Annotated in this window: 91 protein-coding genes, 1 pseudogene and 1 riboswitch (2 of these 93 only partly in view); of the genes and pseudogenes, 61 read left to right on the forward strand and 31 right to left on the reverse strand. The window is 71.7% G+C overall.

All coding sequences use genetic code 11. The features are described from left to right. Both IE264_RS15660 and IE264_RS15665 read left to right on the forward strand, forming a co-directional pair. Positions 1-303: the 3' portion of an SDR family NAD(P)-dependent oxidoreductase gene (locus IE264_RS15660; RefSeq protein ID WP_032754092.1), read on the forward strand. 492 nt of this gene lie to the left of the window's left edge; 303 of the gene's 795 nt are visible here — the last part of the coding sequence; its start codon lies beyond the left edge, outside the window; it ends in the stop codon at positions 301-303. A gap of 95 nt (positions 304-398) precedes the next feature. Further along, a complete protein-coding gene (locus IE264_RS15665) occupies positions 399-1,112 on the forward strand; it encodes a ribonuclease H family protein (protein WP_032754094.1) in 714 nt (237 codons plus the stop codon). Positions 1,113-1,189: 77 nt separating this feature from the next. Here IE264_RS15665 and IE264_RS15670 read toward each other — a convergent pair whose 3' ends face one another. After that, on the reverse strand, positions 1,190-1,600 hold the full coding sequence (locus IE264_RS15670; protein WP_078618629.1) for an ATP-binding protein: 411 nt from the start codon (positions 1,598-1,600) through the stop codon (positions 1,190-1,192). Between the two features lie 168 nt (positions 1,601-1,768). Here IE264_RS15670 and IE264_RS15675 point away from each other — a divergent pair, with 168 nt between their 5' ends. The 4 genes from IE264_RS15675 (at position 1,769) to IE264_RS15690 (ending at position 4,635) form a co-directional block, all read left to right on the forward strand. Next, positions 1,769-2,602 (forward strand): Scr1 family TA system antitoxin-like transcriptional regulator, encoded by an 834-nt coding sequence (locus IE264_RS15675; RefSeq protein ID WP_032754099.1) that lies wholly within the window; start codon positions 1,769-1,771, stop codon positions 2,600-2,602. A 69-nt stretch (positions 2,603-2,671) separates the two neighbouring features. Next, entirely contained in the window at positions 2,672-3,796 is a 1,125-nt protein-coding gene (locus tag IE264_RS15680) for a PP2C family protein-serine/threonine phosphatase (protein WP_032754102.1), read from the forward strand. A gap of 81 nt (positions 3,797-3,877) precedes the next feature. Beyond that, positions 3,878-4,135: a WhiB family transcriptional regulator gene (locus IE264_RS15685; RefSeq protein WP_015606923.1), complete on the forward strand. Its 258-nt coding sequence runs from the start codon at positions 3,878-3,880 to the stop codon at positions 4,133-4,135. Between the two features lie 116 nt (positions 4,136-4,251). Beyond that, positions 4,252-4,635, forward strand: a complete 384-nt coding sequence (locus tag IE264_RS15690) for a YkvA family protein (RefSeq protein ID WP_032754105.1) — start codon at positions 4,252-4,254, stop codon at positions 4,633-4,635. A 15-nt stretch (positions 4,636-4,650) separates the two neighbouring features. On the opposite strand, the gene IE264_RS15695 is transcribed toward IE264_RS15690, so the two are convergent. Continuing rightward, positions 4,651-5,988: a DUF6777 domain-containing protein gene (locus tag IE264_RS15695; protein ID WP_078657347.1), complete on the reverse strand. Its 1,338-nt coding sequence runs from the start codon at positions 5,986-5,988 to the stop codon at positions 4,651-4,653. A gap of 178 nt (positions 5,989-6,166) precedes the next feature. Here IE264_RS15695 and IE264_RS15700 point away from each other — a divergent pair, with 178 nt between their 5' ends. Beyond that, positions 6,167-7,495 carry a streptophobe family protein gene (locus IE264_RS15700; RefSeq protein ID WP_015606920.1) on the forward strand — a complete coding sequence of 443 codons (1,329 nt, stop codon included), beginning with the start codon at positions 6,167-6,169 and terminating at the stop codon, positions 7,493-7,495. 3 nt (positions 7,496-7,498) lie between these two features. On the opposite strand, the gene IE264_RS15705 is transcribed toward IE264_RS15700, so the two are convergent. From IE264_RS15705 to IE264_RS15725, 5 genes are all read right to left on the reverse strand, one after another. Beyond that, complete coding sequence (locus IE264_RS15705) at positions 7,499-8,524, reverse strand: serine/threonine-protein kinase (protein ID WP_015606919.1); 1,026 nt, start codon at positions 8,522-8,524, stop codon at positions 7,499-7,501. A 6-nt stretch (positions 8,525-8,530) separates the two neighbouring features. After that, entirely contained in the window at positions 8,531-9,346 is an 816-nt protein-coding gene (locus IE264_RS15710) for an SH3 domain-containing protein (protein ID WP_032754110.1), read from the reverse strand. 9 nt (positions 9,347-9,355) lie between these two features. Beyond that, positions 9,356-11,722, reverse strand: coding sequence for an FHA domain-containing protein (locus IE264_RS15715; RefSeq protein ID WP_032754112.1), 2,367 nt, complete (start codon positions 11,720-11,722; stop codon positions 9,356-9,358). A gap of 117 nt (positions 11,723-11,839) precedes the next feature. Continuing rightward, positions 11,840-12,256, reverse strand: a complete 417-nt coding sequence (locus IE264_RS15720; protein ID WP_015606916.1) for an ATP-binding protein — start codon at positions 12,254-12,256, stop codon at positions 11,840-11,842. A gap of 129 nt (positions 12,257-12,385) precedes the next feature. Continuing rightward, positions 12,386-13,042, reverse strand: coding sequence for a sigma-70 RNA polymerase sigma factor region 4 domain-containing protein (locus IE264_RS15725; RefSeq protein ID WP_229887550.1), 657 nt, complete (start codon positions 13,040-13,042; stop codon positions 12,386-12,388). 67 nt (positions 13,043-13,109) lie between these two features. Between IE264_RS15725 and IE264_RS15730 the strand changes: the two genes are divergently transcribed. Both IE264_RS15730 and IE264_RS15735 read left to right on the forward strand, forming a co-directional pair. Continuing rightward, positions 13,110-13,949, forward strand: coding sequence for an alpha/beta fold hydrolase (locus IE264_RS15730; protein ID WP_078657348.1), 840 nt, complete (start codon positions 13,110-13,112; stop codon positions 13,947-13,949). A gap of 66 nt (positions 13,950-14,015) precedes the next feature. Then, positions 14,016-17,378 (forward strand): glycoside hydrolase family 2, encoded by a 3,363-nt coding sequence (locus tag IE264_RS15735; RefSeq protein WP_032754119.1) that lies wholly within the window; start codon positions 14,016-14,018, stop codon positions 17,376-17,378. Positions 17,379-17,563: 185 nt separating this feature from the next. Here IE264_RS15735 and IE264_RS15740 read toward each other — a convergent pair whose 3' ends face one another. Both IE264_RS15740 and IE264_RS15745 read right to left on the reverse strand, forming a co-directional pair. Beyond that, a complete protein-coding gene (locus IE264_RS15740) occupies positions 17,564-19,915 on the reverse strand; it encodes a glycoside hydrolase family 2 (protein ID WP_032754122.1) in 2,352 nt (783 codons plus the stop codon). A gap of 72 nt (positions 19,916-19,987) precedes the next feature. Further along, on the reverse strand, positions 19,988-22,432 hold the full coding sequence (locus IE264_RS15745; protein ID WP_032754124.1) for an RICIN domain-containing protein: 2,445 nt from the start codon (positions 22,430-22,432) through the stop codon (positions 19,988-19,990). Between the two features lie 579 nt (positions 22,433-23,011). Between IE264_RS15745 and IE264_RS15750 the strand changes: the two genes are divergently transcribed. The 7 genes from IE264_RS15750 to IE264_RS15780 all read left to right on the forward strand — a co-directional run bounded on the left by IE264_RS15750 (position 23,012) and on the right by IE264_RS15780 (position 32,268). After that, the gene (locus tag IE264_RS15750) at positions 23,012-24,097 is read left to right on the forward strand and encodes an ABC transporter substrate-binding protein (RefSeq protein WP_015606910.1); all 1,086 of its coding nucleotides are present in this window, start codon (positions 23,012-23,014) and stop codon (positions 24,095-24,097) included. A 94-nt stretch (positions 24,098-24,191) separates the two neighbouring features. Then, positions 24,192-25,823 (forward strand): sugar ABC transporter ATP-binding protein, encoded by a 1,632-nt coding sequence (locus IE264_RS15755; RefSeq protein WP_032754127.1) that lies wholly within the window; start codon positions 24,192-24,194, stop codon positions 25,821-25,823. Continuing rightward, on the forward strand, positions 25,820-26,794 hold the full coding sequence (locus tag IE264_RS15760; protein WP_015606908.1) for an ABC transporter permease: 975 nt from the start codon (positions 25,820-25,822) through the stop codon (positions 26,792-26,794). Before IE264_RS15755 ends, IE264_RS15760 begins: the two co-directional genes overlap by 4 nt. Then, positions 26,791-27,837, forward strand: a complete 1,047-nt coding sequence (locus IE264_RS15765) for an ABC transporter permease (protein ID WP_015606907.1) — start codon at positions 26,791-26,793, stop codon at positions 27,835-27,837. The genes IE264_RS15760 and IE264_RS15765 overlap by 4 nt, the downstream gene beginning before the upstream one ends. A gap of 44 nt (positions 27,838-27,881) precedes the next feature. After that, positions 27,882-28,913: a LacI family DNA-binding transcriptional regulator gene (locus IE264_RS15770; protein ID WP_015606906.1), complete on the forward strand. Its 1,032-nt coding sequence runs from the start codon at positions 27,882-27,884 to the stop codon at positions 28,911-28,913. A 147-nt stretch (positions 28,914-29,060) separates the two neighbouring features. Beyond that, positions 29,061-30,131, forward strand: coding sequence for an aldose epimerase family protein (locus tag IE264_RS15775; protein ID WP_032754130.1), 1,071 nt, complete (start codon positions 29,061-29,063; stop codon positions 30,129-30,131). 133 nt (positions 30,132-30,264) lie between these two features. Next, positions 30,265-32,268 (forward strand): elongation factor G, encoded by a 2,004-nt coding sequence (locus IE264_RS15780; RefSeq protein WP_032754132.1) that lies wholly within the window; start codon positions 30,265-30,267, stop codon positions 32,266-32,268. 8 nt (positions 32,269-32,276) lie between these two features. Here IE264_RS15780 and IE264_RS15785 read toward each other — a convergent pair whose 3' ends face one another. Beyond that, positions 32,277-35,303: a carbohydrate binding domain-containing protein gene (locus IE264_RS15785; RefSeq protein WP_032754133.1), complete on the reverse strand. Its 3,027-nt coding sequence runs from the start codon at positions 35,301-35,303 to the stop codon at positions 32,277-32,279. Positions 35,304-35,544: 241 nt separating this feature from the next. Between IE264_RS15785 and IE264_RS15790 the strand changes: the two genes are divergently transcribed. Continuing rightward, positions 35,545-35,961, forward strand: a complete 417-nt coding sequence (locus IE264_RS15790) for an acyl-CoA thioesterase (protein WP_032754135.1) — start codon at positions 35,545-35,547, stop codon at positions 35,959-35,961. Positions 35,962-36,114: 153 nt separating this feature from the next. Beyond that, a complete protein-coding gene (locus IE264_RS15795; protein WP_032754138.1) occupies positions 36,115-37,908 on the forward strand; it encodes an acyl-CoA dehydrogenase family protein in 1,794 nt (597 codons plus the stop codon). 64 nt (positions 37,909-37,972) lie between these two features. Here the strand turns inward: IE264_RS15795 and IE264_RS15800 are convergent, their stop codons facing one another. The 4 genes from IE264_RS15800 to IE264_RS15815 all read right to left on the reverse strand — a co-directional run bounded on the left by IE264_RS15800 (position 37,973) and on the right by IE264_RS15815 (position 41,427). Next, positions 37,973-38,608, reverse strand: a complete 636-nt coding sequence (locus IE264_RS15800) for a hypothetical protein (RefSeq protein ID WP_032754141.1) — start codon at positions 38,606-38,608, stop codon at positions 37,973-37,975. Further along, the gene (locus tag IE264_RS15805; RefSeq protein WP_032754144.1) at positions 38,608-39,375 is read right to left on the reverse strand and encodes an MmyB family transcriptional regulator; all 768 of its coding nucleotides are present in this window, start codon (positions 39,373-39,375) and stop codon (positions 38,608-38,610) included. Before IE264_RS15805 ends, IE264_RS15800 begins: the two co-directional genes overlap by 1 nt. A gap of 307 nt (positions 39,376-39,682) precedes the next feature. Further along, a complete protein-coding gene (locus tag IE264_RS15810) occupies positions 39,683-40,324 on the reverse strand; it encodes a TetR family transcriptional regulator (protein WP_229887552.1) in 642 nt (213 codons plus the stop codon). A 569-nt stretch (positions 40,325-40,893) separates the two neighbouring features. Next, the gene (locus IE264_RS15815) at positions 40,894-41,427 is read right to left on the reverse strand and encodes an EF-hand domain-containing protein (RefSeq protein WP_031126842.1); all 534 of its coding nucleotides are present in this window, start codon (positions 41,425-41,427) and stop codon (positions 40,894-40,896) included. 335 nt (positions 41,428-41,762) lie between these two features. Here IE264_RS15815 and IE264_RS15820 point away from each other — a divergent pair, with 335 nt between their 5' ends. The 12 genes from IE264_RS15820 (at position 41,763) to IE264_RS15875 (ending at position 57,814) form a co-directional block, all read left to right on the forward strand. After that, positions 41,763-42,536: a helix-turn-helix domain-containing protein gene (locus IE264_RS15820; protein WP_032754150.1), complete on the forward strand. Its 774-nt coding sequence runs from the start codon at positions 41,763-41,765 to the stop codon at positions 42,534-42,536. A gap of 213 nt (positions 42,537-42,749) precedes the next feature. Next, positions 42,750-43,790 (forward strand): iron-siderophore ABC transporter substrate-binding protein, encoded by a 1,041-nt coding sequence (locus tag IE264_RS15825; RefSeq protein ID WP_032754153.1) that lies wholly within the window; start codon positions 42,750-42,752, stop codon positions 43,788-43,790. Then, a complete protein-coding gene (locus IE264_RS15830) occupies positions 43,787-44,830 on the forward strand; it encodes a FecCD family ABC transporter permease (RefSeq protein ID WP_015606894.1) in 1,044 nt (347 codons plus the stop codon). The genes IE264_RS15825 and IE264_RS15830 overlap by 4 nt, the downstream gene beginning before the upstream one ends. Further along, complete coding sequence (locus tag IE264_RS15835; RefSeq protein WP_032754156.1) at positions 44,827-45,900, forward strand: FecCD family ABC transporter permease; 1,074 nt, start codon at positions 44,827-44,829, stop codon at positions 45,898-45,900. Before IE264_RS15830 ends, IE264_RS15835 begins: the two co-directional genes overlap by 4 nt. Then, positions 45,897-46,742, forward strand: coding sequence for an ABC transporter ATP-binding protein (locus tag IE264_RS15840; RefSeq protein WP_032754160.1), 846 nt, complete (start codon positions 45,897-45,899; stop codon positions 46,740-46,742). The genes IE264_RS15835 and IE264_RS15840 overlap by 4 nt, the downstream gene beginning before the upstream one ends. A 124-nt stretch (positions 46,743-46,866) precedes the next feature. Beyond that, complete coding sequence (locus IE264_RS15845; RefSeq protein WP_015606891.1) at positions 46,867-48,102, forward strand: cytochrome P450; 1,236 nt, start codon at positions 46,867-46,869, stop codon at positions 48,100-48,102. A 34-nt stretch (positions 48,103-48,136) separates the two neighbouring features. Next, positions 48,137-49,255, forward strand: a complete 1,119-nt coding sequence (locus tag IE264_RS15850; protein WP_032754163.1) for a type III polyketide synthase — start codon at positions 48,137-48,139, stop codon at positions 49,253-49,255. 104 nt (positions 49,256-49,359) lie between these two features. Continuing rightward, a complete protein-coding gene (locus IE264_RS15855) occupies positions 49,360-50,553 on the forward strand; it encodes a S8 family peptidase (RefSeq protein ID WP_032754164.1) in 1,194 nt (397 codons plus the stop codon). 230 nt (positions 50,554-50,783) lie between these two features. Further along, positions 50,784-55,073 carry a discoidin domain-containing protein gene (locus IE264_RS15860; RefSeq protein ID WP_032754167.1) on the forward strand — a complete coding sequence of 1,430 codons (4,290 nt, stop codon included), beginning with the start codon at positions 50,784-50,786 and terminating at the stop codon, positions 55,071-55,073. A gap of 121 nt (positions 55,074-55,194) precedes the next feature. Further along, the gene (locus tag IE264_RS15865; RefSeq protein WP_015606887.1) at positions 55,195-56,202 is read left to right on the forward strand and encodes a LacI family DNA-binding transcriptional regulator; all 1,008 of its coding nucleotides are present in this window, start codon (positions 55,195-55,197) and stop codon (positions 56,200-56,202) included. 169 nt (positions 56,203-56,371) lie between these two features. Further along, on the forward strand, positions 56,372-56,689 hold the full coding sequence (locus IE264_RS15870) for a cupin domain-containing protein (RefSeq protein WP_015606886.1): 318 nt from the start codon (positions 56,372-56,374) through the stop codon (positions 56,687-56,689). Between the two features lie 198 nt (positions 56,690-56,887). Beyond that, entirely contained in the window at positions 56,888-57,814 is a 927-nt protein-coding gene (locus IE264_RS15875; protein WP_015606885.1) for a YihY/virulence factor BrkB family protein, read from the forward strand. Here IE264_RS15875 and IE264_RS15880 read toward each other — a convergent pair. Together IE264_RS15880 and IE264_RS15885 are read right to left on the reverse strand one after the other, a co-directional pair. Next, on the reverse strand, positions 57,798-58,808 hold the full coding sequence (locus tag IE264_RS15880; protein ID WP_032754169.1) for a zinc-binding dehydrogenase: 1,011 nt from the start codon (positions 58,806-58,808) through the stop codon (positions 57,798-57,800). The two genes, IE264_RS15875 and IE264_RS15880, sit on opposite strands and share 17 nt — an antisense overlap. A gap of 64 nt (positions 58,809-58,872) precedes the next feature. Next, the gene (locus IE264_RS15885; protein WP_032754171.1) at positions 58,873-59,712 is read right to left on the reverse strand and encodes a M12 family metallo-peptidase; all 840 of its coding nucleotides are present in this window, start codon (positions 59,710-59,712) and stop codon (positions 58,873-58,875) included. Between the two features lie 226 nt (positions 59,713-59,938). Between IE264_RS15885 and IE264_RS15890 the strand changes: the two genes are divergently transcribed. Further along, positions 59,939-60,808 carry a substrate-binding domain-containing protein gene (locus IE264_RS15890; RefSeq protein ID WP_032754174.1) on the forward strand — a complete coding sequence of 290 codons (870 nt, stop codon included), beginning with the start codon at positions 59,939-59,941 and terminating at the stop codon, positions 60,806-60,808. Positions 60,809-60,814: 6 nt separating this feature from the next. On the opposite strand, the gene IE264_RS15895 is transcribed toward IE264_RS15890, so the two are convergent. Continuing rightward, entirely contained in the window at positions 60,815-61,240 is a 426-nt protein-coding gene (locus tag IE264_RS15895; protein ID WP_015606881.1) for a nuclear transport factor 2 family protein, read from the reverse strand. Between the two features lie 126 nt (positions 61,241-61,366). On the opposite strand from IE264_RS15895, the gene IE264_RS15900 reads away from it, so the two are divergent. The 12 genes from IE264_RS15900 (at position 61,367) to IE264_RS15955 (ending at position 74,699) form a co-directional block, all read left to right on the forward strand. Further along, positions 61,367-61,924 carry a PadR family transcriptional regulator gene (locus tag IE264_RS15900; RefSeq protein ID WP_015606880.1) on the forward strand — a complete coding sequence of 186 codons (558 nt, stop codon included), beginning with the start codon at positions 61,367-61,369 and terminating at the stop codon, positions 61,922-61,924. Positions 61,925-62,002: 78 nt separating this feature from the next. Next, a complete protein-coding gene (locus tag IE264_RS15905) occupies positions 62,003-62,674 on the forward strand; it encodes an ArsR/SmtB family transcription factor (protein ID WP_032754176.1) in 672 nt (223 codons plus the stop codon). Next, entirely contained in the window at positions 62,671-64,092 is a 1,422-nt protein-coding gene (locus IE264_RS15910) for an MFS transporter (protein WP_032754178.1), read from the forward strand. Before IE264_RS15905 ends, IE264_RS15910 begins: the two co-directional genes overlap by 4 nt. Before the next feature lie 119 nt (positions 64,093-64,211). After that, a complete protein-coding gene (locus tag IE264_RS15915; RefSeq protein ID WP_032754180.1) occupies positions 64,212-65,183 on the forward strand; it encodes a carbohydrate kinase family protein in 972 nt (323 codons plus the stop codon). 247 nt (positions 65,184-65,430) lie between these two features. Next, positions 65,431-66,471, forward strand: coding sequence for a beta-ketoacyl-ACP synthase 3 (locus IE264_RS15920; protein WP_032754182.1), 1,041 nt, complete (start codon positions 65,431-65,433; stop codon positions 66,469-66,471). Further along, positions 66,455-67,711 carry a beta-ketoacyl-[acyl-carrier-protein] synthase family protein gene (locus tag IE264_RS15925; RefSeq protein WP_032754184.1) on the forward strand — a complete coding sequence of 419 codons (1,257 nt, stop codon included), beginning with the start codon at positions 66,455-66,457 and terminating at the stop codon, positions 67,709-67,711. Before IE264_RS15920 ends, IE264_RS15925 begins: the two co-directional genes overlap by 17 nt. Positions 67,712-67,785: 74 nt before the next feature. Continuing rightward, positions 67,786-69,798, forward strand: a complete 2,013-nt coding sequence (locus IE264_RS15930) for an acyl-CoA dehydrogenase family protein (protein WP_190167661.1) — start codon at positions 67,786-67,788, stop codon at positions 69,796-69,798. A 131-nt stretch (positions 69,799-69,929) separates the two neighbouring features. Further along, entirely contained in the window at positions 69,930-70,211 is a 282-nt protein-coding gene (locus tag IE264_RS15935; protein WP_229887555.1) for an acyl carrier protein, read from the forward strand. Further along, on the forward strand, positions 70,208-71,431 hold the full coding sequence (locus IE264_RS15940; protein WP_032754190.1) for a beta-ketoacyl-[acyl-carrier-protein] synthase family protein: 1,224 nt from the start codon (positions 70,208-70,210) through the stop codon (positions 71,429-71,431). Before IE264_RS15935 ends, IE264_RS15940 begins: the two co-directional genes overlap by 4 nt. Before the next feature lie 96 nt (positions 71,432-71,527). Then, positions 71,528-71,714: riboswitch (cobalamin riboswitch) on the forward strand. A 62-nt stretch (positions 71,715-71,776) separates the two neighbouring features. Further along, on the forward strand, positions 71,777-72,826 hold the full coding sequence (locus IE264_RS15945; RefSeq protein WP_032754192.1) for an ABC transporter substrate-binding protein: 1,050 nt from the start codon (positions 71,777-71,779) through the stop codon (positions 72,824-72,826). Between the two features lie 53 nt (positions 72,827-72,879). Further along, on the forward strand, positions 72,880-73,923 hold the full coding sequence (locus tag IE264_RS15950) for a FecCD family ABC transporter permease (protein WP_043974111.1): 1,044 nt from the start codon (positions 72,880-72,882) through the stop codon (positions 73,921-73,923). After that, positions 73,920-74,699, forward strand: coding sequence for an ABC transporter ATP-binding protein (locus IE264_RS15955; protein ID WP_015606869.1), 780 nt, complete (start codon positions 73,920-73,922; stop codon positions 74,697-74,699). Before IE264_RS15950 ends, IE264_RS15955 begins: the two co-directional genes overlap by 4 nt. Positions 74,700-74,840: 141 nt before the next feature. Here IE264_RS15955 and IE264_RS15960 read toward each other — a convergent pair whose 3' ends face one another. Beyond that, positions 74,841-75,836: a PRC and DUF2382 domain-containing protein gene (locus IE264_RS15960; protein ID WP_032754195.1), complete on the reverse strand. Its 996-nt coding sequence runs from the start codon at positions 75,834-75,836 to the stop codon at positions 74,841-74,843. Positions 75,837-76,054: 218 nt separating this feature from the next. On the opposite strand from IE264_RS15960, the gene IE264_RS15965 reads away from it, so the two are divergent. Beyond that, positions 76,055-76,819 carry an adenosylcobinamide amidohydrolase gene (locus tag IE264_RS15965; RefSeq protein ID WP_051821693.1) on the forward strand — a complete coding sequence of 255 codons (765 nt, stop codon included), beginning with the start codon at positions 76,055-76,057 and terminating at the stop codon, positions 76,817-76,819. 6 nt (positions 76,820-76,825) lie between these two features. Here the strand turns inward: IE264_RS15965 and IE264_RS15970 are convergent, their stop codons facing one another. The 4 genes from IE264_RS15970 to IE264_RS15985 all read right to left on the reverse strand — a co-directional run bounded on the left by IE264_RS15970 (position 76,826) and on the right by IE264_RS15985 (position 81,799). Then, positions 76,826-78,100: a sulfite oxidase gene (locus IE264_RS15970; protein WP_032754198.1), complete on the reverse strand. Its 1,275-nt coding sequence runs from the start codon at positions 78,098-78,100 to the stop codon at positions 76,826-76,828. Then, on the reverse strand, positions 78,097-79,296 hold the full coding sequence (gene metX / locus IE264_RS15975) for a homoserine O-acetyltransferase MetX (RefSeq protein WP_051821694.1): 1,200 nt from the start codon (positions 79,294-79,296) through the stop codon (positions 78,097-78,099). Before metX ends, IE264_RS15970 begins: the two co-directional genes overlap by 4 nt. Before the next feature lie 3 nt (positions 79,297-79,299). Further along, positions 79,300-80,661, reverse strand: coding sequence for a bifunctional o-acetylhomoserine/o-acetylserine sulfhydrylase (locus IE264_RS15980; RefSeq protein WP_078657349.1), 1,362 nt, complete (start codon positions 80,659-80,661; stop codon positions 79,300-79,302). A 262-nt stretch (positions 80,662-80,923) separates the two neighbouring features. Further along, positions 80,924-81,799 carry an RNA polymerase sigma factor SigF gene (locus tag IE264_RS15985; protein WP_015606863.1) on the reverse strand — a complete coding sequence of 292 codons (876 nt, stop codon included), beginning with the start codon at positions 81,797-81,799 and terminating at the stop codon, positions 80,924-80,926. 606 nt (positions 81,800-82,405) lie between these two features. Here IE264_RS15985 and IE264_RS15990 point away from each other — a divergent pair. The 6 genes from IE264_RS15990 to abc-f all read left to right on the forward strand — a co-directional run bounded on the left by IE264_RS15990 (position 82,406) and on the right by abc-f (position 89,440). After that, the gene (locus IE264_RS15990; protein WP_373301918.1) at positions 82,406-83,185 is read left to right on the forward strand and encodes a GNAT family N-acetyltransferase; all 780 of its coding nucleotides are present in this window, start codon (positions 82,406-82,408) and stop codon (positions 83,183-83,185) included. Between the two features lie 249 nt (positions 83,186-83,434). Further along, positions 83,435-84,643: a PP2C family protein-serine/threonine phosphatase gene (locus tag IE264_RS15995; protein WP_032754202.1), complete on the forward strand. Its 1,209-nt coding sequence runs from the start codon at positions 83,435-83,437 to the stop codon at positions 84,641-84,643. A gap of 77 nt (positions 84,644-84,720) precedes the next feature. Further along, positions 84,721-85,413, forward strand: coding sequence for a TetR family transcriptional regulator (locus IE264_RS16000; protein WP_032754204.1), 693 nt, complete (start codon positions 84,721-84,723; stop codon positions 85,411-85,413). Between the two features lie 90 nt (positions 85,414-85,503). Beyond that, the gene (locus IE264_RS16005; protein ID WP_015606859.1) at positions 85,504-86,289 is read left to right on the forward strand and encodes an SDR family NAD(P)-dependent oxidoreductase; all 786 of its coding nucleotides are present in this window, start codon (positions 85,504-85,506) and stop codon (positions 86,287-86,289) included. A gap of 100 nt (positions 86,290-86,389) precedes the next feature. Next, complete coding sequence (locus IE264_RS16010) at positions 86,390-87,430, forward strand: NAD(P)-dependent alcohol dehydrogenase (protein ID WP_032754207.1); 1,041 nt, start codon at positions 86,390-86,392, stop codon at positions 87,428-87,430. 330 nt (positions 87,431-87,760) lie between these two features. Further along, the gene (abc-f, locus tag IE264_RS16015; RefSeq protein WP_032754208.1) at positions 87,761-89,440 is read left to right on the forward strand and encodes a ribosomal protection-like ABC-F family protein; all 1,680 of its coding nucleotides are present in this window, start codon (positions 87,761-87,763) and stop codon (positions 89,438-89,440) included. Here abc-f and IE264_RS16020 read toward each other — a convergent pair. The 4 genes from IE264_RS16020 to dhaK all read right to left on the reverse strand — a co-directional run bounded on the left by IE264_RS16020 (position 89,404) and on the right by dhaK (position 92,113). Beyond that, positions 89,404-89,907 carry an NUDIX hydrolase gene (locus IE264_RS16020; RefSeq protein WP_032754211.1) on the reverse strand — a complete coding sequence of 168 codons (504 nt, stop codon included), beginning with the start codon at positions 89,905-89,907 and terminating at the stop codon, positions 89,404-89,406. The genes abc-f and IE264_RS16020 overlap by 37 nt on opposite strands. A 111-nt stretch (positions 89,908-90,018) precedes the next feature. Continuing rightward, on the reverse strand, positions 90,019-90,429 hold the full coding sequence (locus IE264_RS16025; RefSeq protein WP_015606855.1) for a PTS-dependent dihydroxyacetone kinase phosphotransferase subunit DhaM: 411 nt from the start codon (positions 90,427-90,429) through the stop codon (positions 90,019-90,021). Next, positions 90,426-91,040, reverse strand: coding sequence for a dihydroxyacetone kinase subunit DhaL (gene dhaL, locus IE264_RS16030; protein WP_032754214.1), 615 nt, complete (start codon positions 91,038-91,040; stop codon positions 90,426-90,428). The genes IE264_RS16025 and dhaL overlap by 4 nt, the downstream gene beginning before the upstream one ends. A gap of 80 nt (positions 91,041-91,120) precedes the next feature. Next, positions 91,121-92,113 (reverse strand): dihydroxyacetone kinase subunit DhaK, encoded by a 993-nt coding sequence (gene dhaK, locus IE264_RS16035; RefSeq protein WP_032754217.1) that lies wholly within the window; start codon positions 92,111-92,113, stop codon positions 91,121-91,123. Positions 92,114-92,534: 421 nt separating this feature from the next. Here dhaK and IE264_RS16040 point away from each other — a divergent pair, with 421 nt between their 5' ends. Continuing rightward, positions 92,535-93,242, forward strand: coding sequence for a hypothetical protein (locus IE264_RS16040; protein WP_032754218.1), 708 nt, complete (start codon positions 92,535-92,537; stop codon positions 93,240-93,242). A 75-nt stretch (positions 93,243-93,317) separates the two neighbouring features. Here IE264_RS16040 and IE264_RS16045 read toward each other — a convergent pair whose 3' ends face one another. Next, entirely contained in the window at positions 93,318-93,740 is a 423-nt protein-coding gene (locus tag IE264_RS16045; protein WP_032754221.1) for an arsenate reductase ArsC, read from the reverse strand. An 89-nt stretch (positions 93,741-93,829) separates the two neighbouring features. Between IE264_RS16045 and IE264_RS16050 the strand changes: the two genes are divergently transcribed. The 3 genes from IE264_RS16050 to IE264_RS16060 all read left to right on the forward strand — a co-directional run bounded on the left by IE264_RS16050 (position 93,830) and on the right by IE264_RS16060 (position 96,352). After that, positions 93,830-94,138, forward strand: coding sequence for an ArsR/SmtB family transcription factor (locus IE264_RS16050; RefSeq protein ID WP_015606850.1), 309 nt, complete (start codon positions 93,830-93,832; stop codon positions 94,136-94,138). Then, positions 94,135-95,223, forward strand: coding sequence for an ACR3 family arsenite efflux transporter (gene arsB, locus IE264_RS16055; RefSeq protein ID WP_015606849.1), 1,089 nt, complete (start codon positions 94,135-94,137; stop codon positions 95,221-95,223). Before IE264_RS16050 ends, arsB begins: the two co-directional genes overlap by 4 nt. 67 nt (positions 95,224-95,290) lie before the next feature. After that, positions 95,291-96,352 carry an ArsO family NAD(P)H-dependent flavin-containing monooxygenase gene (locus tag IE264_RS16060; RefSeq protein WP_032754224.1) on the forward strand — a complete coding sequence of 354 codons (1,062 nt, stop codon included), beginning with the start codon at positions 95,291-95,293 and terminating at the stop codon, positions 96,350-96,352. 100 nt (positions 96,353-96,452) lie between these two features. Here IE264_RS16060 and IE264_RS16065 read toward each other — a convergent pair. Both IE264_RS16065 and IE264_RS16070 read right to left on the reverse strand, forming a co-directional pair. Next, positions 96,453-96,653, reverse strand: a pseudogene (locus IE264_RS16065) (MFS transporter); the annotation flags it as partial. Beyond that, positions 96,650-98,050 (reverse strand): NAD(P)-binding domain-containing protein, encoded by a 1,401-nt coding sequence (locus IE264_RS16070; protein ID WP_032754231.1) that lies wholly within the window; start codon positions 98,048-98,050, stop codon positions 96,650-96,652. The pseudogene IE264_RS16065 and the gene IE264_RS16070, both read right to left, overlap by 4 nt. Positions 98,051-98,153: 103 nt before the next feature. On the opposite strand from IE264_RS16070, the gene IE264_RS16075 reads away from it, so the two are divergent. The 7 genes from IE264_RS16075 to IE264_RS16105 all read left to right on the forward strand — a co-directional run bounded on the left by IE264_RS16075 (position 98,154) and on the right by IE264_RS16105 (position 114,435). Then, positions 98,154-98,534, forward strand: coding sequence for an ArsR/SmtB family transcription factor (locus IE264_RS16075; protein WP_032754233.1), 381 nt, complete (start codon positions 98,154-98,156; stop codon positions 98,532-98,534). A gap of 220 nt (positions 98,535-98,754) precedes the next feature. Then, on the forward strand, positions 98,755-100,011 hold the full coding sequence (locus IE264_RS16080; protein WP_032754236.1) for an MFS transporter: 1,257 nt from the start codon (positions 98,755-98,757) through the stop codon (positions 100,009-100,011). Continuing rightward, positions 100,011-103,286, forward strand: coding sequence for a type I polyketide synthase (locus IE264_RS16085; protein WP_032754239.1), 3,276 nt, complete (start codon positions 100,011-100,013; stop codon positions 103,284-103,286). Before IE264_RS16080 ends, IE264_RS16085 begins: the two co-directional genes overlap by 1 nt. Further along, complete coding sequence (locus IE264_RS16090) at positions 103,283-110,560, forward strand: non-ribosomal peptide synthetase (RefSeq protein WP_032754242.1); 7,278 nt, start codon at positions 103,283-103,285, stop codon at positions 110,558-110,560. The genes IE264_RS16085 and IE264_RS16090 overlap by 4 nt, the downstream gene beginning before the upstream one ends. A gap of 555 nt (positions 110,561-111,115) precedes the next feature. Beyond that, positions 111,116-111,943, forward strand: coding sequence for a phosphate ABC transporter substrate-binding protein (locus IE264_RS16095; RefSeq protein WP_051821711.1), 828 nt, complete (start codon positions 111,116-111,118; stop codon positions 111,941-111,943). A gap of 3 nt (positions 111,944-111,946) precedes the next feature. Next, on the forward strand, positions 111,947-113,758 hold the full coding sequence (gene pstC, locus IE264_RS16100) for a phosphate ABC transporter permease subunit PstC (protein WP_106973066.1): 1,812 nt from the start codon (positions 111,947-111,949) through the stop codon (positions 113,756-113,758). Then, entirely contained in the window at positions 113,746-114,435 is a 690-nt protein-coding gene (locus tag IE264_RS16105) for a phosphate ABC transporter ATP-binding protein (protein ID WP_015606839.1), read from the forward strand. The genes pstC and IE264_RS16105 overlap by 13 nt, the downstream gene beginning before the upstream one ends. Positions 114,436-114,510: 75 nt before the next feature. On the opposite strand, the gene IE264_RS16110 is transcribed toward IE264_RS16105, so the two are convergent. Then, on the reverse strand, positions 114,511-114,822 hold the full coding sequence (locus tag IE264_RS16110) for an ArsR/SmtB family transcription factor (protein ID WP_015606838.1): 312 nt from the start codon (positions 114,820-114,822) through the stop codon (positions 114,511-114,513). A gap of 41 nt (positions 114,823-114,863) precedes the next feature. After that, positions 114,864-115,343 carry the 3' portion of a CopD family protein gene (locus tag IE264_RS16115; RefSeq protein WP_158706488.1) on the reverse strand. Its footprint extends 129 nt past the window's final position, so 480 of the gene's 609 nt are visible here — the last part of the coding sequence; the start codon falls outside the window, past its right edge — the gene reads right to left on this strand; the stop codon is at positions 114,864-114,866.

The following is a 115,343-nucleotide window of genomic DNA, read 5'->3' on the forward strand; positions in this document are numbered from 1 at the left end:
TCCCGCGGCTTCGCCAAGGAGGCCGCCGGTACCGGCGTGACGGTGAACTCGGTGATCGCCGGGCCCACGCACACCGGCGGGGTGGAGGACTTCGTCTACGAACTGGTCGACAAAGCGCTTCCCTGGGAGGAGGCGCAGCGCGAGTTCATGCGGCTGCACCGCCCGCAGTCGCTGCTCCAGCGGCTCATCGAGCCCGAGGAGATCGCCAACCTGGTGGTCTACCTGAGCTCCGCGCAGGCCTCGGCGACGACCGGTGCCGCGGTGCGGGTCGACGGCGGATACATCGACTCGATCGTGCCCTGAGCGACGCGACGGCTGCCCCGGGCCCGGTGTCCGGGGCGCGTCGGGCGCCTCGGCCGCCGGTCGGGACGATCATGCGGGGCTGGCATGATCGAGGGATGAACCAGAGCATCATCGCCGCGTGTGACGGGGCGTCCAAGGGAAATCCCGGACCGGCCGCCTGGGCCTGGGTCGTCGCCGACGCGCAGGGCAGCCCCGTGCGCTGGGAGGCGGGCCCGCTGGGCACCGCGACGAACAACGTCGCCGAGCTCACCGCACTGGCCGAGCTGCTGGAGTCCACCGATCCGGCGGTCCGCGTCGAGGTCCGGATGGACTCGCAGTACGCCATGAACGCCGTGACCAAGTGGCTGCCGGGGTGGAAGCGCAACGGCTGGAAGACCTCGGCGGGCAAGCCGGTCGCCAACCGTGAGCTGGTCACCCGCATCGACGCCCTGCTCGGCGCCCGCGCGGTGACGTTCCGCTACGTGCCCGCCCACCAGGTGGACGGCGACCCGCTCAACGCGCTCGCCGACCAGGCCGCCAGCGAGGCGGCCGTGGCGCAGCGGGCGGCCGGTACGGCGCACGGCGCGACCGCCCTGCCCGTTCCCGCCCAGGCCCGTTCCACGAAGGGGCGTACGGAGGCGGGCGGCAGCGCGGGTGAGGCGACGGCGAAGGGTACGGCGGGCGCGACCCGGACCGGGCGGTCGGGGGCCACGATCAAGGCGCGGTTCGCAGGGCGGTGCCACTGCGGAAAGCCGTATGCGGCCAAGGAGCCGATCGCGAAGAACCCGAACGGCTGGGGTCACCCGGAGTGCCGGACCGCTCCCGCCTGATCACACGCGGAGCAGCCGGAACGGGCCCGGTCGTGCGGGGTCGTGCAAGGTCGTGCGGAGTCGTGCGCGGGGAGTCGTCAGACGTCGGCCCAGACGAGCCGGCCGGCCAGCGCGGCGCGCGTACCCCAGCGGGCCGCCAGGGCCTCCACGAGCAGGAGCCCTCTGCCGTCCTCGGCCAGACAGTCGAGCGAATCGTCGCCGTCGGGGCCGCCCGCCGCCGGAGCGGCCTCGACGGGCAGGCCCGCCGAATCCGCCGGGGTCGCCGGTGCCGGGATACGGGCCCGGCCGCGGTTCCACACACAGATCCGCACCCCGTCCGCCGAGCGGAGAAGCCGACAGCGGATCCGACGGGTACTGGTGTGCTGCACGGCATTGGTGACCAGTTCGGTCACTATCAGAGCCGCCGCCTCGATGCGTTCCGCGGGTTCTCCCCATGCGCGCATCGCCTCCTGCACCCGGTGACGGGCCTCGGGAACGCCCCCGGGCAACCGGGGGACCCACCAGCTGTGTGCACCTCTGACTCCTCCGCTGTCCGGAGCGCGTTCCGCACTAATGGCTATTTCCGACATGTATGTACTCTCTGCGCAAAGTGCATACTTTGCAAGCGACAGAGTGTCCAAAGCTCCGCCCCGGGGCTCGACGAACGAGGTACGAGCATGCGACCCCGCTCCGGTCCCACGGTGCAGCACCGCGTCCTGGCGGCCCGGCTGCGGATACTGCGGGAACAGGCCGGCGTCACCCTCCGGGCCGCCGCCGACGCCCTGGACGCGCACCCCGCGACCGTACGGCGGATCGAGCGGGCCGAGACCGGCCTCGACGCCCGGCAGGTCGCCGAACTCCTCCGCTGCTACGGGGCCCCGCCGGCCGTCGCCGAGCCGATCCTGGCCGGGCTCGGGGCCGCGAACCTGCCCGGCTGGTGGCACCACTGGCGGGACGCGATGGAGGGCTGGCAGCAGGACGTCATCGGGGTCGAGTCCTCGGCCAGCCTGGTCCGCACCTGGCACCCCGCCCTCGTGCCCGAGCTGCTGCGCACCCCCGCCTACGCCGCCGGCCTGTACCGGATGCGGTACCCCGACGACAGCCCCGGCCGCCTGGAGCGCCGCGTGGAGCTGCTGCGGGAGAGGCGGCGTCGGCTGAGCGAGCGCGGTACGGCCCTGTGGGCCCTGCTCCCGGCCGCCGCCCTGCTCACCCGGGTCGGGGACCCGGAGACCATGGCCGGTCAGCGCAAGGCACTGGCCGAGGAGATGGAGCAGCAGCACATCACCGTCCAGGTGGTGCCGCTGGACCACCCGCCGCACGCCATGACCGCCATGCCGCCCCTGCACCTGCTGCGCGTCCCCGCCCCGGAGATCGGCGACCAGGCCGTCCTGGAGACCCCCGGGGTACGCGTCGACCTCATCGACGACCCGGACGCCGTGATGGCCCACCGCATCCGGCTCGACGCCGCGTGCGCCGCCGCCCCGCCGCCCGGCACCCCGCTGCCGCTCTGAGGCCCGTCCGGGGGCCCGGACCCGCGCTGCCGGGATGCGGAGCGTGCCCGGGCCGTACAGCGTGGGGGAGTGGTGCAGCAGCGCAGGGCCCAGTGGATCCCGGTGGGGGTCATCGTGCTGGCCGTCGTGATCGATCTGGCGACCCCGACGGATGTGTCCTCCGCGCCCCTGCTGATGGCCGCACCCGTCGCTGCCGGGCCCCTGCTGAGCCTGCCGGGCATCATCGCGACCGGTGGCCTCTCGATGGCCGTCCACGCCGTCCTCGCCTGGGTCGACGGCACCTTCGGCTGGAAACAGGGGGTCGCCAACCAGCTCACCCTTCTGGCCGTAACCGTCCTCGCCGTCCTCATCCACCGCACCCTGGAGGGCCAGAGCGCCCGGACCCGGCGCGCCCGCCAGGTCGCCGCCGTGGCCCAGGCCGCCGTACTGCCCAGACCCCCGTCACGGCTGGGCGACCTCCGGATCGCCGCCCGCTACATCCCCGCCGAGGACGAGGCCATGATCGGCGGCGACCTCTACGTCGTGCAGGAGACCCCGCACGGGGTGCGTGTGATGGTCGGGGACGTCCGGGGCAAGGGGCTGGGCGCTGTCAGCGCGGTCTGCGCGGACCTGGGGGCCTTCCGGTACGCAGCGGACGAGGCGGAGGACCTGCCCCGCCTGGTGACCGCGCTGGAGGGGGCCCTGCTGCGCGAGGGCGGGCGGCGGGGCGGCCAGGAGCAGGACGAGGGGTTCACCACCGCGCTGATCGTCGAGTTCGCCGCCGGTCTCGGCGCCGTACGGATCGTCAACCGCGGCCATCCGCCCCCGGTACTGCTGGACGCCCGGGGCACGGCCACCGTCCTCGAACCGTCCCAGGAGGCGCCCCCGCTCGGCATGGCGGCGCTGGGCACCTGGTCGTTCCCGGTCGACACGTATCCCTTCCCGCCCGGCTCCACGCTGCTGTGCTACACGGACGGTGTCACCGAGGCCCGCGACGAGACCGGCGTCTTCTACGACGCGGCCGTACGGCTCCCGCACCTCCTGCGCCACCGCTCGCTCGTCGGCGACCCGCCGACCCCCGGGCAGATCCTCCAGCTGCTGATCGAGGACGTCGGACGCCACACCGGCGGCCGGGTCCAGGACGACCAGGCCCTCCTCGCCCTGCACCGCCCCGCCCCGAAAGCCGAGCAGCTTTCCCGGCGCCCGCGTGTTTGAGGCGCCGATCGTCGGTCACCCGCACGGTACGGCCGTACGGCGAGCGCCTGCGGCACACATCCGACACCGGGAGTGAGCAGCATGGACAACTGGCGTACACACGCGGCGTGCCGCGACGAGGACCCGGACCTGTTCTTCCCCATCGGGAGCTCCGGCCCCGCCGTCGTCCAGGCCGCGGAGGCCAAGGCGGTCTGCCGGGGCTGCCCCGTCCAGGCCCAGTGCCTGGAATGGGCCCTGGAGAACGGCCAGGACTCCGGCGTCTGGGGAGGCCTCGCGGAGGACGAACGACGCGCGCTGAAGCGCCGCAGCCGCAGGCGCGCCAAGAACACCGCCGGCTGACCCCGGGACCGGTCCCCGGGCCGCCGGCCGGGCTCCGGAGCGGCTTCGGAGCGGCGGACCGCCGACACCGCGCCCGCACTCTCGTCAACGGCGGCCGAGTGGGTAGACGATGAGCCATGGACACCACCGTTTGGCTCGTTGTCGCCGCCGTCGCCGCACTGATCATGCTGGCCCTGGCCGCCGTACTGCTGGTGCGCGTCTTCAAGGCCAGGAAGCTCCTCGTCGACGCCGGGATTCCGCTGCGCAACAAGGCGCTCGTCTGGGCAGCCGTCGTCTACACCGTCTCCCCGGTCGACCTGCTGCCGGACCCCGTCTACCTCGACGACATCGGATTCCTGCTGCTGGCGCTGCGCTCCCTGCACGCCGCCGCCGCGTCGGCCGGGCTGGGACGGGCCAAGGGGAAGGGCGCCCCGGCCGAGATCCCGAAGCCGGAGAAGACGTCGCTCGGGAAGACGGCACTCGGGAAGACGGGCGAGCCCCGGCCGGACGCGGTGCGTTAGGCGTTCGCGCGTGCGCTAGGTGCCGGACTGCTGTTCCTGCGGCTGCTGCTCTTCCGGCTGCTGGGGTTCCTGCGGCGGCGCGGGCTGGGAGTCGGGCGAGTCGCCGGGCGGGTTGTCGGGGGGCGGAGGGTCGCTCGCGGGCGGACTGTCCGGCGGCGGTGTCACCCCGTCGTCGGCCGGGGGCGGGGAGTCGCCGGGCGGCGGGGATTCGCCGTCGGGCGGGGATTCGCCCTCGCTCGGAGCGCAGGAGCGGTCGTCGGATCCCGGCGGGCAGGGCGACTCCGACCCGTCCTTCTTCTTGTCCTTGGGCGGATCGGTCTTCTTGTCCTTGCCGCCGGTGTCTCCCGCCGGGCGGGTGAACCAGTCACCGCTCGACGGATCGACCATCTTGAACTCGTCCACCGGCTTGGACGACGGCTGCACCACGACCACGTCCGACGCCCGGTACCCCGGCCAGGCCTTCCCCGTCTGCTTCGGGGTGCTCTCCTGGGCCACGGGCGGCAGCAGCGGGTTGCCGCAGGCGCAGCGCACCCGGGGCACCCCGCGGTCGTCGACGAGGACGGCCGTACCGGCCTGGAGCACCGCCTGATAGGCCGTCGCCTTCCCGTCCCGGAAGCCGTGGTTGGTGACGCGGGTGTCCATGCGCAGCTGTACGGGGGTGAGGGAGCGGAGATAGTCCGGTACGGCCGACGGCTCGATGTCCTGGACCGAGGCGAACGCCCGGTTCTTGTCCGGAGCCGCCTGCAAGGTGCTGATCTGCTTCTCCACATCGCAGCTGGCGACCTTGCGGGTGCCCCCGTAGAGGCCGGGGGCCGCGCCGTCCACCCCGCGCGTCACCTGCGACCCCGTGGCCGAGGCGCTCGGGACCGCGGACGGGGAGGCGGTCCCCGGCTTGGGGTCGCTCTTACGCGCCGTGGACTCCGTGAAGGGGTCCGGGCCGGAGGAGCCCGCCGCCTGGAGGAACACCTCTCCGCCCGCCTTCGAACCGCCGCTGTCGTCCGGGCGGGTCAGGAACACGACCAGCACCACGGCTACGACCACGGCCGTCGCGATCGCGGCGATCCGGGGGACGGACCGCCACCAGGGGCGCTCCGGACCGGACCCTGGGGCGGCGCCGGAGCCGGAGCCGCCTCCCGGACCGCTTCCCGAACCCCCTCCCGGACCGCCGGAGTCCCCGCCCCCGCCCGAGCCGCCCCCGCCCTGCGAACCGTCGTGGCCCCCGCCGCTCGGCGGACCGGGCGGGGTGCCGGACACCGTGGGGGGCGGGGGCGTGGGGCCGGACTGGGAGGGGCCCGAGAGCGGACCGGAAGGCGGTCCCGTCGGGCGGCCGGAGGACGGCGGTTGGACACTCACGGGCTCTGCTCCCCGAGGTTGGGACCGGTTCCGGACTCCCGCCCCCACTCGGGGCAAATAACGGGAATACGGGCGTTATCGCACTCATTGTGTGTACCGCCCGCACACTCCCCGCAAGCGGAGGGAGCAACCGTTTCCTCGGGGAGCGGAGCACCGGACCACTGCTTAGCGTGGCAGCGTGAACGTCCGGGCGAGCAACGACAGGAACAGCGCGAAGCGCGCGACGCACGGCTGGCGCGACGCACTCGTGGCGGTACTGGCCGGAACCCTGGCCATGGTGGTGACCGCGGTCCTCGGCCTGTGGGCCGCCGGTGCCACCGGGCTGCCCGGCGGCGCCTTCCCCCGGGTGGCCGCCGCCGTCGTCGTGATGGCGGCGGGCGGCTCCGTCGGACTCGCGGGCGACGCCGGCTCCCTGGTGGGGGCCCAGGCGGGCCTCTCGGTGCTGCCGCTCTCGGTGACCCTGGCGGGCGCGTTGCTCATCGCCCATGGGTTCCTCCGCCCCCTGCGCCACCGGGCCGTCGCCGGAGGCCGGGAACTGGCGGGCTGGGCGGGCCGCGTCGCCGTCCTGTGGGCCGTGGTGCTGGTCGTCCTCTCGCTCCTGGCCCGGTTCACGTTCACCCTCCCGGCCGAAAACCTCACGGGGGACGGAACCGGCGACGGCACCGAGGACGCCATCGGGGACGTACTGGGCGACTCGGCACGGGTCGGGTTCCGCGCCGACCTCCCGCTGACCCTGCTGTTCGGCCTGCTGTGGCTGGCCGGCGTCCTCGTGCTCGCGCTCCTCGTCTCGCGCCGGGCGCCGCTCCCGCCCCGGCTGGTGCGCTTCCAGGAGACCGTGCGCCCGGCCGCCTCCGCCATGGTGGCGCTGCTGCTGGGCTCCGTCGCCCTGGGCGTTGTCGCCGGACTCGTCGTGATGGTGGTGCGCGGGCACCCGGCCCAGACCCTCGCGGTGATCCTCCTCGGGCTGCCCAACCTGGTCTGGCTCGCGCTCACCCTGGGCCTCGGCGCCTCCTGGGAGGGCAAGGTGCAGGGCCCCTTCGGACTGCCGATGCCCCAGGTGCTCGACTCCGTCCTCCGTACGCCCGACCTCTCCACCGTCAACCTCCGCACCCTCGCCGAGCAGGACGGGCGCGTCTGGTGGCTGCTCGTCGTCACCGCCCTCCTCGTGCTCGGCGCCGCCTTCCTCATGGCGGTCCGGTCACCCGCCCGTATGCGGCCCTGGCAGCACGCCCTGCACCTGGCGGTCGCGCTCACCCTGACCGTGCTGCTCATCGGCCTGACCGCCGGGCTCTCCGCCCGCTACGGCCTCTCCCTGCTGGGCATCGGTGACCTGGGCGGCGGCCTCGGCGGGGAGGTCTCGCTGCGCCCCCGGCTGTGGACCGCCCTCGGCATCGCCTTCCTTTGGGGCCTGGTCGCCGGATTCCTGGGCGGGCTCGCCGCCACCCGGGTGCACCGGCACGGCGAGCTTCCGCCGGACGGTCCCAAGGGCCCGGCGAACGCCGGATAGCCCCTACGGCCCCGGAAACACCGGGCGGGCCCAGCGCGGCGGCCGGGGCGGCGGCTCGGGCGTCGCGGACCAGGAACCGGCCCGCGCGTCCACCCGGGTCGGCGCGTGCTGTCCGTCCGAGATCCCGGACGCGGCCGCCCGCAGCGCCGCCACGAACCGCAGACAGGTCTCGTAACGGTCGTCCGGCGACTTGGCCAGCGCCTTCGCCAGTACGCCGTCCACCGCGCCCGGCAGGCCGGGCCGCAGCCCGGACGGAGGCGGCGGCGGATCGTACTGGTGGGCCCACAACAGGGCCATGTCGTCGTCCCGCTGGAAGGGCGGCGCCCCGGTCAGGGTCTCCTGCACGACGCACGCCAGGCTGTACACATCGCACCGGCCGTCCACGGGCTTCCCCGAGATCTGCTCCGGCGCCACGTAGTCGAGCGTTCCGACGAACTGGCCGACCGTGGTGAACCCCGTCAGCGACAGCGACTTCTTCGTCAGCCCGAAGTCCGTCAGATACACATGCTCCGGATGGTCGCTGTCCGTCCCCGCCGCGACCAGGATGTTGCCCGGCTTCACATCGCGGTGCACCAGATCGTGGTCGTGGGCCGCGTCCAGCGCGGACGCGACCTGCCCGCCGATCCGGACGGCGGCGGTCAGATCGAGCGGCCCGCGCCGGTCGATCAGCACCCGCAGGTCGGCGCCCGCCACATAGCGCATGGCGATGTAGAGCAGCCCGTCCGTCTCACCTGCCTCGAACACCGGCACGATGTGGGGGTGGTCGATCGCGGCCGCCACCCGCGACTCATGGGTGAAGCGCTGACGGAAGGTGTCGTTGCGGGCCAGTTCCGGGGCGAGCAGCTTGAGTGCGACGATCCGGTCCAGCCGCAGGTCCCTGGCCCGGTAGACGACCGCCATCCCGCCGCGGCCGATCTCGGCCTCCACCAGATAGCCCGCGATCCGCTTGCCGATCAGCTCGTCGTCCCGGCCGGCCGGGAGCCCGGCGTCGTGCGACGGCGGGGGAGGGGGAGGCGGCGGGGGAGTCATGGCCCGTCACCGCCCGCCGTCCGGCGACTCGTCGGGAGTGACGACGCGGGTGGGTTCGGGCGCCACGACCCGGGTGGGTTCGGGTTCGTCGCCGGTCACGACCCGGGTGGGTTCCGGCGCGTCGCCGGTCACGACCTGCGTGGGTTCGGCGGCCGCGACCTGGGGCGGCTCGGGCCCGTCCGCGGTGACCACCCGGGTGGGCTCCGGCGGCCCGTCCGCGGTGACCACCCGTGTCGCTTCCGGCGGCCCGTCCGCGGTGACCACCCGCGTGGGCTCCGGTTCCGCAGCGCCCGCCCCCGTGGGCCCGGCACCCGCCCCCGTGAACCCCGTCCCGGATCCCGGCCCCGACTCCGCCGCGTACGTACTGAGCTGGATCCCGTCGCAGAAGACCCACCGCTCGTGCTCGGCGTCGTACAGCCACACCGACTCCCCGTCCACGACCATGCCCACCCGCAGTCCCCGGGTCCGCTGCTGGAAGCTCTCCCCGTCGCTTCGGCCCTCGGCCAGGTCCTGGGCCGCGCGCCGGTACTGGTTCAGGGCCTCCTCCGCCCGGGCCAGCAGGGGCCGCGGGTCCGCCGTGCGGGCGAGCGGCTGACCGGCGGCCGGAGGGGCCTGCGGTACGGAGACGAGGAGCCGCCCGTCGACCCAGGCCGACCAGCCGTTGGAGCAGGCGACATACGCCCAGTCCCCTTGCCGGTCCACCAGCTGCACCGGCAGCAGGGCGTCCAGCGGGTCGGTGGGCCGGGCGGCGTCGGGAGCCTCCCAGGCGGGCAGCCCGTCCGGGGGGATGACATGGGTGGGACGGAATTCCGGGGTCGCCATGGAACCGCCCTACTTCCGCATGACCGCGGGCTCATGGCGCCGCAGCAGCTTCACGACCACGAACCCGAAGACGGCGGAGAGGACGACCAGCATGCCCATGTTGAGCAGCCAGACCCCCGGGGAGTGCCCGAAGAGCGGGTCGGACGTCAGCTCGCCCGGCACGATCCGGGCCAGATCGACCGTGCCGGCCATCGCCCCCAGTGCCCACCGCGACGGGATCAGCCAGGACAGCTGCTCAAGGCCCGGAACCCCGTTCAGCTTGAGCAGGGCCCCGCAGAACACCACTTGGACGATGGCGAGGAGGACGAGCAGCGGCATCGTGACCTCCTCCTTGCGCACCAGCGCGGAGACCAGGAGGCCGAGCATCATCGCGGTGAAGGACAGCAGGGCGACGGCCAGGGTGATCTCCACGAGAGGTGGCAGGAAGACGCCTTCGCCGCCCGGCGCGTTGAGGTCGACGCCCACCAGACCCACCAGGGTCAGCACGATGGCCTGGAGGACCGTGATGGTCCCGAGCACCACGATCTTCGACATGAGGTACGCGGATCTGGAGAGGCCGACCGCCCTCTCCCGCCGGTAGATCACCCGCTCCTTGACCAGCTCCCGTACGGCGTTGGCGGCACCGGTCAGCACTCCGCCCACACACAGGATGAGCAGCGCGTTCATCGCCGTCTCCTGGGTGAGCCTGCTGCCCGCCAGGGCGCGGGCCATCGCTCCCATGACGAACGGCAGCGCGATCATGATGATCAGGAACGTCCGGTCGGCGGCGAGCGCGGAGGCGTACCGGCGGACCAGGGTGGACAACTGCGCACCCCAGTTACGGGTCTTCGGCGGCGGGGCGACGGACGCGCCGGGCGCGGCCGGGGGCAGCTGGGGCTGTGCCGAGGCGTTGACGATGTACTGCTGGTGGAAGGGCGAGTCGGCGTACGTGGCCGCCCAGTCCCGGCCCCGGTCGTTCTCGAAGGCTTCGAACGCCTCCGGCCACTCCGCAAAGCCGAAGAACGCGAGGGCGTCCTCCGGCGGGCCGTAGTAGGCGATGCGCCCACCGGGGGCGAGGACGAGCAGCCGGTCGCAGACCTCCAGGCTCAGCACGCTGTGCGTGACGACGATGACCGTACGGCCGTCGTCGGCGAGTCCGCGCAGCATGTGCATCACGGAGCGGTCCATCCCCGGGTCGAGCCCCGAGGTCGGTTCGTCGAGGAAGAGCAGCGAGGGCTTGGTCAGCAGCTCCAGGGCCACGCTCACCCGCTTGCGCTGGCCGCCGGAGAGGCTGTGGATCGGCTGGTCCACCCGTTCTTCCAGGCCGAGTTCATGGATGACCTCGGAGACCCGGGCCTGCCGTTCCGCCTTCGCGGTGTCCTGCGGGAAGCGGAGCTCGGCGGCGTACCCGAGGGCCTTACGTACGGTCAGCTGGGAGTGCAGGATGTCGTCCTGCGGTACGAGGCCGATGCGCTGGCGCAGCTCGGCGAAGTCCCGGTAGAGGTCACGGCCGTCGTAGAGGACGGTGCCGGTGTCGGCGGGGCGCAGCCCGGTGAGGGCGTTGAGCAGTGTCGACTTTCCGGCGCCGCTGGGCCCGACGACACCGAGCAGACACTTCTCGCCGACGGGGAAGGAGACCCCGTCGAGGAGGGTCTTGCCGCCCTTGCCCGCCTTGCCGACGGTGACCTCCAGGTCCTGGACGTCCAGCGACACCTCACCGGTGTCCACGAACTCCTGGAGCACATCGCCGACGAGGCTGAACGCCGAGTGGCCGATGCCGACGATGTCGCCTGCGCCGAGGACCGCCCGGGAGACGGGCTGGCCGTTGAGGAAGGTGCCGTTGTGGCTGCCGAGGTCGACGATCTCGTGACGGCCGTCGGCGAGCGCCCGGAGTTCGGCGTGGTGCCGGGAGACCACGAGGTCGTCGATGACGAGGTCGTTGCCGGCGTCGCGGCCGATGCGCACGGTCTTCGCGGGCAGGGGCCGTACGGTGGTCGGCTGCCGGAAGGTGCCGGTCGCGGCGGGCATCGAGACGGCCGATGGCCGGTCCGCGGGGGCTGCGGGGCGGGCGGGGGGCTCCCGGCCCAGCAGGACCGCGCGGGGCCCGTCGGACGGGTTGCCGAAGTGGATGATGCTGCCCGCTCCGACGCCCGACTCATGGACGCGGTGGCCGCCGGTGTACGTGCCGTTGGTGCTGTCCTCGTCCTGGAGCGTCCAGTGACCGGCCTCGGGGTGGAGCACCGCGTGGTGCCAGGAGACCCGGGCGTCGTTGATGACGATGTCGCTCTCGGGGTCGCGTCCGACATGGTAGTCCCGGCTCGGACTCATCACCGTGGAGCCGATATCGGTCTCCAGGACGAGCTCGGGCGCTGTCGGCGCTGCGGGCCGCTCTGCCATGTCCGAATTCTATCGAGACGTCACGATCGGCGCCCGTCGCCGCCGGAACCGCCCGCTCTGCGGGGGCTCCGGAGTGCTGCGGGGGCGGCGCGCCGGAGTGCCGAGGGGCTCGGGCCGTCAGCGGAGCACGGTGGCCAGGATGATCTTTCCGCCGTCCGCGGACTCGCGGACCGTGACCTCCTGGGACAGCCGCTGGATCATCGGCCAGCCGAAGCCGCCGGTGCGGCCCGTGAGGTCGGGCGTGCGGTCCTGCGGGTGCGCCGGGCTCGGATCGGTGACCCGGACATGGACGCCCGTGCGGTCCGCGGTCAGCCACAGCGCGCTGACGGCTCCCGCGTGCCGGACGGCGTTGGTGACCAGCTCGGACACGAGGAGCAGCAGGTTCTGCACCACGTGCGCGGCCGGCTTGGGGTGCAGCCGGGCGACAAAGCTGCTGACCGCGTCCCGTGCGTCGGCCGCCCTCTCGGGCCGGCAGACGTAATCGGTGCGGGTCTCCCCACTCGGTGAAAGTGTCATCAGCATGCGGTCGTTCATAGCGGTCACCCCGTCGCTCGAGCTTTCTGGCTGAACTCCGGATACCCCCGGAACGGGATTTCATGGAGAACAGCCGAGAGGGAAGCGCGACCCGACCGGTTACGACTCAGGTTCCGCCTCCAGTACGGCTCAGTTGGCGCCCCCGAGCCGATCCCGCTGGATGCGATGGGCCAAGGTGCGGCGCACCGAGGCCGACCCGGGAGCGGTCCCTGGGGCGGTCCCTTTCGCGGGGGTGTCGAGTCCGCGGCTGATCGCGTCGTACGCCGTCCGGAAACCGCCGGGCAGCTCCTCCCGGTGCAGCATCAGGTCCTCTTCGACCAGGCGGCGCAACGCGTCGACTTCCAGGGGCGTGAAGCGCTTCCGCCCCCGGCCGAGGGCGACGACGAAGCGCGAGCAGCGGGCGCTGTCGCTCAGGGCCTCGGAGATCTCCTCGGCCAGCCCCCACAGACGCCCTTCCAGCCAGGGCGTGTCGTACTGGTCGAGGGTGAGCTCCGCCAGGGGCTGCGGGCTCCCCGGGCCGTGCTTCGTCACCTGCTTGGAGACGGCGGGCTGGCTCATGCCGGTGAGCCGGGCGATCCTCTCCTGGGTCCACCCCGCCCCGGCGAACAGCGCCATCATTTCGCTGCGCAGCTGACGCATCTCCTCGCCCGCGCGGATGACCTCGTTCATCCCGGCGAACATTCTCACCGCCTGCTCCTCGCTGAGGAACGCGGGATTCCCGCTCGGAAACGCGGGATTCCCGGTTAGGAGCTCGGGGTGGCGGCGGATCTCGTCCTCGTCTGTCATAGCTCGGTTATACCCCAATGACCCGATCCTTATAACCAGGTTGTACAACCTGGTTATAAGGATCATCATGGCTGCCATGACTTCCTTCTTCACGGCACCTGACGGAACCCGGCTCGCCTATCGCGTGACCGGGGAGGGTGAACCGCTGATCTGCCTTCCGGGAGGCCCTGCCGACTCCCGCTATCTGGGTGATCTCGGGGGCCTCTCCGCGCACCGCCGCCTCGTCCTCCTCGACCTGCGCGGCACCGGCCGGTCGGCCTTCCCCGACAATGCCGCCTCCTACCGCTGCGACCGTCAGGTGGCGGACGTGGAAGCCCTGCGGGACCACCTCGGGCTCGCCCGGGTCGATGTGCTGGCTCATTCCGCCGGTGCGAACCTCGCGATGCAGTACGCCGCCCGCCATCCGGGGCGCGTCGGCAGGCTCGCCCTGGTCGGCCCCGGTCTCCGGGCGGTGGGCGTGGAGATCGACGGGCGGATGCGCCGCGCGCTCGCGCTGCGACGGAAGGGCGAGCCGTGGTTCCCGGCCGCCTTCGCCGCGCTGGAGGCGATCACCGAGGGCACCGGCTCCGACTGGGAGGCCGTCGCGCCCTTCTTCTGGGGCCGTTGGGACGCCGCCGCCCGGCTCCATCACGCAGCCGGTGAGCCCCTCAACGGCGAGGCCGTCGCCCACTTCGGGGCCGAAGGGGCTTTTGAACCCGAGGTCACCCGTGCGGCACTCGCCCGCTTCGAGAGCCCTGTGCTGCTGCTCGCCGGCGAGTTCGACCTCAACAGCCCGCCCCGGGCGGTGGCGCAGTGCGCGGAGCTGTTCCCCGGTGCCGCGTTGGTCGAGCAGCCGGGGGCGGGACACCATCCGTGGATCGACGACCCCGACCGGTTCGTCGCGACCGCATCGGCGTTCCTGGGCTAGGTGCAGTTTCTATCGTTGAAAATTCTGTGTGCACGACCGTTGTGCAGTGTTTGGTGTTGTGGCTCAATGTTCGACTATGTGCAGTGCCTCACAGGTTCGAGGTACTCCCGGCTCTTCGACGAGGACGACGCCTTGAGACGACAACACCCGCGCCCCCGTGCCCTGTTCAGGGCCCTGACCTGCGCCGCCGCGCTCCTGATACCGGTCGGTGCCACCTTGGTCCCGACGGCCGCCGCCGCGCCCGCCACCCCGGCACCGGCCACCGCCACGGCCTTCACGGCCGACGACCCGGTCACCGATGTGCACGGGCTGAAGGGCGAGTACTTCAGCATGTCCGCCCCGGGCGCCCGTGACTTCGCCGAGCTCGGCGCCACCTCCCTGGACCCCGAGATCGACTTCCCCGGCCTCACCGGGACGTTCGAGTCGGCGACCGGGAAGACCGAGCACACCACCGCCCGCTGGACCGGACAGCTCGAAGCGCCCGAGACGGGCTCGTACACCTTCTCCGCCATCGGCGACAACGGCTTCCGGCTCTTCCTCGACGGCAACGTTGTCATCGACCACTGGCAGCCGGACTGGGACAAGGAGCAGCACAGCGCGCCGATCCCCCTGAAAGCGGGCGAGAAGCACGACTTCAAGCTGGAGATGTTCCAGGACGTCGGCGGTGCCAGCATGTTCCTGCGCTGGCAGAGCGACACGCTCAAGAAGCAGATCGTGCCCGAGTCCGCCTTCACCCCGCCCGCGGACTTCGAGGTCTACCCGGTCGCCCTGAGCATCGCCAAGAACGGCAAGCGCCTCCAGGCCACCTTCAAGGACCGGGTCACGAACTACGGCAAGGTGAAGGACCACCTCAAGATCGAGGTCGACACCTCCCCGATGCCGGTGAAGTCGGTGACCCGCGCCTCGGACAACCCCCGGGCCCTGATCATCGATCTCGCCGCCCCCGTCCTCAAGGACCAGCGGGTCAAGGTCGTCCACGACGGGAAGAGCGGGCTGAAGTCGGGGACCGAGGCCGTCCCGGAGATCGGCCGCACCGCCAAGAACCTCTCCACGCACCGCCTCACCACCACCTGGGGCGACAAGCTGGACAAGAACAACCCGCTGCCCGAGTACCCGCGCCCCCAGCAGGTCCGTGAGCAGTGGAAGAACCTCAACGGCCCCTGGGAGTTCGCCGGGGCCACCGAGGGCGAGAAGCCGGTCTTCGGCAAGAAGCTCGGCGAGCGGATCATCGTGCCGTTCCCGGTCGAGTCCCAGCTCTCCGGTCTTGAGCGCGACGAGGACCACATGTTCTACCGCAAGCTCGTCACCGTGCCGAAGAGCTGGTCGGTCGGCAAAGGCAAGTCCGGCGGGTCCGGCAAGGACAAGCGGCTGAAGCTCAACTTCGACGCCGTCGACTACCGGTCCACCGTCTGGGTCAACGGCACCAAGGTCGCCGAACACACCGGCGGTTACACCGGGTTCAGCGCCGACATTACCGACGCGCTGAAGGGCAGCGGCCCCCAGGAGATCGTCGTCGCCGTCACGGACAGGACGGGCCCGAACCAGCCCAAGGGCAAGCAGTCCACCAACCCCGGCGGCATCGTCTACACCCCGTCCTCCGGCATCTGGCAGACCGTCTGGATGGAGCCGGTCGCGCCCGCCGCCATCGACTCCCTGACCACCACGCCGAACATCGACACGGGCCGCCTCGCCGTCACCGTCAACTCCGCGAAGGCGTCCGGCAACGCCCGGATCACCGCCGTCGCCCGCGACCGCAAGGGCAAGGTCGTCGGTACGGTCACCGGCCCGGCCAACCGTGAGCTGAGCCTCCAGGTCAAGAACCAGCGCCTCTGGTCGCCGGACGACCCCTACCTCTACGACCTCGACGTCTCCCTCACCGACGGCCGCTCCAAGGACAGCGTCGAAAGCTACTTCGGGATGCGCCAGCTGAAGATCGACAAGGTGGGCGGCTACCAGAAGCTCGTCCTCAACGGGAAGCCGTTCTTCTCCCTCGCCATGCTCGACCAGGGCTTCTGGCCGGACGGGCTGCACACCCAGCCCAGCGACGCGGCCCTCACCTTCGACCTGAAGGCGCAGAAGGACCTCGGCTTCAACGCCGTACGCAAGCACATCAAGGTGGAGTCGCCGCGCTGGTACTACCACGCCGACCGGCTCGGACTGCTGGTGTGGCAGGACTTCGTCTCCGCGGACATCGACAACGACAGCGGCAAGAACGCCTTCCTCACCCAGGGCAAGGAGTTGATGAAGCAGTTCCACAACTACCCCTCGATCAGCGGCTGGATCGTCTTCAACGAGGGCTGGGGCGAGTGGGACCGGACGGAGACCGGCAAGATCGCCGAGGACGTCAAGGCGCTGGACCCGTCCCGCGTGGTCAACGCGCACAGCGGGGTCAACTGCTGCTCGTCCAAGGGCGATTCCGGCAAGGGCGAGATCATCGACCACCATGACTACGTGAACAACGACCCGGCCTTCCCGGACGACCGTCGCGCCGCGATGGACGGCGAGCACGGTGGCTTCACGCTCCGGACCCCGGGACACATGTGGCCCGGTGCGCCGGCCAACATCTATTCCGGGGTGGCCGACAAGGCCGCTCTCACCGCCAAGTACGTCGACAACACCCGTACGTACTACCTCGCGGCCGCCGGCGCCGAGCTGTCCGGCTCGGTCTACACCCAGGTCAGCGACCTGGAGAACGAGCTCAACGGGCTCTGGACGTACGACCGCCGCGAGATCAAGGTCGACCCGAAGAAGGTCCGGGAGATCAACCGTCAGGTCATCGCCGCCGGTGCGAAGGCCGGTCAGCGTGATGAGCTGAAGGGCGGCGGTTCCTGGTCGCTCGACGAGAACAAGGGCACCACGGCCCGCGACAGCGGCCCCAACAAGGCCCATCTCACCCTGGAGGGCGGCACGTCCTGGGCCCCGGGCGTCACGGGCTCGGCGCTGAAGTTCAACGGCGAGGGGCAGTACGCGCAGAGCACCGGTCCCGTCGTGGACACCACGAAGGACTACACCGTCTCCGCGTGGGCCTCGCTCGACGCCCTGCCGGGCAACTACGCCACCGTCGTCAGCCAGGACGGCCGGCGCACCGAGAACCCCTTCTATCTCCAGTACGGGCAGGGCGCGTTCGCCTTCTCCACCCCGGGCGGCAAGCGCGCCCGCCTGGAGATCACGCCGGAGACCGGGAAGTGGTACCACCTGGTCGGCGTCCGGCAGGGCAACGAGGTGAAGCTGTACGTCGACGGGAAGCTCGCCGCCACCACCGAGGCCGGTCCCGCCGATGTGAGCACCGGCCCGCTCTCCGTCGGCCGGGCCCAGTACGCGGGGGCCAAGGGCGACTTCTGGAACGGGTCCGTCGACCGGGTCGGGGTGTACGACAAGGCCCTGACCGCCGATGAGGTGACCGCCCTGTACGGCAGCCGCCAGCCGTAACGGGCAGCGAATCGGTCCGCTCCCGGCACCGGGAGCGGACCTTCGCCGTCGCGGGCGAGCCACTCCTTCGGGCAGAACACCAAGCCGGCCCGGCGGCGACTGGAACACCGAGACGGCCCGGCAGCGACGGGGAGCTGCCCCGTCGCCGCCGGACCGGCCGGTCATCGTTCATCCGCTCCGCGGGATCACGGGGCCCAGGGGGCGTCCACCGCCCAGGTGGTGTCCTCGGCGAACAGGGCCGGGTTGTCGAAGGCCTTTCCGCCGCCCGGAGTCGCCAGCCACACCTCGGAGTCGATGTGCCGCAGATAGCTGCCCGGCAGGTTGGCGCTGGTGAACCGCACCCCGCCGCTCCCGGCCACCGCGCACCAGGTGGCGTCCGCCTTGAAGAGGGCGGAGTTGTCGTTGGCGTCGCGCCGGACCCGGAAGTCCCGGTGGCGGAGGAACTCACCGGGGTAGTTCCGGGACTCGAAGGAGTAGCAGTTGCCGTTGGCGAGGCCGGTGACGATCTTCCAGGTGGCGTCCGCCTTCAGTACGGCCGGACTCCCGCTGTTCACCACCTCGGTGAAGGCCTGCCCGTCGTAGTGGCGCAGGTGCTTCGTCGTGTGGCCGGGTGTGGTGACGCGCAGGGACTTGTTCTGCCCGGTGGGCAGGGTCACCGGGGGAGCGGGGTTCCGGGACGCCTGGATGAGGGCCTGGTTGGCGGCCCTGACCCGGGCGGTGTCCACCTTGACGACCTGGCGGTCGTAGGTCAGCAACCCGTTCGCCTCGTTCTCGACGTCCGTGATCTCCGTGTAGACCGACGCGGAGAGCCCGGCGGGGAGCTGGCCGACCCGGATCGCGTCCAGCAGGCCGACGAACCGGTTGTTGAGGGCCGCGACGCTCGGCTGGTCCTCGTAGCTGAACCCGCCGCCCGGGTACCACTCGTGGCCCGGCACCTTGTAGCCGAGACCGCCGAACTCGCCGAGCACGGCGGCCCGGGTGGCGGTCGGCGCGGTGTTGCCGGGGCCGACGTAGATGTGGTTGTCGACCACGTCACCGTTGCCGCCGTCGACCGAGCCGCAGCAGTTGACCCCGCTCATGTTGTTGACGAGACGTGAGGGGTCCTGCGCCTTGACCTCGTCGGCGATCCTGGCCTGGTCGTACTGGCCCCACCCTTCGTTCTGGTTGACCCACATGACGACGGAAGGCGAGCTGCGGTGCTGGTCGATGACGGCCCGGTACTCCGCCTCCCACTGGGTGCGCGCCGGCCCGTCCGGGACCTTGCCGGTGTCCATCGACGGCATGTCCTGCCAGACCAGGAGCCCCAGCCGGTCCGCCCAGTAGAACCACCGCTGCGGCTCCACCTTGATGTGCTTGCGGACCATGTTGAAGCCGAGGTCCTTGTGGGCCTGGAGGTCGTACTTCAGCGCCTCGTCGCTCGGCGCGGTGTAGATGCCGTCCGGCCAGTAGCCCTGGTCCAGCGTGCCCGTCTGGAAGACGAACTTGCCGTTGAGCACCGGCCGCAGGATGTTGTCGACCTTGGCCAGCCCCACGGACCGCATACCGGTGTAGCTGCCCACGGTGTCCGTGACGGCCGAGCCGTCGAGGAGGTCGGCCCGCACGTCGTACAGGAACGGGTCCTCGGGGCTCCACAGCCGCGGGTTCGGAACGGGTACGGAGATCTCCCCGCCCACCGGCCCGGTCGCCGAGCCCACCACCGTACCGCCGCTGGAGACGGTGATCCGGGCGCTCCTGCCCGCCGCGCCGGCCGTCTGGACCCTCACCCGGAGCGTGCCGCTGCCCAGGTTCGGTGTCATGTCGAGCCGGGTGATGTGGGCGGCGGCGACCGGTTCCAGCCAGACCGTCTGCCAGATGCCGGAGGCCGCGGTGTAGAAGATCCCGCCGCCCGGGTGCGGCTTCACATCGTTGATGCGCTGCTTGCCGACCGCCTGGCCGCCGGTCTGGCTCGGGTCGTACACGGAGACGACGACCGTGTTCGTACCGCCGTTGAGCTGCGGTGTGATGTCGTACGCGAACGAGTCGAAGCCGCCCTTGTGCGCGCCGACCTGGGTGCCGTTGACCCAGACCGTCGTCTGCCAGTCGGAGGCCCCGAAGTGGAGCTTGACCCGGCGGTTGTTCCAGTCGGCGGGGACGGTGAAGGTCCGCTTGTACCAGAGCTTGTCGTTCTCGGTGATCCGGCGCTGGATGCCGGAGAGCGCGGACTCTGCGACGAACGGGACGCGGATCTGCTCCGGGAAGGTGGCCGGCTGCCCCGCGTCACGGCCGGTGACCGCGAAGTCCCAGATGCCGTTGAGGTTCGTCCAGTCGGGGCGGGTCAGCTGCGGGCGCGGGTACTCCGGCAGCGGCTTGTCGACCGGGACCTGGTTGGTCCACGGCGTCGTCATGGGGGCCGGCTTCGGCGTCCAGGCGGCGGGCGCGGCGGCGGCCGGGGAGGCGCCGCTGCCGACGAGGGCGGTGGCCACCAGGGCGAGGAGGCCGGTGGTGGCCGTTAATCTCCGCCACCAGGTGCGGGGGCGGGGTGCGGGTGCTGGTCGCATGTCTGAACATCCCTTGCTTGTTGATACCGAAGAGCTCCCCGGGTCAGGTGGCGCGGGGAGAGGGACTGGCGCTCAGAGGAGCCGCCACAGGTGGTCGGCCGTTCCGTTGTCGTCGTACTGGACGACATGGGCGCTGTCGGCGGTGGACATCCCGTCCACGCCGAGCACCTTGTCCGAGTTCCGGTTACGGATCCGGTACCAGCCGGCCCCGTCCGGAACGAGCTGCCAGAGATGGTCGGCGGTGTCGTTGTCGTCGAACTGCACGACGTGCGCGCTGTTCGCGGTGGACATCAGGTCGACGCCCAGTACCTTGCCGGAGTGCCGGTTGCGGATGCGGTACCAGCCGTCGCCGTTGGCGACCAGCCGCCAGAGGTGGTCGGCCGTCCCCGTGTCGCCGAACTGCACGACGTGGGCGCTGTTGGCGGTCGACATCCCGTCCACGCCGAGCACCTTGCCGGAGTGGCGGTTGGAGACCCGGTACCAGCGGTCCGCCGGCCAGGGTTCCGCTTCCGGGGCGGTCGTCGGGAAGGACGTGATCCGCAGCCGCGCCGCGCCCATCGGGACGAGCGTGACCTCCTCGACCGGTTCCGTGGAGCGCGCCGGACTTGCCCGGAGCGGCGCGACCACGTGCTCGTCGTCCGCCGTCCACTCCGGGATGCGGCGGGCCCGGGCGGTCATCGTGAGCGGGGTCCCGGAATGGGTGAACGGGTTGTCGCCGGGGGCGCGGCCGGTGGAACGGTGGCGCAGGTCCGCGGTGGGCCGGGCGGGGTCCAGGACGAGGCCGTAGTTCCACGGGCTCGTCGCGTGGACGGCGTACTCCGGGAACGTGTCGCTGCCGCCGATCCGCTCGTACCGCTCCCCGATGCGCAGGGAGTACGTGAGCGGCCCGTGGTCCACGCTCACCGAGCCGTGGTTCTCCGCCCAGGTGCGTACGGCGGTCCGCTGCGGCAGCCGCAGGGTGACCCGGTCGCCGCTCGACCAGGTCCGCTCGATCCGGGTGAACGCCGGGCCGGCGGGGGCGGTGACCCGCTGCCCGTTCACCCGGATCTCCGGGTCCGCGCACCAGGCGGGGACGCGCAGCACCAGCGGGAAGCGGAGCGGCTTCGGTGCGGTGAGGGAGAGCGTGACCGTGTCCGTGAAGGGGTAGCCGGTCTCCTCGGTGAACGTCACCTCCGTGCCGTCCGCGACCTTCGCCGTCACCTCGCTCGGCGCGTACATCGCCGCCGCGAGCCCGCCGTCCGGGGTGGCGAGCCACAGCTCCTCGGTGAAGTACGGCCACCCCATCCCGTAGTTGTGCGGGCAGCAGCGGTACTGGTCGACGCCCGGCAGGTACGCCAGCATCGCGAAGGGGTTCTGGAACTGGCGGTCCCGCTTGGGCGCGTTGTCCAGGTCCACGCTGTTGGCGCAGGTGATGTAGTGGACGGCCTTTCCTGATGGATCCAGCGACGCGGGCAGCGAGTTGAACGCCAGCTCCTCGCAGCGGTCCGCCCACAGCGGGTCCCCGGTGATCCGGGTGAGCAACTGGTGGCTCGCCATGAACTCGACGATCCCGCAGGTCTCGAAGCCCTGGCGGGGGTCGCCGTGGCCGGGCCGGGCGTTCTCGTCCCCGGCGAACCCGCCGCCGGGGAACTGGCCGTAGGCGTCCATGGCCTTCGCGTACGTGCCGTAGGTGTTACGGGTGTCGGTGGCCGAACCGCTGCGCAGCGCGAACTGGGCCGGCTCGCGGAACCCCTGGGCGATGTTGACGTTGTGAGGGTTGACCAGATTGTCGCCCCAGTCCGCCCCGTACCGGTGGATCTTGTCGACGAGGTCCATGAGGAAGGCGTCGCCGGTGCGGTTGTAGAGCCACATCGCGCTGTCCAGGCCGTCGCCCCAGCGCAGGGCGATCCAGGAGGTGTCGAAGGCGCCAGGACCCTGGGCGTTCATGTAGCGGAAGAAGCGGCTGAGGAAGGGGATGATCCGGGTGTCGCCGCTGTACTCCTGCCAGGAGCGCAGCGCCTGGATCAGCGGCAGGAACGGCCAGAAGTCGGGGCCGCCGTTGAGCGAGGTCCGCAGCGCCTTCGGGCCGAAGAAGCCGTCGCTCTGCCCGGTGGCGAGAATCGCGTCGATCCAGCGGCGGGTGGTGGCCAGCGCGGCCGCGTCCCCGGTGACGATCGCGAGATCGGCGTAACCGCGCAGCCAGTACGGGACCTCCTCCCAGCCGCCCCGGTCGGGGCGGACCCAGCCGGTCGCCGCGAAGTCCAGGAAGTGCGAGAACTCCTCGTACCGGCCGCACAGCCCCTCCAGCTGGAGCCCGAGCTGACCGGCCAGCCAGCCGCGCGCCTCCACCTTGCCCGGCGGGAGCTTGAGGAAGGCCGTGGGGTGGAGGGGCGCCGCGTTGGGGGAGTAGTGGCCGCCGGGGGCCGCCGCCACCCGGTGGCGGCGGGGCGTCGCGGCGGTCGCCCACCGGCTCGCCGTGCCGGTGGCGACCGCGGTGGCCACGGCGGTGGTGATGAGCTGCCTGCGGTTCAGGGGCATGTACGGCTCCTGCTCTGAGCCGGGGGCCGCCTGAGCTGCGGTCGGCTCGGTGGGGGTGGTCGCCGCGCGGTGTGGTGCGCGGGGCTGGTGCAGGGCGTGGTGCGGGGGCCGCCCGGCCGGGGGAGCGGCGGGGCGGCCGGTCGGGCGCGGAGAAGCGGACGGGCGCATGCCGAAGATCGCCGCCGCGCGGGCGGCCCGGCTGACGGCAGCAGTGCTTGCAACGTTGGAAATATGGCGTCCGGCGGTATGACAGCACGGTGCCGGTCGGCTGTCCAGGGGGTGCGCAGGACCCGTTGCCTTGGGGCGGGCCGATTCCCGTACGTGCGCCCCGGTGAGCGGCCGACACATTTTGGAAACGCATCGACCCTGCTCTTGCCGCCCGTGCCGCACCGCCTATATAACGTTGTAAACCGAGCCGCCGACAGGCCGCGCAAGCTCTCGCGATCGCTGTTCCCGCAGTACGGAGCGGGGTCGTGAGGAATGCAGTGACATCAGCCGCCGAGCGGCCGATGCCTCGTCCCGCATGCCCGACCGCACGCCGATGCGCGTGCCGTCAACCCGCCAAGGAGCGTTCCGCGCATGAAGATCCAGCGTCGACCCCGTACCCTCGCCGTGGCCTGCCTCCTCGCCGCCACTGCCACGCTGGCCGCCGCCGGCTGCGCCAAGTCGGAGACCTCGAACAACGCGGGCGGCGACAGCAGCCAGGGCGCCCAGGAAGCCAAGTCCCCCGACTCCACCTCCGGTTCGGGCTGCTCGCTGGAGACGTACGGCGCACCGAAGCTGGACCTGAAGAACGCCGTCGTCGGCTTCTCCCAGTCGGAGAAGGAGGCCAACCCGTTCCGGATCGCCGAGACCCAGTCCATCAAGGACGAGGCGAAGAAGATCGGTGTCAAGAAGCTCCTCACCACCAACGCCCAGTCCCAACTCTCCAAGCAGATCAGCGACATCCAGGACATGCTGTCGCAGGGCGCCCAGTTCCTCATCGTCGCGCCCCTCAACTCCGACGGTCTGGAGCCCGCGTTGAAGGCGGCCGCGGCGAAGAAGGTGCCCGTCCTCACCATCGACCGCAAGGTCAACTCGACCGCCTGCAAGGACTATGTGGCCTTCCTCGGCTCCGACTTCGTCGAGCAGGGCAAGCGCGCGGCCGACGCGATGATCAAGGTCACCGGCGGCAAGGGCAAGGTCGCGATCCTGCTCGGCGCCTCCGGCAACAACGTCACCACCGACCGCACCAAGGGCTTCGTCGACCAGGTGAAGGCGCAGGCGCCCGGCCTGGAGATCGTCGCCCAGCAGACCGGCGAGTTCGCCCGCGACAAGGGCCAGCAGGTCATGGAGCAGCTCATCCAGTCCAAGCCCGACATCACCGCGGTCTACGCGGAGAACGACGAGATGGGCCTCGGCGCCCTCACCGCGATCAAGGCGGCCGGGAAGAAGCCCGGCAAGGACGTCAAGATCGTCTCGGTCGACGGCACCCGCAACGCCGTCCAGGCCCTGGTCAACGGCGAGTACAACGCGGTCATCGAGTCCAACCCGCGCTTCGGCCCGCTCGCCTTCGCCACCGCCCAGAAGTTCTACGCAGGTGAGGAGATCCCGGAGAACGTGATCATCACCGACCGCGAGTACGACGAGGCCAACGCCAAGGACTCGCTCGGCGGAGCCTACTGACCCCGACCTGACGGCCGGCCGCCGCGATGCCCCGGGTACCCCGAGGCGTACGGCGGCCCGGCCCCGTTCCCGTAACACCGGAAGGCCAGGATCCATGGCACCAACCGAAGCGACACCCCAGCACCAGGAGGCCGCCGTGGCGGCCACCGTGCTCGAAGCCCGCTCGGTCAGCAAGCGGTTCCCCGGCGTCGTCGCCCTGGACGACGTCTCCTTCTCGCTGCGCGCCGGGGAGACCCATGCGCTCGTCGGCGAGAACGGGGCCGGCAAGTCCACCCTCATCAAGGTGCTGACCGGCGTCTACCAGAGCGACGGCGGCGAGATCCGGGTGGCCGGCGAGCCCGTCCGCTTCGCCCGGCCCTTCGAGGCCCAGCAGGCCGGGATCTCCACCATCTACCAGGAGGTGAACCTCGTACCGCTGATGAGCGTGGCGCGGAACATCTTCCTGGGCCGGGAGCCGAAGAACCGTTTCGGCCTCATCGACTTCACCCGGATGAACCGCGAGACCACCGAACTCCTCGACGGCTTCGGCGTCCGCGTCGACCCCAAACGCCCCCTGCACACCCTGGGCATCGGCACCCAGCAGATGGTCGCGCTCGCCCGCGCCGTCTCCGTACAGGCCCAGGTCGTCATCATGGACGAACCCACCTCATCCCTGGAGCCCCGCGAGGTCGAGACCCTCTTCCGGGTCATCGAGAACCTCCGGAGCCAGGGCATCGCCGTCCTCTACGTCAGCCACCGCATGGACGAGCTCTACCGCATCTGCGACCGGGTCACCGTCCTGCGCGACGGCCGCCACATCCACACCGGCGACCTGGCGGACCTGGACCGGATGCGGCTCGTCTCGATGATGCTCGGCCGCGACCTCGCCGAGGTGCGCCGCGAGGGCCTCACCAGCTTCGACACCGCCGGACACGACGTGGCCCGCACCCCCGTCCTCACCGCCACCGGACTCGACCGCCGCCACCAACTGCACGGCATATCCATCGAGTTGTACGGGGGCGAGGTCCTGGGACTCGGCGGGCTGCTGGGCTCCGGGCGCAGCGAGACCGCCAAGGCGCTGACCGGCGCCCTGCCCCTGGACGGCGGCGAGATCACCGTCGACGGCAAGCGCATCGGCCGCCCCACCCCGGCCGCCGCCATCCGCGCGGGCATCAGCATGCTCCCCGAGGACCGCAAGGCCGAGGGGATCATCCCGCAGCTCTCCGTACGGGAGAACATCGTGCTCGCCGCGATGCCCCGGCTCTCCCGAGCCGGGATCGTCTCCCGCGACCGGCAGGACCGCATCGTCAGCATCTTCATGGAGCGGCTGCGCATCAAGGCCTCCAGCCCCGAGCAGAAGGTCGGCGAACTCTCCGGCGGCAACCAGCAGAAGGTGCTGCTCGCCCGCTGGCTCTGCCTGGAACCCAAGGTGCTGCTGCTCGACGAACCCACCCGGGGCATCGACGTCGGCGCCAAGGCCGAGGTGCAGAGCCTCATCGACGACCTCGCCCGCGAAGGCCTCGCCGTCCTGCTGATCTCCTCCGACATCGAGGAGCTGATCGAGGGCGCCGACCGCATCGTCGTCCTGCGCGGCGGCGCGGTCGCCGGTGAACTCGCCGGTGACGAGGTGGAGGAGAGCCGCCTCCTCGAAGTGCTCGCCGACCACACGCCCACCGCCGAGCCTGCCGACCACACGCCCGAAACCGGCCGGAAGGCCCCGGTGGCCGGCCAGGAGGACCCCCGATGACCACCCAGGCCACCCTGCCACGCCCCGCGAAGCCGCTGGCCCGGCTGCGCGACCCCGCCTGGTACCAGGAGTACGGCGTGTACGCGGCCGTCGCCGTCGTCCTGCTGTTCAACGCCCTGTTCACCGAGCACTTCATGACGGCCGACAACCTGCGCACCCAGCTCGTCCAGGTCGCCCCCATCGTGATCGTCGCCCTCGGCATGGCCCTGGTCATCGGCACCGAGGGCATCGACCTCTCCGTCGGCTCCACCATGGCGCTCGCCGCGGCCCTGCTGCCGCTCTACCTCGGTTACGGTCTGGTGCCCGCGCTCCTGATCGCGCTGCTGGCCGGAGCGGTGGTCGGCGCGATCAACGGGACGCTCGTCTCGCTCGTCGGGCTGCAACCCATCGTGGCCACCCTCGCCCTCTTCGTCGGCGGCCGGGGCCTGGCCCTGGTGATGGCGGACGGCCAGCTCAAGCAGATCGTCAACCCGGACATCCTCGCGCTGGGCACCGGCTCCTTCCTCGGCATCCCGCTGGTCGTGCTCATCGCGGGCGTGCTGGCGCTGGCCGTCGCGTTCCTGGTGCAGCGCACCACGTTCGGCCGCCAGATCGTCGCCATCGGCGGCAACCGCCCGGCCGCCGCCCTGTCCGGACTGCCCGTCAAGCGCGTCCTGATCGGCGTCTACATCCTCTGCGGCACGATGGCCGCGCTCGCCGGGATCCTCGCCACCGCCCGGCTCACCGCCAGCGACCCGTCCTCGCTCGGCACCCTCATGGAACTCTCCGCCATCACGGCCGTCGTCGTCGGCGGCACTCCGCTCAACGGCGGCTCCATCCGGGTGCTCGGTACCGTCGCGGGCGCCCTGCTGATGCAGCTGCTGCGCGCCACCCTCGTCAAGCACGACCTGCCCGACTCCACCGCACAGATCGCCCAGGCGGCCATCATCATCGCCGCCGTCTACGTCGCCCGGGAGCGTCGGTCCCGATGAAGAACACCACACCCGCCGCCCCGGCCCCCCAGGTGCCGGCGCCGCTCAAGAACGCCCCCTCGCGCCCCGAACCCCGGCCCGAGCGCTCCACCGGCTCCCGGATCGGCGAACTCCTCCAGCGCCAGGGCGTCCTCGCGGTCCTGCTGACCGTGATCCTCATCGCCTCGTTCGTCTACCCGACGTTCGCCAGTGTCGACAACGCCCGGGGCGTCACCGTCCAGGCCTCGTTCCTCGCGATCGTCGCCCTCGGCATGACGCTGGTCATCATCACGGGCGGCATCGACCTCTCCGTGGGCTCCGTCTTCGCCCTCGGGGGTGTCCTCGCCGCCTGGGCCTCCCAGTGGGGCTTCCTCGCCGCCCTGCTCGTCCCCCTCGTGGTCTGCGGCGCGATCGGGCTGGTCAACGGCCTCCTCATCGCCCGCGCGAACATGGCGCCCTTCATCGTCACGCTCGCCACCCTCCTCGCGGCGCGCGGCATGCTGCTCGCCTTCACCGACGAGGGCGCCACCACCTACCTGGTCCCCAAGGACTCCGCCTTCGCCGAACTCGGCCAGGGCAGCGTCTGGGGCTTCGGATACCCGATCCTCATCGCCCTCGTCCTCTTCGGGGCCGGCGGACTGCTGCTCCAGCGCACCTCGTTCGGGCAGACCCTGTTCGCCGTCGGCGGCAGCAGCGACGCGGCCACCCTGATGGGACTGCCCGTCGCCCGCACGAAGATCCTCGTCTACGCCCTCAGCGGCCTCCTCGCCGGACTCGCCGGAGCGCTCAACGCCGCCCGCCTCTCCTCCGGCGTCACCATCGTCGGCGTCGGCATGGAACTCGACGCGATCTCCGCCGTCGTCATCGGCGGCACCCTCCTCATCGGCGGTGCCGGCTCCATCAGCGGCACCCTCTGGGGCGTCCTGCTGCTCGCCGTGATCCAGAACCTCATCAACCAGATCGGCTCGCTCAACTCCTCGTACCAATCGGTGGTCAGCGGCGGCTTCCTTATCGTTGTCGTGGTGGCGCAGCGTTACCTCGCGCGCAGCCGGAGAACCACCTGAACCGTACGGATCGGGCCGAGTCGAACCAAGCAACAAGGAGTGCCGTGGGCGTCAGCCTCAAGGACGTAGCCCAACGGGCGGGCGTGTCCATCAAGACCGTGTCGAACGTGGTGAACAACTACCAGCACGTCACCCCCAAGATGCGCGCGAAGGTCCAGCAGGCCATCGACGAGCTCGGCTACCGGCCGAACCTCACCGCCCGCCACCTGCGCAAGGGCCGCACCGGCATCATCGCGCTGGCCGTGCCCGAATTCGGCAACCCGTACTTCGCGGAGCTCGCCGGTGAGGTCGTCGACGCGGCCGCCCGGCACGACTACACCGTCCTGGTCGACCACACCGGCGGCCTGCGCGAGAAGGAGCTGCTGGTCAGCCAGGGGTTCCGGTCCCATGTCATCGACGGCCTCATCCTCAGCCCCATCCACCTGGAGACCGAGGACCTGATGGCCCGCACCGAGACGGCACCGCTGGTGCTGCTGGGGGAGCGGGAGTACGAGGCCCCGTACGACCACATCGCCATCGACAACGTGGCCGCCGCCCGCGAGGCCGTCGCCCACCTCATCGCCCTCGGCCACCGCAGGGTCGCCTTCCTCGGCTCCCGCACCGGCCGGGAACGCCAGCCCGCCCATCTGCGGCTGCGCGGCTGGCGCGAGGAACTCGCCGCCTCCGGCATCGAACCCGACGAGTCCCTCGTCGTCGTCACCGACGGCTACGGGAGGGAGGACGGCGCCGCCGCCATGGCCTCCCTGCTCGACCGGGGGGAGCGGCCCGACGCCGTCTTCGCGTACAACGACATGATCGCGATCGGCGCGATGCGCACCATCACCGAACGCGGCCTCACCATCCCCGGCGACATCGCCGTCGTCGGCTTCGACGACATCGAGGAGAGCCGGTACGGGACCACCACCCTCACCACCATCGCGCCGGACAAGGCAGCCATCGCCCGGCTCGCCGTCGACAGCCTCGTCGAACGCCTCGCCGGCACCCCGGTCGCCGAACCCCGCCGGCCGCGCCCCGGCTACCGCCTCGCCGTCCGCGAATCCACCGCGCCCCGCGAGACCCCTGGACCGGCCCGCTAGAGGCCTCCTTCCGGAGGCGCCCCTTCCGGAGGCCTCCCGAAGCCCCGGAAGGCCCTTCCAGAGGCCGCTTCCGGAGGTCCGGAAGGCCCTTCCAGAGGCCGCTTCCGGAGGTCCGGAGGCCGCCTCCCACCCCCCAAGGAACTCCTCATGCCCACCGTGCACCGCAAACCGTTCGGCCACGCCCACGGGCAGACGGAGGTCGACCTCTGGACCCTCGACTCCGGCACCGGCGTACGGGCCGAAGTCCTCACGTACGGCGGTGTCCTGCACAGACTCACCGTGCCCGACACCGCCGGCGTCCCGGGCCCGGTCGTCCGCTCCCTGCCCGCCATCGACGACTACACCGACAAGAACCCCTACTTCGGGGCCGTCGTCGGCCGGTACGCCAACCGCATCGCCCACGGCCGGTTCACCCTCGACGGCACCACGCACCACATCCCCGCCAACGACCGCGGCCACGCCCTGCACGGCGGCCCGGACGGCTTCCACACCAAGGTCTGGGAGGCGGCCGGAGACCGTACCGGCTCCGCCGCCGTCCTCCGCCTCACCCTGCACAGCCCCCACGGCGACATGGGCTTCCCCGGAGCGCTCGACGTCACCGCCACCTACACCCTGGACGCCACCGGCACCCTCGCCCTGGAGTACACGGCCGTCACCGACCGGCCCACCGTCGTCAACCTCACCAACCACGCCTACCTCAACCTCGGCGCCGACGACATCCTCGGCCACACCCTCCAGGTCGACGCCGACCACTACCTCCCCATCGACACCGGCTCCATCCCCGAGGGCCCCCCGGCCCCCGTCGCCGGCACCCCGTTCGACCTCACCGCCCCGCAGCCGCTGGGGGACCGCCTCGCCCGGCCCCACCCCCAACTCGCCCTGGCCGGCGGCTTCGACCACTGCTGGGTGCTGCGCGGACCGGCCCCCGCCGCACTCCGCAGGGCCGCCCGCCTCACCGCCCCCGGCGACCGGCGCACCCTGGAGCTCTGGACCACCGAACCGGGGCTCCAGGTCTACACCGGCAACCAGCTCGACGGTGCGTTCACCGACGGCACCGGCCGCCGCCACGAACGCCACGGATCGCTCTGCCTGGAGACCCAGCACCTGCCCGACTCACCCAACCGCCCCGCCCACCCCAGCACGGTGCTGCGCCCCGGCGAAACCCTCCGCAGCCGCACCGAATGGCGCTTTCCGCACCTGCGCGCGGAAGAAAATTAGGTTGCGGTCCCCGACAGCTCTTTGATCTACTCCCCGCACCAGCAGGCAGTACGACCCAGGAGTCCGATCATGCGCGGAGCTTTCGTGTCCACCCCGACAGAAATTCACCTTTCTCTCAAGGACATGAAGCTTCGTGCACACGTTGAATCTGGGAATTCTGGCGCATGTCGACGCCGGTAAGACAAGCCTGACCGAGCGGCTCCTCCACACCGCCGGTGTCATCGACACCATCGGCAGCGTCGATCACGGCAGTACGCGGACCGACTCCCTCGCGCTGGAGCGCCGACGCGGCATCACCATCAAGTCCGCCGTCGTCTCCTTCACCCTCGGCACCACCACGGTCAACCTGATCGACACCCCCGGCCACCCGGACTTCATCGCCGAGGTGGAGCGGGTCCTCGGCGTGCTCGACGGAGCCGTCCTGGTGATCTCCGCGGTGGAGGGCGTCCAGGCCCAGACCCGCGTACTCCTGCGCACCCTGCGCCGGTTGCGCATCCCGACGGTGCTGTTCGTCAACAAGACCGACCGGCCCGGCGCACGGTACGGCCCGCTGCTGGAGAGCATCACCGAACGGCTCTCCCCGGACATCGTCGCGATGGGCTCGGCCCGGCACCTCGGCACCCGGGACGCCACCAGCACGCCGTTCACCGGGGCCGACCCCGGCTTCACCGGCGCGCTCACCGACCTGCTCACCCGCCACGACGACGAGCTGCTCGCCGCGTACGTCGACGACCCGGCGGCCCTCACCCACGCCCGGCTGCTCGCGGCGCTGGCCGAACAGACCGGCCGGTGCCTCGTGCACCCGGTCTTCTTCGGCTCCGCCGCCACCGGCGCGGGCATCGACGCCCTGGTGGAGGGCATCACCGGACTGCTGCCCGCCGCCACGGGCGACGCGGACGCACCGGCCCGGGGCACGGTGTTCAAGGTCGACCGGACCGCCGGCGGCGAGCGGACCGCGTACGTCCGCATGGTCGAAGGGACCGTGCACGCCCGCGAGGTGCTGCGCTTCCGCAGCCCGGACGGCCGGGAGGGAGAGGGCAAGGTCTCGGCGGTCAGCGTCTTCGAGGACGGCGGCGAAGTGCCGGTGCCCGGCGTGGGCGCCGGCCGGATCGCCAGGCTGAAAGGGCTGGCGGACATCCGGATCGGCGACAGCGTCGGCGCGGCCCGGGCGGAGGCCGGGCGCCGCCACTTCGCCCCGCCGACCCTGGAGACGGTGGTCGTCCCCCGCCGCCCGGAGGACCGCGGCGCCCTGCATCTCGCGCTCGGCCGCCTCGCCGAACAGGACCCGCTGATCGCCGTCCGCCGCGACGAACTCCGCCGGGAGGTGTCCCTCTCGCTCTACGGGGAGGTGCAGAAGGAGGTCATCCAGGCGACCCTGGCCGACGAGTTCGGGGTGGACGTCACCTTCCGCGAGACCACGACCATCTGCCTGGAGCGACCGGCCGGGACCGGCGCGGCCGTCGAGTTCATCGACACCGACCCCAACCCCTTCCTCGCTACCGTCGGACTGCGGGTCGACCCGGCCCCGTACGGCAGCGGAGTGGAATTCCGCCGCGAAGTGGAACTCGGCTCGATGCCCTATTCCTTGATGCGGGCGGTCGAGGAAACCGTGCATTCCACCCTGTGTCAGGGAATTCATGGCTGGCAGGTCACCGATTGCGTCGTCACCCAGACGCATTCCGGGTACTGGCCCCGGCAGAGCCATTCCCACGGCACGTTCGACAAGAGCATGTCGAGCACGGCGGGCGATTTCCGCAACCTGACGCCCCTGGTCCTGATGGACGCGCTGCGCCGGGCCGGAACCCAGGTGTACGAGCCGATGCACCGCTTCCGTCTGGAGCTGCCCGCCGACGCCTTCGGCGCACTGGGGCCGGTCCTCGCCCGGCTCCGCGCGGTGCCCGGGCCGCCCGAGACGCACGGAACGCTCTGCACCCTGGAGGGCGAGGTCCCGGCGGCCCGGGTCCATGAACTCCAGCAGCTGCTGCCGGGGTTGACCCGGGGCGAAGGGGTGCTGGAGTCCGCCTTCGACGGCCACCGCCCGGTGACCGGCCCGGCCCCGGACCGCCCGCGCACCGACCACGACCCGCTGCACCGCAAGGAGTACCTGCTGCGCACGGTGCGGCGGGTCGCCGGCTGACTTCTCCCCTACTTCAGATACGGGCCCGCCGTGCCGATCCTCCCGGGCGCGGCGTTCTTCCCGCCGAGGTCCAGGACGTACACGCGGAGGTTGCCCTTCCCGGGAGCCGGTACGGCGAGCGCGCCGCCGGTGACGACCTTCGTGTCACCCGTCACCGCGTCCTGGTACGTGCCGTTCGGGATGCCGCTGTACGTGGCACTCCCGGAGACCGCCACCAGGGCGAAGCTGTCGGTGCCGCTCGCCGCGTCGGTGTAGCGCCGCTTGTACGCCATGGAGCCGCTGATGCCCTCCGTGGAGTACTGCCCCATCTGCAGGGCGGGCACGGCGCGCCGGATCTCGTTCAGCCGCTGGAGGTGCCGGGCCAGGGGTGCGGCCAGGGTGTCCGCGACCTTGCCGGTGGCCGAGGACACCTTGCCGAAGTCCGATGCCGTCACCTCACCGGCCAGCTGGTCCCCGAAGTAGGCCCGCCCGGTCGAGGCCAGCGGGCACGACGGCCCGCAGTCGATCTTCTTCCCCTTCTGGAACTCGGTCTCGGAGCCGTAGTACAGCGTCGGGATCCCCCGGAAGGTCCACATCAGCGACATGTTCTCCGCCCATGCGTCCGTGCCGCCCGTGTACCGCTCGCTGCTCTTGTTGGGCCCGTAGTCATGGCTGTCGACGTAGACCACGTTGTAGGTGGCGTCGTGGTAACTGTCGTCGGAGTCCTTGCCGTTGTGGAACGCGTTGTCCGCGTCACCGAAGTTCATGTGCATCCGCATGTCGATGACGTTCATCCCGGAGAACCGGCTCCGGTCCGGTGCGTGGTAGGCGTTGCCCTTCAGGAAGGCGTTGTCGGAGACGGGCTGGGACGCCGTGCCCTGCTGCTGCTCGTACTCGTACATCTCCAGGGCGGCCTTCTCGTCGTCCGCGCTGTACTCCTTGCGCTCCTTCCAGGTGAAGAACTGCGCGGAGTGGTTGACCGAGCCGCGGTTCCACTTGTCGTTGACGAAGGCGGCGACCTCCCCGAAGACGAAGAAGTTCTTCGCCGCCTCGGCCCCGAACCGCTGGGTGACCCGTTCCTGGATCGCGGGCAGGAAGCGGCGGTTCCAGGTGGTGCGGGGGATGTGCACCGCCGTGTCGAGCCGGAAGCCGTCGACGCCCATGTCGATGTACTTGTTGTACGCGCCGATCAGGTAGTTCTGCACCTGGGCGTTCTCGGTGTTGAAGTCGGCGAGGTCGTCGTGCAGCCAGCAGGAGCGGGAGTCCTCGCCCTCCCAGTTGCCGATCCAGCAGTTGTGGTAGAGCGCCTTCGGGAACATGCCCGAAGTGGGGTTCGGCCACTGGCAGTTGTAGATCCGGTAACCCTCCGGTGAGGTGTGACCGGTGGGCGTACCCCAGTTGAGGCAGGTGTTGCCGGAGGGCTCGGCCGTGGACCACAGGTCGCCGTTGTAGTACGACTTCCCCGACTTGGGCTCGACGGTGAGGCCGTCGTACGTGAAGCCGTCGTTCCTCTCGTCGTAGAACCAGCTCCACTGCGTGTCGCGCACCCCGTACGCCTTCGGGGTGAACAGGCCCTTGGCGCCCCAGCGCGAGGAGTGGTTGTGGACGACGTCCTGGTAGATCTTCATCCCCTTGGCGTGGGCCGCGTCGATGAGGTCCTGGTAGGAGGCCCCGGCGGACTCCAGGCGCGGGTCGACCCTGTAGAAGTCGTAGCCGTGGTAGCCGTGGTAGTCGTAGTCCGAGCGGTTGAGGACGACCGGGGTGACCCAGATCGCGGAGAAGCCGAGCCCCTTGATGTAGTCGAGCTTCTGCACCAGACCCTTGAAGTCCCCCCGGAACATGGGGTCGTCGTTGGCCGCGTTGCCGGACTTCTCGTGCTGGCTGCCGCCCCGGTTGTTGGTGGGATCGCCGTCGTTGAAGCGGGCGGTCAGCACGAAGTAGATCGGATCCTTGCGGGGATCGGTGCCCAGCGGTGTGCCCGTCGCCGGGGCGGTGGGTTTCTCGCCCGTGGTGGCGGTGGCCGGGGCGGACGGGGCCGAGAGGTTCCCGGCGGCGTCGAGCGCCCGGACGGTGTAGCGGTAGGCGGTCCTCTCTTCGAGCCCGGTGTCCGCGAACACGGTGGAGCCGACGTCGGTGACCAGGGTGCCCTTCGTGCCGCCTGTCCGGGTGACCTGATACTTGGTCACCCCCCGGTCGTCGGTGGCGGGTTCCCAGCTGACCAGGACCGATACCCCGTCGGCCGCGGCCTTCACCGCCGTGGGCACGGAGGGTGCCTGGGTGTCCGGCTCCTCGGCGGCGCACGGGTCCTTCGCCGACGCGGTGACCTTGCGGTCCTTCACCGTGGTGAGCCCGGCCGGGAGGGTGTAGTCGGCGCCGTTGTTGTTGTCCCAGACCCCGTTGCCGTTGTTGAACGTCGCCTGAAGGCCCGTGGCAACGCCCAGGTCCACCGTCCGCCTCACCCAGCCGGTGCAGGCCGCCTCCATGCCGATGCCGGGCACCGTCGTCCACGTTCCGCCGGTCGGGCGGTAGTGCAGGTTGACGGTGGACCAGCCGACGGTCGACGTCGCGTAGTAGACCGAGGCGGTGTTCGGTCCTCCGGGGTCCGGCTCCTCGGGACCCGCGCCCGCGCACGGGTCGCTGTGCGCCACGACCCCGTCCTTGACCGTGATGTTCCCGGTGCCCAGGTCGTAGTTCCTGCCCGCGTTGTTGTCCCAGGTGCCCGAGCCGTTGTTGAAGGTCGCCTTGAGCCCGCTCGCACCGCCCAGGGGGACGGTCAGCTTGACCCAGTCGGTGCAGGCGGAGGTCATACGGGTGCCGGGGACGGTGGTCCAGGAACCGCCGTCGGGGGCGTAATGCAGCTGGTACGCCGACCAGTTCCGGGTCTTCGTGGAGTAGAAGACGGTGGCCGTGGCGTCGGCGGCGGCCGAGGCGGCGACGGGTCCGGTGGCCGGGGCGGGAGCGGCTTGCGGTACGGAGGTGAGGAGTCCCAGCAGCCCGGCCGCCGCAACGGCCGCCGCGAGCGGGCGGCCGAGCAACCGGTGAGGGGTGCGTCTCATGTGTGTCTCCAGGGGAGGGGCCGCGGGTGGGTGGTCCCGTCGGCTGCCGATGGCGGTCCCGCCGGAGAACCCGGACGCGCCTCTGGGTTCGGCGAGTGAAACGGTCCGACAGAAAGACCTGCCGGAATATTGCTGCAAGCTCTTGCGAGGTGGAAGTTACCGGTGCATGACAGGCCCGTAAAGGGATCCGGCAGGACCGGCCGACCGGAATGGATCACTGGGCGCGGACGTTCGCACGGTCATGACCTTCTCCGTTGATGTGACCGTGCGCGGCTACGAGCTCGACACCCAGGGCCATCTGAACCAGGCCGTCTACCTCCAGTACGCGGAACACGCCCGCTGGGAGCTGCTGCGGGCCGCCGGACTGCCACAGGAGAAGCTGCTCGCGGACGGCATCGGCCCGGTGCAACTGGAGGTCACCGTCAAGTACCGCCGTGAACTCCGCGGCGGCGAGCGGGTGCGGGTCACCTGCCGGTTCGACTACGGCACGGGCAAGACGTTCACCCTGGAGCAGCAGGTCATCAAGAAGGACGGCACGGTGGCCGCCGAGATCACCGGAGTGGCCGGCGTCCTCGACCTGACCGAACGCCGGCTCGTCCCGGACCCGCAGGGCCGCCTGGCCTCGCTGGCGGGCAATCCGGACCTTCTGACCGGCTGACCAGGAGTACGCGCGCGGCACGACCTCCGCAGTGCCTGCCTCCGAGCAGGTGCAAGTGAGTGAGGAAGCGGGCACCTACCGTGTTTTCGCCCAGCTCAATCGTGTTGATCCTCACTGCGTCAGACGTGATCGATCAGGCTAGTTTTCCTGGGTGTGACTGACTCTCAGATTCCGGATTCCGCATCCGTCTCCGCCGCCCCCGTCTCCGCCGCTCTCGCCGACGTCCTGTTCGCCGGTCACCTGGACACGACTCACGAACGATGGCGGCGCCTTTTCAGCTCCGCCCCGTTCCGTTTCGAGGAGGGGCTGACCCACCGAGAACGCATAGACCTGAGCTACGACCGGCTCCGGCTCGTCAACGAGACCGTAGAGGCTCCACAGGCCCTCGCGAGCGATCCGGTCGAACTCACCGCCATCCACGAGTGGGCCGGTGTGGTGGACCCGGGCATGGCCACCATCGTCTCCATCCACTACAACCTCTTCTTCGGGAGCCTGGTCGACCACGAGGCGGCCGGGCGCGACCTGGGCGAGTACGTCCGCGTCGACCGCATAGGAACGTTTCTCTGCACCGAGGTTGCCCATGGCAATGACGCCGTACATATGGAGACCACAGCGACGTTCGACCGGGCGGCGCGCGGGTTCGTGCTGAACACCCCCACGGCCGGCGCGGCGAAGTTCATGCCCAACACCGGCCCGGCCGGGGGAGCGAAGGGTGCCGTCGTCGCGGCCCGCCTGATCGTCGACGGCACCGACCACGGCGTCTTCCTGTTCCTGACGCCGCTCAGCGACAGCGACGGCAGCCCGTTGCCGGGTGTGGAGGTGCGGCCGCTGCCCCAGACGGCCAGCAGCCCCGTCGACCACTGCGCCACGACGTTCCACGGTGTCCGCCTCCCCTTCAGCGCCCTCCTCCAGGGCGACCACGGCCGCCTCACCCCGGACGGCGAGTTCACCAGTGCGCTCGGCAGCCCCCGCCGGCGGTTCCTCCAGTCCATCGGACGCGTCACGATGGGCAAGCTGTGCATGACCGCCCACAGCCTCGGCGTCATGCGGCACGCTCTAGATGTCGCCATGCGCTACGCCTACACCCGGGTCACCTCGGGCATGACCAACGGACAGCGTGTGCCGCTGATCGCCCACCGCGGCCACCACACGCCCCTGCTCGACGCCGTGGCGACGACCTACGCCGCCACGCTGCTCCAGCGGTCGGTCGTGCGGCAGTGGGACCGGGCGACCGGCGAGGACCGCGAGGCGTACGAGCGGCTGACGGCGATCAGCAAGGCGTGGATCACCTGGCGGGCCCGGGCGGTCATGACCGAGTGCCGCGAGCGGTGCGGCGCCCAGGGCCTGATCCAGGCGAACGGCATAGCGTTGCAGCTCGCCTCCATCGAGGGCACGATCACGGCCGAGGGCGACAACGCGGTGATCCTGCAGAAGGCCGGGGGCGAGATGCTGCTCGGCGGCGTCGACCTCAAGCCGGAGAGCGAGATCGCGCCCGCGGACCGGGAGCTGACCGACCCCCAGTTCCTCCAGGACCTCCTGGCCGACATCGAGCGCATCTCCCACGCCCGTGCGAAGGCCCGGCTCCGGCAGCGCGCCGCATCCCCGCTGGCCCGCTGGAACGCGACGGTGACGCCCGCCGTGGCGCTGGCCGACGCCCACGTCCACCGGCTCGCCGCCGAGTCCCTGCTGACCGCCGCCGGCCAGGTCCCCTCCGGGCTGCCGGCGGACCTGCTGCGCGGGCTGCACGCCCTGTTCACCCTGCGCCGGGTCGCCGCGCACAGCGGAGACCTGCTGGCACGGCGACGGTTGACGGCCGAACAGGTCGAGCACCTGCCCGACGCGGTCGACGCGGTCCTCGGCTTCCTGGAGCCCCACGCGCTGACCCTCACCCGCGCCTTCGGTGTGTCCGAGACGCTGCTGGAGACGCACCCGATGCTCAGCGCCTGACCAGCACCACGGGGGAGACGGGCTCCCCGGCCGCCGGACGGGGGGCGGCGGCCGGAGTGACGGATCAGAGGTACAGGGACCGGTGCATCGTGTACGTGAACCAGTCGCCGGAGCTCAGGGCGTGGCAGAACTGAACGCCGTAGGTCGCATACTCGGCGTGCTGCGCGGCGTCGAGGGAGACCTCCTGCACCGGCCCGGCCGGTGCCGCATCCCGCAGCGACGCGAGCAGGGCGGGGGGCGCCGGTATCTGCAACGCCCGCACGACCCGGCGGAAGTTGTCGACCAGATCCCGCTCCCGTGGCTTCCTGATCTCCTCGAGCGCGCCGGCCAGCGCTCCACCCATTTCCCTCTCGGCCGCTTCGAGCAGCGAGAGGCAGGCCGCCAGGCAGCCGATGCTCCCGACGCTCGCCTCCACCGCGTACAGGCTGATCAGTTGCTCGCCGTCGGGGCTGTGGAGGCGATAGCCCTCCGACTCCCGGCGTGGCACAGCGAGTTCGAATGCGGTCGGCGTGTGCCAGCTCAGGAATTTGGGCATTGCCGCCTGGATGTCGCTCCAGCCCTCGTAGGCACGGCGGATCGTCTCGGCCTGCTCCCGCGGCAGGTGGCCGAGGTGGAGGTGGTACAGGGAGTGGAGGAGGGGCTCCTCCATCTCCAGGAACCGCGTCATGAACACCGGGTCCTCCGGCACGAGAATCTGCATCACAGCTCCTGATCGCCAGGTTCGAAGATGAAGGTCAGGATGCTCGCGCCGGCCGTCCGCGCGGTGAGCAGGTGCACGGTCCCGTCGCCGAGCGTTGTGTGGTGCAGCGGCAGGGACGCGCCGCCGAGCCCGCTGCCACTCTCCTCGATCGCCCGCAGCCGGGCGTCGTCGGCGATCTCCGACAGGAGACGGAGAGCCGCGCTGTCCTGCTGCGCGCGCCGGCACATCACCTTGATCTCGGTCAGCAGGCGCGGGGCCCATGCCGGTTCCCAGTCCAGCAGGAGCCTCTCCGCGTCGGGGCTGAACAGCGCCCAGCGCCACAGGTTGGCCGGCGGCTCGCCTCCGGGGAACAGAGCCGCGAAAGCCGGGTTGGCGGCCAACAGGCGGCCGTCGGGCGTGATCGCGCACGCCATCTCGCGCTGACCGTCGATCAGACGCCCCAGGAACGGCGAGGGGGGCGCGGGGGGCAGCACCGGCTCGGTCCGGAAGAGCTCCAGGTGGCCGATGACGGTGTCCTCGGGAGTGAAACCCAGCAGCTGCGCCAGACGCATGTAGAGGTCCGGTGAGGGACGCAACCGGCCCGCACGGATCTTCTGATAGGTGCCCGCGCCCCCTTGGAGCGCGGTGTCGACGTCGACCTGCCGGACGCGCTCGGAACGGCGGCCGCTCCGGCCGAAGGGCAGGGATTCGAGCCCGATCTCCTTCCGGGTCCGTCGGCGCCGGTAGCGCTCCATCAGCCGCTGGTACTCGCGCTCCGCTCCCGGCACCGCTCTCCCCCTCCGCGCGCAACCCGGCGGCCGTACGCACGGAATGTGCGCACAGTCAGGGGTTGTTGCTCTCTCGCCACCCGGCCTGAACGATAGAGATCAAACCATGCGCATGGTTTGGTTTGGAACCCAGCAGTGCCCTGCGCTTCACGCAGAGCAACCCGCAACCCCGTGATCCGGCTCTTTCGACGGGCGCTCGCCGTCGACTTCTCGGGGTCGCGGACCCACCTTCGTGATAACTCTGTGTGACGAGTGCGGGGAGGTCGGGATGCGAGGAACTTCTCTCGCGGCCCCGTTGTCCTTGCGGTCAGGTCGGGCTGCCGACCGACGCCGCGGCTTCGAGGCCCTCGATGTACTCCTTGGCCCAACGGGACTGCCGTACCAGAAGGTCGCCGCGCTGAACCGACATGTCCAGTTTGAGGGCCGTTTCCGGAGTGACGATGCCACGCACGATCACCGCATTCGCCTGCGCGATCTTCTGCGGCAGCCGGCGGTAGTCCAGGCGGGCGTGCTGATCGGTCCCCGAGTAGAGCATGACCCATGCCTCCGCCGTGACAGCCGGATCCACGCCCGGCTGGAGCTCGCCGAACTCCTTGGCCTGCTGGATCAGTTGAGTGACCTGGGGGATGTACAACCGGACCAGGTGGCCGTAGAAGTCGGGGTGGTCCTGCTCGGTGGCGAGCCGTGCGGCGGCTTTGACGACCGGAACCACGGGGGTGAGCGTCGCGAGGGCGATCGAGGCGTCCACCACGCTCTGGATGCGCGGCAGCATCGGCACCGCCGCGTCCATCGTGAAGCCCTCCGTCACCACTGCCGTGGCAACGTCGGATTTGCCCTTGTTGAAGTAGTGGTAGAAGGCGCCGCGGCCGACCCCGGCCAGCGTCGTGATGTCCTCGATCGTGGTCCGGTAGTAGCCCTTCTCGGCGAAGACCCGTGCGGCAGCGGCCACCAGCTCTTGCCGCTTGTCTATGGATCGCCGCTGGACCGGTTGCCGCACTGTCGTCTCCTGTTTCGGCTGCGCTGCGGCAGCGGTCTGCGTCCCGAACCCCCGGCCGCGTCCGGCCACCGGAGCGGTCATTACCTTTAGTTGCCACGGGGCAGGTGAAACTCTAACCCCGAACGATAGTCGCACTAGAAGTGCGCGCACCATCTTCTCCGTTGATCTATCACCTGCCGGCTGGAAGAGTTGCCGCCGAACCAGTCACAGCGTTTGGTCGGCCGGCCAGTACGGGGGGACGGGGGCAGGGGAAGCGCGGAAACCAGGTCGTCATCGAACTGGGTGTCTGGTCTGTGCCGTCTCGCTGACGGGACAACGGGGGACTTCTTCCTGCGCCTGCCGCTTGTGACGACGTTCGGCTCCAGCCCGAGCCGGCGTTCTGTGGCGGTGCCGGCTTCAGGGTCGGCACCGCCACAGAACGCACGGACCGGGCTGGAGCACTTTTACGACGCCCGGAGCAGTGGGCGCCCCCGCCTACCGGGCAGGGGCGCCCACCCCGGCTGTCGTCTCCGGGGCCCCGGTCAGACGGGGGTGCCGACGACCAGGTGGTCGCCGGGGATACCGGCCTTGCCGGGCGCGTAGTAGTCCTTGATCCCGGCAACCCAGGTCTCCACCCGGATCCGGTCCCCGTCGGTGGGCTCGAAGGCGTCGAAGAGCGCGTCGATGTTCGCGGGCTCGAACCCGATCGCCGTCATCAGCGCCATGAACAGGGGGCGCTCGATCAGGCCGTCGCCGTCCGGGTCGCCGAGCGCGGCGAGCGCCTCGGCGAACACGCCGATGGTCTCGTCGAACCGCTCCGGCGACAGCACACAGGCGGTGAACTCCTCGAAGCTGATCTCACCGTCCCCGTTGGCGTCGAGCTCGGTGAGCAGGGTCGTCCAGTACCGCCGGAAAGCCGCACGCATCGCGTCCTTCGCCGCTTGGTCCGACGCATGCGCCTCATGGACGACGCGGTCGGCCATGAGGTCGAAATCGTCCGACTCCAGGACCCCGTTGGCGTTGGCATCGAACAGGGAGAAGACGAGCGCGACCCGCCGGGTGGCCTCAGTGGTCATGAATCCGTCACCTTTCACCGTACGGTCCCGCCGACCGGAACCCCGGTCGGCCCACCCACTGTCCGGCCGGAGGGCGCCGGGCACGGCGAAAGCCCCGGCCCTTCACCTGAAGGACGTAACCACCCCCGCCCAAACATCGAGTTGAGGCAGACAGCGGAGCCCGGTGCCCCCGCACGCCCCGGTACGGGCCGTGGACGACCGCGTCGTACCGGGGGAGCGGGGGAACCGGGCTCCGGGGCGACCTTCTAGGCTGGGCGGATGCGAGTGACATCCGCCGTCGGCGGCCACCGTGCGACCGGGGTCGGCGCCCCATGACCAGGGAGGCCGGACCGTCCATGACCAGGGAGACCCGGTCGCTGCCCGCGCACGCGCCCGGATCGGTCGACACCCCCTTCGTCATCAAGGGTTACGACGAGGTCGTCGCCCACGACACCCTCTGGGACGCCCACTCCCACCCCTTCCACGAACTGCTCTGGAACGAGCGGGGCGCCTCCTCCGCGGTGGTCGGCGAACGCATCTGGACGATCACCCCAGCCCTTGGCCTGTGGATGCCCGCCGGGACCCTGCACTCCGGATCGGCGACGGCGGGAACCTGGTTCCGGGCAAGCTTCTTCGGCTTCCGTACGACGTCGTCGATCTCCGACACCCCGGTCGCCGTCGAGATCACACCCCTGCTGCGCCTCCTGCTGGAACGGCTCGGCGAACCCGGCCTCGCCCCGTCCTCCCGGGCCGCGACCGAGGCACTGGTCCTGGACGTCCTCGCCCCCTCACCCCGCGAACTGCTCGTGCAGATCCCCATCTCCGACCTTCTGCGCCCCGTCGCGGACGCGGTGCGCGAGGATCCGGGCGACCAGCGGACGCTGGCGGACTGGGCGGCCGAGCTCAAGGTGAGCACCCGTACGGTCGCACGCGCGTTCAGCACCGAGACGGGCACGAGCTTCGTGCGCTGGGTCGCCGCGGTCCGCGCCCAGCACGCGATCGACCTGCTGACCCGGGGCTGGGACGTCGAGTCGGTGGCCGAACAGGTCGGCTACCGCTCGGCGAGCGCCTTCGGCGTGGCCTTCCGGCGGACCACCGGGCTGACGCCGGGGGCCTTCCGGCCGGGGTGAGCCGCCGGGCTCGGGGGACTTGCGGATGTCCCTATCGCTACAACTGCTGTCTCAAACGGTTGATTGCGACACCGGCCCCGACTCTCATAAAGTGCGAAGGCAAGCCTTACCTAAGCCGCTCTGCCTCCGCAGTGCACCCCTCCACGACGGCAGCCCACGCCCGGACGTGCGGGAAGCGGCACCCCGACCCTCCGGAAAGCCGGGTACTCACCCATGTCCTCACACCGCCTCCGTCTGCTCGCCGTGGCAGCCGCCCTCGTCTCCGTCGCCGCCTGCGGCGCGAACGGGAGCGGTGACGCCGAGAACCAGAAGGGCGAGGGGAGTGCCGCCGGCGGCTTCCCGCTGACGGTCGAGCACGCCCTGGGCAAGACCACCATCCCCGCAAAGCCGAAGCGCGTCGCCACCGTCAACTGGGCCAACCACGAAGTCCCGCTGGCGCTCGGTGTCGTGCCCGTCGGCATGGCCGCCGCCAACTTCGGTGACGACGACGGCGACGGGGTGCTGCCCTGGGTCGAGGAGCGGCTGGACGAGCTCAAGGCCAAGACGCCGGTGCTCTTCGACGAGACCGACGGGATCGACTTCGAGGCCGTGGCCGACACGAAGCCGGACGTCATCCTGGCCGCGTACTCCGGACTGACCAAGAAGGACTACGACACCCTCAGCGAGATCGCCCCCGTCGTCGCCTACCCGGACGCCGCCTGGGCGACCCCGTGGCGCGAGATCATCCGCACCAACAGCGAGGCGATCGGCCTCGCCGACGAGGGCGAGAAGCTGATCACGAAGCTCGACGGGGACATAGCGAAGACCGCCGCCAAGTACCCGCAGCTCAAGGGCAAGTCGGCGATGTTCATGACGCACGTCGACCCCAACGACGTCAGCGAGATCGGCTTCTACACCACGCACGACACCCGGACGCAGTTCTTCCAGGACCTGGGCATGAAGATCCCGGGCAGCATCGCGAAGGCGTCCGAGGGCACGGACAAGTTCGCCCTCACCAAGAGCGCCGAGCAGATCGACGCGTTCGACGACGTCGACATCATCACCGGGTACGGGGACGACACGGGCGAGCTGCTGAAGGCCATCAGCAAGGACCCGCTGCTCTCCAAGATCCCCGCTGTCGAGCGCGGCTCCACCTACCTCCTGCCCGGCAGCTCGCCGCTGGCCACCGCCGCCAACCCGACGCCCCTGTCGATCAGTTACGTGCTGGACGACTACGCCGCCGCCCTCGCCAAGGCCGCGGACAAGGTCAAGTGACCGCTTCCACCGACCGGCGCCCGCCGGACGCCACCGTGGCCCGGCGTCCGGCGGGCGTCCGCACGCTCTGGCTCCTCGCCGCCCTCCTGGCGCTGGCCGCCGTCATGGTGGCGTCCGTCGCCTTCGGCTCGCGCGACGTTCCCTGGGCCGACATCCAGGCGGCGCTCGGCGGTGCCGACGAGACCCTGGGGCAGGCGGCGGCCACGAAGCGGATCCCCCGTACGGTCCTCGCGGTCGTCATCGGCGCCGCGCTCGGCCTCGCCGGAGGGGTGATGCAGGGCGTGACCCGTAACCCGCTGGCCGACCCGGGGATCCTCGGCGTCAACATGGGCGCCTCGCTCGCCGTCGTCACCGCCGTCGCGTTCTTCGGGCTCTCCTCGCCGACCGGCTACATCTGGGTCGCCATCGCGGGCGCCGCCCTCTCCGCCCTGTTCGTCTACACCGTCGGAACCCTCGGGCGGGGCGGGGCCACCCCGCTCAAGCTGGCGCTCGCCGGGGCCGCCACATCGGCGGCCTTCGCCTCGCTCGTCAGCGCGGTCATCCTGCCTCGCAACGACATCGCCGGAAGCTTCAAGCTCTGGCAGATCGGCGGCGTCGGCGGGGCCTCCTTCGAGCGCATCGGCCAGGTCGCCCCGTTCCTCGCGGTCGGCTTCGTCATCTGCCTGCTCTCCGCGCGCGCCCTCAACTCACTCGCTCTGGGCGATGAGTTGGCGGCCGGACTCGGTGAACGTGTCGCCGTCGCACGGGCGGTGGCCGCGCTCGGCGCCGTCACCCTGTGCGGAGCGGCGACCGCCGTCGCCGGGCCCATCGGCTTCGTCGGCCTCGTCGTCCCGCACACCTGCCGGCTGCTCGTCGGCGTCGACCACCGCTGGCTGCTGCCGCTCTCGGCGCTGCTCGGCGCGGTTCTCCTCACCGCCGCCGACGTGGCCGGGCGGATCGTCGCGCGCCCGGCGGAGATCGACGTGGGCATCGTGACCGCGCTGATCGGCGCCCCCTTCTTCATCTACATCGTCCGCCGACAGAAGGTGCGTGCCCTGTGAGCGCCCCCGCCCTCACCCGGCCGGCCCCCAAGGAGGCGTCGCCCGCGTCCGTCGCGGCCGCCACCCGCCGCCGTACCCGCGGCGCCTCGCGCAGGCGCCTGGTGATCCTCGTCCTGGCCGTCCTCGTCGTCGCCGCGTTCGCCGCGACCCTGATGGCGGGCCGCACGTTCTACCCGCCCGGCGACGTGCTCCGGGTGATCCTCGGGGAACAGGTGCCGGGGGCGTCGTTCACCGTCGGCCGGCTCCGGCTGCCGCGCGCGGCCCTGGCCCTGGTGGCCGGATTCAGCTTCGGCCTGGCCGGGGTCACCTTCCAGACGATGCTCCGCAACCCGCTCGCCAGCCCCGACATCATCGGCATCAGCTCCGGGGCGAGCGCCGCCGCGGCCATCGCGATCGTCACGCTCTCCCTCGGCGAGGTGCAGGTCTCCGTCCTCGCCATCGCCGCCGGTCTCGGCGTCGCCCTGCTCGTCTACTCCCTGGCGTTCCGGGGCGGAGTCGTCGGCACCCGGCTCATCCTCATCGGCATCGGCATCTCCGCGATGCTCGACAGCATCACCTCCTACGTCCTGTCCCAGGCCGCCGAATGGGACCTCCAGGAGGCGATGCGCTGGCTGACCGGCAGCCTCAACGGCGCCACCTGGGACCAGACCGTCCCCGCCCTGGTCGCCGCCGCCGTCCTCACCCCGCTCCTTCTCGGCCAGGCCCGCAACCTCTCCGCGATGCAGCTCGGCGACGACACCGCCTCCGCCCTCGGCGTACGGGTCGAACGCACCCGGATCACGGTGATCGTGGCCGCCGTCGGGCTCATCGCCTTCGCCACGGCGGCCGCCGGACCCATCGCGTTCGTGGCGTTCCTCGCCGGCCCCATCGCGGCCCGGATCGTCGGCGTCGGCGGTTCCCTGCTGGTGCCCGCCGGGCTCGTCGGCTCGTTGCTGGTCCTCGTCGCCGACTTCACCGGCCAGTTCGCCTTCGGCGAGCGCTACCCGGTGGGCGTCGTCACCGGCGTCCTCGGCGCCCCCTACCTCATCTATCTGATCATCCGCACCAACCGGGCGGGAGGCTCGCTATGACCACCGACCACCAACTGACCGCCGAACGCCTCACCCTCGGCTACGGCGACCGCACCGTCGTCTCCTCGCTCGACCTGGTCGTGCCGCCCGGCGCGATCACGGTCGTCGTCGGCGCCAACGCCTGCGGCAAGTCGACCCTGCTGCGCTCGATGTCCCGCCTGCTCGCACCCCGCGAGGGCCGCGTCGTCCTGGACGGCAAGGAGGTCCACCGCCGCCCCGCCAAGGAACTGGCCCGTACGCTCGGCCTGCTGCCGCAGTCCCCGGTGGCGCCCGAGGGCATCACCGTCTCCGACCTCGTGGGCCGGGGCCGCCACCCCCACCAGTCCATGTTCTCCCGCTGGAACGAGAAGGACGACGCCGCCGTCGCTTCCGCCCTGGAGGCGACGGCCACGGAACCGCTCGCCGACCGCGCGGTGGACGAGCTCTCCGGTGGCCAGCGCCAGCGCGTCTGGATCGCCATGGCCCTGGCCCAGCAGACGGACCTGCTCCTGCTCGACGAGCCCACCACGTTCCTCGACGCCAGCCACCAGATCGAGGTCCTCGACCTGCTCACCGACCTCAACCGCTCGCGCGGCACCACCATCGTGATGGTGCTCCACGACCTCAACCTCGCCGCCCGGTACGCGGACCACCTCATCGCCCTCGCCGACGGCACGCTGCACGCCTTCGGCCCCCCGGCCGAGGTACTGACCGAGGAGACCGTACGCGCGGTGTTCGGCCTGGAGAGCCGCGTCATCGAGGACCCCGTGTCCGGCAGGCCCCTGATGCTCCCGATCGGCCGCCACCACGTCCTGGACCGGGCGGACACCACACCGGCAGGGGGGAGCGTGCGCCCCCTCTGATCGGCTGACTGCGGAGCGTAAGTGACATGTTTCGCAGCGTGACGGGGGATGCAGGGGGGGTCTGTTCCCGGGCCCGGAGCCGGCACGCCCTGAAACCCCCGAACCGGTCATTGGGAGAACCTCGGTGGAGAACACCTCGGTGCAGAACGCCTCGGTGCACGACAAGGAAACCGTACGGAGCTGTCCCTTCGACTTCGCACAGCAACTGGAGTTCGACCCCCAGCTCAAGGAACTGCTGACCGAGGAGCCCGTCTCCCGCATCCGTATGGCGTACGGAGAGGGCGAGGCGTGGCTCGTCACCCGTTACGAGGACGTCCGGACGGTCACCACCGACCGGCGCTTCAGCCGCAGCGCCGTACTCGGCCGGGACTTTCCCCGGATGACCCCGGAGCCGATCGTCCAGGCCGAGTCCATCAACCTCATGGACCCGCCCGCCAGCAGCCGGCTCCGCAGCCTGGTGGCCAAGAGCTTCACCCCGCGCCGCGTCGACCAGATGCGGGAGGGGACCCAGCGCATCGTCGACCGGCTGCTCGACGCCATGGAGGACGAGGGGGCCCCGGCCGACTTCGTGGCCCGCCTCTCCTCACCGCTGCCGCTGATCACGATCTGCGAGGCGCTCGACATCCCCGAGGCCGACCGCCCGTGGCTCCGCGCCCACGCCCTGACGATGATGAACGTCGGGGCCGCCGGCAAGGAGGACGCGGTACGGGCCAAGGCCGAACTGCGCGGCTACTTCACCGAGCTGACCGCCGACCGCCGACGCTCCCCGGGCGACGACCTCATCAGCACCCTGGCCGCCGCCCGCGACGGCGCCGAACTGCTGGACGACAAAGAACTGGCCGTCATGGCGATGGTCCTGCTCATCACCGGCCAGGACACCACGACCTACCAGCTCGGCAACATCGCCTACACCCTGCTCACCCGGCCCGAGCTGCTCAAGACGGTGCAGGCCGAACCGGAGCGGCTGCCCCGCACGATCGAGGAACTGCTGCGGTACATCCCCTTCCGCAAGGGCGTCGGCATCCCCCGCATCGCCACCGAGGACGTGGAACTCGGCGGCGTCGCCATCAAGGCGGGCGACGTGGTTCATGTGTCGTACCTGACGGCCAACCGTGACGCCGGCAAGTTCGACCGCCCCGACGAGCTGGACCCCGACCGGCCGTCCATCCCGCACATGACGTTCGGCTGGGGCGCACACCACTGTCTGGGTGCGCCGCTCGCCACCATGGAACTCGAAGTGGCCTTCTCCACGCTGCTGGCCCGCTTCCCGGCCCTGCGTCTCGACGCGGAGCCCGAGGACATCCGGTGGAACACGACGTCCATCTGGCGTTACCCGCTCGCCCTGCCCGTCACGTGGTGACGAGAGCCTCCGCTCCCAGATACGAGGAGAACCCATGGCGACCCTGTGCCGACCGGCCATCGCTGTGCCCGAACACGTCATCACGATGCAGCAGACCCTGGACCTGGCCCGGGAGACCCACGCCGGCCATCCCCAGCGCGACCTCGTCCTGAGACTCATCCAGAACACCGGTGTCCAGACCCGGCACCTGGTGCAGCCGATCGAGGAGACCCTCAAGCACCCCGGCTTCGAGGTCCGCAACCGGGTGTACGAGGCCGAGGCCAAGACCCGGGTCCCCGAAGTGGTGCGGCAGGCCCTCGTCAACGCCGAGACCGACCCGGCCGACATCGACCTGATCGTCTACGTCTCCTGCACGGGCTTCATGATGCCCTCGCTCACCGCGTGGATCATCAACACCATGGGGTTCAGACCCGAGACCAGACAGCTGCCGATCGCCCAGCTCGGCTGCGCCGCGGGAGGCGCCGCGATCAACCGGGCGCACGACTTCTGCCTGGCCTACCCGGACTCCAACGTCCTCATCGTCTCCTGCGAGTTCTGCTCGCTCTGCTACCAGCCCACCGACATCGGCGTCGGCTCCCTGCTCTCCAACGGCCTGTTCGGGGACGCCATCTCCGCCGCCGTCGTCCGGGGCCAGGGCGGCACCGGCATGCGCCTGGAGCGCAACGGCTCCCACCTCGTGCCCGACACCGAGGACTGGATCTCCTACGCCGTCCGCGACACCGGATTCCACTTCCTGCTCGACAAGCGGGTGCCCGGCACCATGGAGATGCTCGCGCCGGTCCTGAAGGACCTGGTCGACCTGCACGGCTGGTCGGTGCCCGACATGGACTTCTTCATCGTCCACGCGGGCGGCCCGCGCATCCTCGACGACCTCTGCCACTTCCTCGACCTGCCGCCGGAGATGTTCCGCTACAGCCGGGCCACTCTCACCGAACGCGGCAACATCGCCAGCTCCGTCGTCTTCGACGCCCTCGCGCGCCTCTTCGACGACGGGGGCGCGGCCGAATCCGCCCAGGGCCTGATCGCCGGATTCGGGCCCGGCATCACCGCCGAGGTGGCGGTCGGCAGCTGGGCGAACCACGACCCCGGGGCCGACCCCGACCGGGAACTGGCCGAGCTGGAGCTCCGGACGGGCGTTGCGCTGTCCGGCTGAACCCGTGTTAAGGCGCCGTACGGGCAGGGGACGAAGGACCGGGTATTCGCGCTTCGCGGCTGCGCACTCGCACCGCGAACCAACCCCCACCCGAGGAGACACGTATGCGCCTGCGCGCCCGCTGGGCCCCGGCCACCCTGCTGCTGATCGCCCCGCTGATCGGCACCACCACCCCGGCCACCGCCGACACCGGACCGGAAGGGGTCCCGGTGGAGCGGTCCGCACGGGCCGTCCCCGGGCAGTACATCGTCACCCTGGAGCCCGAACTCTCTCCGGACACCGTCCTGAAGGAGTTCGGGCTCCGCCCCATGTTCACGTACGGGAATGTCCTGCACGGGTTCGCCGTCACGCTCACCGCCACCGAACTGGAGGCGGTCCGGACCGTCCCAGGGGTGCTCGCCGTCGAGGAGAACGCCGAGGTGGCCGTGGACGCGCCCGGGGCGGGGAGCCTCTTCCGGGCCCCCGCGGCCACCTGGGGCACCGACCGGATCGACCAGCGCGCCCTGCCGCTGGACGACACCTACACCACCACCGCCACCGGCGAAGGGGTGAAGGTGTACGTCGTCGACACCGGGATCGACGCCGCCCACAGCGAGTTCGGCGACCGGGTCGTCAAGGGCTACGACTCGGTCGGGGACGGCCGCGACGGGCAGGACTGCAACGGCCACGGCACCCATGTCGCCGGCACGGTCGGCGGCTCCGCCTCCGGGGTGGCGAAGGACGCGTCCCTGGTCGGCGTGCGGGTCCTGAACTGCCAGGGGCGCGGCACCTGGGCCGGCGTCATCGCCGGGTTCGACTGGGTGGCCAAGGACGCTGCGGCGGCCGGCTCCACCCCCGCCGTCCTGAACGCCTCGCTCGGCGGGGCCCGTTCCCGTGCGGTCGACGCGGCCGTCGAAGCCGTCGCCGACGCGGGCGTCCTGCCGGTGGTCGCGGCGGGCAACGACGACAGCGACGCGTGCGACGGCTCTCCGGCGGCCGCCGACGGTGTGGTCACCGTGGGAGCCAGCGACCGCCAGGACCGGGAGACCTCGTTCAGCAACTGGGGCTCCTGCGTCTCGCTCTACGCCCCGGGCGCCGACATCGTCTCCGCGAAGCTCGGCGGCGGGACAGTTGCCCTGAACGGCACCTCCATGGCCAGTCCCCATGTCGTCGGAGTCGCCGCCCTGTACAAGCAGGAGAACCCCTCGGCCACGCCCGCCGCCGTCGCGAGCTGGCTGACCGACACCGCCACGCCGGACGTGCTCTCCGCTCTCGGCCAGGGCTCGCCCGATCTTCTGCTGCACACCGGCGGCCTCTGACGCACCGCCAGGTGGGGCCGGTGAGCGGCCACCGTCGTATGCGATCCGCTCACCGGCCCGCACCATCCGGCTGTTGCCGGAACAGTGGACGGTCTCTCATTTCTCTGCAACTCTCTGACCGCACAACGCAAAACAAAGCCGTAGTGCGTGCAGAATCGCGTGTTTCCTGACTACGGATCCAGAGCCGCGCCCTCGACGCGCCCTGCGCCGAGGCCGAAGATCGGGGAGCTATGAGAGCCCAACGCTGGAGATGGCGGGCGATATCCGCCTTGGTCGCGACCAGTCTTCTGATGATCGGCGTGCCGTCGCTCACCGCCTCGGCGGCCGACGGCCCCAACCTCGCCGCGGGCCGGGCCGCGGCCGCCAGCAGTGCGCATGCCGAGTACCCCGCCCCCAACACCACCGACGGCAACGCATCGACGTACTGGGAGAGCGCCGGGGGCGGACTGCCCCAGTGGGTGCAGACCGACCTCGGCACGGCCGCCCGGGTCGACGAGGTGACCCTGAAGCTCCCGCCGTCCTGGGAGAGCCGCACGCAGACGCTGTCCCTCCAGGGCAGCGCGGACGGCACCAGCTTCGCGACCCTGAAGAGTTCGGCGGCGTACTCCTTCACCCCGGGAGCCGCCAACGCGGTGAAGGTCACCTTCCCCGCCACGCTGACCCGCTTCGTCCGGGTGAACATCACCGCCAACACCGGCTGGCAGGCCGCCCAGCTCTCCGAGCTGGAGGTCCGGGCGGCAGCCGCCTCCTCCGGCAACCTCGCCGCCGGAAAGGCCCTCAGGGCCAGTAGCAGCAACGGTGCCTTCGTCGCGTCCAACGCCAACGACGGCAACCGGGCCAGCTACTGGGCGAGCCGGGAGAACGAGCTCCCGCAGTGGATCGAGGCCGACCTCGGATCGTCGGTCGGCGTGGACCGGGTCGTCCTGCGGCTGCCCGACGGCTGGGCCGCGCGCAGCCAGACGCTGAAGCTCCAAGGCAGCACCAACGGCACGGAGTTCACCGACCTCACCGCCTCCAAGGACTACCGCTTCGACGCGGCGGGCGGGCAGTCGGCGACGATCTCCTTCGACGCCACGACCACCCGGTACGTCCGCGTCCTGGTCACCGCCAACTCCGGCAGCCCCTCTGCCCAGTTGGCCGAGCTGGAGGTCTACGGTCCCGCGACCGGCGACACCCAGGCCCCGAGCGCACCGGCCGACCTGGCGTTCACCGAGCCCGCCACCGGCCAGATCCGGCTGACCTGGAAGGCGTCCACGGACAACACGGGCGTCACCGGCTACGACGTCTACGCGAACAACACCCTGCTGGCCTCCGTCGCGGGCGGCGTCACCACGTACACCGACACCCGCCCGGCCGGGCAGACCGTCGTGTACCACGTGCGCGCCAAGGACGCGGCGGGCAACGTCTCCGCCAACAGCAACACCGTCACCCGAGCCGGTGACACGGGCGACACCCAGGCACCCACCGCACCCGGCGCCCTGGCCTTCACCGAGCCGTCCACCGGCCAGATCCGGCTCACCTGGCAGGCATCCACCGACAACACGGGCGTCACCGGCTACGACATCTACGCCAACAACGTGCTGCGCGGAACCGTTGCGGGCAACGTCCTGACCTACACCGACACCCAGTCGGCCAGCACCACGGTCAGCTACTTCGTCCGGGCCAAGGACGCGGCGGGCAACGCCTCCGGCAACAGCAACACCGTGACCCGCAACGGCTCCACGGGCACCGCCTCCAACCTCGCCGTCAACAAGCCGATCACGGCCTCCTCGGTGGTGCACACCTTCGTCGCCGCCAACGCCAACGACAACAGCACCACCACCTACTGGGAGGGCGCGGGCGGCAGTTACCCCAACACGCTCACCGTCCAGCTCGGCTCCAACGCCGAGACCCAGAGCGTCGTCGTCAAGCTCAACCCGGACAGCAGCTGGGGGCCGCGCACCCAGCGGATCGAGGTCCTGGGCCGGGAGCAGAGCTCCTCGTCCTTCAATTCCCTCGCTGCTGCCAAGGACTACGCCTTCAGCCCGGCGAGCGGCAACACGGTGACCATCCCGGTCGCCGCCCGTGTCGCCGACGTCCAGCTGAAGTTCACCGCCAACAGCGGCTCGGGAGCCGGCCAGGTCGCGGAGTTCCAGGTGCTGGGCGCCCCGGCGGCCAACCCCGACCTCCAGGTCACCGGCATCACCGCAGCGCCCGCCGCCCCGGTGGAGTCCGACACCATCACCCTGACCGCCACCGTCCGCAACGCCGGCGCGCTCGCCGCCCCGGCGAGCAAGGTCGAGTTCCGGCTCGGCGGCTCCAAGGTCGCCACCGGCAACGTCGGCGCCCTGGCCGTCGGCGCCTCCACCCAGGTCAGCGCGGCCATCGGCGCCCGGGACGCGGGCAGTTACGTCCTGAGCGCGGTCGCCGACCCGGAGAACGAGGTCATCGAGCAGAACGAGACCAACAACACCTACACCGGCTCCTCCCCGCTGGTCGTGCAGCCGGTCGCCAGCTCCGACCTGGTCGCGACGGCGATCACCACCTCGCCCTCGGCCCCGGCCGCGGGCGACACGGTCACGCTCTCCGTCGCCATCAGGAACCAGGGCACCGTGGCCTCCGCGGGCGGCAGCCACGGCATCACCGTGACCCTGCTCAACTCCCAGGGCGCCACGGTGAAGACCTTCACCGGCGCGCACAGCGGGGCCATCGCCGCGGGCGCCACCACCGCCCCGGTCTCCCTCGGCACGTGGACCGCCGCCAACGGCTCGTACACCCTGCGCACGGTCCTCGCGGCCGACGCCAACGAGCTCCCGGTCAAGCGCGAGAACAACACCTCCACCGAGTCCCTCTTCGTCGGCCGCGGCGCCAACATGCCGTACGACACCTACGAGGCGGAGGACGGCACCACGGGCGGCGGCGCCCAGGTCGTCGGCCCGAACCGCACGGTCGGCGACATCGTGGGCGAGGCCTCGGGACGCAAGGCCGTCACCCTCAACAACAACGGCAACTACGTCGAGTTCACCACGAAGAAGGCCACCAACACCCTGGTCACCCGGTTCTCCATCCCGGACTCCGCGGGCGGCGGCGGGATCAACTCGACGCTGAACGTCTACGTCGACGGAACCTTCCTCAAGGCGATCGACCTCACCTCCAAGTACGCCTGGCTGTACGGGAACGAGGCCGCACCCGGCAACTCCCCGGGCTCCGGAGCGCCCCGCCACATCTATGACGAGGCCAACGTCATGCTGGGGAGGACCGTCCCGGCCGGGGCCAAGATCCGGCTCCAGAAGGACGCCGCCAACTCCTCAACGTACGCGATCGACTTCGTCAGCCTGGAGCAGGTCGCCCCGGTCGCCAACCCGAACCCGGCGACGTACACCGTGCCGGCCGGGTTCACCCACCAGGACGTCCAGAACGCCCTGGACAAGGTCCGCATGGACACCACCGGCACGCTGACCGGCGTCTACCTCCCGGCGGGGGAGTACAGCACCGCCAGCAAGTTCCAGGTGTACGGCAAGGCCGTCAAGGTGGTCGGCGCCGGGCCCTGGTACACCCGGTTCAACGCCCCCACCACGCAGGACAACACCGACATCGGCTTCCGGGCCGAGGCCAGTGCCAAGGGGTCGTCGTTCGCGAACTTCGCCTACTTCGGCAACTACACCTCCCGCATCGACGGGCCGGGCAAGGTGTTCGACTTCTCCAACGTGTCGGACATCGTGATCGACAACATCTGGAACGAGCACATGGTGTGCCTCTACTGGGGCGCCAACACCGACAACATCACCATCAAGAACTCCCGGATCCGCAACATGTTCGCCGACGGCATCAACATGACCAACGGATCCACCGACAACCTGGTGACCAACAACGAGGCCCGCGCCACCGGTGACGACAGCTTCGCGCTCTTCTCGGCGATCGACGCCGGGGGAGCGGACATGAAGAACAACGTCTACGAGAACCTGACCTCGATCCTCACCTGGCGCGCGGCGGGCGTGGCCGTCTACGGCGGCTACGACAACACCTTCCGCAACATCCACATCGCCGACACTCTGGTGTACTCCGGGATCACGGTCAGCTCGCTGGACTTCGGCTACCCGATGAACGGCTTCGGGACCCAGCCGACGAAGATCGAGAACGTCTCGATCGTCAGGTCCGGCGGGCACTTCTGGGGATCGCAGACCTTCCCCGGAATCTGGCTCTTCTCGGCCTCCAAGGTGTTCCAGGGCATCCGGATCTCGGATGTCGACATCGTCGATCCGACGTACAGCGGCATCATGTTCCAGACGAACTACGTCGGCGGGCAGCCGCAGTTCCCGATCAAGGACACCGTGCTCACCGACATCTCGATCTCGGGTGCGCGCAAGAGCGGTGACGCCTTCGACGCCAAGTCCGGCTTCGGGCTCTGGGCCAACGAGATGCCGGAGGCGGGGCAGGGGCCCGCGGTCGGCGAGGTCACCTTCAACGGTCTGAGGCTCAGCAACAACGCCCAGGACATCAAGAACACCAGCCCCAACTTCAAGATCAACATCAACCCGTAGTGAGGGGATAGCGGATCGTGGGTGAGGGGCGCTTCCCGTTGGCCGGGAGGCGCCCCCTTCCGCGTACATTCCTTGCATCGGGAAGTCGGAGACTTGCATTGCTTACGTTAGCCTTGCGGTCATGACGCGACGACTTGCTCAGGTTGCCAAGAAGGTTGGGGTCAGCGAGGCCACGGTGAGCCGGGTGCTCAACGGCAAGCCCGGGGTGTCCCGCACCACCCGGCAGTCCGTGCTGACCGCCCTGGACGTCCTCGGCTACGAGCGGCCCACCCAACTGCGGGGTGAGCGGGCCCGGTTGGTCGGCCTCGTCCTGCCCGAGCTGCAGAACCCGATCTTCCCGGCCTTCGCCGAGGTGATCGGCGGCGCCCTCGCCCAGCAGGGGCTCACCCCGGTGCTCTGCACCCAGACCAAGGGCGGGGTCTCGGAGGCGGACTACGTGGACCTCCTGCTCCAGCAGCAGGTCTCCGGGGTGGTCTTCGCCGGCGGGCTCTTCGCTCAGGCCGACGAGGCCCACGAGCACTACCACCGGCTCGCCGAGCGGCGCATCCCCGTCGTGCTGATCAACGCCCCCATAGAAGGGCTCGACTTCCCCTGCGTCTCCTGCGACGACGCGGTCGCCATCGAGCGCGCCTGGCGCCACCTGGCCTCACTCGGCCACGAGCGCATCGGCGTGGTGATCGGCCCCTCCGACCACGTCCCCTCGCGCCGCAAGCTGGCGGCGGCGCGCTCGGTGGCCGAGGCCACCGGCGGGCAGCTGGCGGAGGAGAACATCGAGCGCTCGATGTTCTCCCTGGAGGGCGGCCAGGCGGCCGCCTCCCGCCTGCTGGAGCGGGGCGTCACCGGCATCATCTGCGCCAGTGACCCGCTCGCGCTCGGTGCCGTCCGGGCGGCCCGCAGGCGCGGCCTCGGGGTGCCGTCGGACGTCTCGGTCGTGGGCTTCGACGACTCGGCCTTCATGAGCTGCACCGAACCCCCGCTCACCACGATCCGGCAGCCGATCGAGGCCATGGGCCGGGCCGCCGTCGAGCTGCTCTGCGCGGGCATCCAGGGTGGCGCGGTGCCGCCGGGGGAGCTGCTGTTCGAGCCGGAGCTGGTGGTGCGCGGCTCGACGGCGAAGGCTCCCCGCTGACCTGTCCCGCCCGGATCGCGGACTTGTGCGTCCAGCTGTCGACCAATTGCGAAACATCGGGGAAATCCTGCGGTCATCTGGTGGCCCCGCTCCAGGCCCTGCGATCCGCCCTGCCGCCCCGTGTCCGGCAGGATCGCGGGGCGGCAGGGGCTGCGGCAGAGTGGGCACCATGGATGACCTCAACGCACTCGCCGAGGAGCACCTGACCGCCGCCAAGACCTCCGCGCACGGCCGGAGCGCGCACCTCCTGATCCAGGAGCCGCCCCTGCGCCAGACGGTGATCGCGCTCACCTCCGGCTCGGCGCTCGACGAGCACAACGCGCCGCCCGCCGCCTCCCTCCTGGTGCTCCGCGGTACGGTCCGCCTCACCGCCGACTCCGGCGACACGGACCTCCCGGCCGGAACGCTCCACCCGATCCCGCAGGAGCGGCACGGGCTGCTGGCACTCCAGGACGCGGTGGTCCTGCTCACGGCCGTCAACGACTGACCGCCGGGCCGCGCACTCACGACGTGCCGGGCCTGCGTCCGGGCCGCACTCCCAGGACCTCCGAGGGCCGCGACACCCGGTGGGCCCGGACAGGTGTGTCCGGGCGCCGACGTGGCAGGAGAGGATCGAGGGAAGCCGGGGCGTCCGTCGGACGAGCACCCCGCCCGCCGCGTCCGACCACGTCCCCGGAGAACCAGCTTGCCCACCCAGACCGCCGCAGCCGCGGAACGCACCGCCCCCGCCGCCGGACACCCCCGCACGCCGCGCCACTGGCTCAGCGCCCTGCGCCGCACCCCGGTCTCGCTGTGGAACGACGACATCACCGACTGGGCCGCGGCCCTCACGTACTACGCCATCCTCGCGCTGCTCCCGGCCCTCCTCGTCACCGTCTCCGTGATCGGCCTCGCCAACCCCGACGCGACCACCGCCCTCATCGCCGACATCACCGCCTTCGCCCCCGCCGAGTCCGGTGAGGCGCTCCGCCGCCCGCTGGAGGCGGCGACCGAGCAGCGCTCCGCCGTCTGGCTGCTCGTCGCGACCGGGTCCGTGAGCGCCGTGTGGTCCGCGTGCAGCTACCTCGCGGTCTTCCGCCGCGCGATGCACGCCATGCACGGCGTCCGGGACAACCGCCCGCCCCTGCGGCAGGCGCACATCATCGTCGTCTCGGCGATCGGCCTGCTCGTCCTCCTGATGACCAGCGCCTTCGCCCTCGTCCTGACCGGCCCCCTGGCCCGCTGGCTCGGCCGCCGCGTCGGCCTGCCCCACGAGGGCGAGACCCTGTGGGCGGGCCTGAAGTGGCCGGTGCTGCTCTGCCTCGTCGCCTGCCTGATCATGGTCCTCTTCAGCACCGGCCCCCGCTCCGCGCGCGGCATCCGCCGGGGCCTGCCCGGCGGGGTGCTCGCCGCGTTCCTCTGGCTCACCGCATCGGCGCTCTTCGCCCTCTACGCGACCCAGGTCGGCAGCTACAGCAGGCTCTACGGCTCCCTCGCCGGCCTGGTGGTCTTCCTGATCTGGGTCTGGTTCGCCAACCTCTCCCTGCTCGCCGGCGCCCAGTTCAACGTGGAGCTGGACCGCCCGGAGCCGGAGCGGAAGCCGGAGAAGGAGCCCACTACGGCCGCAGGATGAGGCGGACCGGGTCGCCCTCCTTGGTCTCCATCCGCCGCACCGCCGTCGCCACCTCTTCCAGGGGCAGTACGTCGGTGACCGACCGGGAGAAGTCCAGCCGCCCGCCCTCGGCGAGCCGGACGAGCTGCGCCACATGGTGCTCCTCGGAGCCGTAATGCCCCAGGATCCGGTGCTGGAGGTAGCTGAACCGGGTGGAGTGGGCGAGTGTCAGCGGCTGGTCGCTCAACCCCACCAGCACCAGGCGCCCCTTCGGTGCCAGCACGCTCAGCGCCTGCTCACGGACGGAGGGCACCCCCGCGAAGTCGAAGGCCGCCTCCAGGCCCGCGCCGCCCGTTGCCCCGAGCACCCGCTCGTGCAGCAGCGGGTCGCCGGAGTCCAGCGCCAGATCGGCCCCGAAGTGCAGGGCCCGGTCGCGGGCCGCGGAGGCCGGGTCCACCGCGATCACCGGGTACGCGCCCACGGCCCGCAGCAGCTGTACGGCGTGCGCCCCGAGCCCGCCCGCGCCCCACACCCCGACGGCCTGCGCCGGGCGTACGTCACCGGTGCCGGTCACCGCCGCCCAGGGGGTGGAGACCGCGTCGGGGATGATCGCGGCCTGGTCGAGGGGGAGCGAGGCGGGCAGGGCGACGAGGGTGGTGGCCGTGGCGAGGGCGTACTCGGCCCAGCCGCCGTCGTAGTCGACACCCCGCGTATGGGTACGGCCGCCGCGCCGCTCGCCCGCTTGGAGGACCACCCGCTGACCGGCCGTCCAGCCGTCGACACCGGGCCCGAGCGTGTCGACGGTCCCGGCGACCTCATGGCCCAGCGTGACGTAGTCGCCCTCCAGGTACAGCGGTGTGAGCGTGCCGTCCACGAGATGCACATCGGAGAGACAGACCCCGGCGGCGCCCACCTTCACCAGCACCTCGCCGGGTCCCGGCACGGGCTTCGCCACCTCCTGGACGGAGAGGGTGCGCGTGGGCAGGTGCAGGCGCGCGGCGCGCATGCGGTCCATGGCGGGGTCCTTGTCGTGGCGGCGTGACGATTCGGCCCGGTCGCGGGCGACGGGGCCCGGCCGGTCAGGCCTTCGAACGGTATCCGGCGACGATCGGCATCGTCTCGCGCAGCACCCGCACACTGTCGTTCGATGCGTCCCCGAGCCGGTGCCCCTTCCAGCTCCCCTCCGCACTGGAGAACCGGCTGATCCGCTTGCAGTGGGCACCGCACGAGGCGCGGTACGCCATGAGGGTGTAGTGCCGCCCGTCCTCGGTGATCCAGCCGGTGTTGTACGGGCGGGTGCGGCTCACGTTCATCGAACCGCCGCCGTCCGTCGCCAGCGTCGTACGGTCGTGGGCGAGGCCCAGGTTGTGCCCGATCTCGTGGCTCGCCGAGTCCAGCTCGATGCCGTCGACCTCGACGACCGCGTACGCGTACTCGTGCGTGGAGCTGTCGAGGGCGGAGGTGTAGTCAGCGGTGCCGCCGCCCCGCTCGGACCGCTCCACGACGAGCGTCACCAGATCGGCGCCGTACCGTTCGCGCTGCTCGTGCACCTGCCGCCCGAGCCCCGAGGTGTGGTCCTTCAGCACGGCGTACGCGGCGCGGAACTCCTCCGAACCGTCGTAGCTCCGGGCCGTGTAGGGGTGGACGACCCTGATGATGCCGCAGAGCCCGTCCGCCGCCAGCGAGCGGTTCATCCGGGTCGCGATCCGCTGGGCCGACGCCGGAACCCGGTGCTCGCCACCGAGCCGCTCCGCCGCCTTGGGCGTGTAGACCGCCAGCACATCGACGACGGGGCAGCGCACCGCTCCCGCCGCCGGGGCGGCCGGGGCGCTCGCCGACCTCCCGACGAAGAACGGGGCGGAACAGAGCGAGGCGGCGAGGCTGACGGCCAGAGCCACTTTCAAAAGGGGTGCGCGCATGGGGAGTTGTCTCCATCCGGAGAGGGCGGGCGGAGGGGGCTGCCCGGATCGCCGAGCGTGCCTCCTTTCTAACACTCGGTGAACACGGCCGCCCGTCGCGTCGGATACCGGGTGGTACGAAGGTTGGGGCCGGGCCGAGGGGTGTGGCGGGGAAGAGGTGGGCAGGTACACCTGTACGAACTCGCGCAAGCGGTACGGCAGTCGGTGGCAGAGGGGCGTGTGTGGCGTGACGGAACAGAGCGAATGGCGTTTCTCCGACGACCGGGGTCAGCTGTCGACGGCCCCCCGGCGCCCCGAGCGGGTGCTCGCCTATGTCCAGGCCGGGGCGACCCTCTGGGGCCTCGGGATCCGACCGCAGGGGATCTTCGGTTCGGACCACGACGGCCCCGGCCCCGACCGCGCCAAGACCGGGACGCTCCCGCTGGACGAGGTCGCGTACGCCGGGGCCGGCAGTGCGCTGGACGTGGAGCGGCTGCTGAGCGGCCGGCCGGATCTGGTGGTCGCCGTGAGCTACGGCGGCGGCCATGTCTACGGGCTGGCGCCGGAGACCGCCAAGCCGCTGGAGGAGCGGGTTCCGGTCGTCGTCATCGACGTGAGCCAGGCCCGTACGTTCGAGGAGATCGGTGACCGGTTCGCCGAACTGGCCCGCTCGCTCGGCGCCGGGCACCGCGCGGACGCGGACGCCGATCTCGACGCCGCCCGGGAGCGGCTGCGTACCCTCGCCGCCGGCCCGGCCGGCGCGCCCCGCGTGGTCGCCCTCTCCCCGGCCGGACCGGACCAGGCCCACGTCGCCCGCCCCGGGATGTGGCCCGAGCTGCGCGTCCTCACCGAACTCGGCGTCCACCTCGTGGAACCGGCCCCCGGCCCCGGGGCCAACTGGTCCACGCTCGGCCGCACCGAGACCTTCGCGCTGCGCCCCGACGTGATCCTCACCGACATCCGCGCCCACGCCGCCCCGCTCGACGAGCTGCGCGGAGGCGAGGACGGATCGGCGCCGGTCGTGCCGTGGAACCCGGAGCCGCTGTACGGTCCCCGCGACCACGCCCGGTTCCTCGGCCTGGTCGCGGACGCGCTGGAGGCGGCCGCGGCGCGGTAGCCGCCGCTACGGGGCGGGGACCAGTCCGTCGGCGACCAGCCCGGCGAGGACCGCCTCGCCGAGCGCGTGCACGGCGGACTGGGGCCGGACCATCACGGTGAACTCCTTGATCCGCCCGTCCTCGGCGAGGTGGACCAGGTCGATGCCGTGGATCTCCTTGCCGTTCACGGTCGCCCGGAAGAGCAGGACCGCGGCCGGGGCCTCGGCTCCGTCGGCGCTGGTCTGCGCCGTGCCGGCGAACTCTCCGACGTAACGGAAGTCCTCGAAGGTCCGCAGGAGGACCCCGAAGAGTCCGAGCACCATCGGCCGGCCCTCGAACGGGGTGAACTTCACCGGGCTGTAGAGCCGGATGTCCTCGGTGAACAGATCGTCCAGGGCGGCGAGGTCGCGGGTGTCGACGGCGGTGCGGAAGCGGTCCACTGCGGTGGTCATGGCGTCTCCTCGAAGGCTGGTGCCCAGATAGGTGACTACTCATGAATATGAGTAGTCACCTATCTGACTATCATGGGTCGCGTGCTCCTGGACAGGGGCAGGTGGACAGGAGAGGGAGGCGGTCCGATGGCCCTGCGCCATGCCGTGCTGGCGGCGCTGCTCGACGAGGAGCTGAGCGGCTACCAACTGGCCAAGGCGTTCGACATGGGCGTCGCCAACTTCTGGCACGCGCTGCCCCAGCAGCTGTACGCGGAGCTCACCAGGCTGGAGAAGGAAGGTCTGGTCGCCGGGCGCGAGGTCGTCCAGGACACCCGGCCCAACAAGCGGCTGTTCCGGGTCACCGGCGGCGGTCTCGCCGAGCTGGAGCGGTTCGCCGCGGAAGCTGCCAAGCCCTCGTTCATCCGGGACGACCTGCTCGTCAAGGTCCAGGCGGCCGACCACCTCGACCCCGGCGACCTGATCGCCCGGCTCGCCGAGCGGGCCGCCTTCTCCGAGGCCAAGGCCGAGCAGTTCGAGGCGCTGCTGGAGAAGATGCGCGGAGACCGGGCGGAGGGGGAGTTCCTGCTCCACGGCGAGCGGATCGGCCCCTATCTCACCTGCCGCCGCGGGCTGGACTTCGAGCGCGCCAACCGGGACTGGTGCCGGGAGGTCATCGCGGTCCTGCGAGCCCGGTCCGCCGTCTGACGGGGTCCGGCACACTCTCCCAAAAATATTCTGCAAAAATACTTTGGGAAAGTGGGCGGGCCGTCCTACGCTGCTGCCATGGACAGCGAACCGAGCCGCCGCGTACTCGATCCCGACCGCGACGGAGCCGCGCTCAAGGCCCTCACCCACCCCCTGCGGATCGAGCTGCTCGGGCTGCTGCGGCAGCACGGACCGGCCACCGCCAGCGAGCTGGCCGCGCGGACGGGGGAGTCGTCGGCCTCCACCAGCTACCACCTGCGGGTGCTCGCCAAGTACGGGTTCGTCGCCGAGGCCGCCCACCGCGACAGCCGCGAACGCCGCTGGAAGTCCGTGCACGCCGTCACCTCGTGGAGCAACGAGGCCATGCACCGCGCCCCCGGCGGTCGGGCCGCGCTCAGCGCTCTGCGCCGCCGCCAGCTCGAACACCTGGAGCGCTCGCTGGCCCGGCACGAGGCCGACCTGGAGAGCGGGCGGCTCGACAGCGCCTGGCAGGAGCCGGCGGGCCTGGGCGACACCCTGCCCCGGCTGACCCCTCAGTCGCTGACCGAGCTGTGGGAGGCGGTCGAGGCGAAGACGGCCGAACTGGCCGCCCGCGACGAGGGGGACCCCCGAGCCGAGCAGGTCGTGCTGTTCACGGCCGGGCTACCACTGGCCCCGGAACCCTCCGCCCCTTCCGATGCCTCGTCCGCCCCCGGCGGCCCGTCCGCCGCCGCCGACCCGGACGCCGACGCCGAGGGGAGCGCCCCGTGAGCGGCAGAACCGGGACCCCGGAGTCCGCCGCGGAGGCAGCGGCGATACCGCACCCGCCCGCACCCGCCGGGCGGGGCCTGGACCCCCTGACCGCTCGCCGCCGGTTCGTCGCGGTCTCGTTCCTCTTCTGGCTCCCCATCGGCATGTCCATCGCGACCGGGGTGCTCCTCTTCACCGAGCGGGGCATGGGCCTCGCCGCCATCGCCGGATTCTTCGCCGTGCACTCCCTCACCGCCGCCGCGATGGAGCTGCCCACCGGGGGCCTGTCCGACGTCATCGGCCGCCGTACCGTCCTGGCCGCCGCCGGGCTCCTCAACTGCACCGCCTTCACCCTCTTCGGCCTCGCCGGGGCGGCCTGGGCCATCGCGCTCGGCATGGCCCTGATGGGCTGCGCCCGCGCCCTGTCCAGCGGGCCCGCCGAGGCCTGGTACGTCGACACCGTCCACGCCCACGCGGGCCCCGACGCCGACCTCCGTACGGGCCTGGCGCGCGGCAGCGCCGCCATGTCGGCCGCCCTCGCACTCGGCACCCTGCTCGGCGGCGGACTGCCCTGGCTGCTGGGCCTCGGCCCCGGCGCGGGGGAGTGGCTGAACGGCGCGACCGGCGGGCTCGTCATCCCGCTCTCCGTGCCCGCCCTCCTCGGCGCGCTGGTCGAAGTCGTCTTCGTCCTCTACGTGCTGAGCGCCCTGCCCGAACCGCCCCGTCCCCGGGCCACCCTGCGCGGGGTGGTGGGAGGCGTCCCCGCCGCCATCGCCGCCGGGCTCCGGCTCGGCGCCAGGGACGGCTTGATCCGGCGCGTCCTGCTGACCGCGAGCGCCGCCGGGGCCGCACTGGCAGCCGTCGAACTGCTCACCCCGGGCCGGGCCGCGGCCCTCATGGGGACGGCCGAATCGGGGGCCGTGCTCTTCGCCGGGCTCGCCTGCGCCGGGTTCCTGTGCTCCGCCCTCGGCAGCCAACTCGCGCCACTGGCGGCCAGGTTGACCCACAGCAGTGAGCGTGCGGTGCTGTCCGGCGGAGGGGTCGTGGCACTGGGGCTCACCCTGCTCGGCATCAGCACCGGCTCGACGACTCCGCTCGCCACGACGGCCGCCGTCACCGGCTACGGACTGGTGTACCTGGGGCTCGGGATCGCGAGCCCCAATGCGAACGACCTGCTGCACCGCCGGGTCGACGCCTCGGGCCGCGCCACCGCTCTCTCCATCCAGTCGCTCGCCCTGCAACTGGTGGCCGCCGGTGCCGGACTGGCCGCCGGGACCCTGCCGCCGGGCCCGCTGCCCTGGCTGCTGGCCGCCGCCGTCGTGCTGGCCGGAGCCCTCTGCTGGGTCCGCCGGGCCGCCCCCGCGAAGCCGTACCCGAAGGGCGCGGCAGACCTGGCGCAGGCGCCGGTCGATGCCCGTTTCGGCCGTACCGACGTCTGATCGGTGACCGGCCGGTGCCCGACGCCCCGGGTGGCTTCCGTCCACGGGGCAGGATCGGGCTGAATGGGTGCGGAGGATGCAGGACACCCACGTCACAGCAGTTGAGGAGATCCACCCCCATGCTCGACCACACCGAACTGCTGGTCGTCGGCGAGTGCGTCGCCGACATCGTCCGGCTGCCGGACCAGGAGGACCGCGTCCATCCCGGCGGCAGCCCCGCCAACGTCGCCTACGGCCTGGCCCGGCTCGGCCACCGCCCCACCCTCCTCACCCAGCTCGGCCCCGACCCGAACGGGCGGCTCATCCGGGACCACCTGGCCTCCGCCGGAGTCACCCTCCGCACCGACGGCGCGCCCGCCCCCACCCCGTCGGCCGCCGTCACCCTGGACGGGGCCGGGCAGGCCTCGTACGCGTTCGACATCGCCTGGACCCTCGCCCCGGTCGCCGTGGAACCCGCGCCGGGCCATGTGCACACCGGGTCGATCGGCGCGGTGGTGGAGCCGGGCGCGGCCACGGTCCTCGACATCGTGCGCATCGTCCGCGCCACCGCGACCGTCAGCTACGACCCCAATGTGCGGCCCGCCCTCATGGGCGACCACGCGGCCGCCGTGCGCCGGGTCGAGGAGTGCGTCGCGCTGAGCGACCTGGTCAAGGCGAGCGACGAGGACCTGGCGTGGCTGTATCCGGGGGAGGAGCCGGAGGAGGTCGCCGCCCGCTGGCTGGAGCGCGGGCCCGCCGTCGTGCTCGTGACCCGGGGCGGCGACGGGGCCCTGGCCGTGCTGCCCGGCGGCCGGATCACCGTGGAGGCCGCCGCGGTCGACGTCGTGGACACCGTGGGCGCGGGCGACGCGTTCATGTCCGGCACGCTCCACGCCCTGGCCGGGCGGGGCCTCCTCGGCACCGGGGCCCGGGACCGGCTGCACGCCGTGGACCGGGACACCGTCGCCGGCGTACTGCGCCACGCGGTGGCCTCCGCCGCCGTCACCGTCTCCCGGGCGGGCGCCAACCCACCGGACGCGGCGGAACTCCACGAGGCGCTCTCCCAGGGCGTGTCCGGCGTATCTCGGCCTGGTCCGCCGGACACGCCATAGGATGTGCGTTCGAATCAGGCCGGGGCCCGCGAGTCCCGGCTTAAACCCATATGCCACGACTGACAGTCCGTCATGACCCGTTCGGCCCAGTCGAACGCATCCTCGCCAGGCGTCCCACCGTTCGTCAACCGGCCGCAGTATGACAACGGGATCGGGGCAGCGGGTGGCGAACAGACGGACAGCGGGCAGCGGGACGGGGCCGCAGGCGCAGGAGCGCGCCTTAGCGGGCGGGCGCGGGCGCGCGGCGGTGCTGGAGAGCGTGGCGGGCTGGGTGCCGGGCGAGCCGGTCGGCAACGAGGGGCTCCCCGTCGACTGGGGCGTCGACGACGCCTGGGTCCGCCGCCGCACCGGCATCGGCAGCCGGCACCGCGCCGGACCCGGGGTCGCCACCGGGGACCTCGCCTACGCGGCGGCCTCCCGGCTGCTCGCGGGCTCCACGGCGTCCCCGTCGTCCCCGGTGGACGCGGTGGTCCTCGCCACCGCGACCCCCGACCACCTCTGCCCCGGCACCGCGCCCGCCCTCGCGGCCCGGCTCGGCCTCGGCACCGTACCGGCGCTGGACATCGCCGCCGTGTGCAGCGGCTTCGTCTACGGGCTAGCCCTCTGCCACGGGCTGATCGCCTCGGGGCTCTACGGGCGGATCCTGCTGGTCGGCGCCGACGTCTACTCGACCTGGCTCGACCCCGACGACCGCTCCGCCGGTGTCGTCTTCGGCGACGGGGCGGGCGCGGCCCTGGTGGCGGCCGGGCACACCGGCGACCCCGGTGAGCTGCTCGCGTTCGACCTGGGCAGCGACGGCACCGGCTACGACCTGATCACCGTCCCCGGCGGCGGGGCCCGCGCCCGGGCGGACGGGAAGCCACCGGCGCCGCAGGACGCGTACTTCCGCATGCAGGGCGGCACCGTCTACCAGCACGCCGTCGAGCGGATGACCGGCTCGTGCCGGACGCTGCTGGAGCGGGTGGGCTGGGAACCGGCCGAGGTCGACCACTTCGTGCCGCACCAGGCCAACGCCCGGATCCTGCGCGCCGTCGCGGACCGGGTCGGCATCGGGCCGCAGCGGTGCGTCACCCATCTGGACCGGGTCGGCAACACCGGCGCCGCCTCCATCCCCCTCGCCCTGGCCGACGCGGCGGGGCGCGGTGTGCTGCACCGCGGGGACCGGGTGCTGCTCACCGCGTTCGGGGGCGGATTGACCTGGGGTTCGGCGGCACTTCGCTGGCCGGGGACCCCGCAGACCATTTCCACGGATTCTACGGAAGGAACACAGCATGTCGCAGTCCGCTGATCAGGGCACCGGAGCCGGCGCCGGCACCGCCATCGCGGTGACGGGGGTCGGCCTGGTGACACCCGCAGGGGCTGACGAGCACAGCTTCTGGGAGGGGCTGTGCTCCGGGCACTCCACCGCCCGGCACTGCGAGGAACTGGCCGGTCTCCCGGTCGACTTCGCCTGCCCGGTCGACTCCATCGACCTGGACGAGGCGGTCGGCGGCCGCTCGGTGTGGCGGATGGCCCGGTTCGTGAAACTGGCCGTCGTCGCGGCCCGGCAGGCCGTCGCCGACGCCGGTCTCGACCCGGCGGTATGGGACGGCGGCCGGGTCGGCGTGGTGCTCGGCGTCGGTGTCGGGGGCGTCTCCGTCCTCGTGGACAACGCCGCCAGGATGGCGGCCTCGGGCCCCGAGGCCGTCTCCCCGCTGCTCGTCCCGATGATGATCCCCAACGCGGCGGCGGGCGAGGTCGCCATCGCCCTGAAGGCGGGCGGCCCGAGCCTCGCGCCCGCCACCGCCTGCGCCTCCGGGGCCACCGCCGTCGCCGTCGCCCGCGATCTGCTGCTCGGCGGCAGTTGTGACGTGGTGGTGGCCGGGGGCGCCGAGTCGGTGCTGACCCCGCTGGTGGTGACCGCCTTCGCCCGGATGGGCGCGCTCTCCACCCGTACCGCCGATCCGGCGGGCGCGTCCCGGCCGTTCGCCGCCGACCGGGACGGCTTCGTGATCGGCGAGGGCGCCGCCATGCTCGTCCTGGAGCGCGAGGAGACGGCCCGCGCCCGGGGCGGCCGGGCCCGCGCCCTGCTCACCGGAGCCGGGTCCAGCACGGACGCCCACCACCCCACCGCCCCGGCCCCCGACGGGCGCGGCGCCCAGCGCGCGGTGCAGTCGGCCCTCGACCAGGCGGGCTGGGTGCCGGTCGATGTCGACCACATCAACGCCCACGGCACCTCCACCCCCCTCAACGACGCCATGGAGACCACCCTCATCTCCCGGCTCTTCCCGCACCGTCCGTCGGTCACCGCACCCAAGGGCGTCATCGGCCACACCCTCGCGGCGGCGGGCGCGATCGAGGCGGTCGCCACCGTCCTGACCCTGGAACGTTCCCTTGTCCCACCGATCGCCAATCTGGACTCCCTCCCCGACGCCTTCCCGCTCGACTGCGTGGTGAAGGAACCCCGCCACCAGCGGGTCGAGCGGGCGGTGAGCCACTCCTTCGGCTTCGGCGGGCACAACGTGGCGCTCGCCTTCCAACGCACCTGACCCGGCAGGGCCGTTCGGAACGGCGAGGGGTGTCCTCGCCGTTCCTTGATCGTTACTCTGTCGTGACCGTATCCATGCATGAACCGGCCCAGCCGTCCACCAGTGATCAGCTCACCCGAGTCCTCTACGGCGACAACTTCCTCCAGGAGCACGGATTCTGGCGGCGGCTGCTCACAACAGAACCGTTTCGGCGCTCCGGTGGCGGTACGCCCGACGAGCGGCTCGCCCTCTCCTACCACCGCCTGCGCATCCTCAACGACACGCTCGACAGCGGCGCGAGGCTGGCCGCGGACCCCCGCGCGCTGGCCGCCCTGCACGAATGGCTCGGCCCCGTCGACCCGGCACTGACCACCGTCGCGGGCATCCACTACAACCTCTTCCTCGGCTCCCTCCTCGACCACGACCCCGGTACACCGCGCGACCTCTCGGACTTCCTGGAGCTGCGGTCCATCGGCACCTTCCTCTGTACGGAGGTGGCGCACGGCAACGACGCGGCGGCCGTCGAGACGACCGCGACGTACGACCGCGAACGCGACGGCTTCGTCCTGCACACCCCGCACGCCGGGGCCCAGAAGTTCATGCCCAACACCAGCCCCGCCGGGGGCCCCAAGACCGGCGTGGTGGCCGCCCGGCTCCTCGCCGACGGAACCGACCACGGGGTCTTCCTCTTCCTCGCCCCGCTCACCGACGACCTCGACGCCCTGCCCGGCGTACGGGTACGGCGGCTGCCCGCCCGCATGGGCTCCCCGGTCGACCACTGCCTCACCTCCTTCGACCGGTACTTCGTCCCGCGCGAGGCCCTGCTCGCCGGGGAGCAGGGGCGGATCGGCGAGGACGGGCGGTTCACCAGCGAACTGGCCAACCGCAGAAGGCGGTTCCTCCTCTCCATCGGGCGCGTCACCCCCGGCAAGCTCTCCATGAGCGCCTGCGCGGTCGGCTCCGCCCGGGTCACCCTCGCCATCGCCGTGCGGTACGCCGGACACCGGCTGGTCTCCGGATCGCGGGGCGCGCAGCGGGTGCCGGTCTACGCCCACCGCACCCACCACGGCCCGCTGGCCGGGGCGATGGCCACCGTCTTCGCGATGAGCCTCCTCCACCGCAGGGCCCTGGACCGCTGGGAGTCCGCCCCCGCACCCGACCGGGACGAGGCCGAGCGGCTGGTCGCCGTAGCCAAGGGGTGGATCACCTGGCGGGCGCGGGAGGTCATCGTCGAGTGCCGGGAGCGGTGCGGGGCGCAGGGGCTGCTGGAGAACAACGGCATGACCGAGCTGTTCACCGGCATCGAGGGCGCGATCACCGCCGAGGGCGACAACCTCGCCGTCCACGCCAAGGCCGCCGCCGAGATGCTGTTCAGCGTCACGGTCCGGGACGAGGACGAGGAGGAGGGGCCCGGCGAGCTGGACGACCCGCGCTTCCTCGGCCGACTGCTCGCGGCGGTGGAGGACATCTGGTTCGACCGCGCCCGGGATCGGATCAGCGCCGCCCCGGCCGGTGACCCGCTCGGCCGGTGGAACGCCGCATCGGGTCCTGCGCTGCGCGGGGTGGAGGCGTACGGCTACCGGCAGGCGAGCGAGGCGTACGCGCAGGCCGCGACCGCCCTGCCCGGGGGGCCGGCCCGTGAGCGGCTGACCGAACTGCACCGGCTCTTCGCCCTCCAGTGGGTCGCCCGCAACAGCGGTGACCTGCTGGCCGCCGGACGGCTGACCGCCGAACAGGTGTCCTCGCTGCCCGACGCGGTGGAGCGGCTCATCGCGACCGTCGCCCGGCACGCCCCCGCGCTGGTGAAGTCGTTCGCGCTGCCGGAACGCCTGATGTCGGACTGGCCGATCGCCGGACCCGGTTACGCGGACGCCTACGACGATCCGGAGGGGTCCTGGCACCGGCACCGCAGGGCCGGGGTCGGGGGCCGCACGGTGGACTTCCGGCGGCCCGTCTGTGGCAGCAAACGGCGTCCGCTGCGCGAGAAGGTGGCGGCGCTCGGTACCCGCGGAGTGCTGCTGGCGTACTGGGGAACCACGTCCGTGCTCTCCCGGTGGTTCGAGAAGTCGCAGGTGAGCGTAGACGAATCGGTTCGCCCCAGGGCGTAACCGGAAGATCGTCATCCAGTTACATCGGGCGGTGGGGTTGCGTTCAACTACCCGCCGTTCGTGAAGCTGCCGACGAGCCGCCGATGCGCTGCCGACGAGCAGTCGATGAGCTGTCGATGAGAGGAAACACCGTGAAGACCCAGACCATCCACCCGAAGATCACCGAGGTGCTGACCGAGACGTTCAAGGTGCCCGCAGCCGAAATCCTGCCGGAGTCCACGATGGACAGCCTGGAGATGGACTCCCTGGCGGTCGCCGAGTTCGCCGTCATCATCAAGGAGACCCTGGGCGTCGCCGCCGACTCCGAGAAGCTCTACAAGGACGCCACGCTCGCCGACATCTCCGCGTTCATCGACGTGGCCGTCGGCGGCGAGGCGGCAGGCAGTGCGGTGCCGGTGAGCAACACCCGATGAACCGACCCGCCATCGCCGTCACCGGCCTGGGGATGATCACCCCGGCCGGCCACACCACCGACACCACCTGGGACGGGATCTGCCGCGGCGAGTCCTTCGCGCGCACCGTCCCCGAACTGCACGGCTGCGCCGTCGACTTCGCCTGTACGGTCACCGGCATCGACCTGGACGGGGCGGTCGGCGGCCGCACCGCCTTCCGCATGGGCCGGTACGTCAAGTTCGCCGTCCTCGCCGCCCGGGAGGCGGTGACCGATGCCGGGCTCGACCCCGCCCACTGGGACGGCGCCCGCGTCGCCGTCGTCGTCGGCACCAGCAGCGGGGGATCCGCCGGACTCACCGAACAGGCCGTCGCCCTGGAGCGGCGCGGCCCCGAGGCCACCTCGCCCTCGGGCATCCTGCTCACCATCCCGAGCATGCCCGCGGCCGAGATCGCCATCCAGATGAAGGCCACGGGCCCCAGCCTGGCACCGTGCACCGCCTGTTCCTCCGGGGTGACCGCCCTCTCGGTGGCCCGCGACATGCTGGCGCTCGGGCAGTGCGACATCGCGATCGCCGGAGCCACCGAGTCGATCGTCTTCCCGGTCGCCATGACCGGCTTCGCCCGCTCGGGCGCGGCGGCGCTGCGGGACGGGGACCCCGCCCGTCTCTGCCGTCCCTTCGCCGCCGACCGGGCCGGGCTCGTCATGGGCGAAGGCGCCGCGATCATGGTCCTGGAGCGGGTCGACGACGCCCGCGCCAGGGGAGCGGTCCCCCGGGCGCTGCTGGCCGGCACCGGCGCCACGACCGACGCCCACCACCCCACCAGTCCGCACCCCTCCGGGGCGGTCGCCCAGGCCGCCGTGGACGCGGCACTGGCCGACGCGGGCTGGCGGGCCGAGGACGTCGACCACGTCAACGCGCACGGGACCTCGACCCCTCTTAACGACGCGACGGAAGCCGCTCTCATCGGCCGGGCCTACCCGCACCGGCCGCCCGTCACCGCCCCCAAGGGCGTCCTGGGCCACTGCATGGGGGCGGCCGGTGCCATCGAGGCGGGGCTGACCGTCCTGACGCTCCAGCACGGCATCGTCCCGCCGATCGCGAACCTGGACGCCCCTGACCCCGGGTTCGCCATCGACTGCGTCACCAAGATCCCGCGTGAGCTGCCCGTACGACGGGCCGTCAGCCACTCCTTCGGGTTCGGCGGACAGAACGCGGTGATCGCCCTGCAGGCTCCGTAAAAGGGGCGGCCGGGCCGGTGCGGCGGGACGATCCCGCGCCGCACCGGCCCGGCAGGGACCGGTACACGCACTGGCTCTGAGCTGCGCGAAGGCCCGTGATAGCTTGCCGGGGCCAGTCGAACCCCAGCGACGGGGTCAGGGAATCCGGTGCGAGACCGGAACTGACGCGCAGCGGTGAGGGGGACGGGCGGGGCCACGGCCACTGGAGCACACACGTGCTCCGGGAAGGCGTCCCGCCCGGACGAACCCGAGTCCGAAGACCTGCTGGCACCCGCGCCCCGCACCGGGGGCACGGGAACCGTACGACGGGCTCCGCGGCTGGGCCCAGAGACACCGAGGTCCTCCGTGCTGTCCAAGGCCACCCCTGCCCCGATACGCCCCGCCGCCCTGCTCGTGGCGGGACTCGTCCTGCTCACGGCCTGCGGCGGCGGATCCACCGCCCCGTCCGCCGACGGCGGCGACAAGGCCGACGGCTTTCCGCTCACCCTCAAGAACTGCGGGCGCACCGTCACCGTGAAGGCGCCGCCCCAGCGGGCCGTCTCGGTCGACCAGGGCTCGACGGAGATCCTGCTCTCCCTCGGCCTCGCCGACCGGATCGCGGCCACCGCCACCTGGAGCGACCCGGTCATGAAGGGCCTGGAGAAGGCCAATGCGGGCGTCGAGCGCATCTCCGACAACCGGCCCTCCTCGGAGAAGGTCCTCGACAAGGAGCCCGACTTCCTCAGCGCCTCCTTCGCCTCCACCCTCGCCAAGGGCGGTGTCGCCCCCCGCGAACAGTTCGAGAAGCTGGGCGTCCCCACCTACATCTCGCCCGCCGACTGCATCGGCAAGGACAACAGCGGTGGCGGCGACGGAGCCCGTACCGAGCCCCTCACCATGGACAGCGTCTACACCGAAGTCCGCGAACTGGCCCAGGTGTTCGGCGTCCCCGAGCGCGGCGACGCCCTGGTGGAGAAGCTCCGGGCCCGGGTGGCGAAGGCCACCGACGGCATCGACGCCTCGAACGCCTCCCTCCTCTACTGGTTCTCCGACTCCAAGGCCCCCTACCTCGCGGGCTGCTGCGGCGCCCCCGGCGTCATCACCCGGGAGCTCGGCGCGAAGAACGTCTTCGACGACACCCACGACGAATGGCCCCAGATCAGCTGGGAGACCGTCGCCGACCGCAACCCCGACGTCCTGGTCATCGGCGACCTGAGCCGCACGATCCAGACCGCCGAGAGCGCCGAGAAGAAGATCGAGTTCCTGGAGTCCAACCCGGTCACGAAGACCATGGACGCCGTGAAGAACCGCCGGTACGTGCTGCTCAGCGGCCAGGCCATGAACCCCACGATCCGGACCGTCGAGGGACTGGAGCGCGTCGCCGCCGGGCTGCGCGACTTCGGGCTCACGGGGTGAGCGGCGGGCATCCGACGGTGAAGGCTCGCGAGGTGAGCGGCGGCAGCCCGACGGTGGAGCGGCCCACTGAGGTACGGCGGGTCGGCGCGCCGGTCCAGGCGCTGATCTGGACCGGCGGACTCCTGCTCCTGCTGCTCTCCGTCGCCGTCGCCGTCACGATCGGGCCCGCCCGGATCTCCGTCCCCGACGTCTGGTCCGCCGTCGCCTCCCACCTCGGCTTCGGCGCATCGGAGCTGAGCCCGATCCGGGACGGCATCATCTGGAACCTGCGCATGCCCCGCACCCTGCTCGCCGCCGTGTGCGGCGCGGGACTCGCGGTGTGCGGCACGGTGATGCAGTCCCTGCTGCGCAACCCGCTCGCCGACCCCTTCGTCCTCGGCGTCTCCTCCGGGGCCTCCACGGGGGCGGTCGTGGTGGTCGTCCTCGGCGTCGGCGGGGGAGCGGTGTCGCTGTCGGCCGGGGCCTTCGCCGGGGCCATCTGCTCGTTCGCCCTGGTCATGCTCCTCAGCCACACCCTCGGCGCCACCACCGACCGGGTGGTGCTCTCCGGGGTCGCCGCGATGCAGCTCTTCTCCGCCCTGACCTCCTTCGTCGTCATGACCTCCGCCGACGCCGAGCAGACCCGCGGGGTGCTGTTCTGGCTCCTCGGCTCGCTCAGCGGCGTCGGCTGGAGCGAGGTCGCCCTCTGCACCGCCGTCCTCGCCGGCTGCCTGGTGGTCTGCCTGGCCCACGCCCGTACGCTCGACGCCTTCGCCTTCGGGCAGGACGCCGCCGCCGCGCTCGGCGTCAATGTAGCCCGCACCCGGATCGTGCTGCTGTGCACCACCGCCCTGCTGACCGCGGCCCTCGTCAGCTCGGCCGGGGCGATCGGCTTCGTCGGCCTGGTGCTCCCGCACGCGGCCCGCGCCCTCACCGGCTCCGGGCACCGGCGGCTGCTGCCGGTCACCGCACTCGCCGGGGCCGTCTTCCTGGTCTGGGTCGACACCCTCGCCCGCACGGTCCTGGACCCGCAGGAGGTGCCCGTCGGCGTGGTCACCGCGCTGATCGGCGTCCCCGCGTTCGTCCTCGTCCTGTACCGCACCCGGAGTACGTCATGAGCGCTTCCACGGGCCTGCGCGCCGAGCGGGTCGGCCGGGCGGCCGGCGGCCGGCTCATCCTCGACGGGGTGGACATCACCCCGCCGCCCGGCGCCACCGTCGGACTGCTCGGCCCCAACGGCTCGGGCAAATCGACCCTGTTGAGGATCCTCGCGGGCCTCCTCGCCCCCGACACCGGCGTCGTCACCCTCGACGGCGACCCCCTCGCCGGTCTCGGCCGCCGCACCGTGGCCCGCCGGATCGCCGTGGTCGACCAGCACGCCGTCACCCAGGTCGACCTCAGCGTCCTGGACGTCGTACGCCTCGGCCGCATCCCGCACCGCCGCGCCTGGTCCGCCCCGGACCGCGCGGACGAGGAGGCCGTCACCGACGCCCTGCGGCGCACCGGCCTCGCGGACCGGGCCGCCCAGTCCTGGCACACCCTGTCCGGCGGCGAACGCCAGCGCGTCCAGATCGCCCGCGCACTGGCCCAGCAGCCCCGCGAACTCCTCCTGGACGAGCCGACGAACCACCTGGACATCCAGCACCAGCTGGAACTGCTCGCCCTGGTCGCCGAACTGCCCCTCACCAGCGTCATCGCCCTGCACGACCTCAACCTCGCCGCGATGTTCTGCGACCGGATCACCGTGATGAAGGCGGGCCGGGTGGTCGCGGGCGGCACCCCGGCCGAGGTCATCACCGAGGAACTCATCGAGGACGTCTACGGGGTCCGGGCGGTCGTCACCCCGGACGGGCCGGACGGACGTCCCTCGGTACGGTTCCTGCCGCGCCGCTGACCGCGAGGCCAGGGCCGCGCCGCTGACCGCCGGCGACCCGGCCCCGCCCCGCACAGCCCTCCGGGCGGACCCGTTCGCACGGGCCCGCCCGGAGGCCGAGGACATGGGAGCGGCCTTCCGGCCGCCGAAGGGGGTACGCCGTCAGCGACGGCGTCCCTGGCCGAACTCGCCACCGGTGTCCTTGCCGGTGTCCATGTCCTTGCCGTCGCCGTAGTCGATCTTCTCCTTGCGGATCTCGGCGGAGACTTCCTTCTGCTCGGTGACCTTGTTGGTCTCCAGGCGGACCCGCTCCACCGGGACGGCCTCCTTGCGGACGGTGGCGCGCTCCGCGTGCAGGGTGACCTCCACGTCCTGCTCGCCGAAGTCCGTGGTGCCGGTCACCTTCTCGCCGGGCCGCAGCGGCTCGCGGACCACCCGCACCTCCTCGTGGGAGACCGGCACGGACCGGGTGACCTCCTCGGTCACCACGTACTTGTGCAGCCTCGCCCGGCCGCTCTCGTACTCCTCCGTACCGACGTGCAGCTGCTCCTCGGAGCGGATCATCTCCTCCTTGCCGCTCAGGTCGGCGGCCCGGGACGTCCCCGCTCCGGCGCCCGCCAGCGGACGGGACGTGGCGGACATGTCCGTGTCGCGGTGCTTGCCCGTACCGGCCATGCCTGCTGCTCCGGTCGCCTTGGCGTTTGGCGGCGTGCCCGTGCCACGGGCCGCACCTGCCGCACCCGCACCGGCCGCGCCCATGGCGCCCGTTCCGGCGACTGTCCGGGCGTCGGCACCGGTGCCGGTGCCCTTGCCGGTGTCACCGAGGTTGCCGGACTTCCTGGTCAGGCCGTAGTGCCGGTAGAGCTCCTCCTCCTCGGCGACGGAGAGGTGCGCGTCCGCGTCCACGCGGGGCGCCTCCTTGACCGTGTCCTTGGAGTGCGAGACGTGCAGGTCGGAGCCCACTCGACGGGCCCCGGCGAGCGGTACGAAGCTCTCCTTCATGCCGAACATGCCGGTCTTGACCGTGACCCAGTCGGGCTTGCCGGTGTCGTCGTCGACGTACACCCGGCCCACACTGCCGACCTTCTCGCCCTCGTTGTCGTACACGGTCAGACCGTCGAGCTCTCCGGAATCCGTGAAACCGTCAGCGGCTCCCATAACCGAACCCTCCTCGCTGGGCGCGCCCTGTGGGTGGCTCCACCAGATGTGGCACGTCCGGCTTCCATCGCGCCTCACCCGGTTGGACGCTGCAACCGCCCGGCCACCCGGCCGAAGGGGCCCCGGAGGCCCGGCGGTCCCTCCTGGCCCCGTACGAGGGCGCTGGGCGGCCCCCGGATCAGTTAGGCCAATCGGGTGAGCGGATACGGGGCCCGCATATGATCGGCGGAGCACGGCAGCCCCGGGAGGACGGGCCACCGCCGGTCCCGCCGAGCCACCAGGGGTGCGCCATCCGTTCCGTACGCGTCCAGCTGCCCGCCCGGCGCAGGGAACCGGCCGGTGAACTGCGCGCGGAACTGCGCGACCGGCACGAGGACGGACACCACCTCCACCACCTCGTCTGGCGGCTGGCCCCCTCCCTGCGGGTCTGCAGCAGCGCGGTGCTCGGCGGCGGCATCGGCCCCCGCGCCTGGATCCTCAACGCCCAGGTCCCCGGCGGCTACCCACGCCTCGACCCGGACCGCCACCTCGCCGAGATCGCCGCCGCCGAGGGGCTCAGCGGCCCGGGCGCCGGGCTGATGACCGCCGCCGAGGTCGCCGCGTACACGACCGGCCACGACGGCGGTGTCACCGCGACCGTCACCACGGGCCTGGGCGTACGGGGCTGGGCGGCGGCCCCCGCGAGCGCCACCCACGCCCCGCACCGGCCGGGCACGGTCAACATCGTCGTCACGCTCCCCACCGCGCTCTCCGACGCCGCCCTGGTCAACGCCGTCGCCACCGCCACCGAGGCCAAGGTGCAGGCCCTCCTGGACGCCGGACTCGACTGCTCGGGCACCCCCACGGACGCCGTGTGCGTCGCCGCCCCCGAGCCGGGGCCCGACGGCGGCGAACCCTTCGCCGGACCCCGCTCCGCCTGGGGCGCGCGGATCGCCCGCGCCGTGCACACGGCCGTACTGGCGGGGGCCCGTACAGCGCGGTGACGGGGCTCAGACCACCGTCACGGCATGCCGCACCACCGCGTCGAACAGGTACCCCTGCGTGTTGTGCGCCGTCGCCTTCGGCTGCGTACGCCCCGACCGGTCCGTGGCCCGGGCCAGCAGCTCCGTCGCGCCCTTCTGCGTCGGCACCCAGTCCGCCGACCACCGCACCCAGCTCCCGGCCCGGGGCTCGTCGTGCAGCCGGGCCCGCCGCCAGCGCCGACCGCCGTCGGTGCTGACCTCCACCGACTTCACCGGCGCGCCGCCCGACCAGGAACGGCCGGTCAGCACCGTACGGCGAAGAGCGCGGAACGAGGCGCCCTGCGCCAGCTCGAACGCGCTCTTCAGCGTCTGCCGGGTCAGCGGGGCGCTGCCCTCCGGCGGATGTCCGGGACCGAACAGCCGGTAGAGGCCGGTGTTCCACGGGGTGAGCAGCGGCTCGGCGCTCACCTCGATGTCACCGACCCACTTGATGTTGGCGATGCCCACCCACGACGGCGCGATCACCCGGACCGGATACCCGTGGTCGGGCGGCAGCGGCTCGCCGTTCATCTCGTACGCGAGCAGCACATCGTCCAGCGCCTTCGCCACCGGCAGCGGCCGGCGCACCCGCCCCAGGTTCACGCCGTCCGTGACGACCTCGGCGTCCAGGCCGCGCGGCAGCACATCCACCGCGTGCCGTCCGATCCCGGCCCGGCGCAGCACATCCCCCAGCCGCACCCCGCGCCAGCGGGCCGTACCGATCGCCCCGAGCGTCCACGCGGTACCGCTGACCGTCTGCCCCTGCTGCGAGGCGAAGAAGCTGCGCCCGTTGCCCGCGCACTCCACGAACGCGGTACGGGTCACCGAGGGCAGCCGCAGGAGATCCGCGTAACCGAACTCCACCGGGCCGCCCTTGAGCCCGTCGCCCCAGACCGTCAGTTTCCAGGTGTCCCGGTCGATCCGCGGGGTGGCGGTGTGGTTGCGGACGAAGAACCGGTCGGCGGGGGTGAGCAGTCCGGTGCCCTTCAGCGCGGCGAAGTTCGTCTCCGCGTTGGTGCCGCGCAGCGTGAACAGCTCCGGGGGCAGCGGCTTGACGACTCCGGGCAGACCGTCGGCCGCCGGGGCGGCTGCCGCCCGTACCGGGGCGGCGACCGAGGCCAGCGGCACGGCGGCCGACGCGGCCGCGACGAGCTTCAGCAGATCGCGGCGGTCGATCCCGGCGGAGCGCGCTGCTCCGGCGGACCACTGCCGCAGCCGTATCCGGTCGTAGGCGTCCTCGGACGGTGGGGGAAGCGGGCTCATGGAAGCTCCTCGCGGAGAAGGGGGGACGGGGTGAGTGGAGATGGTGGCGGGAGCAACTCCCTTACGAAGGAGTCCACCTGGCCGGTCTCGATCAGGAAACCGTCATGGCCGTACGGGGAGTTGACGAGCCGCAGGGCATCGGAACCCGGCAGCAGTGCCGCCAACTCCCCCTGCTGGGACGGCGGGTACAGCCGGTCCGAGTCGACGCCCACGACCAGCGCGGGCATGTCCGCCCGGCGCAGCGCACGGGCGGTCCCGCCCCGGCCGCGGCCGACGTCGTGCCCGTTCATCGCCTCGGTGAGCGCCACATAGCTGCCCGCGTCGAACCGGCGCACCAGCTTCTGCGCGTGGTGGTCGAGATACGACTCCACCCGGTAGCGCCCGCCGCGTCCCGGCTCCTCGCCCGGCTGCGGCTCACCGCCGAAACGGGAGCCCAGCTCGGGCTCGCTGCGGTACGTGATGTGGGCGATGCGGCGCGCCTGGCCGAGGCCCCGGTGCGGACCGCCGCCGGGCGGGGCGCCGTGGTAGTCGCCGCCCCGCCACCCCGGGTCGGAGCGGATGGCGCCGATCTGCACCGAGCCCCAGGCGATCTGCTCGGCGGATGCGGCGGCCGGAGCGGCGAGCACCAGCAGCGAACCGGTGCGCTCCGGCCTGCTCACCGCCCACTCCAGGGCCCGCATACCGCCCATCGAGCCCCCGACCACGGCCGCCCACCGGCCGATGCCCAGCACATCGGCCAGCGCCGCCTCGGCCGCCACCTGGTCCCGTACCGTCAGATACGGGAACCGGGAGCCCCAGGGCGCTCCGTCGGGCCCCGGGGAAGAGGGGCCCGTACTGCCCTGGCAGCCGCCCAGCACGTTCGGGGCGACGACGAACCACCGGTCGGTGTCGAGCGCCCGGCCCGGCCCGACCAGCGGGTCCCACCAGCCGGGGGCGGGGTGACCGGGTCCGGCCGGCCCGGCCGCATGGCTGTCGCCCGTCAGGGCGTGCAGGACCAGTACGGCGTTGGAACCGTCCGCCGCCCGCTGCCCCCAGGTCTCGTACGCCAGGCGCACCCCCGGTAGCCGGACGCCGGACTCCAGGGGCAGCGGGTCCTCGATCGCCGCCCAACGGCGACGACCGGGCGGATCCCCCTCCCTCCGGCCGCCGGAGGCCGGAGGCCGGAGGGAGGGGAAGTGCGGTGGGCGCGGCGCCACGGTTCAGGACGCCGCCTTCGCGGCCCGGAACCCTGCTTCCAGGTCGGCCTTGAGGTCGGCCACGTTCTCCAGGCCGACCGACAGCCGCACCAGGCCCGGCGTGGCACCGGTGGCGATCAGCTGCTCCTCGGTCAGCTGGCTGTGCGTGGTGGACGCCGGGTGGATGATCAGGCTCCGTACGTCACCGATGTTGGCGAGGTGGCTGAACAGCTCGACCGCGTCCACGAACTGCTTGCCCGCCGCGGCCCCGCCCTTCAGCTCGAAGGCCAGCACCGCTCCGGTGCCGCGCGGAAGATAGCGCTGCCCCGCCTCGTACCAGCGGTTCGACGGGAGACCCGCGTAGTGCACGGTCTCCACCTCGTCGCGCTGCTCCAGCCAGCGGGCCAGCTCCAGCGCGTTGGAGGTGTGCCGCTCCAGCCGCAGGCTCAGCGTCTCGACGCCCTGGAGCAGCAGGAACGCCGAGTGCGGCGACAGCGCCGGGCCCAGGTCCCGCAGCAGCTGGACGCGGAGCTTGATGGCGAAGGCGCCCGGGCCCAGCGCCGGCCAGTACCGCAGTCCGTGGTAGCTCGGGTCGGGCTCGTGGAAGTCGGGGAACCGCTCGGCGTGCGCACCGAAGTCGAAGGTGCCGCCGTCCACGACGACCCCGCCGATGGTCGTGCCGTGCCCGCCGAGGAACTTGGTAGCGGAGTGGATGACGATGTCCGCGCCGTGCTCGATCGGCCGCAGCAGGAACGGCGTCGGCACGGTGTTGTCCACGATCAGCGGGACCCCGGCGGCGTGCGCGGCGTCGGCCACCGCACGGATGTCCAGCACGTCGCCGCGCGGGTTGCCGAGCGTCTCGGCGAAGAACGCCTTCGTGTTGGGCCGGACGGCGGCCTGCCACGCGGCCACGTCCTCCGGGTCCTCGACGAACGTCACCTCGATGCCGAACCGGGGCAGCGTGTGGCGGAAGAGGTTGTAGGTGCCGCCGTAGAGGGAGGGCGAGGAGACGATGTGGTCACCCGATCCCGCCAGTGTCAGGAGCGCCAGGGTCTCGGCCGCCTGGCCGGAGGCGAGCGCCACGGCGGCGACACCGCCCTCCAGCGCGGCGATGCGCTGCTCCAGCACGTCCTGCGTGGGGTTGTGGATACGGGTGTAGATGTTGCCGGGCTCGGCGAGGGAGAACACGTCGGCGGCGTGCTGGGTGTCGCGGAAGACGAACGACGACGTCTGGTAGATCGGCACCGCGCGGGCGCCCGTCGTCGGGTCCGGGGCGGCCCCGGAGTGGATCTGCTTGGTCTCGAACGACCAGGCGGCGCCGGGTTCCTGCCGGTTGACGTCCTCGGGGGTGTGGCCTGCGGTGACGGAGTCGAGGGGCTGGCTCATGTGGTTCCTCGCACGTGGTTCGGTCGCCGTACGGCGTACGTCCGCCGGTCGGCGGAAGCCCGGGGTGGCGACGGGCTGATTACGGACCGTAGGACGTGCCGGACCGGCCCGGAAGCGTGTCGCCCGCCTGGCCATGAACCTGCAATACGGCGGCAACGCAAAGGCCGGTCCGGGGATCCGGACCGGCCTTTGCGTTGCCGCCGTGCTTGTGTGCCGAGGGGTGATTCGACGGTGTGGGGCGAGACTCCCGGGTGAGCGGGGTTCACTCCTGGGTGAGCATCCCGCTGCGCAGCTTGCCCAGCATCCGGCTCAGCAGCCGGGAGACATGCATCTGGGAGATCCCGAGCTCCGCACCGATCTGGGCCTGCGTCAGCTCCTGGCCGAACCGCATGTCGATGATCAGGCGCTCCCGCTCGTCCAGCTCGCCCAGCAGCGGTGCGAGGGTGTGCAGGTTCTCCACGGTCTCCATGGCGGGGTCCGGCCCGCCCAGGACATCGGCGAAGGTCCGTCCGCCGGTGTTCTGAGGACCGGATTCCGCGGAGTCGGTCGGCATGTCCAGGGAGCCCGCGGTGTAGCCGTTGGAGGCGACTATGCCCTCGGTGATCTCCGCCTCCTCCATCCCCAGGTACTCGGCCAGTTCCTGGACCGTGGGGTCCCGGTCGAGGTCGCCCGCCAGGGTTTCCTTGGCCTTGGCGATGTCGACCCGCAGCTCCTGGAGGCGCCGGGGCACATGGACGGCCCAGCTGGTGTCCCGGAAGAACCGCTTGATCTCACCGACGATGTACGGGACGGCGAAGGAGGTGAACTCGACCTCCCGCGACAGGTCGAAGCGGTCGATCGCCTTGATCAGCCCGATCGTGCCGACCTGGATGATGTCCTCCATGTCGCCGCTGCCCCGGTTGCGGAAGCGGTTGGCGGCGAACCGGACCAGCGACAGGTTCATCTCGATGAGGGTGTTGCGCGCGTACTGGTACTCGTGCGTGCCCTCCTCCAGGACCTGGAGACGGTCGAAGAAGAGCCGCGACAGCCGGCGCGCGTCCATGGGGGCGACCTTGCCGGCGTCCTCGATCCACGGGAGGTCCTCCGTGGTGCTCGTCCGCTGCTCCGTACCGGTGCTCTGCGCGGTGTGCGCCGTCATCTCGTCACCCTCCCGTGGTCGTAGGCCGTGAGGTCTACTCGCCTGCCCGGCCGCCCGGACCTCATGCGTGCTGGAGGAATTTGATCTGGCCAGGTGGGGCGAGTCGGCCGAAAACAGACAGGGTTCGGCTCTGAAACGGCGTCATGGGACGGGCCGAGCCACAGGGGGCGCACAGAACCGCCCCACCGGTACGGGGGAGCCCGGTGGGGCGGTCGCCACCAGAGTGCCACAGCCGACGGGCAGTTGGGACCGGACCGGCGCGTATTGGCCGAGGGATGAGTCGAATTCGTCGCTCGCCCACGAGGGCGCACGCCGGTCCCCGCCGTGCTCCGGAACGTCTCCGTCCGGCGCCGCGGGGCCTGCCGGGCACCCCGGTTGATTGCGGCATCGTGAACAGTTCCCCGCCCCGGAATACGCCCTGCGCGCATCGGCTTTTCGCGGTTGGCGGGCGCGCGGCGCCAGGGCACCGGGGTGCCCGCCCGGAGGAACCGCGCGATGGACCGGAACGAGGGAGAGCATGCGCAAGCCGTACGCGTACGAAGAGTGCCGCGGAGGGGCGGCACGGGGCGGAGCCGAACGGCCCGATCCGATCGCCGGGGTGAGCCGGTGAGCACCCTCGACCCCATCACCCTGCAGTCGGCGGCCGACCCCGTGGCCGATCCCGGGACACCCCACCCGCTGGACAACCCCGCCCTGTCCTCGCTCACGGGCCCGCACCGCCACTTCGCCGAGCGCCGTGGCCGGATCCTGCGCTACCCCGTCGACGTCACTCCCTGGACCGCTCACTCCGACGTCCCGGACGCGCAGGACTGGGCCGATCTGGCGGCGCTCGCCGGTCCGGGCGGAACCATCAGCATGAACACGCTGCGGGTGGAGCCGCCGAAGGGCTGGGAGATCCTCCACCGGATAGCCGGTGTCCAGCTCGTCGATGTCTCGGTGGTCCCGGAGCCCGAACCGGAAGCCGTACGGCTCGGCCCGGCGGACGTGCCGGAGATGCTGGACCTGGTGGCGCGCACCCGCCCCGGCCCCTTCCTGCCGCGCACGGTGGAACTCGGCACCTATCTGGGCATCCGCCGGGGCGGGGCCCTGGTGGCGATGGCGGGGGAGCGGCTGCACCCGCCGGGGTGGACCGAGATCAGCGGGGTCTGCACTGACGAGTCCGTACGGGGGCAGGGGCTGGCGAGCCGACTGGTCCGGGCGGTCGCGTACGGGATCCGTGAGCGCGGCGAGACCCCGTTCCTGCACACCTCCGCCGCCAACACGGTGGCGATCCGGCTCTACGAATCGCTCGGCTTCCAGCTCCGCGCCCGCCCCGAGTTCCTCGCCGCCCTGGCCCCGGTGACGCTCCCGCCCGCCGACGGAACCCGCAGGCCCGCCCCGCGGTGACCCGGGCCGGCCGGCGGGTGGGGCCACCGGCTCCCGGCACCGGCTCCCGGCCCTCCGGCTCCCGCCACCTGCCCCGGGGCCGGGGCAGCCACCCCGGGTGCCGGAGGTCCCGGGCCGGACGTCCCGCCGCGGGACCTTCGGCACTGCCTCCGGGCCCTACGCCTTTTGCGCCCCGGCCCGGATCCCGGTCAACTGGAAGGGAACGTCCGAACCGCGGACGGCACCGAGCAGTGAACGGGAGGAGAGGGCGTGTCCCTGGGGAAAGGGCGCAGGGCACAAGGCCGGACAAGGGTCCTGCCGGGTACGGAGGCGGGCGCGACGGCCGCCACGGGCCGGATCAGGAGCTGGGTACTGGCCGTCGGGCTGGCACTGCTGAGCACGCTCGTCGTCCTCCTCGACCTGGCCACGGGCGACGATCTGCGGGTCATCCCCCTGCTGGTGGTCGTCCCGGCCCTGGCCTCCGTCTTCTGCACCCTCCGCCAGACGGTCTGGGTGGCGGTGTGGATCACGGTGGTCGTCGTCGGCTCCGGCCTCGGCGGCGACGGCACCTTCTGGGACTTCGTGTTCGGCATCGGCTTCACCGTGCTGGCCTGCGCCCTCGGCGTCGCCGCCTGCGCGGCCCGGATCCGGCACGCCACGGAGATGGCCCGGCTCCGCTCCGCCGCCGTCGCCCTGCAGCGCCAGATCCTGCGCCCCCTGCCCGTCGTCACCGACCAGGTCTTCGCGTACGGGCTCTACGAGCCGATCGAGGAGGACCGCTTCGTCGGCGGTGACATCTACGAGGTCGTCCAGTCGCCGTACGGCACCCGCGTGATCATCGGGGACGTCCAGGGCAAGGGGCTCCCGGCCATCGGGGCCGGGTTCGCCGCGATTGCCGCGTTCCGCGAGGCGGCGGTCCGTGAGCCGACGCTCACCGGGGTCGTGGAGGCCCTGGAGGACGCCGTCGTCCGGCACAACGTCTTCTCCGCCCAGACCGGCGAGGCGGAGCGCTTCGTGACCGCGCTCATCCTCGGGTTCGACGAGGGGGGCGATGTGCAGGCGGTGAACTGCGGCCACCTGCCGCCGCGGCTGCTGCACCAGGGCCGGTCATCGGCGGTCCCGCTCGACCGGACCTCCGTACCCCTCGGTCTCGCCGGTCTGAGCCGTGAGAGCCGTGCGGAGGAGTCGTTCGCCCTCCCGCCGGAGGCCACGCTCCTCGTCGTCACCGACGGGGTGACCGAGGCCCGTGACGCCGCCCGCGACTTCTACCCGTTCGACCAGCGGCTGGGCGACTGGGCCGGGCACGGCCCGCGCGAGCTGCTGGACGCGCTCCACGTCGACCTGGAGAAGTTCACCGGAGGCATCAGGCGCGACGACGTCGCGGCGCTGGCCCTGCGCCGGGCGCCCGGCGCAGGCAGGCCGCGGCCGACGGCCGCCGCCGAAGAAGTCCGGCCGGTCGCGGGTGCCGTGAGCGACTGAGCGGCCGCGCACGAGCCCTCGTATGTCCCCATGAGACGAATGTCGCATGGGGACATTTTCGGGTGTACGGTGCAGGTATGAGCCCGGAAGAGAAGGTCCCGGAGCGGAAGACGCCGGAGAGCGGGGCGCCGGAACGCAGGACACCGGAGCGGCGCAGCCGGAAGGCCCGCCGCACCCGCGACACGCTGGCGCAGGCCGCCTTCGAGCTGGTGCTCGACCGGGGACTGCGGTACGTCACGGTCGAGGAGATCGCCGAGGCCGCGGACGTCGACCGCCGCACGTTCAGTCGGTACTTCGCGAGCAAGGAAGCCGCCGCCCTCGACTCCCTGCGCGGCGACGGCGACCGGATCAACGAGGCGCTGCGGGCCCGCCCGGCCGAGGAGCCCCCGCTCCTCGCCTACCGGCGCGCCGTCCTCGACTGGCTCGCCGACCCCGAAGCGGAGCCCTGGCACCGCCGCCCCCGGATCTTCGACCTGCTGGTCGTCGCCGAGGAGGAGCCGACCCTCTACGCGGCCTTCCACCACATCCGGGTGGACGCCCAGGAGGACTCGGTCGCCATCGTCGCCGACCGGCTCGGGACCGACCCGCGCACCGACATCCGCCCCGCCGTGACCGTGGCGGCGGGGGCGGGCGCCCTGCTCGCGGCCCAGGCCGCCTGGGTGCGCGGGGGCCGCCCGGAGGCCCTGCCCGAGCTGGTCACCGAGGCTTTCGACGCCCTGTCGGCGGACCTGCTCACGGGGCCCGGCCGGGACCGGCGCGACAGCACCTAGGACGTGTCCGGCGGACACGCCCCAGGGCACCCCGGAGGACAGGGGACCCGCACAGCACCACAGAAGACACACAGCAGAAGAGGCACCCTCATGAGCACCACCACGCCCGCCACCCCCACCACCCCCTCGGCCGAGTTCGCCGGCCGCACCGCCCTCGTCACCGGCGGCGCCTCCGGCATCGGCCTCGCCGTCGCCCGGCTGCTCGCCACGGCCGGCGCGGCCGTCGTCGTCGCCGACCACGACGAGGAGAACGCCCGCAAGGCCGCCGCCCAGCTGGAGAGCACCGGCGCGCGGGCGGCCGCCGTAGCCATGGACGTGACCGACCCGGCCTCCGTCGAAGCCGGTGTGCGGTTCACCGTGGAGACCTTCGGCGCCCTCCACCTGGCCGTGAACAACGCCGGCATCGCCGGTCCCGCCGCGCCCACCGGCGCGTACCCCGTCGAGGACTGGGACCGCGTCGTCGCCACCAACCTCAGCGGCGTCTTCTACTCCCTGCGCCACGAGCTGCCCGCCATCGTCGCGTCGGGCGGCGGAGCCGTCGTCAACATGTCCTCCATCCTCGGCACCAACGGCTTCGCGGGCTCGCCCGCCTATGTCGCCGCCAAGCACGGGGTCGTCGGCCTCACCAAGACCGCCGCGCTCGAATACGCCGCGCAGAACGTCCGGATCAACGCGGTGGGCCCCGGCTTCATCGACACCCCGCTCCTGCGGACCGCCGATACCCAGGCCCGCGAGCACCTGATCTCCCTGCACCCGGCCGGGCGCCTCGGCACCGCGGAGGAGGTCGCCGAACTCACGGTCTTCCTCCTCTCCGACAAGGCCTCCTTCATCCACGGCAGCTACCACCTGGTGGACGGCGGCTACTCCGCCCCGTAACGGCGCCCGGGTGGCGGGCGGGGGAGCCACGGGCGACAAAGGACATGCGGGACCACGGGGGCCGACGCAAGAACAAGGCAGAGAAGAAGCGAGGAGACCCATGAAAGCCGTCCAGTACCGGGCCGTCGGTGAAGCCCCCGAGGTCGTCACCGTGCCGGACCCCGAGCCCGGCCCCGGCCAGGTCCTGCTGAAGGTCACCGCCGCCGGTGTCTGCCACTCCGACATCGCGGTGATGAGCTGGCCCGCCGACCAGATCCCCTTCCCGCTGCCCCTCACCCTCGGCCACGAGGGCGTCGGCACGGTCGCCGCCCTCGGTGACGGCGTGCACGGCCTCTCCGCGGGCGACTCCGTCGCGGTGTACGGGCCCTGGGGCTGCGGCATCTGCGTGAACTGCGCCGAGGGCAAGGAGAACTACTGCCTGCGCGCCAAGGAGCTCGGCATCATGCCGCCCGGACTCGGCGCCCCCGGAGCCATGGCCGAGTACATGATCGTCGACGACCCGCGCCACCTCGTGCCGATCGGCGACCTGGACCCGGTGAAGACGGTGTCGCTCACGGACGCCGGGCTCACCCCGTACCACGCGATCAAGCGCTCGTTGCCGAAGCTCGTGCCCGGCGCGACGGCCGTCGTCATCGGCACCGGTGGCCTCGGCCATGTCGCGATCCAGCTCCTGCGCGCCATGACGGCCGCGCGGGTCATCGCGCTCGACGTCACCGAGGAGAAGCTGGACCTGGCCAGGGCCGTCGGGGCGCACGAGGCCGTCCTCTCCGACGAGAAGGCGGCGGCCCGCGTCATGGAACTGACCGGGGGACTCGGCGCGCACGTCGTGCTGGACTTCGTCGGCGCCCCGCCCACCGTGGAGACCGCCGGTGCCGTCGCCCGGGTCGACGGCGACGTCACGATCGTCGGCATCGGCGGCGGCGCGCTCCCCGTCGGCTTCGGAACACTTCCGTACGGCACCAGCGTCAGCGCCCCCTACTGGGGCTCGCGCAAGGAGCTCGCCGAGGTCCTGGACCTGGCCCACGCGGGAGCCGTCGATGTCCACGTGGAGACGTACTCCATCGATGAGGCGCCGCTCGCCTACGAGCGGCTGCACGACGGCAAGGTCAACGGCCGCGCGGTGATCCTGCCGAACGGCTGACCTGCGGCCGCACGCCGAGGCGGGGCCGGTGAAAAATCACCGGCCCCGCCCCCGGCCCACCGTTACACTTGATGCCATGCGTTCGTACTACTACTTCCGCTGATTCCCGGCCCGGACAGCCGCCGCACGACGTCTGACGTCACCGGCTGAGGCCCACCGGCCGACCGCCGAGCACCGCCCGTGACCGCACCGGGCGGGGTTCGGGCGTATCCGCCCCCGGTGTGCCGCTGTCCCTCCGCCGTCCGGACACCCACGTGTCACGCCCCGCCCCCGCGCGTCCCCGCACGCGCCGCCGCGGGCCGACACCCAGGAATCAGGGAAAAGGCACCCATGCACCCCCAGCGCGACCGCGCCCAACTGACCATGAAGGACGTCTCCAAGGCGTACGGCGACCGCTCCGTACTCGACCAGGTGACGCTCACCGTCCGCCCCGGCGAGAAGGCCGCCGTGATCGGGGAGAACGGCTCCGGGAAGTCCACCCTGCTCCGGCTGCTGGCCGGGGCCGAGCGGCCGGACAGCGGCGAGATCACCGTCCGCTTCCCCGGCTCCACCGGCTACCTCGCCCAGACCCTCGCCCTCGATCCGGCCGACACCGTGCAGGACGCCGTCGACGCGGCCCTGGCCGAACTCCGCGCTCTGGAGGTGGCCATCCGCGAGGCGGAGGAGTCACTCTCGGCGGGCGGTGAGCCCACGGACGCGGAACTCGCCGCGTACGGAGACCTCCTCACCGCCTACGAGGAGCGCGACGGCTACCGCGCCGACGCCCGTACCGAAGCGGCCCTCCACGGCCTGGGCCTCGCCCACCTCACCCGCGACCGCGCGCTCGCCACCCTCTCCGGCGGCGAGCAGTCCCGCCTCGCCCTGGCCTGCGTACTGGCGGCCGCCCCCGAACTGCTGCTCCTGGACGAGCCGACCAACCACCTCGACGTACGGGCGGTGAACTGGCTGGAGGACCACCTGCGCGCCCACCGTGGCACCGTCGTCGCCATCACCCACGACCGGGCGTTCCTGGAGCGGGTCACCTCCGTGATCCTGGAGGTCGACCGCGACCTGCGCACGGTCACCCGGTACGGGGACGGCTGGGACGGCTACCGCACGGCGAAGGCGGCAGCCCGCCGCCGCTGGGCCCAGGAGCACCAGGAGTACCTGAGCGACCTGGCCCGCACCGAGGAACTGGTGGACGCCGCCGGGCAGCGGCTCGCGGCCACCGGGAGGGACCCGAAGCAGGGGTTCGGCAAGCACCGCCGCTCCCACGAGGCCAAACTCTCCGGCCAGGTCAGGGTGGCGCGCACCCGGCTGGAAGCGCTGCGCCGGACCCCCGTACCCGCCCCGCCCGAGCCGCTCGCCTTCACCGGCCGCCCGGCCCTCGCGGGGGAGACACCGTCCGGCTTCCTGGTGGAGTTGGAGGACGTCTCCGTGGGGGACCGGCTCCACCTCCCCGCCCTGCGCGTGGAGCCCGGGGCCCGTCTGCTGGTCACCGGGGACAACGGGGCCGGGAAGACCACCCTCCTGCGGGTCCTCGCCGGGGAGCTGGCCCCCGACACCGGGACGGTCCGCCGCCGCGCCCGGGTCGGCCACCTCCCGCAGGAGCTGCCCGCCCGGCCGACCCGGCGCACCCTGCTCGCCACCTTCGCGGCGGGGCGCCCCGGCTTCCCGGACGAGTACGCGGACGAGCTCCTCGACCTCGGCCTGTTCCGCCCCGAGGACCTCGGTGTGCCCGTCGCGTCCCTCTCCATCGGGCAGCAGCGCAGGCTCGCCCTGGCCCGGCTGGTGACGCGGCCGGCCGATCTGCTGGTGCTGGACGAGCCGACGAACCACATCGCGCCGATCCTGGTCGAGGAGGTGGAGGCGGCGCTCGCGCGGTACCCGGGAGCCGTCGTCGTCGTGTCGCACGACCGCAGCTTCCGGGCCCGCTTCACCGGTGACGTACTGGAACTAAGGGCCGGCCGCCCTGTCGCACACCCGGAACCGGCCTACGCCTCCGGGGAGGCGGCCTCCCCGCGTACCTGAGCGCGCAGCCGCTGCACGAAGACGCGCTGGCCCGCGATCAGCCGCTCGGCGGCCTGCTCCGGCGTGCACCAGGCGAACCGGTCCATCTCCGGGAACTCCTGCTGTACGCCGGAGCCGCGCGGCCACTCCATCGTGAACGTCCCCGGCACCACGGACGCCACATCGAGCTCCGCCTCCACCGCCCACACGGTCACCGTCTTGCCGCTGCGCTGGCGCGCTTCGCCGAGCGGCAGCCAGACCTCGTCCGGCACCGGCACCCCCAGCTCCTCCTCGAACTCCCGCCGCGCGGCAGCCGCCGGTTCCTCGTCGGGGCCGTACTCACCCTTCGGGACCGACCAGGCGGCGGACTCGCGCCCCGCCCAGAACGGCCCGCCCATGTGCCCGATCAGCACCTCGACATCCCGCTCACCCCCGGTGCCCGTGGTCCGGAAGAGGAGAAGCCCCGCACTGCGTTTGCCTGCCGACATGTCGCCAAGTCTGCAATCAGGGTGGGCGGTACGCCAACCGACGGGCGTTACACACGGGGAAGGGGACGGAGCCCGTGCGACTCCGTCCCCTTCCCCGTACAGCGCGACTGCCTACGTCTTGCGGTAGCCGTAAGCCTCCGAGGCCGCCGCCTCCACCGCCCCGATGTCCCCGCCCGACGACGCGGTCACCACGGCGGCGACCGCGCCCTCCACGAACGGCGCGTCGACCAGCCGCGTGTTCTCCGGCAGTTCGTCGCCCTCGGCGAGCATCGCCTTCACCGTGAGGACCGCGCTCCCCAGATCGACGAGGACCGCGACCCCGGCGCCCCGGTCCACCGATGCGGCGGCCCGGCCGATCAGCTCGGCGCTGGTGCCCAGCCCGCCGTTCGGCAGCCCTCCCGCCGCCGCGACGGGGGCCGTCACGCCCCCGGCGGCGAGGCCCCGGGCCAGCTCGGCGACCGATTCCGCGACCGGACCGCTGTGCGAGACCAGCACGATGCCCACCTGCGGCTCGTCGCTCATGCCTCAGCACCCCCGTCCTGCGCGGTCCCGGCCAGCGCCTCGACCAGCAGGGCCGCCGATGTCGCGCCCGGGTCCTGGTGCCCGATGCTGCGCTCGCCGAGATAACTGGCCCGCCCCTTGCGCGCCAGCAACGGGACCGTCGCCTCGGCGCCCGCGCGGGCCGCGTCCGCGGCCCCCCGGAACGACAGGGCCAGCGCCTCCGCCGCCGGCAGCAGCGCGTCGAGCATCGTCTTGTCCCCGGCCTGCGCCCCGCCGAGCTGCCCCACGGCGGCGACGCCCGCGGCGAACGCCTGGGCGAGCTGGTCCTGGGTCACCTCGGCGTCCTCGCCGAGCGCCTTGCCCGTCCGGCGCAGCAGCGTCCCGTACAACGGCCCGGACGCCCCGCCGACGGTGGAGATCAGCTGCCGCCCCGCCAGGGTCAGTACCGCACCCGGAGTCGCGGGCGCGTCCTTCTCCACCACGGCCGCCACCGCCGTGAAACCGCGCTGGAGGTTGCTGCCGTGATCGGCGTCCCCGATCGCCGAGTCCAGCTCGGTCAGTTGGTCCGCCTCACGGTCCACGGCGGCCGCGGTGGCCGCCATCCAGCGGCGGAAGAAGTCGGCGTCGAGCACATGATCTCCTGTTCCCCGGGCCTGTCCGGCACGGTTCGTACGAGTACGGTCGGCACGGTCCGTACAGCCTCGGCGGAGCGTCAACGGCCCCAGCGCAGCGCGGGCGTCTCCACGGGTGCGTCCCACAGCCGCAACAACTCCTCGTCGACCTGGCACAGCGTCACCGAGCAGCCTGCCATCTCGAGCGAGGTCACGTAGTTCCCCACGAGCGTACGAGCCACCGGAACACCCCGCTCGGACAGGACCCGCTGGACCTCGGCATTGAATCCGTACAGCTCCAGCAGCGGTGTCGCCCCCATCCCGTTCACCAGCGCCAGTACTGGACCGGTGGGCCGGAGGTCCTCCAGCACCGCGTGCACGGCGAAGTCCGCGATCTCGCCCGAGGTCATCATCGACCGCCGCTCCCGTCCCGGCTCGCCATGGATGCCGATGCCCAACTCCAGCTCACCGGCGGGCAGATCGAAGGTGGGGCTGCCCTTCGCCGGAGTGGTCACCGAGCTGAGGGCCACCCCGAAGCTCCGTGAGGACCCGTTCACCTGCCGGGCCACCGAGACCACCCGGTCCAGGGGCGCGCCCTCGTCCGCGGCGGCCCCGGCGATCTTCTCGACGAAGAGCGTCGCGCCCGTACCGCGCCGCCCGGCCGTGAAGGTGCTGTCGCTCACGGCCACGTCGTCGTCCACGACGACCTGGGCGACCTGGATGCCCTCGTCCTCGGCGAGTTCGGCGGCCATCTCGAAGTTCAGCACGTCACCGGTGTAGTTCTTGACGACGAACAGCACCCCGGCCCCGCTGTCCACCGCTGCCGCCGCCCGCACCATCTGGTCCGGCACCGGCGAGGTGAACACCTCCCCCGGACAGGCGGCCGACAGCATCCCGGGCCCGACGAACCCGGCGTGCAACGGCTCGTGCCCCGACCCGCCCCCCGAGACGAGCCCCACCTTCCCGGCCACCGGGGCGTCCCGGCGCACGACGACCCGGTTCTCCACATCGACGGTCAGCTCCGGGTGCGCGGCGGCCATACCCCGCAGGGCGTCGGCGACCACGGTCTCAGGGACGTTGATGAGCATTTTCACGTCTGTCTCCTAGTGATCTTGGCAAAGGGCCTCGCGACCGGCGTTTTGCCTGGTGGGACGAGGTGTGGCTAGATATTGATCTTGTCGGTCCCTGGAGCCTGGAAGCGCCCTCCGGCGGTGCTGATGCTGACTGACCTGTTGCTGAGTTCCCTGACCGGCCGTCCCCTATGCCTCGTGAGGCTTCGGTGAAGGTTGCCGGCGAGAGTCCCGACGTTACGGCTGTCGGTGCAGACATTCATCCGTAAGTCTCGACTGCCAGTAGCAGGTGAGGCGCCTCAAGTGCGTCCCTTGCGGCACTGTTGCGTGCCATCCGTCGGGCAGGCCGTTGGGGTGTCGGGTTCCGGGTGAATCCGTGGGAATCGGCTCCGGGGGCAATCCGTACTCGCTAGCGTGGCAGCGGTGTCGGAGGGAGGCCAAGCTGGTGACGACACTGGTCGTGGGGTTTCGGCTGGGCAACGACGCGAGCAGCCGGCAAGTGACGGTTCTCGTGACCGAGTCCGGAGTCCTGCACCGCGCTCATGGCACGTACGGGAGGCTGCCGAGGCTGTCCAAGCCGGAGCCGTCACGTGTGCTGTACAGCCGCACCCTCTTCGAAGGAGAGCACCCGCTGGCTCGCCCCATCGCCGGACTCCGCGAGCACCACGTCGGTTACACGAAGAAGGGTTACTCCCGGGCTCTCGTCCCACCGGCCGTCGTGCGCCTCGATGTGGAGGAGCACCCGCCCTTCCCCGAGGTGCCCCACCGAGAGTTGATCCAGGCATTCATCGGGGCCGCTCCGAACACACCTCAACCACTCGACACCGCGATCGGCGCGTTCCGCGCCACCCTCGGCCTGCCCACCCGGTCCGCGAACGTCTCATGGACTCCCCGCGCGCAGCCGCTCCCACCGCGCGTCGAAGCCATGCTCCGCACCCTCGCGCATGGCTCCGCCATCAGCTCCCCGCAGCGACTGCCGGTCGGCTGGACTGTCACGGATGAGGGAGTGCGGCTACGGGTCGGCAGTACGGGAGAGACCCTCGACCGGCACGCGGTGATCGAATTGCAGGCGGCTCTGAGCGCATGGCTGCGCTTCACCGAGAGGCCACCGGAGCGGGCCGTTGTTGAACCTCGACAAGCGAGTGAGTCCTGAGCACTGGCTCAGTTTCTGTGGCGTCGGTGTAACTTGCGGGGCCGGATCCGGTGATGACGACCTCACGGATTCGGCTCACACGGTCCGCTTCGGGTTCGTGGGTGCGATCTCCTCGATCAGGTTCTCGACCAGCTTCTTGATCTCGTCGCGGATCGGGCGTACTGCCTCGATGTCCCGGCCCGAAGGGTCCTCCAACGGCCAGTCGATGTAGCGCTTGCCGGGGAAGACCGGGCAGGTGTCGCCGCAGCCCATGGTGATGCAGACGTCGGATGCCTCGACTGCGTCGATGGTGAGGACCTTGGGCGTCTCGGCGGTGATGTCGATACCGGCCTCGCGCATGGCCATGACGGCTGCCGGGTTGACCTGGTCAGCTGGGGCGGAGCCGGCGGAGCGGACCTCGATACGGTCTCCGGCCAGGTGCGACAGCCATGCGGCGGCCATCTGTGAGCGGCCGGCGTTGTGGACGCAGACGAACAGGACGGAGGGCTTCTCGGACACGGCAGTCTCTCTTGTCTTGCGGTGAATCAGGTACGAATGACTTCAGCACCCAGTGGTGTCAGTGACCACTGATGTGACAGTATCAGCCCATGATGACGTCAGTCGACACTGAACTGATGCGGGTGCTGAGTGACCCCCTGCGCCTGCAGATCGTGACTCTGCTCGCCCGCGAGACCCTGTGCACCACCCACCTCGTCGAGGAGACCGGTGCCCGGCAGACCAATCTCTCCAACCATCTGAGAGTTCTGCGCGAGGTCGGTGTTGTGGAGACCGAGCCCTGCGGCCGCTTCACCTACTACAGGCTCCGCCCGGACGTCATCGCTCAGCTCGCCGGTCAGTTCGCCGACCTGGCCGCGTCCGCCCGTACCGCCACCGAGAACAAGAGGGCCTGTCCGTGACCCGCACTCAAGCGCCCAAGACCGCCGAGGAGCCGTCGGTCGTCGCGAAGCTGTCGACGCTCGACCGCTTCCTTGCCGCCTGGATTCTCCTGGCCATGGGCCTTGGACTGGGGCTGGGCCGGCTGATTCCCGGGCTGAACGACGCGCTCGCCCAGGTCGAGATCGGCGGCATTTCGCTGCCGATCGCCGTGGGCCTGCTGATCATGATGTATCCGGTCCTTGCCAAGGTTCGCTACGACAGCCTCGACGCCGTGACCGGCGACCGCAGGCTGATGGTCTCCTCGCTGGTCGTCAACTGGGTCCTCGGCCCGGCGCTCATGTTCGCGCTGGCCTGGATCTTCCTGCCGGATCTGCCCGAGTACCGCACCGGTTTGATCATCGTCGGCCTGGCCCGCTGCATCGCTATGGTCATCATCTGGAACGACCTGGCCTGCGGCGACCGTGAAGCCGCAGCCGTCCTGGTGGCGCTGAACTCCGTCTTCCAGGTCATCGCCTTCGGCGTCCTGGGCTGGTTCTACCTCGATCTGCTGCCCGGATGGCTCGGACTCGGTGACGGCGAGAGCCTCGACATCTCCATGTGGAAGATTGCGCTGAACGTCGTCATCTTCCTCGGAGTCCCGCTGGTCGCCGGCTTCCTGACCCGGCGCATCGGCGAGAGGAGGATGGGCCGCGAGTCCTACGAGGCGAAGTTCCTGCCGAAGATCGGCCCTTGGGCCCTCTACGGCCTGCTCTTCACGATCGTTGTCCTCTTCGCTCTCCAGGGCACCACCATCACCTCGCGGCCGCTGGACGTCGTCCGGATCGCACTCCCGCTCCTCGCGTACTTCGCGGTGATGTGGTTCGGAACGTTCTTCCTCGGCAAGGCCATCGGCCTGAACTACGACCGTACGACGACGCTCGCCTTCACGGCCGCCGGCAACAACTTCGAGCTGGCCATCGCGGTCGCCATCGCCACCTTCGGCGTCACCTCCGGCCAAGCCCTGTCCGGAGTCGTCGGCCCGCTCATCGAAGTCCCGGTGCTGGTCGCACTGGTTTACGTCTCGCTCGCTTGGCGCAAGAAGTTCACGGACGTGCGGACGGAGTAGAACGGTGTGCCACAGGCCGCCCCCACTCAACACAACGGTGAAGCCGCGTCGGAAAGGGATACCCACAATGAAACGGCACGTCGATGTGGTCGTCATCGGCGGCGGCCAGGCCGGACTCGCTGCCGGCTATCACCTGCGCCGCCGTGGCCCGGAGTTCGTCGTCCTGGACGCTCAGGCGACGCCCGGGGGCGCCTGGCAGCACATGTGGGACTCGCTCCGCCTGTTCTCTCCCGCCGCGTACTCCTCTCTGCCGGGCCGCGTCATGCCGGGGCAGCCGGGAGAGACCTATCCGGACGCACGGCACGTGGTCGACTATCTGACCGACTACGAAAAGCGCTATGAACTTCCGGTCGTCCGCCCTGTCCGGGTCGAAGCGGTCCACCGGGACGGCGCTCACCTACGAGTTGAGACCGATGCCGGGAGCTGGTGTGCCCGTGCGGTGATCAGTGCCACCGGAGCCTGGTGGCGCCCCTTCATCCCCGCGGTTCCTGGGCGTACGGAATTCTCCGGCGTGCAACTCCACACCGTCGGGTACCGCCGTCCCGCCGACCTCGCTGGGCAGAAGGTCGTGGTCGTCGGCGGCGGCAACTCCGGAGCGCAGATCGCCGCCGACCTCGTGCATGCCACCGACGTCATCTGGGCCACTCAGCGGTCTCCCAGGTTTCTGGCCGACGCCATCGACGGTCGTGCGCTCTTCGACCACGCCACCGCTCGCCGTCGCGCTTTGGACGAAGGCGGCACCGACACAGGAGGCGTCGCCTCGCTCGGCGACATCGTCGCCGTGCCTGCCGTGCGAGAGGCGCGCGACGCCGGACTCCTCAAAGCGCAGCCGATGTTCCGCCGACTCACCGCCACCGGTATCGAATGGGACGACGGCACCCACGCCGAGGCAGACACGATCATCTGGTGCACCGGCTTCCGTCCCGCGCTGTCCCACCTCGCGCCGCTCGGTCTGCGGGGATCGCGCGGGCACATCTCCACCACGGGTACCAGGGCGCTGGGGGAGCCGCGCCTACACCTCCTCGGCTACGGTGATTGGACCGGCCCGGCCTCCGCGACCCTCATCGGCGTCGGGCGTCCCGCACGCGAAGCCGCCGCAGCGATCGCGGAACTGCTCCGCCTCGCTTGACCGGTGTGCCTTGCGCCGGCGCTTTCCATCCCTCCCACCATCGCAGCAGGTGGCAGCCGGCCGAGCTGGATCTGCCGCAGCCTCAGCTCGGCCAGGTCTCGGCGGAGAACGCCGCGGTGGTTGCTCCGGTGGGCCGGCCGGTCGCCGTGGTGATCTGCGGGTTCAGGACGGGGAACGCGTAGTGGACGACGCCCCAACCGGTGATCCGCGTGACGCACAGCGCGGGCAGCGCGGCGCGGGGCCGTGGCCGGACGCCGGCTCCGGTCACGGCCCCGCGCTCAGGGGCGCCGAGGTCGGTCACGGGCCGCAGCAACCGCCCGCCGGTGCTTCGCCCTCGGGTTCGACAGCGGTCGGCCTACCGGTACCGAGCTGGACCAGGGCGGGTCCCGGCGTCGCGCAGGAGCCTTCGGCGTCGCTGGGGGCCGGGTCGTCGAAGAGCCCGGCACCGCCGCAGACTCCGGTTTCGGGCAGGGTGAGTTCGGTGCGGTCGGCTGCTTCGAGGTCGCCGGCGAGGGCGGCGGCCACGGAGCGGACCTGTTCGTAGCCGGTCATGGCGAGGAAGGTCGGTGCGCGGCCGTAGGACTTCATGCCGACCAGGTAGATCCCGGCTTCCGGGTGGGAGAGCTCGCGGTGGCCGTGGGGGTAGACGGTGCCGCAGGAGTGCTGGTTGGGGTCGATCAGCGGGGCCAGTTCGGTCGGGGCCTGGAGGCGTTCGTCCAGGCCGAGACGGAGCTCGTCGAGGAAGCTGAGGTCGGGGCGGAAGCCGGTCAGCACGATGACCTCGTCGACCGGGTCCAGGCGGCGCCCGTCCTCGCCCACCAGGATCAGACGGCCGTCCGCGTCGCGCTCGACCGCCTCGGTGCGGAACCCGGTGACCGCGTCCGCGTACCCCTCATCGACGGCGGCCTTCGCCGCCAGGCCGAGAGCGCCGCGTGCCGGGAGCTGGTCGGCGTCGCCGCCGCCGAAGGTGGATCCGGAGATTCCTCGGCGCAGGACCCACACCCCCGTCGTGCCCGTGCCGTCCTCGGACTTGGCCAGGTCGGCGAGGTAGGCGAGAGCGGTGAACGCGGAGGCGCCCGCGCCGATGACAGCGGTGCGACGGCCTGCGTACCGGGCGCGCACGGCCGGGTCCTTGAAGTCGGGGACGCGGTAGGTGATCCGGTCGGCGGCGGCCTTCTCTCCGAGGGCGGGCAGGCCGGAGGCACCGGCCGGGCCGGGGGTGGTCCAGGTGCCGGAGGCGTCGATGACGGCACGGGCGAAGACCCGCTCCTCGCGGCCGTCGGCGTAGGTGATGTGCACGACGAACGGCTGCTGATCGCGGTCCGCGTCCACGATCCGGTCGCGGCCGACGCGAGAGACGCCGGTGACGCGGGCGCCGAGGCGGACGCGGTCGCCCAGGACGTCGGCGAGTGGCTGCAGGTACTGCTCGGCCCAGTCTCCCCCGGAGGGGTAGGACGACGGAGCGGGGTGTGTCCAGCCGGTGGGGGCCAGCAGCTTTTCGGCGGCCGGGTCGACGAGCTCACCCCAGGTGGAGAAGAGGCGAACGTGCGCCCAGCCCCGTACGGCGTGGGCGGCGGCGGGCCCGGATTCCAGGACGAGCGGCAGCAGGCCGCGCTGGGTGAGATGGGCGGCGGCGGCGAGCCCGGCCGGGCCCGCTCCGATCACGACGACCGGCAGGTCCGCGGCGGTTGTGGTCATAGCGGTGATGTCCTCCGGGAGAGGCGGCAGATCCGGCCGCTGTTTCGATTACTGTCTATGTCCAGAGCTTGTCACCGGTATCGATGAGTGTCAACATAGACACATGTCGAAGTATGATGTTGCCGAGCTGCCCGTCGTGGGCCCGGAAGTGGTTGTGCCGTGCTGCCCGCCCATCACCGCCGGGGAGCTGTCCGTGCCGGACGCGAAGCGGATGGCAGCGATGTTCAAGGCGCTTTCCGACCCGGTTCGGCTGCGGCTGTTCTCCAAGGTTGCCTCGCACCCGGCAGGAGAAGCGTGCGTGTGCGACATCATGGACGTCGGCGTCTCCCAGCCGACCGTCTCCCACCACCTGAAGAAGCTCCGGGAAGCCGGGCTCCTGACCTCGGAGCGGCGGGGTACCTGGGTCTACTACCGGGTCGCACCCTCCGTCGTGGCCGCCATGGCAGCCATGCTCGACCTGCGTCCGGCCGCCGCCGGCAGCTGAACTCCAGCCCCCCACGGAGGGGGCCGCAGCCTGTGGCGCCCGAAGCTTCGGGAGCTTGGTGTGAACCCTGTGACGGGTGGGCAGAGCTTGACGGACTTGGCAGGTGCATAAGCGGCTCGTGTCCGGGAAGAGGGAGCGTCGCCCGGGGGCCGCGCGGCATCTGCGCAGGGTCCGGCGGGCGGCCGACACTGCTGCCGAGTGCGTCTCCGAAGGGTTGTGAATGAAGCACTTCCGGCTGCTCGTTCTTGGTAACGGCCTCTCCACATACGGCAGTTACCTGAACATGGTGGCGTTGAACGTCTTCGTCTACGACGTCACCGGGAGCGCCCTGGCCGCAGGGCTCTTCATGGCCGTACGGCTGGGGACGAGTGTGGCGTCGGGCTTCGTGAGCGGGCGGCTGGTCTCGGCCTATGACCGCAAACGCCTGATCATCTGTGCGGACCTCGGCCAGGCCGTGGCTCTGCTGGCTCTCCTCATGGCCCCGGAGGCCGGTCGGCTTCCCCTGCTGTACGGCCTCGCCGTGATCACCGGAGGCTGCTCGACGCTCTCGCAGGTGGCTCTGCGGAGCAGCATCCCGGAGATCGTGGGGGCCGAGCACCGGGCCCGCGCCAACGGTCTGCTGGTGACCGCCCGTTCACTGGCGATGATTGCCGGATTCTCGTCGGCGGGTGTCGTGGTGGCGCAGCTCGGATACGCGGCGGCCTTCGTGCTGGACGCGGGCACCTTCCTGGTCTCCGCCACCGTTCTCACGCTGCTGCCGATCCGCACGAGGGCGCGGTCCGGGAAACGCGAAGGCACCGGGGAGAACAAACCGAGCGCCGGACGCCGTTCCTTCCGGCTGATGTGGGCCGCGGCTCCGGTGCTGATGGCGATGATCGCCCTGCGAGCCGTGGACGGGCTGGGGTCCTCCTCGCACAACGTGGCGCTGCCGGTCTACTCCAGCCTGCTCGACCCGGACCATCCGGCCACCTTCATCAGCCAGTTCTGGGCGATCTGGGCGGTCGGCAACATCATCGCCCAGCAGGTGCTGGCCCGGTACACCCGCCGGAGCGGCCGCACCCTGGGTGAGCGGGCCTTCGCGATCGGCGCGTGCGTCATGTCGGGAGCGTTCATCATCGTGTTCAGCGGTCTGCCGACCGGGCTGACGCTCGCGACGGCACTCGTCGCCGGAGCGGCGGACGGAATCACCGAAGTCGTCTACGTGTCACGCCTCCAGGCGGTCCCCGACGAGGAGCGCGGCCGGCTGTTCGGGTTCTCCGCCTCGGTCGAGAACGCCGGGTTCGGGCTGGGCATGCTGGTCAGCGGGTTCCTCCTGGAGTCCTTCTCCCCGTTCCAGGTGGTCGCCTCCCTGCACGGCCTCGCCATCGCCGGATGCCTCGCCCTCCTGGCGTACCTCGTACTGCGCCGCCCCTCCACCGAGCCGGACGCCCGGGTACGACCACCCGGCGGTGGCGTTTTACGCAAGGAGCGAGGCTGATGGGCACCGGCGGACCGGACCCGCGCCTCGCCGTGATCGGGATGGCCTTCCGGCTCCCCGGCGCGGACACGCCGGAAGACCTGTGGCGCGTCATCCGCAACGGAGAGCGGCGCTTCACCAGGTTCAGCCGGGACGAGCTGAAGGCCGCAGGCGTGCCCGAGGAGCTGTACCGGCGCGACGACTTCATCGGAACGTCGGCCGTCCTGGACGACATCTCCGGCTTCGACGCCCGGCACTTCGGGATGAGCGCCCGTGAGGCCCGCCTCACCGACCCCCAGCACCGTCTCTTCCTGGAATGCGCGCAGCACGCACTGGAGAACGCCGGCTACCCCGACGAGCGGGACGGGAAACGGATCGGGGTCTACGCCAGCACCGGCTACCACCTTTACAACATGCAGTCCTACCTGCTCAACAACGTGCTGCCGAACGAGGACATCGGCGACTGGCTGGCCGGCATGCAGGTGATGATCGGCAACTCCACCGACTTCAACGCGACCCGGGTCGCCTACCGGCTCGGCCTCACCGGCCCCGCCGTCAATGTGCAGACGGCCTGCTCCAGTTCGCTGGTGGCCGTGCAACTGGCCGCCAACTCCCTGCTGCTCGACGATTGCGACATCGCCCTGGTGGGCGCCGGTGCCCTCCACGTCCCCCAGGTCCTCGGCTACCACCACGTCAAGGGATCGATCCTCTCCAGGACCGGCGATCTGCGGGCCTTCGACGCGGCCGCGAACGGAACCGCCGGAGGCACCGGTGTCCTGGCCGTCGTGCTCAAACGGCTGTCCCGCGCGCTCGCGGACGGAGACACCGTCCACGGCGTCATCCGCGGCTGGGGTGTGTGCAACGACGGTGCCGGCAAGAGGACGTACGCGGCTCCCAGCGCGCGAGGCCAGCAGAACGCCGTACGCCGGGCCCTGGACCACGCGGGCGTCAGCGCGGACACCATCGGCTACCTGGAGACCCACGGCACGGGGACCCTCAAGGGCGACCCCATCGAGCTGGAAGGAGCGCGGGCGGCGTACCGCCAGGACACGGACCGCACCGGTTACTGCGCTCTCGGGGCCGTCAAGAGCAACATCGGCCATCTCGACGTGGCGTCCGGCCTGGCCGGTCTCGTCAAGGCGCTGCTGGTGCTCAAGCACGGGGTGATCCCGCCGATCGCCGGCTTCTCCGAGCCCAATCCGCTGCTCGAACTGGAGACCGGTCCGTTCTACGCTCCCCGCTCCCTGCGGCCGTGGCCCGACACCGGCACCCCCCGGCGGGCAGGTGTCACGTCGCTCGGCATCGGCGGTACCAACGTCCACCTCGTCCTGGAGGAAGCCCCCGAGCCCGCCCCGCGCACCGCCGCCACAGCCCCGCCCGACGTGCTGCTGGTCTCCGCGACGAGCGGAGAAGCCCTGGCCGACAACGTACGGTCCCTGCGCGACGTGCTCCGCAGACGAACCGCTCTGCCCCTGGCGGATCTCGTCACGACCGCCGCCCTCGGGCGCTCGCACGGCCGCCACCGCATCGCGGTCCGGGGAAGTACCCCGGCCCGGCTGGCGGACGCCCTCGACACCTGGCTCTCCCGCCCCGGTCCGCCCGCTTCCCCCGGCGACCCCGTCCCACCACGCGACGCGGTCACCCGGGTGGTGTTCCAGTTCACCGGCCAGGGGTCCCTGCGTCCCGGAGCGGCTGCGGAGCTGTACGAACGGTTTCCCGTCGTACGTGAGGTGCTCGATGCCTGCGAGGCACAGCACCGCCGCCTCACCGGCGAATCGATACTGCCGCGCCTCCTCACCGAGGAGGCCGACGCCCCCGGGGCCCTCTGGCCGACCGCGACGGCGCAGCCGGCGCTCTTCGCCCTGCAGTGCGCCCTGGTCCGGCTCTGGGACGAGGCGGGCATCCGCCCCTGGGCCGTGACGGGCCACAGCGTCGGAGAGTACGCCGCGCTCTTCGCGGCCGGGGCCCTGTCGCTGGCCGACGGCCTCGAACTCACCACGAGCCGGGGCCGGCTGATGCGGGACCACTGCAAGCCGGGAGCCATGGTGGCCGTGGCACTGGAGCGGCAGACCTCGGCGGAGCTGGCGGCCTCGCACCCCGGCCTGGAGCCGGCCGTGACCAACGGGGAGCACTCCCAGGTCCTGGCCGGTCCCGACGCGGTGGTGAACCGGGTGTGCGCCGTGCTCGACGACCGGGGCATTCCGTACGAACGTCTCCCGGTGGACCGCGCCTTCCACACCGCCGCCATGGAACCGATGCTCGACGCGTTCGGGGACGTCCTGGCGAGGACCGCCTTCACCCCCGTACGGACCCGCTTCATCAGCTCGCTCGACGGCCGGACCCATGAACCCGGCTGGACGCCCGGCCCGGGCCACTTCGTGCGCCATGCCCGTATGCCCGTCCGCTACGACGCGGCGCTGCGTTCCGTCGCCGGCGAACGGCCCGACGTGCTCCTGGAGATCGGCCCGCACACCACGCTCAGCGGTCTGGCCCGCCGCTCCCTGCCGACGGTGCGGGCCCTCCCGTCGCTGTATCGCGGCACCGGACTCACAGCGCTCTTCGGCGCCGCCGCGGCACTGCACTGCGCGGGAGCGGATGTCCGTTGGGAGCCATTCCTGGCAGGCACTGCAGGGCGGCGTGTCCCGCTGCCCGGATATCGCTTCCAGCACCGCCCCTACTGGGTCGGGGACCCTCCCAGGCCCCCCGAACCCATGTCCCCGGCAAGAGAGGAACGCACTGTGACGGCAGAGACGATGGAGACCAGGCACCTCCTGGAGGGCATCCTCGGGGTGCTGTCCCGGGCCTTCGGCGAGGATCTGACCTCGGTTTCGGCCGACACCCCGTTCTTCGACCTCGGTGCGGACTCGCTGCTCATGATCAATGTGCTGCGGGAGATAGAGCAGGAACACCGGGTCAAAGTCACGATGCGAGAGCTGTTCGACGAGACGGGAACCCCTCGGCTGCTCGCCGAGCTCGTCGCGGGTCGGCTGCCCCGGGAGCACGGGACATTCCCGCGGCCCGCCAACGCGCCGGTGCCCGTACCGGAGCCACACGCGGTGGAACCCGCGGCCGCCCGGCCGTCGGCCCCGGCACCCCGGTGGCCGGCAGGTCCGGCCCCTGACCTGCCCCCGCAGGACACCGGCTTCGTCACCCGACAGGAGTACATGGAGCTGGCCAAGCGGGTCCAGGAACTGTCCCGGATCCAGCTCCAGATGCTCACCCAGCTCTCCCAGCTGCTCGCCCTGCAGACCGGTGCCCCCGCGGCACCCACGGCCGACGACCAGGTGGTCCGGTGAACGAGCAGCAGGAGATAACGGCCTCCCTCGACCGGGACCTGACCGCGATGGCCCAACTCGCCGACCGCATCACCGAGCGGATGAACGCCCGGCAAGCTGAGACCGGCGGCGGGACGGGACAGCCTCAGGTGCACGGGCCGCGGGTCGAGGTCGCCCCCGACGCCGGCATGGTGGACGCCACCTCCCCCCACTCCCAGCAGGAGCATCTCGACGACCTCGTACGCCGGTACACGGCACGGACAGCGGCCTCCAGACGGCTCGCGCAGCGCCACCGGCGCAGGCTCGCGGACAGCCGGGCGGTCGTCGGGTTCCGCAGGACGACCAAGGAGATGCTGTATCCGGTGGCGGCCCGTCGCGCGGAGGGAGCACGGATCGAGGACATCGACGGCAACAGCTACACCGACATCACGATGGGCTTCGGTGTGCTCCTCTTCGGCCACGAGCCGGACTTCGTCCGGGAGGCCGTACGCGAACACCTCTCCCGAGGCATCCGGCTCGGCCCCCGCAGTGTCGAGACGGGACAAGCAGCCGAGCTGCTGTGCGAACTGACCGGCATGGAACGGGTGGCGTTCGCCAACTCGGGTACCGAGGCCAACGCCGCGGCGATCCGTCTCGCCCGGGCCGCCACCGGCCGCGACCGGATCGTCACCTTCCAGGGCTCCTACCACGGCCACGCCGACCAGGTCCTGGGCCGGCAGGCCGGACAGGGAGAGACCGTGCCCGTCTCCCGGGGCATCCCCCGCAGCGCCGTCTCGGAGCTGACGGTCTGCGAGTACGGCAGCGAGGCGGCTCTGCACGCGATCGAACGGGACGCGCAACGGATCGCCCTGGTCATCGTCGAGCCGGTGCAGAGCAGGCACCCCTCGCTCCAGCCGGTCGAATTCGTCCGCAGGCTGAGGGAACTGACGGCGCGTTACGGCATTGTGCTGATGTTCGACGAGATGCTGACCGGGTTCCGCCCAGCCCTCCGCGGGGCGCAGGATCTCTACGGTGTCACCCCGGATCTCGCCACCTACGGCAAGCTCCTCGGCGGCGGATTCCCCATCGGCGCCGTCGCGGGCCGCTCCGACATCATGGACGGGATCGACGGCGGCTACTGGAGCTACGGGGACGACAGCGGCCCCACCGCCGACACCACCTTCTTCGGGGGCACCTACCTGCAGCACCCCGTTTCGATGACGGCGGCCCACGCCGTACTCACCCACCTCCAGGAGCACAGCCCTCGCCTGCAGGAACGGCTCAACGACCGGACGACCCAACTGGCCACCGGGCTCAACGAGTTCTTCGAGGCCGAGGAATTTCCCGTCCGGATGGGCTGGTTCGGGTCCCAGTTCCGCTTCGAGCACCGCGCCGACATGGAACTCCTCTACCACCACCTGATGTTGCGCGGCGTGCACGTATGGGAGTGGCGCAACTTCTTCCTCTCCACGGCGCACACCGACGGCGACATCGAGCATGTGGCCGAGGCCGTACGGGGGTCGCTGAGGGAGCTGCGGCAGGCGGGCTTCTTCCGCTCGGAGCCGGGCCCGTCCCGGCGGCCCGGCCACAGCCGGCCCGCCCCCACGAAGGCGTCGGCTCCCGCCTCCACGAAGGCGTCGGCTCCCGCCTCCACGAAGGCGTCGGCTCCCGCCTCCACGAAGGCGTCGGCTCCCGCCCCCACGAAGGCGCCCGCCCCCGCCTCCACGGCGCTCACGCCGGCACGCCGCGCGGACTTCAGCCTCTACTTCTTCGGTGACTACCCGCAGGACGGGCCCGGACCGCAGGAGGGCCGCTACGAACTGCTCATGGAAGCGGCCCGGTTCGCCGACCGGCACGGCTTCGAGGCGCTGTGGATGCCCGAGCGGCACTTCAACTCGTTCGGCGGCCTCTTCCCCAACCCCGCCGTCCTGGCGGCGGCCCTGGCCCGGGAGACCCGGCGCATCCGCCTCAACGCCGGGTCGGTCGTCATGCCCCTCCACGACCCGATCCGGGTGGCGGAGGAGTGGTCCATGGCGGACAACCTCTCCGGCGGACGCATCGGCCTCGGCGTGGCGAGCGGATGGAACGCCGACGACTTCGTCTTCTTCCCCGAGCGCTTCGGGCGGCACAGACAGGAGATGTACGACGGCCTGGAAGAGGTACGGAGCCTCTGGCGGGGCGAGGCGCTGCGCCGGACCACCGGGGACGGCGAGCGCGAGATCCGGCTCCACCCCCGCCCCGTACAGGCGATGCCGCCGCTCTACACCGCGGTGGTGGCCAACCCGGAATCGTACGAACGGGCCGCCGAGCACGACCTCGGCATCGTGACCAACCTGATGACCCAGGACATCGGCCAACTCCGGGAAAACATCGCCCGCTACCGCCGGGCCCGGGCACGCCACGGCCTCGACCCGGACGCCGGGCGGGTCGCCGTCCTGCTGCACACCTACCTCGGTGAGGACCACGACACCGCCCGCGCCGATGCCTTCGAGCCGATGGCCCGCTACATGCGTGCCTCCCTGTCCCTGTTCAGCGGCGTCACCAACAGCCTCGGCGTCACCACCGACCTGAAGTCGCTCAGCGAGGACGACCTGGACGTGGTCTTCCGGCGGGCCTACGGCCGGTACTGCGACCAGCGTGCCCTGATCGGCGATGTGGACTCCGTCCTGCCCGTGGCCGACGCCGTTGCCGACGCGGGCGCGGACGAGATCGTCGCACTCGTCGACTTCGGCATCGGCGCGGACCAGCTGCGCGCCGGTCTGCCCCGGCTGGACGCCCTCCGCCGCCGTCACAGGGACCGGCAACCCTCCTCCGCACCGGGAGCGCCCCTCTCACCGGGCCAGGAGCGCATCTGGTTCCTGGAACGCCTGCTCCCCGGGCGCACCGCCTACAACGAGGTGAAGGCGATCCGTCTGCGCGGCCCCCTCGACACCGAGGCGCTGCGCAACGCCGTACGACGGCTCGTCGCCCGCCACGAAGGGCTGCGCACCGTCTTCAGGGCAGCCGGGGACTCGGCCCTCCAGCTGGTACGGGACTCCTCCGAGCCCGACTTCGCCGTGGTGGACGGCACCCCCGGGGCCGAGAGCGCGGTGCGCGAAGCACTCGCACAGGAGAGCACCCGCCGCTTCGACCTGGAGAACGGACCGCTGTTCGTCACCCGGATCGTCCGGACCGCCGCCGACGAGCACGTCCTGGTCCTGTCCTTCCACCACATCGTGGTCGACGCGGCCTCGGCGACCGTCCTGTGCCGGGACCTCTCCGCCTTCTACCGCTCGGAGCTCGACGGCACGGAGGCCGCTCTGCCCGAACTGACCTGGAGCTACGCCGAGCACGCGCGCGAGCAGCGCGCTGCGGCGGACGGCCCGCGTGCCGAGCGGGACGTGGCGTACTGGCGGAGGGTGCTCGGCGGTGACCTCCCGGTCCTCGACCTGCCCACCGACCGGCCCCGTCCGGCCGAGATGACCTCCGAGGGCCGCGCGGTCTTCCGCTCCCTCGATCCAGCCCTGAGCGACCGGCTCAGACAGCTGAGCCGCGGCCACCGCGCCACGCTGTTCATGACCCTGGTGACCGGCTGGGCGGCCATGCTGCAACGGGTCACGGGGCAGGAGGACATCGTCATCGGCGTCCCCGTCTCCGACCGGCCGCAACGGGCCGAGGAGCTGATCGGCTTCTTCGTCAACACGGTGGCTCTGCGGGTCGACCTCACCGACGACCCCGGATTCACCACGCTGTTGGACCGGGTGCGGGCCGCGGCCCTCGACGCCTACGACCACGCGGCAACGCCGTTCGACGAGGTGGTGCGCGCCCTGGCTCCACCACGCGGGACGGACCGCACGCCGGTGTTCCAGGTGCTCACCGAGTTCCAGTCGGACGAGCCGTTCCGTCTCGACCTCCCGGGTGTCGAGGCGGTGGCCCTGGACGCGGGCCCCGACAAGGCGCTGACCGACCTGACGGTGTACTTCACCGACCGGCCGGAGGGCATCCGCTGCCATCTGGAGTACAACGCGCAGCTGTTCGACCAGGTCACCGTCGACCGGTTCTTCACGGTCTTCCGCGACCTGCTGACCGCCGCCGTCGAACGGCCGGGCACGCCGCTCTCCCTGATCGCACGGGTACCCGCCGAGGGCGACGAGGTCCCGGAGAGCTGGGGCAGAGGCCCCCTGCGTCCGGTCCTCGACACCACCGTCCACGACTGGGTGGCCCGGCAGGCGGCCGAGAATCCTGGCCGGTCCGCTGTGGTGTGCGGAGACGTCGCGTTGACGTACCGGGAGCTGGACGAGGGAGCGGAACGGCTCGCGGCGGCGCTCACCGAGCTCGGGGCGGCCGAGGGCCGGGCGCCCGTGGTCGCGGTCTGGCTGCCCCGCGGTGCCGAGTTCGTCACCGCCCTGCTCGCCGTCGTGCGGAGCGGCTGCGCCTATGTGCCGCTCGATCCGTCGCTCGGCGCCGTCCGCGCCTCTCAGGTCATCGCCGAGAGCGGCGCCCGGCTGGTGATCAGCGCTCAGGACGAGGGTCGGGAGCTGCGACTGCCCGCGTCGGTGAGGGTCGTCGGACCGGACGCCGTACCGACCGGAGACACCGGACCCGGCACTCGCCCGACACCTGGTGGCGGCGTCTCGTCCCCGTTCGCCGTCATCTACACCTCGGGCAGCACCGGCACGCCGAAAGGGGCCGTGCTCAGCCACCGTTCCATCGTGGACCTCTGCCAGTGGCACCACGCGCGCTTCGAGCCGACCGGCGCATTCCGCGGCGCCGTCGTGTGCAGCCAGAGCTTCGACGCCTCCCTCATGGAGATCTGGCCGGTCCTGACGGCGGGCGGCACGCTGGTGGTGGCCGACGACGAGGTCCGTCGCGATCCGCTCGCCCTGGCCCGGTGGTTCGCCGACCGGGACATCACCTTCAGCATCATGCCGACGGCCCTGGGGGAGGAGGTGCTCCGGCTGCCCGCGGCCGATCAGCCTCCGCTGCGTCATCTGCTGATAGGCGGCGAGATGCTCCGGAGCCGCCCGAGGCCCGAGGCGCCCTACGAGACGTTGAACGTCTACGGTCCGACGGAGGCGACCGTGCTCTGTGTCGTCGACACGGTCCTGCCCCCGGCCGACGACGCCGTCACGGACGAAGGGGCGGACACCATCCCGATCGGCCGTCCCGTCGAGAACGTGACCGTGCGCGTCGTGGACACCTCGGACAAGCCGGTCCCCATCGGTGCGGTGGGGGAACTCCTGGTCGGCGGTCCCGGCATGGCCGAGGGCTATCTGCACCGGCCGGATCTCACCGAGGAGAGGTTCGCGACCTGTCAGGAAGACGGAGAGGACGCCCGCTGTTACCGAACGGGTGACCTGGTCCGGTGGACGGCGGACGGACGGCTGGTGTTCGTGGGCCGTACCGACGACCAGGTGAAGATCCGCGGATTCCGGGTGGAGCCGGAGGAGGTGGCGCAGGTGCTGGGCCGCCTCGACGGCGTCCGGCAGGCGGCAGTCATCAGCCGGCGCCGGACCAACGGCGAATCGGTTCTCGCCGCTTATGTGGTGCCCACCGAGCCGGACTTGGGAGATGCGGCGGAACAAGAGCTCCGTACGGATCGATGGGCCCGCGAGCTGAGCCGCCGCCTGCCGGAGTACATGGTGCCGCGCACCTGGTGCACTCTGGCCCGGCTGCCGTTGAACAGCAGCGGCAAGCTCGACCGGACGCTGCTCCCGCCGACCGCTCCCCTCGCCCCGGCGCCCATCGATGAGGTTCACCAGCCCGAAGGCCCGCGGCCCGTGGCTGTTGCCCTCACCTCTGTGGAGAAGGGGCTGCGTGACCTCTGGGCGGCAGAGCTCGACCTCACCGATGCGGAGGTCGACCCGGATGCCTCCCTCTTCGACCTGGGCGGGCATTCCCTGACCGCGATGAGGCTGGTCAACCGGATCCGGGAGACGTGGGGCGTCGAGTACCCGTTGACACGCCTGTACCAGCAGCCCACGCTCCGCGCCCTGACGGAGTTCGTGGACGAGGGCCGGTCGGGGCGGGTGGTCCGCCGCGGTCCGGCCACCGAACAGCAGACCCGCTTCGCCACCCTGCACTCCCGCCACGCCAGGCCGCAGGTCTTCAATGTGGCTCTGAGCATCACCTTCTCCGGCCGGCTGGAACCCGGAGCCCTGCACGACGCACTGGAGAACCTGGTACGGCGTCACGAGTCCCTGCGGACACGGCTGGTACGCGAGAGCTCCGGCACCTGGCGACAGGAGGTGCTCGAGTTCCGGCCGTTCGACCTGCCCGTCGAGGACCTCACCTCGCAAGGGGAACCGGAACGGCAGGAACAGCTGCGCCGGCTCACCGAGCAGGCGACGGAGACCCCCCTCGACCCCTTCACGGGAGACGTCCTCTCCGCCCGTCTGGTGCGCACCGGTGCCGAGGCATGGGTGTTGCTGTTCGTGGCGCACCACTGCACGTGCGACGGGTGGGCCCTGACCACTCTGCTGAAGGAACTCGCCGCCCTCTACCGTGCGGCTGCCACCGGAGCCGGGCACGGTCTGCCGCCCGCTCCACCCCAGCAGGTGGAGTACGCGCATTGGCAGGCCGCCCACCAGGAGGCGACCGACCGGCGCCGCACCGACTACTGGCTCGAAGAGCTGGCCGACGCCCCCTTCACTCCGGACCTGCCCCTGGACCGGCCGAGGCCGGACGCGCTGAGCGGCCGGGGCGGAGTCATCCGATTCACGGTACCCGCCGAGGTTCGGGCCGCTGTGGAACGGCTGGCAGCCCGGCGCTCGACCACACCCTTCGTGGTGGCGGCGGCCGCGCTCGGCCGACTGCTGACGACGAAGGCCGAACAGGACGACGTGGTGATGAACATTTCCTACGCAGGCCGGGAAAGCCGTGAGTTCGAGTCCCTGGTGGGCTGCACGGCCACGGGGTTCGCCCTGCGGGTCCGCGACGCGCGCTCCGGCTCCTTCGCCGAGCTGACGGACCGGGTCACGCGCACGACCGTCCTGGGCATGGAACATGCCATGCCACCACGCCGGGTGGCCCCGGCGATGCGGCAGCGCAGGGACATCCGCATACCGGACGGCCTGGCCATCGGCCTGGCCTACGAGAGTTCGCTGGACACCGGGATCGACATACCGGGACTCACCACCACGGTGGCGGAGATCGCGCCCTCCGCTTCCCGGTCGGAGTTCATCATGGTGCTGTCCCCGGCCGGCGACGTTCTGGAGGGAGCGGTGGAGTACTCGGCGGACCTGTGGGACGCGGCGACGGTCGAGGCGTGGTCGCGCGACTACGTGCGGCTGTTGCGGGAGGGAGCGGAGGAGCCCCTCACCGACGAGGCGGGGTGACATCCGCCCCTGAATGGGCGTTCGGACGGGCCGGTATGCCGATGGCGGAACCGGACCGCCCCTGGATTCCAGGGGCGAATTTCCGCGACGCCCTTTTGGGGTCGATACGAGTTCCACCCGGTCCATGATGCGGGGGCGGGCCTGGAGGACTCCTGATTCCTCCGGCGATGCTCCGTCCATCCGGAGAAGGGTCGGCTGACCAGGTGCGCGCATCGTTCGGGGCCTCGGTGACCTCCGAGGACCGTGCTGCCGCGCTCGCCAGGGGTTCGGCCGTGGTGTACCGGACCGAAGGCGTCCGCTACTGCGCCTACCAGGCTGCAAGGTGAACTGCAAGCGAACGGAGTGTGAACAGCGTTACACTTGGGGGTAGTTGGTGATCCTTCCCGGCGCCCTGTCACCTGCTTAGACTCCCCTCAAATCAGTGCGCTGCTCTGGGGGAATCGCATGTCACGTACAGCACGTTCGCATTCGATCGATGAGGGACAAGGGGCGGCCACACGCGGGGAGTTCGCCGGGCGACGGCGCGCTCTCGTGTACCTCGCGTCGGGAGTGCTGATGGCCGGCCTGGCCACGGCATGCGCCGACGGCAAGTCAAGTGCCGGTGGGGGCGGGCTGAGGGCGAGCGGCTCGACGACCGTCGCGCCGGTCGCCGCCGACGCGGCGGAGGCCCTCAAGGCGCAGGGTATGAACATCACCATCGCCACCCAGGGAGGATCCGCCGGCGGCATCTCCCAACTCGCGGCAGGACAGATCGACATCGCGCTCAGCTCGAAGCCGATCGCCGAGGAGGACCGGACCGCCCACCCCAAGACCGACTTCGTCACCACGCAGATCGGGTCCGACGCTGTCGGGGTCATCGTCACGAAGCCGGTCGCCGACGCCGGGGTCAAGAACCTCACGGCCGATCAGGTGCGGGGCCTCTTCGAGGGCAAGATCACCAACTGGTCCGAACTCGGCGGTCCGAAGCTCGATGTCTTCGTCTATGACAAGGAGCCCGGGCGCGGTACGCGCGAGGTTCTCGACAAGTATGTGTACGGGGACGAGAAGGCCCCGCCGCCGCCGGACTCCGACAACTTCGCGATCGTCGGCGGCAACCTGGAGACCCGCAACAAGCTGGAGTCCACCCCCGGGGCGGTCGGCCCCCTGTCCACCGGCTTCGTCGAGGGGCGGAACAAGCTCGCCGTGGTGACGCTGGACGGCATCGAAGCCAGCCCGGAGAACATCGCCTCGGGGAAGTACCCGATGAACAGGCCGCTGTACCTGATCACGAACGGCGAGCCGACGGGGGATGCCGAGAAGTTCATCGACTACCTGCTCTCCGACAAGGGGCAGTCGCTGCTGGAGCCTCACGGATACCTGTCGCTCAAGCAGATCGGGAAGTGATCGGTGACGATCACGGAGGAGAAGCGACCGGCGGCAGAACCCGGGGCGCAGCCGCGTCCTCGGCGGTCGGCCTGGGTGTGGGGATGGCTCTTCACCGGAGCGTTCTCCGTCGTCGCCGTCCTGCTGGCGCTCCTCGGCTACCTCGGTGAAGGTGTCGCGGGAGGTGACGTCGACTGGGCGGGCCTGCTGACCGAATCGTCGTGGAATCCCAGCGGTTCGGTCTTCGGCGGACTGGCGATGATCTACGGCTCGGCCGTCGTGTGTGTCATCGCGCTCGTCCTGGCGGTGCCCGTCGGCTGGGGAGCGGCCGTCGCGCTCTCGGAGTACGTACCCGGACGTACGGCTCGCGCTCTGCGTATGAGTGTGGAGCTGCTGGCCGCCGTTCCCTCGATCGTGTACGGGCTGATCGGTATTCTGCTCATCCGGCCGTTCGTCGGGAGCATCGCCGATGTGCCGGGAGGGGACAGCCTGCTCGCCGCGGGCATGGTCCTGGCTGTCATGATCATGCCTACCATCGTGGCGGTGAGCGTGGACTCCCTGGCCGCGGTCCCCGACCGCGACAGGGAGGCGGCCTTCTCGCTGGGGCTGACCCGCCGCGAAGTCATCCGCTCGGCGGTTCTGCCGAAGGCGCGGGCCGGTATGCGGGCGGCCGTACTGCTCGGCCTCGCGCGGGCACTCGGTGAGGCGATCGCCGTCTTCCTGGTGGTGGGAAGGGCCGACGGACGACTTCCCGGCACGCTCGACCAGCTGCTGAACTCGCTGGTGCGCCCCGGCCAGACACTGACGACGAAGCTGGCAGGACCGGAGCCCGTTCTGGCGGGTACCTCCGGCACCTACTTCGCCTCGCTGTGCGGTCTCGGGCTCGTCCTCCTCGCCCTGGTGGCCATGGCCACGGTGTGGGGGAACCGGGGGGCGTCCCGGCCCGTGAGGGTCGCACGGTTCCGCGGCCGGCGATCGGCCGGCCGGAGCCGCGTCCAGGTGGACCGGTTCGTCGCCGCCCTGCGGTTGAGCGCGCTCGCGCTTCCCGTGCTCCTGCTCCTGGGCATGTTCGCCGTGCTGGCGACACGCGGCAGCGCGGCCTTCGACCCTTCGTTCTGGTTCACTTCCGCCACCGGCGCGGCCGGTGGGGGCGTCAGTGACCAGATCCTGGGCACGCTGCTGCTGGTCGTCACCTGCGGACTCATCGCTCTGCCCCTCGGGTTCGGCGCCGGGGTCCTGCTGGGCGTCCACGCCTCCGCCCGCACCGCGCGGGTGCTCCAGACGCTGACGGTCGTCGTGGGAGGGACACCGACCGTCCTTCTGGGCCTGGCCGGGTTCGTGATCTTCTGCAGTGCGATGGGCTGGGGGAGATCCTGGCTCGCCGGAGCCTTTGTCCTGGTTCCGGTCGTCGTGCCGATGGTCGCGTTACCGACCTGCGCGCGTGTCAGGAGTCTCTCGCCGGAGATGACGGAGAGCGCGCTGTCCCTCGGGCTGACGCGCGCCCAGTACATTCGGTCCGTCGTCGTCCCGTACACCTGGCCCGCCACGCTGACCGGACTGCTGCTGGGGCTGGCGCGCGCGGCGGGGGAGACAGCGCCGCTGCTCTTCACCGCCACGGTCTTCTTCGGTGCGCCCGCGCTGCCCGGCGGCATCGTGGAATCGCCGGTACAGGCCCTGCCCACGCACATCTTCACCCTGTCCCAGGACTCCGGCGACCCCCAGGCCGTCGCACAGGCATGGGGGAGCGCCATGGTTCTGGTGCTCATCACCGCCGTACTGCTGAGCCTGGCGGTCGCGTTGCGCAACCGTTTCGAAGGAGAACGATGGACCACGTAATCACCGTGCGGGAACTGCGTGTGCGGGATCGGAACAAGACTCTGGTCGGGCCGGTCTCCTTCGAGGTGGAACACGGCTCGACCACCGGCCTGTGCGGACCGTCGGGCGCCGGCAAATCCACGGTGCTGCGTGCCCTGGTCGACCTCCTTCCGGCCGGGCTCACCAGAGAGGGCCGGATCGAAGTGGCCGGGCGCCCGGTCGTCTCGCGCAAGGGAGACGCGGACCTCAGGGCCAAGGTGGTCCTGGTTCCCCAGACGCCAGTTGTGTTCGGCGGCAGCATCCTGGACAACGCGCTGTTCGGGCTGCGCCATGTCATGCGCGCCCCACGCCAGGTCCTGGGTGACCGCGCGGAGCAGGCGCTGAAGGAGGCGGGTCTGTGGAAGGAGGTCCGCGACCGGCTGGACTCTCCCGCTCAGACGCTGTCCGCCGGACAGCGCCAGCGCCTCTGCCTCGCGCGAGCGCTCGCCCTGGAGCCGACCGCACTGCTCCTCGACGAGCCCACCAGTGCCCTGGACGAACGGAGCAGGGACACGGTGGAGGAGTCGGTGGCCGCGCTGCGCGGGCGCCGTACCGTGCTCCTCGTGTCGCATGATCCCGCGCAGGTCGACCGGCTCTGCGACCGTACGGTCCGGCTCGAACTGCCCGGTGCGGAGAGTCTCGTCGCCGTGCCCTCCTGACCCGCCCCGGGGTGAACCGAGCCCTGCCCGTGCGGCTGTCCGGCGCCCTGTCGGCAGCCGCACGGCGCCCTCGGCTCAGCAGGGGCGCGTACGGCCGGAGTCGGCGGTCTCCTGGGCCAGTACCGACAACTGGGCCAGTTCGGCAGCCAGACCGGACAGCGCCTCCGGCTTCAGCCGGTAGTACGTCCATCTGCCGCACGGTTCGGTCTCGACCACACCCGCCTCACGCAGCACCTTCAAGTGATTGGACAAGTTCGTCTGCCGAGCCCCGGTCTCCTCCACCAGGTGAGTCGTGCACAGCGACTCCCGGGCAAGCAGGGTGACGATACGCCGGCGCAAGGGGTCCGCCAGCGCTCGTAAGGTGTCACTGTCAACTGATGTCACCATGTGCTGATGTTCTCATGTCGATTGCCGCCGGGTCCACCGGTTCACGGGATCTCGAACGATTCCCGCACGGTGGCCTGATCGAAGTCCGAGGTCCGCACGGTCAGGGACAGAGCCACGGCCGCGGATGGGGCCCGTGCCGGCTGCGTGGCCGCGAGGGCCGTGGTGGCTGCGATGACGCACAGCCCGACGACGGCCTCGGCGCTCACCCAGCGGCGGAGGGCCCGCAGTGGCGCGCGGCCCCCGTCGGCCTGCGGACGGGCGAGCCGTTTCGTCCAGCGCCATGACTGGTAGAGACCGGTCACCGCCAGGACGCACACACTGATGAACGCGATCCGGGAGAACCGCGTGACGGCCTCGGTGGGCACTGCCAAGGAGTGGGCCGACTGGGCCCAGGGCGTGAGCGCGGCGAACAGGAGGTGGAGCACGCTCTGGAGGAGGGCAAGTGCCGCAGTGCCCAGAGCGACGGACGGCCGACGTCCGGTCAGCGGGGACATCACGCCGACCGCGACCACGCCCCCGGC

It is taken from the genome of Streptomyces microflavus (genome assembly GCF_014650075.1).
Taxonomy (GTDB): domain Bacteria; phylum Actinomycetota; class Actinomycetes; order Streptomycetales; family Streptomycetaceae; genus Streptomyces; species Streptomyces microflavus.

What these genes read in the sequence shown, in the direction of transcription:
- IE264_RS15880 (WP_032754169.1), bottom strand. Translation starts at nt 58,808, where the DNA reads ATGGACCGCATGCGCGCCGCGCGCCTGCACCTGCCCACGCGCACCCTC.
- IE264_RS15925 (WP_032754184.1), top strand. Translation starts at nt 66,455, where the DNA reads ATGTCGCAGTCCGCTGATCAGGGCACCGGAGCCGGCGCCGGCACCGCC.
- IE264_RS15675 (WP_032754099.1), top strand. Translation starts at nt 1,769, where the DNA reads ATGCGACCCCGCTCCGGTCCCACGGTGCAGCACCGCGTCCTGGCGGCC.
- IE264_RS15785 (WP_032754133.1), bottom strand. Translation starts at nt 35,303, where the DNA reads ATGAGACGCACCCCTCACCGGTTGCTCGGCCGCCCGCTCGCGGCGGCC.
- IE264_RS15860 (WP_032754167.1), top strand. Translation starts at nt 50,784, where the DNA reads ATGAGAGCCCAACGCTGGAGATGGCGGGCGATATCCGCCTTGGTCGCG.
- abc-f (WP_032754208.1), top strand. Translation starts at nt 87,761, where the DNA reads ATGCACCCCCAGCGCGACCGCGCCCAACTGACCATGAAGGACGTCTCC.
- IE264_RS15775 (WP_032754130.1), top strand. Translation starts at nt 29,061, where the DNA reads ATGCCCACCGTGCACCGCAAACCGTTCGGCCACGCCCACGGGCAGACG.
- IE264_RS15665 (WP_032754094.1), top strand. Translation starts at nt 399, where the DNA reads ATGAACCAGAGCATCATCGCCGCGTGTGACGGGGCGTCCAAGGGAAAT.
- IE264_RS15955 (WP_015606869.1), top strand. Translation starts at nt 73,920, where the DNA reads ATGAGCGCTTCCACGGGCCTGCGCGCCGAGCGGGTCGGCCGGGCGGCC.
- IE264_RS15745 (WP_032754124.1), bottom strand. Translation starts at nt 22,432, where the DNA reads ATGCCCCTGAACCGCAGGCAGCTCATCACCACCGCCGTGGCCACCGCG.
- IE264_RS15705 (WP_015606919.1), bottom strand. Translation starts at nt 8,524, where the DNA reads ATGACTCCCCCGCCGCCTCCCCCTCCCCCGCCGTCGCACGACGCCGGG.
- IE264_RS15740 (WP_032754122.1), bottom strand. Translation starts at nt 19,915, where the DNA reads ATGCGACCAGCACCCGCACCCCGCCCCCGCACCTGGTGGCGGAGATTA.
- IE264_RS15690 (WP_032754105.1), top strand. Translation starts at nt 4,252, where the DNA reads ATGGACACCACCGTTTGGCTCGTTGTCGCCGCCGTCGCCGCACTGATC.
- IE264_RS15885 (WP_032754171.1), bottom strand. Translation starts at nt 59,712, where the DNA reads ATGCGCGCACCCCTTTTGAAAGTGGCTCTGGCCGTCAGCCTCGCCGCC.
- IE264_RS15960 (WP_032754195.1), bottom strand. Translation starts at nt 75,836, where the DNA reads ATGGGAGCCGCTGACGGTTTCACGGATTCCGGAGAGCTCGACGGTCTG.
- IE264_RS15930 (WP_190167661.1), top strand. Translation starts at nt 67,786, where the DNA reads ATGCATGAACCGGCCCAGCCGTCCACCAGTGATCAGCTCACCCGAGTC.
- IE264_RS16080 (WP_032754236.1), top strand. Translation starts at nt 98,755, where the DNA reads ATGAAGCACTTCCGGCTGCTCGTTCTTGGTAACGGCCTCTCCACATAC.
- IE264_RS15720 (WP_015606916.1), bottom strand. Translation starts at nt 12,256, where the DNA reads ATGAACGACCGCATGCTGATGACACTTTCACCGAGTGGGGAGACCCGC.
- IE264_RS16095 (WP_051821711.1), top strand. Translation starts at nt 111,116, where the DNA reads ATGGCCGGCCTGGCCACGGCATGCGCCGACGGCAAGTCAAGTGCCGGT.
- IE264_RS15870 (WP_015606886.1), top strand. Translation starts at nt 56,372, where the DNA reads ATGGATGACCTCAACGCACTCGCCGAGGAGCACCTGACCGCCGCCAAG.
- IE264_RS15825 (WP_032754153.1), top strand. Translation starts at nt 42,750, where the DNA reads ATGTCCTCACACCGCCTCCGTCTGCTCGCCGTGGCAGCCGCCCTCGTC.
- IE264_RS15765 (WP_015606907.1), top strand. Translation starts at nt 26,791, where the DNA reads ATGAAGAACACCACACCCGCCGCCCCGGCCCCCCAGGTGCCGGCGCCG.
- IE264_RS15725 (WP_229887550.1), bottom strand. Translation starts at nt 13,042, where the DNA reads ATGACAGACGAGGACGAGATCCGCCGCCACCCCGAGCTCCTAACCGGG.
- IE264_RS16000 (WP_032754204.1), top strand. Translation starts at nt 84,721, where the DNA reads ATGAGCCCGGAAGAGAAGGTCCCGGAGCGGAAGACGCCGGAGAGCGGG.
- IE264_RS15685 (WP_015606923.1), top strand. Translation starts at nt 3,878, where the DNA reads ATGGACAACTGGCGTACACACGCGGCGTGCCGCGACGAGGACCCGGAC.
- IE264_RS15730 (WP_078657348.1), top strand. Translation starts at nt 13,110, where the DNA reads ATGGCTGCCATGACTTCCTTCTTCACGGCACCTGACGGAACCCGGCTC.
- IE264_RS15940 (WP_032754190.1), top strand. Translation starts at nt 70,208, where the DNA reads ATGAACCGACCCGCCATCGCCGTCACCGGCCTGGGGATGATCACCCCG.
- IE264_RS15980 (WP_078657349.1), bottom strand. Translation starts at nt 80,661, where the DNA reads ATGAGCCAGCCCCTCGACTCCGTCACCGCAGGCCACACCCCCGAGGAC.
- IE264_RS16010 (WP_032754207.1), top strand. Translation starts at nt 86,390, where the DNA reads ATGAAAGCCGTCCAGTACCGGGCCGTCGGTGAAGCCCCCGAGGTCGTC.
- IE264_RS15760 (WP_015606908.1), top strand. Translation starts at nt 25,820, where the DNA reads ATGACCACCCAGGCCACCCTGCCACGCCCCGCGAAGCCGCTGGCCCGG.
- IE264_RS15985 (WP_015606863.1), bottom strand. Translation starts at nt 81,799, where the DNA reads ATGACGGCGCACACCGCGCAGAGCACCGGTACGGAGCAGCGGACGAGC.
- IE264_RS15840 (WP_032754160.1), top strand. Translation starts at nt 45,897, where the DNA reads ATGACCACCGACCACCAACTGACCGCCGAACGCCTCACCCTCGGCTAC.
- IE264_RS16060 (WP_032754224.1), top strand. Translation starts at nt 95,291, where the DNA reads ATGAAACGGCACGTCGATGTGGTCGTCATCGGCGGCGGCCAGGCCGGA.
- IE264_RS15850 (WP_032754163.1), top strand. Translation starts at nt 48,137, where the DNA reads ATGGCGACCCTGTGCCGACCGGCCATCGCTGTGCCCGAACACGTCATC.
- IE264_RS16005 (WP_015606859.1), top strand. Translation starts at nt 85,504, where the DNA reads ATGAGCACCACCACGCCCGCCACCCCCACCACCCCCTCGGCCGAGTTC.
- IE264_RS16025 (WP_015606855.1), bottom strand. Translation starts at nt 90,429, where the DNA reads ATGAGCGACGAGCCGCAGGTGGGCATCGTGCTGGTCTCGCACAGCGGT.
- IE264_RS15900 (WP_015606880.1), top strand. Translation starts at nt 61,367, where the DNA reads ATGGCCCTGCGCCATGCCGTGCTGGCGGCGCTGCTCGACGAGGAGCTG.
- IE264_RS15735 (WP_032754119.1), top strand. Translation starts at nt 14,016, where the DNA reads ATGTTCGACTATGTGCAGTGCCTCACAGGTTCGAGGTACTCCCGGCTC.
- IE264_RS15755 (WP_032754127.1), top strand. Translation starts at nt 24,192, where the DNA reads ATGGCACCAACCGAAGCGACACCCCAGCACCAGGAGGCCGCCGTGGCG.
- IE264_RS15905 (WP_032754176.1), top strand. Translation starts at nt 62,003, where the DNA reads ATGGACAGCGAACCGAGCCGCCGCGTACTCGATCCCGACCGCGACGGA.
- IE264_RS15865 (WP_015606887.1), top strand. Translation starts at nt 55,195, where the DNA reads ATGACGCGACGACTTGCTCAGGTTGCCAAGAAGGTTGGGGTCAGCGAG.
- IE264_RS16110 (WP_015606838.1), bottom strand. Translation starts at nt 114,822, where the DNA reads ATGGTGACATCAGTTGACAGTGACACCTTACGAGCGCTGGCGGACCCC.
- IE264_RS15715 (WP_032754112.1), bottom strand. Translation starts at nt 11,722, where the DNA reads ATGGCAGAGCGGCCCGCAGCGCCGACAGCGCCCGAGCTCGTCCTGGAG.
- IE264_RS16070 (WP_032754231.1), bottom strand. Translation starts at nt 98,050, where the DNA reads ATGACCACAACCGCCGCGGACCTGCCGGTCGTCGTGATCGGAGCGGGC.
- IE264_RS16105 (WP_015606839.1), top strand. Translation starts at nt 113,746, where the DNA reads ATGGACCACGTAATCACCGTGCGGGAACTGCGTGTGCGGGATCGGAAC.
- IE264_RS16085 (WP_032754239.1), top strand. Translation starts at nt 100,011, where the DNA reads ATGGGCACCGGCGGACCGGACCCGCGCCTCGCCGTGATCGGGATGGCC.
- IE264_RS15815 (WP_031126842.1), bottom strand. Translation starts at nt 41,427, where the DNA reads ATGACCACTGAGGCCACCCGGCGGGTCGCGCTCGTCTTCTCCCTGTTC.
- IE264_RS15855 (WP_032754164.1), top strand. Translation starts at nt 49,360, where the DNA reads ATGCGCCTGCGCGCCCGCTGGGCCCCGGCCACCCTGCTGCTGATCGCC.
- IE264_RS15820 (WP_032754150.1), top strand. Translation starts at nt 41,763, where the DNA reads ATGACCAGGGAGACCCGGTCGCTGCCCGCGCACGCGCCCGGATCGGTC.
- IE264_RS15710 (WP_032754110.1), bottom strand. Translation starts at nt 9,346, where the DNA reads ATGGCGACCCCGGAATTCCGTCCCACCCATGTCATCCCCCCGGACGGG.
- IE264_RS16075 (WP_032754233.1), top strand. Translation starts at nt 98,154, where the DNA reads ATGTCGAAGTATGATGTTGCCGAGCTGCCCGTCGTGGGCCCGGAAGTG.
- IE264_RS15800 (WP_032754141.1), bottom strand. Translation starts at nt 38,608, where the DNA reads ATGCAGATTCTCGTGCCGGAGGACCCGGTGTTCATGACGCGGTTCCTG.
- IE264_RS16020 (WP_032754211.1), bottom strand. Translation starts at nt 89,907, where the DNA reads ATGTCGGCAGGCAAACGCAGTGCGGGGCTTCTCCTCTTCCGGACCACG.
- IE264_RS15915 (WP_032754180.1), top strand. Translation starts at nt 64,212, where the DNA reads ATGCTCGACCACACCGAACTGCTGGTCGTCGGCGAGTGCGTCGCCGAC.
- IE264_RS15790 (WP_032754135.1), top strand. Translation starts at nt 35,545, where the DNA reads ATGACCTTCTCCGTTGATGTGACCGTGCGCGGCTACGAGCTCGACACC.
- IE264_RS15750 (WP_015606910.1), top strand. Translation starts at nt 23,012, where the DNA reads ATGAAGATCCAGCGTCGACCCCGTACCCTCGCCGTGGCCTGCCTCCTC.
- IE264_RS15895 (WP_015606881.1), bottom strand. Translation starts at nt 61,240, where the DNA reads ATGACCACCGCAGTGGACCGCTTCCGCACCGCCGTCGACACCCGCGAC.
- IE264_RS15970 (WP_032754198.1), bottom strand. Translation starts at nt 78,100, where the DNA reads ATGAGCCCGCTTCCCCCACCGTCCGAGGACGCCTACGACCGGATACGG.
- IE264_RS16050 (WP_015606850.1), top strand. Translation starts at nt 93,830, where the DNA reads ATGATGACGTCAGTCGACACTGAACTGATGCGGGTGCTGAGTGACCCC.
- IE264_RS15965 (WP_051821693.1), top strand. Translation starts at nt 76,055, where the DNA reads ATGATCGGCGGAGCACGGCAGCCCCGGGAGGACGGGCCACCGCCGGTC.